This is a genomic window from Pararobbsia alpina (assembly GCF_902859895.1).
Lineage (GTDB): Bacteria > Pseudomonadota > Gammaproteobacteria > Burkholderiales > Burkholderiaceae > Pararobbsia > Pararobbsia alpina.
The window spans coordinates 1-115,343 of record NZ_CADIKM010000013.1; the positions used below are offsets into that span (position 1 = coordinate 1).

Annotated in this window: 100 protein-coding genes and 1 pseudogene (1 of these 101 running past the window's edge); 53 read left to right on the forward strand and 48 right to left on the reverse strand. The window is 62.5% G+C overall.

Translation table 11 applies throughout. The annotated features are described in order from the left end of the window. Positions 1 to 325, forward strand: a 325-nt coding sequence (locus HV670_RS14870; RefSeq protein ID WP_175105558.1) for a YoaK family protein, incomplete at its 5' end; no start/stop codon positions are given. 24 nt (positions 326 to 349) lie between these two features. Here the strand turns inward: HV670_RS14870 and HV670_RS31040 are convergent. Continuing rightward, positions 350 to 545: pseudogene (locus tag HV670_RS31040) on the reverse strand (MFS transporter); the annotation flags it as partial. Between the two features lie 797 nt (positions 546 to 1,342). Here HV670_RS31040 and HV670_RS32230 point away from each other — a divergent pair. Further along, positions 1,343 to 1,567 carry a hypothetical protein gene (locus tag HV670_RS32230; RefSeq protein ID WP_175105559.1) on the forward strand — a complete coding sequence of 75 codons (225 nt, stop codon included), beginning with the start codon at positions 1,343 to 1,345 and terminating at the stop codon, positions 1,565 to 1,567. Positions 1,568 to 2,123: 556 nt separating this feature from the next. After that, positions 2,124 to 3,614: a DHA2 family efflux MFS transporter permease subunit gene (locus HV670_RS14880; protein WP_175105663.1), complete on the forward strand. Its 1,491-nt coding sequence runs from the start codon at positions 2,124 to 2,126 to the stop codon at positions 3,612 to 3,614. Between the two features lie 43 nt (positions 3,615 to 3,657). Here the strand turns inward: HV670_RS14880 and HV670_RS14885 are convergent, their stop codons facing one another. Next, positions 3,658 to 4,701 (reverse strand): aldo/keto reductase, encoded by a 1,044-nt coding sequence (locus HV670_RS14885; RefSeq protein ID WP_175105560.1) that lies wholly within the window; start codon positions 4,699 to 4,701, stop codon positions 3,658 to 3,660. 213 nt (positions 4,702 to 4,914) lie between these two features. Here HV670_RS14885 and HV670_RS14890 point away from each other — a divergent pair, with 213 nt between their 5' ends. Continuing rightward, on the forward strand, positions 4,915 to 5,844 hold the full coding sequence (locus HV670_RS14890) for an AraC family transcriptional regulator (RefSeq protein ID WP_175105561.1): 930 nt from the start codon (positions 4,915 to 4,917) through the stop codon (positions 5,842 to 5,844). A gap of 112 nt (positions 5,845 to 5,956) precedes the next feature. Here the strand turns inward: HV670_RS14890 and HV670_RS14895 are convergent, their stop codons facing one another. The 4 genes from HV670_RS14895 to HV670_RS14910 form a co-directional block, all read right to left on the reverse strand. Next, complete coding sequence (locus HV670_RS14895) at positions 5,957 to 6,157, reverse strand: hypothetical protein (RefSeq protein ID WP_175105562.1); 201 nt, start codon at positions 6,155 to 6,157, stop codon at positions 5,957 to 5,959. Positions 6,158 to 6,422: 265 nt separating this feature from the next. After that, complete coding sequence (locus HV670_RS14900; RefSeq protein ID WP_175105563.1) at positions 6,423 to 7,649, reverse strand: CaiB/BaiF CoA transferase family protein; 1,227 nt, start codon at positions 7,647 to 7,649, stop codon at positions 6,423 to 6,425. Positions 7,650 to 7,679: 30 nt separating this feature from the next. Further along, the gene (locus tag HV670_RS14905; protein WP_175105564.1) at positions 7,680 to 9,710 is read right to left on the reverse strand and encodes a DUF3857 domain-containing transglutaminase family protein; all 2,031 of its coding nucleotides are present in this window, start codon (positions 9,708 to 9,710) and stop codon (positions 7,680 to 7,682) included. 17 nt (positions 9,711 to 9,727) lie between these two features. After that, positions 9,728 to 10,486, reverse strand: coding sequence for an SDR family oxidoreductase (locus HV670_RS14910; protein WP_175105565.1), 759 nt, complete (start codon positions 10,484 to 10,486; stop codon positions 9,728 to 9,730). 234 nt (positions 10,487 to 10,720) lie between these two features. Between HV670_RS14910 and HV670_RS14915 the strand changes: the two genes are divergently transcribed. Continuing rightward, complete coding sequence (locus HV670_RS14915) at positions 10,721 to 10,873, forward strand: hypothetical protein (protein WP_175105566.1); 153 nt, start codon at positions 10,721 to 10,723, stop codon at positions 10,871 to 10,873. 138 nt (positions 10,874 to 11,011) lie between these two features. Here the strand turns inward: HV670_RS14915 and HV670_RS14920 are convergent, their stop codons facing one another. The 4 genes from HV670_RS14920 to HV670_RS14935 form a co-directional block, all read right to left on the reverse strand. Further along, entirely contained in the window at positions 11,012 to 13,117 is a 2,106-nt protein-coding gene (locus HV670_RS14920) for a phosphocholine-specific phospholipase C (RefSeq protein WP_175105567.1), read from the reverse strand. A gap of 617 nt (positions 13,118 to 13,734) precedes the next feature. Next, positions 13,735 to 15,003 (reverse strand): sensor domain-containing diguanylate cyclase, encoded by a 1,269-nt coding sequence (locus HV670_RS14925; protein WP_175105568.1) that lies wholly within the window; start codon positions 15,001 to 15,003, stop codon positions 13,735 to 13,737. A 365-nt stretch (positions 15,004 to 15,368) separates the two neighbouring features. Next, positions 15,369 to 16,238: an NAD-dependent protein deacetylase gene (locus tag HV670_RS14930; protein ID WP_343054445.1), complete on the reverse strand. Its 870-nt coding sequence runs from the start codon at positions 16,236 to 16,238 to the stop codon at positions 15,369 to 15,371. Between the two features lie 97 nt (positions 16,239 to 16,335). Further along, on the reverse strand, positions 16,336 to 17,364 hold the full coding sequence (locus HV670_RS14935; protein WP_175105570.1) for a LysR family transcriptional regulator: 1,029 nt from the start codon (positions 17,362 to 17,364) through the stop codon (positions 16,336 to 16,338). A gap of 228 nt (positions 17,365 to 17,592) precedes the next feature. Here HV670_RS14935 and HV670_RS14940 point away from each other — a divergent pair, with 228 nt between their 5' ends. The 4 genes from HV670_RS14940 to HV670_RS14955 all read left to right on the forward strand — a co-directional run bounded on the left by HV670_RS14940 (position 17,593) and on the right by HV670_RS14955 (position 20,251). Beyond that, the gene (locus tag HV670_RS14940) at positions 17,593 to 17,919 is read left to right on the forward strand and encodes an NIPSNAP family protein (protein WP_175105571.1); all 327 of its coding nucleotides are present in this window, start codon (positions 17,593 to 17,595) and stop codon (positions 17,917 to 17,919) included. A gap of 113 nt (positions 17,920 to 18,032) precedes the next feature. Next, on the forward strand, positions 18,033 to 19,313 hold the full coding sequence (locus tag HV670_RS14945) for a DUF445 domain-containing protein (RefSeq protein ID WP_175105572.1): 1,281 nt from the start codon (positions 18,033 to 18,035) through the stop codon (positions 19,311 to 19,313). A gap of 38 nt (positions 19,314 to 19,351) precedes the next feature. Next, positions 19,352 to 19,969 (forward strand): D-sedoheptulose 7-phosphate isomerase, encoded by a 618-nt coding sequence (gene lpcA / locus HV670_RS14950; protein WP_246257466.1) that lies wholly within the window; start codon positions 19,352 to 19,354, stop codon positions 19,967 to 19,969. A 54-nt stretch (positions 19,970 to 20,023) separates the two neighbouring features. Further along, entirely contained in the window at positions 20,024 to 20,251 is a 228-nt protein-coding gene (locus HV670_RS14955) for a DUF3820 family protein (protein WP_175105573.1), read from the forward strand. A gap of 70 nt (positions 20,252 to 20,321) precedes the next feature. Here HV670_RS14955 and HV670_RS14960 read toward each other — a convergent pair whose 3' ends face one another. Then, a complete protein-coding gene (locus HV670_RS14960; protein WP_175105574.1) occupies positions 20,322 to 21,221 on the reverse strand; it encodes a recombination-associated protein RdgC in 900 nt (299 codons plus the stop codon). A gap of 120 nt (positions 21,222 to 21,341) precedes the next feature. Here HV670_RS14960 and HV670_RS14965 point away from each other — a divergent pair, with 120 nt between their 5' ends. The 3 genes from HV670_RS14965 to HV670_RS14975 all read left to right on the forward strand — a co-directional run bounded on the left by HV670_RS14965 (position 21,342) and on the right by HV670_RS14975 (position 23,281). Continuing rightward, the gene (locus HV670_RS14965; RefSeq protein WP_175105575.1) at positions 21,342 to 21,866 is read left to right on the forward strand and encodes a P-loop nucleotide/nucleoside kinase family protein; all 525 of its coding nucleotides are present in this window, start codon (positions 21,342 to 21,344) and stop codon (positions 21,864 to 21,866) included. 307 nt (positions 21,867 to 22,173) lie between these two features. After that, a complete protein-coding gene (locus HV670_RS14970) occupies positions 22,174 to 22,656 on the forward strand; it encodes a GyrI-like domain-containing protein (RefSeq protein WP_175105576.1) in 483 nt (160 codons plus the stop codon). A 184-nt stretch (positions 22,657 to 22,840) separates the two neighbouring features. Continuing rightward, a complete protein-coding gene (locus HV670_RS14975; protein WP_246257469.1) occupies positions 22,841 to 23,281 on the forward strand; it encodes a cupin domain-containing protein in 441 nt (146 codons plus the stop codon). A gap of 460 nt (positions 23,282 to 23,741) precedes the next feature. Here the strand turns inward: HV670_RS14975 and HV670_RS14980 are convergent, their stop codons facing one another. Next, positions 23,742 to 24,059, reverse strand: coding sequence for a YnfA family protein (locus HV670_RS14980; protein ID WP_175105577.1), 318 nt, complete (start codon positions 24,057 to 24,059; stop codon positions 23,742 to 23,744). Between the two features lie 449 nt (positions 24,060 to 24,508). On the opposite strand from HV670_RS14980, the gene HV670_RS14985 reads away from it, so the two are divergent. The 6 genes from HV670_RS14985 (at position 24,509) to HV670_RS15010 (ending at position 30,089) form a co-directional block, all read left to right on the forward strand. After that, a complete protein-coding gene (locus HV670_RS14985) occupies positions 24,509 to 25,063 on the forward strand; it encodes a hypothetical protein (protein ID WP_175105578.1) in 555 nt (184 codons plus the stop codon). A gap of 119 nt (positions 25,064 to 25,182) precedes the next feature. Beyond that, positions 25,183 to 25,635 carry a hypothetical protein gene (locus HV670_RS14990; RefSeq protein WP_246257491.1) on the forward strand — a complete coding sequence of 151 codons (453 nt, stop codon included), beginning with the start codon at positions 25,183 to 25,185 and terminating at the stop codon, positions 25,633 to 25,635. Positions 25,636 to 25,883: 248 nt separating this feature from the next. Beyond that, the gene (locus HV670_RS14995; RefSeq protein ID WP_175105579.1) at positions 25,884 to 27,374 is read left to right on the forward strand and encodes a SulP family inorganic anion transporter; all 1,491 of its coding nucleotides are present in this window, start codon (positions 25,884 to 25,886) and stop codon (positions 27,372 to 27,374) included. Positions 27,375 to 27,493: 119 nt separating this feature from the next. Beyond that, positions 27,494 to 28,945 carry a DNA-3-methyladenine glycosylase 2 family protein gene (locus HV670_RS15000; protein ID WP_175105580.1) on the forward strand — a complete coding sequence of 484 codons (1,452 nt, stop codon included), beginning with the start codon at positions 27,494 to 27,496 and terminating at the stop codon, positions 28,943 to 28,945. A gap of 42 nt (positions 28,946 to 28,987) precedes the next feature. Further along, entirely contained in the window at positions 28,988 to 29,566 is a 579-nt protein-coding gene (locus tag HV670_RS15005) for an NnrU family protein (protein WP_175105581.1), read from the forward strand. Positions 29,567 to 29,663: 97 nt separating this feature from the next. Further along, the gene (locus HV670_RS15010) at positions 29,664 to 30,089 is read left to right on the forward strand and encodes a hypothetical protein (protein WP_175105582.1); all 426 of its coding nucleotides are present in this window, start codon (positions 29,664 to 29,666) and stop codon (positions 30,087 to 30,089) included. A 140-nt stretch (positions 30,090 to 30,229) separates the two neighbouring features. Here the strand turns inward: HV670_RS15010 and HV670_RS15015 are convergent, their stop codons facing one another. Next, the gene (locus HV670_RS15015; protein ID WP_175105667.1) at positions 30,230 to 30,685 is read right to left on the reverse strand and encodes an HU family DNA-binding protein; all 456 of its coding nucleotides are present in this window, start codon (positions 30,683 to 30,685) and stop codon (positions 30,230 to 30,232) included. Positions 30,686 to 31,102: 417 nt separating this feature from the next. On the opposite strand from HV670_RS15015, the gene HV670_RS15020 reads away from it, so the two are divergent. From HV670_RS15020 to HV670_RS15045, 6 genes are all read left to right on the forward strand, one after another. After that, positions 31,103 to 32,146, forward strand: coding sequence for a LacI family DNA-binding transcriptional regulator (locus HV670_RS15020; RefSeq protein ID WP_175105583.1), 1,044 nt, complete (start codon positions 31,103 to 31,105; stop codon positions 32,144 to 32,146). 70 nt (positions 32,147 to 32,216) lie between these two features. Beyond that, positions 32,217 to 33,491, forward strand: a complete 1,275-nt coding sequence (locus HV670_RS15025; RefSeq protein ID WP_175105584.1) for an ABC transporter substrate-binding protein — start codon at positions 32,217 to 32,219, stop codon at positions 33,489 to 33,491. Positions 33,492 to 33,592: 101 nt separating this feature from the next. Continuing rightward, a complete protein-coding gene (locus tag HV670_RS15030; RefSeq protein WP_175105585.1) occupies positions 33,593 to 34,528 on the forward strand; it encodes a carbohydrate ABC transporter permease in 936 nt (311 codons plus the stop codon). Positions 34,529 to 34,531: 3 nt separating this feature from the next. Beyond that, positions 34,532 to 35,410, forward strand: a complete 879-nt coding sequence (locus tag HV670_RS15035; RefSeq protein WP_175105586.1) for a carbohydrate ABC transporter permease — start codon at positions 34,532 to 34,534, stop codon at positions 35,408 to 35,410. A gap of 147 nt (positions 35,411 to 35,557) precedes the next feature. Next, entirely contained in the window at positions 35,558 to 37,567 is a 2,010-nt protein-coding gene (locus HV670_RS15040; protein ID WP_175105587.1) for a beta-galactosidase, read from the forward strand. A 286-nt stretch (positions 37,568 to 37,853) separates the two neighbouring features. Continuing rightward, the gene (locus tag HV670_RS15045) at positions 37,854 to 38,291 is read left to right on the forward strand and encodes a CHRD domain-containing protein (RefSeq protein ID WP_175105588.1); all 438 of its coding nucleotides are present in this window, start codon (positions 37,854 to 37,856) and stop codon (positions 38,289 to 38,291) included. Between the two features lie 169 nt (positions 38,292 to 38,460). Here the strand turns inward: HV670_RS15045 and HV670_RS15050 are convergent, their stop codons facing one another. Then, positions 38,461 to 39,684 (reverse strand): type II toxin-antitoxin system HipA family toxin, encoded by a 1,224-nt coding sequence (locus HV670_RS15050; protein WP_175105589.1) that lies wholly within the window; start codon positions 39,682 to 39,684, stop codon positions 38,461 to 38,463. Further along, positions 39,681 to 39,977, reverse strand: a complete 297-nt coding sequence (locus HV670_RS15055; RefSeq protein ID WP_175105590.1) for a helix-turn-helix domain-containing protein — start codon at positions 39,975 to 39,977, stop codon at positions 39,681 to 39,683. Before HV670_RS15055 ends, HV670_RS15050 begins: the two co-directional genes overlap by 4 nt. Between HV670_RS15055 and HV670_RS15060 the strand changes: the two genes are divergently transcribed. Next, positions 39,976 to 40,458, forward strand: coding sequence for a helix-turn-helix domain-containing protein (locus HV670_RS15060; protein WP_217478428.1), 483 nt, complete (start codon positions 39,976 to 39,978; stop codon positions 40,456 to 40,458). The genes HV670_RS15055 and HV670_RS15060 overlap by 2 nt on opposite strands. 12 nt (positions 40,459 to 40,470) lie before the next feature. Then, positions 40,471 to 40,818, forward strand: a complete 348-nt coding sequence (locus HV670_RS15065) for a DUF1428 domain-containing protein (protein ID WP_175105592.1) — start codon at positions 40,471 to 40,473, stop codon at positions 40,816 to 40,818. Between the two features lie 150 nt (positions 40,819 to 40,968). Here HV670_RS15065 and HV670_RS15070 read toward each other — a convergent pair whose 3' ends face one another. Beyond that, positions 40,969 to 41,124, reverse strand: coding sequence for a hypothetical protein (locus HV670_RS15070; protein ID WP_175105593.1), 156 nt, complete (start codon positions 41,122 to 41,124; stop codon positions 40,969 to 40,971). 36 nt (positions 41,125 to 41,160) lie between these two features. Between HV670_RS15070 and HV670_RS15075 the strand changes: the two genes are divergently transcribed. Continuing rightward, the gene (locus HV670_RS15075; RefSeq protein WP_175105594.1) at positions 41,161 to 42,336 is read left to right on the forward strand and encodes a serine hydrolase domain-containing protein; all 1,176 of its coding nucleotides are present in this window, start codon (positions 41,161 to 41,163) and stop codon (positions 42,334 to 42,336) included. A 20-nt stretch (positions 42,337 to 42,356) separates the two neighbouring features. Here the strand turns inward: HV670_RS15075 and HV670_RS15080 are convergent, their stop codons facing one another. The 3 genes from HV670_RS15080 to HV670_RS15090 form a co-directional block, all read right to left on the reverse strand. Continuing rightward, entirely contained in the window at positions 42,357 to 42,995 is a 639-nt protein-coding gene (locus HV670_RS15080) for a 2OG-Fe(II) oxygenase (protein ID WP_175105595.1), read from the reverse strand. A gap of 150 nt (positions 42,996 to 43,145) precedes the next feature. Then, positions 43,146 to 43,922, reverse strand: coding sequence for a 5'/3'-nucleotidase SurE (surE, locus tag HV670_RS15085; protein WP_175105596.1), 777 nt, complete (start codon positions 43,920 to 43,922; stop codon positions 43,146 to 43,148). A 61-nt stretch (positions 43,923 to 43,983) separates the two neighbouring features. After that, the gene (locus HV670_RS15090) at positions 43,984 to 44,259 is read right to left on the reverse strand and encodes a hypothetical protein (RefSeq protein ID WP_175105597.1); all 276 of its coding nucleotides are present in this window, start codon (positions 44,257 to 44,259) and stop codon (positions 43,984 to 43,986) included. 344 nt (positions 44,260 to 44,603) lie between these two features. On the opposite strand from HV670_RS15090, the gene HV670_RS15095 reads away from it, so the two are divergent. The 9 genes from HV670_RS15095 (at position 44,604) to HV670_RS15135 (ending at position 51,132) form a co-directional block, all read left to right on the forward strand. Further along, positions 44,604 to 44,927, forward strand: coding sequence for a type II toxin-antitoxin system RelE/ParE family toxin (locus tag HV670_RS15095; RefSeq protein WP_175105598.1), 324 nt, complete (start codon positions 44,604 to 44,606; stop codon positions 44,925 to 44,927). Continuing rightward, entirely contained in the window at positions 44,924 to 45,253 is a 330-nt protein-coding gene (locus tag HV670_RS15100; protein WP_175105599.1) for an addiction module antidote protein, read from the forward strand. Before HV670_RS15095 ends, HV670_RS15100 begins: the two co-directional genes overlap by 4 nt. Before the next feature lie 326 nt (positions 45,254 to 45,579). Beyond that, on the forward strand, positions 45,580 to 46,542 hold the full coding sequence (locus tag HV670_RS15105) for a CobW family GTP-binding protein (RefSeq protein ID WP_246257470.1): 963 nt from the start codon (positions 45,580 to 45,582) through the stop codon (positions 46,540 to 46,542). 25 nt (positions 46,543 to 46,567) lie between these two features. Then, the gene (locus tag HV670_RS15110; protein WP_175105601.1) at positions 46,568 to 47,104 is read left to right on the forward strand and encodes a DUF1097 domain-containing protein; all 537 of its coding nucleotides are present in this window, start codon (positions 46,568 to 46,570) and stop codon (positions 47,102 to 47,104) included. Beyond that, on the forward strand, positions 47,101 to 47,844 hold the full coding sequence (gene nthB / locus HV670_RS15115; protein ID WP_175105602.1) for a nitrile hydratase subunit beta: 744 nt from the start codon (positions 47,101 to 47,103) through the stop codon (positions 47,842 to 47,844). Before HV670_RS15110 ends, nthB begins: the two co-directional genes overlap by 4 nt. 14 nt (positions 47,845 to 47,858) lie before the next feature. Beyond that, a complete protein-coding gene (gene nthA, locus HV670_RS15120) occupies positions 47,859 to 48,512 on the forward strand; it encodes a nitrile hydratase subunit alpha (RefSeq protein WP_246257471.1) in 654 nt (217 codons plus the stop codon). A 2-nt stretch (positions 48,513 to 48,514) separates the two neighbouring features. Beyond that, on the forward strand, positions 48,515 to 48,886 hold the full coding sequence (locus tag HV670_RS15125) for a nitrile hydratase accessory protein (protein ID WP_175105604.1): 372 nt from the start codon (positions 48,515 to 48,517) through the stop codon (positions 48,884 to 48,886). A 5-nt stretch (positions 48,887 to 48,891) separates the two neighbouring features. Further along, the gene (locus HV670_RS15130; RefSeq protein WP_175105605.1) at positions 48,892 to 49,947 is read left to right on the forward strand and encodes a HoxN/HupN/NixA family nickel/cobalt transporter; all 1,056 of its coding nucleotides are present in this window, start codon (positions 48,892 to 48,894) and stop codon (positions 49,945 to 49,947) included. A gap of 180 nt (positions 49,948 to 50,127) precedes the next feature. Next, positions 50,128 to 51,132: a GlxA family transcriptional regulator gene (locus HV670_RS15135; RefSeq protein ID WP_281362402.1), complete on the forward strand. Its 1,005-nt coding sequence runs from the start codon at positions 50,128 to 50,130 to the stop codon at positions 51,130 to 51,132. Between the two features lie 80 nt (positions 51,133 to 51,212). Here the strand turns inward: HV670_RS15135 and HV670_RS15140 are convergent, their stop codons facing one another. The 4 genes from HV670_RS15140 to HV670_RS15155 form a co-directional block, all read right to left on the reverse strand. Continuing rightward, positions 51,213 to 52,511: a cytochrome c gene (locus HV670_RS15140; protein ID WP_175105607.1), complete on the reverse strand. Its 1,299-nt coding sequence runs from the start codon at positions 52,509 to 52,511 to the stop codon at positions 51,213 to 51,215. 13 nt (positions 52,512 to 52,524) lie between these two features. Then, the gene (locus HV670_RS15145) at positions 52,525 to 54,303 is read right to left on the reverse strand and encodes a GMC family oxidoreductase (protein WP_175105608.1); all 1,779 of its coding nucleotides are present in this window, start codon (positions 54,301 to 54,303) and stop codon (positions 52,525 to 52,527) included. Between the two features lie 4 nt (positions 54,304 to 54,307). After that, positions 54,308 to 55,042, reverse strand: a complete 735-nt coding sequence (locus tag HV670_RS15150; protein WP_175105609.1) for a gluconate 2-dehydrogenase subunit 3 family protein — start codon at positions 55,040 to 55,042, stop codon at positions 54,308 to 54,310. A 170-nt stretch (positions 55,043 to 55,212) separates the two neighbouring features. Beyond that, positions 55,213 to 56,763, reverse strand: coding sequence for a methyl-accepting chemotaxis protein (locus tag HV670_RS15155; protein ID WP_175105610.1), 1,551 nt, complete (start codon positions 56,761 to 56,763; stop codon positions 55,213 to 55,215). Positions 56,764 to 57,270: 507 nt separating this feature from the next. Here HV670_RS15155 and HV670_RS15160 point away from each other — a divergent pair. After that, positions 57,271 to 59,739: an alkaline phosphatase family protein gene (locus tag HV670_RS15160; RefSeq protein WP_175105611.1), complete on the forward strand. Its 2,469-nt coding sequence runs from the start codon at positions 57,271 to 57,273 to the stop codon at positions 59,737 to 59,739. 114 nt (positions 59,740 to 59,853) lie between these two features. Further along, positions 59,854 to 61,179: a cytochrome-c peroxidase gene (locus tag HV670_RS15165; protein ID WP_246257473.1), complete on the forward strand. Its 1,326-nt coding sequence runs from the start codon at positions 59,854 to 59,856 to the stop codon at positions 61,177 to 61,179. Positions 61,180 to 61,266: 87 nt separating this feature from the next. Here the strand turns inward: HV670_RS15165 and HV670_RS15170 are convergent, their stop codons facing one another. Then, the gene (locus HV670_RS15170; RefSeq protein WP_175105612.1) at positions 61,267 to 61,890 is read right to left on the reverse strand and encodes a Fur family transcriptional regulator; all 624 of its coding nucleotides are present in this window, start codon (positions 61,888 to 61,890) and stop codon (positions 61,267 to 61,269) included. A 301-nt stretch (positions 61,891 to 62,191) separates the two neighbouring features. Between HV670_RS15170 and HV670_RS15175 the strand changes: the two genes are divergently transcribed. From HV670_RS15175 to HV670_RS15185, 3 genes are all read left to right on the forward strand, one after another. Beyond that, positions 62,192 to 64,573: a glycoside hydrolase family 3 N-terminal domain-containing protein gene (locus tag HV670_RS15175; protein ID WP_175105613.1), complete on the forward strand. Its 2,382-nt coding sequence runs from the start codon at positions 62,192 to 62,194 to the stop codon at positions 64,571 to 64,573. A 101-nt stretch (positions 64,574 to 64,674) separates the two neighbouring features. After that, positions 64,675 to 65,907: a metallophosphoesterase gene (locus HV670_RS15180; RefSeq protein ID WP_175105614.1), complete on the forward strand. Its 1,233-nt coding sequence runs from the start codon at positions 64,675 to 64,677 to the stop codon at positions 65,905 to 65,907. A 25-nt stretch (positions 65,908 to 65,932) separates the two neighbouring features. Further along, positions 65,933 to 68,128, forward strand: a complete 2,196-nt coding sequence (locus HV670_RS15185; protein ID WP_175105615.1) for an amylo-alpha-1,6-glucosidase — start codon at positions 65,933 to 65,935, stop codon at positions 68,126 to 68,128. A gap of 15 nt (positions 68,129 to 68,143) precedes the next feature. On the opposite strand, the gene HV670_RS15190 is transcribed toward HV670_RS15185, so the two are convergent. Then, entirely contained in the window at positions 68,144 to 69,535 is a 1,392-nt protein-coding gene (locus HV670_RS15190; RefSeq protein WP_175105616.1) for an MFS transporter, read from the reverse strand. A gap of 617 nt (positions 69,536 to 70,152) precedes the next feature. On the opposite strand from HV670_RS15190, the gene HV670_RS15195 reads away from it, so the two are divergent. From HV670_RS15195 to HV670_RS15205, 3 genes are all read left to right on the forward strand, one after another. Then, on the forward strand, positions 70,153 to 72,840 hold the full coding sequence (locus HV670_RS15195) for a fimbria/pilus outer membrane usher protein (RefSeq protein WP_175105617.1): 2,688 nt from the start codon (positions 70,153 to 70,155) through the stop codon (positions 72,838 to 72,840). A 293-nt stretch (positions 72,841 to 73,133) separates the two neighbouring features. Next, positions 73,134 to 73,733: a fimbrial protein gene (locus HV670_RS15200; protein WP_175105618.1), complete on the forward strand. Its 600-nt coding sequence runs from the start codon at positions 73,134 to 73,136 to the stop codon at positions 73,731 to 73,733. Positions 73,734 to 73,925: 192 nt separating this feature from the next. Continuing rightward, a complete protein-coding gene (locus tag HV670_RS15205) occupies positions 73,926 to 74,759 on the forward strand; it encodes a fimbrial biogenesis chaperone (protein WP_175105619.1) in 834 nt (277 codons plus the stop codon). A gap of 10 nt (positions 74,760 to 74,769) precedes the next feature. Here the strand turns inward: HV670_RS15205 and wrbA are convergent, their stop codons facing one another. Both wrbA and HV670_RS15215 read right to left on the reverse strand, forming a co-directional pair. After that, entirely contained in the window at positions 74,770 to 75,372 is a 603-nt protein-coding gene (gene wrbA, locus HV670_RS15210) for an NAD(P)H:quinone oxidoreductase (protein ID WP_175105620.1), read from the reverse strand. A gap of 185 nt (positions 75,373 to 75,557) precedes the next feature. Then, positions 75,558 to 75,845 carry a hypothetical protein gene (locus HV670_RS15215; RefSeq protein ID WP_175105621.1) on the reverse strand — a complete coding sequence of 96 codons (288 nt, stop codon included), beginning with the start codon at positions 75,843 to 75,845 and terminating at the stop codon, positions 75,558 to 75,560. 155 nt (positions 75,846 to 76,000) lie between these two features. On the opposite strand from HV670_RS15215, the gene HV670_RS15220 reads away from it, so the two are divergent. Both HV670_RS15220 and waaC read left to right on the forward strand, forming a co-directional pair. Then, positions 76,001 to 77,422, forward strand: a complete 1,422-nt coding sequence (locus tag HV670_RS15220) for an MFS transporter (RefSeq protein ID WP_175105622.1) — start codon at positions 76,001 to 76,003, stop codon at positions 77,420 to 77,422. 151 nt (positions 77,423 to 77,573) lie between these two features. Next, positions 77,574 to 78,587 carry a lipopolysaccharide heptosyltransferase I gene (waaC, locus tag HV670_RS15225; protein WP_175105623.1) on the forward strand — a complete coding sequence of 338 codons (1,014 nt, stop codon included), beginning with the start codon at positions 77,574 to 77,576 and terminating at the stop codon, positions 78,585 to 78,587. A 54-nt stretch (positions 78,588 to 78,641) separates the two neighbouring features. Here waaC and HV670_RS15230 read toward each other — a convergent pair whose 3' ends face one another. From HV670_RS15230 to pobA, 15 genes are all read right to left on the reverse strand, one after another. Then, positions 78,642 to 79,367 carry a 3-ketoacyl-ACP reductase FabG2 gene (locus tag HV670_RS15230; protein WP_175105624.1) on the reverse strand — a complete coding sequence of 242 codons (726 nt, stop codon included), beginning with the start codon at positions 79,365 to 79,367 and terminating at the stop codon, positions 78,642 to 78,644. A gap of 271 nt (positions 79,368 to 79,638) precedes the next feature. Further along, positions 79,639 to 81,015 carry an exopolysaccharide Pel transporter PelG gene (gene pelG, locus HV670_RS15235; RefSeq protein ID WP_175105625.1) on the reverse strand — a complete coding sequence of 459 codons (1,377 nt, stop codon included), beginning with the start codon at positions 81,013 to 81,015 and terminating at the stop codon, positions 79,639 to 79,641. A gap of 3 nt (positions 81,016 to 81,018) precedes the next feature. Next, positions 81,019 to 82,773 carry a GT4 family glycosyltransferase PelF gene (gene pelF, locus HV670_RS15240; protein ID WP_175105626.1) on the reverse strand — a complete coding sequence of 585 codons (1,755 nt, stop codon included), beginning with the start codon at positions 82,771 to 82,773 and terminating at the stop codon, positions 81,019 to 81,021. Further along, positions 82,770 to 83,828 carry a hypothetical protein gene (locus HV670_RS15245; RefSeq protein WP_175105627.1) on the reverse strand — a complete coding sequence of 353 codons (1,059 nt, stop codon included), beginning with the start codon at positions 83,826 to 83,828 and terminating at the stop codon, positions 82,770 to 82,772. Before HV670_RS15245 ends, pelF begins: the two co-directional genes overlap by 4 nt. A gap of 4 nt (positions 83,829 to 83,832) precedes the next feature. Beyond that, on the reverse strand, positions 83,833 to 85,233 hold the full coding sequence (locus tag HV670_RS15250) for a PelD GGDEF domain-containing protein (protein WP_175105628.1): 1,401 nt from the start codon (positions 85,231 to 85,233) through the stop codon (positions 83,833 to 83,835). Positions 85,234 to 85,243: 10 nt separating this feature from the next. Continuing rightward, entirely contained in the window at positions 85,244 to 85,816 is a 573-nt protein-coding gene (locus tag HV670_RS15255; RefSeq protein WP_246257476.1) for a penicillin-binding protein activator LpoB, read from the reverse strand. Between the two features lie 65 nt (positions 85,817 to 85,881). Next, the gene (locus HV670_RS15260) at positions 85,882 to 90,117 is read right to left on the reverse strand and encodes a tetratricopeptide repeat protein (protein WP_175105629.1); all 4,236 of its coding nucleotides are present in this window, start codon (positions 90,115 to 90,117) and stop codon (positions 85,882 to 85,884) included. A gap of 16 nt (positions 90,118 to 90,133) precedes the next feature. Further along, a complete protein-coding gene (locus HV670_RS15265) occupies positions 90,134 to 92,950 on the reverse strand; it encodes a bifunctional glycoside hydrolase/polysaccharide deacetylase family protein (RefSeq protein ID WP_175105630.1) in 2,817 nt (938 codons plus the stop codon). A 672-nt stretch (positions 92,951 to 93,622) separates the two neighbouring features. Next, on the reverse strand, positions 93,623 to 94,483 hold the full coding sequence (locus HV670_RS15270; protein ID WP_175105631.1) for an endo alpha-1,4 polygalactosaminidase: 861 nt from the start codon (positions 94,481 to 94,483) through the stop codon (positions 93,623 to 93,625). Between the two features lie 199 nt (positions 94,484 to 94,682). After that, positions 94,683 to 95,066 (reverse strand): 4-carboxymuconolactone decarboxylase, encoded by a 384-nt coding sequence (gene pcaC, locus HV670_RS15275; RefSeq protein WP_175105632.1) that lies wholly within the window; start codon positions 95,064 to 95,066, stop codon positions 94,683 to 94,685. Next, complete coding sequence (pcaD, locus tag HV670_RS15280; protein ID WP_175105633.1) at positions 95,063 to 95,854, reverse strand: 3-oxoadipate enol-lactonase; 792 nt, start codon at positions 95,852 to 95,854, stop codon at positions 95,063 to 95,065. Before pcaD ends, pcaC begins: the two co-directional genes overlap by 4 nt. 13 nt (positions 95,855 to 95,867) lie before the next feature. Next, entirely contained in the window at positions 95,868 to 97,229 is a 1,362-nt protein-coding gene (locus HV670_RS15285; RefSeq protein ID WP_175105670.1) for a 3-carboxy-cis,cis-muconate cycloisomerase, read from the reverse strand. A gap of 27 nt (positions 97,230 to 97,256) precedes the next feature. Beyond that, entirely contained in the window at positions 97,257 to 97,829 is a 573-nt protein-coding gene (pcaG, locus tag HV670_RS15290; protein ID WP_175105634.1) for a protocatechuate 3,4-dioxygenase subunit alpha, read from the reverse strand. Between the two features lies 1 nt (position 97,830). Further along, on the reverse strand, positions 97,831 to 98,538 hold the full coding sequence (pcaH, locus tag HV670_RS15295) for a protocatechuate 3,4-dioxygenase subunit beta (protein ID WP_175105635.1): 708 nt from the start codon (positions 98,536 to 98,538) through the stop codon (positions 97,831 to 97,833). Positions 98,539 to 98,589: 51 nt separating this feature from the next. Beyond that, the gene (pobA, locus tag HV670_RS15300; protein ID WP_175105636.1) at positions 98,590 to 99,768 is read right to left on the reverse strand and encodes a 4-hydroxybenzoate 3-monooxygenase; all 1,179 of its coding nucleotides are present in this window, start codon (positions 99,766 to 99,768) and stop codon (positions 98,590 to 98,592) included. Positions 99,769 to 99,891: 123 nt separating this feature from the next. Between pobA and HV670_RS15305 the strand changes: the two genes are divergently transcribed. Beyond that, complete coding sequence (locus HV670_RS15305; protein WP_175105671.1) at positions 99,892 to 100,830, forward strand: LysR family transcriptional regulator; 939 nt, start codon at positions 99,892 to 99,894, stop codon at positions 100,828 to 100,830. An 88-nt stretch (positions 100,831 to 100,918) separates the two neighbouring features. Here HV670_RS15305 and HV670_RS15310 read toward each other — a convergent pair whose 3' ends face one another. The 3 genes from HV670_RS15310 to HV670_RS15320 form a co-directional block, all read right to left on the reverse strand. Further along, entirely contained in the window at positions 100,919 to 102,481 is a 1,563-nt protein-coding gene (locus HV670_RS15310) for a hypothetical protein (protein ID WP_175105637.1), read from the reverse strand. 190 nt (positions 102,482 to 102,671) lie between these two features. Further along, positions 102,672 to 103,277, reverse strand: a complete 606-nt coding sequence (locus HV670_RS15315; protein ID WP_175105638.1) for a copper-binding protein — start codon at positions 103,275 to 103,277, stop codon at positions 102,672 to 102,674. Between the two features lie 54 nt (positions 103,278 to 103,331). Then, entirely contained in the window at positions 103,332 to 104,291 is a 960-nt protein-coding gene (locus HV670_RS15320; RefSeq protein ID WP_246257478.1) for a hypothetical protein, read from the reverse strand. On the opposite strand from HV670_RS15320, the gene HV670_RS15325 reads away from it, so the two are divergent. Both HV670_RS15325 and HV670_RS15330 read left to right on the forward strand, forming a co-directional pair. After that, the gene (locus HV670_RS15325) at positions 104,281 to 104,439 is read left to right on the forward strand and encodes a hypothetical protein (RefSeq protein ID WP_175105639.1); all 159 of its coding nucleotides are present in this window, start codon (positions 104,281 to 104,283) and stop codon (positions 104,437 to 104,439) included. The two genes, HV670_RS15320 and HV670_RS15325, sit on opposite strands and share 11 nt — an antisense overlap. Before the next feature lie 648 nt (positions 104,440 to 105,087). Continuing rightward, positions 105,088 to 106,722, forward strand: coding sequence for a complex I subunit 4 family protein (locus HV670_RS15330; RefSeq protein WP_175105640.1), 1,635 nt, complete (start codon positions 105,088 to 105,090; stop codon positions 106,720 to 106,722). A gap of 253 nt (positions 106,723 to 106,975) precedes the next feature. On the opposite strand, the gene HV670_RS15335 is transcribed toward HV670_RS15330, so the two are convergent. Together HV670_RS15335 and HV670_RS15340 are read right to left on the reverse strand one after the other, a co-directional pair. Continuing rightward, entirely contained in the window at positions 106,976 to 107,212 is a 237-nt protein-coding gene (locus tag HV670_RS15335; protein WP_175105673.1) for a hypothetical protein, read from the reverse strand. 302 nt (positions 107,213 to 107,514) lie between these two features. Continuing rightward, positions 107,515 to 108,264 carry a CerR family C-terminal domain-containing protein gene (locus HV670_RS15340; protein WP_175105641.1) on the reverse strand — a complete coding sequence of 250 codons (750 nt, stop codon included), beginning with the start codon at positions 108,262 to 108,264 and terminating at the stop codon, positions 107,515 to 107,517. A 100-nt stretch (positions 108,265 to 108,364) separates the two neighbouring features. On the opposite strand from HV670_RS15340, the gene HV670_RS15345 reads away from it, so the two are divergent. The 4 genes from HV670_RS15345 (at position 108,365) to lhgO (ending at position 114,026) form a co-directional block, all read left to right on the forward strand. Further along, positions 108,365 to 109,504, forward strand: a complete 1,140-nt coding sequence (locus tag HV670_RS15345; RefSeq protein ID WP_175105642.1) for an HlyD family secretion protein — start codon at positions 108,365 to 108,367, stop codon at positions 109,502 to 109,504. A gap of 46 nt (positions 109,505 to 109,550) precedes the next feature. After that, a complete protein-coding gene (locus tag HV670_RS15350; RefSeq protein WP_425511430.1) occupies positions 109,551 to 111,140 on the forward strand; it encodes an MDR family MFS transporter in 1,590 nt (529 codons plus the stop codon). Positions 111,141 to 111,160: 20 nt separating this feature from the next. Further along, complete coding sequence (locus HV670_RS15355; RefSeq protein WP_175105643.1) at positions 111,161 to 112,693, forward strand: efflux transporter outer membrane subunit; 1,533 nt, start codon at positions 111,161 to 111,163, stop codon at positions 112,691 to 112,693. 133 nt (positions 112,694 to 112,826) lie between these two features. After that, entirely contained in the window at positions 112,827 to 114,026 is a 1,200-nt protein-coding gene (lhgO, locus tag HV670_RS15360; RefSeq protein ID WP_175105644.1) for an L-2-hydroxyglutarate oxidase, read from the forward strand. 103 nt (positions 114,027 to 114,129) lie between these two features. Here lhgO and HV670_RS15365 read toward each other — a convergent pair whose 3' ends face one another. Continuing rightward, positions 114,130 to 115,343: the 3' portion of an aminotransferase-like domain-containing protein gene (locus HV670_RS15365; protein WP_175105645.1), read on the reverse strand. The gene runs 223 nt beyond the window's last position; only the last 1,214 of its 1,437 coding nucleotides appear in the window; the start codon falls outside the window, past its right edge — the gene reads right to left on this strand; the stop codon is at positions 114,130 to 114,132.

Sequence of the window (115,343 nt, forward strand, 5' to 3'; positions counted from 1 at the left end):
GATAACGAAGATTTCGAAGTCGGAAATCCGGACTACTCATATGACAGGCCTGGTGACCGATATCGGCATTGAACTGGGCAAGAGCTTGTACTGGAATCGTGGAATGCCGCTGACATCCTCTCAATACGTTCGGGCGGACCGACGTAAGCTTGCGCTACTGACCTCCTTGCTCTGCTCTTTTTTTGCTGGTGGCGTCGCAGGCGCGTTTGGTTTCAAGCAATTCGGCTTCATCGCTACACTGCCACTGGCCGCAATGCTCCTGATGTTCGCCGGGGTGCCTGTCGGTGACGACCTGACGACGTTGCGACGCCGCAGACGCCTCTGATGTAGCTATCCGTCCGCAGCCGACAACGGCGACGAGGCCCGGAATAACGGCGACCCAGAACACTCGACGGAGGTTGTCTGCCCACAACAACATCAATCCGACCGCCGGTAACGGGCCGAGAAATGCGTCGACCGTATCGAGTGATTGCAGCAGTCCGTAAGCGGCACCATTCAGAAGGTGTGATGTCAGCCACGAGCGCATCGCGCGGCGCGCCTTGCACGGAGACTCGTCACCAGAAACATCGACGGAAGGCTGTGAACGATTTCGGGCGATATGTCCCTATCCTTGTCGCGCCTCCCGAAACCGAATGTTTTTGGTACGTATTCGACATAACGCAGTGCTGCGGGCGCGTCCCTGCCCATGACCTATGTAACAGTCGCCCATCAAATAAGAACCCGATTTATCAACGTGCGCGGCCTCGGCAGCGTCGCCGACAAACCATTCGATAACGTCGCGGTTTCCTGTTCTCAAGGGATGCATGCTGCCTCCGCGGGCCCAGCTAGCCGCTCGCAATTGTCCGCGCTCAGGCGTTTCACAAGACACGTTTCGTTACATACAAAAATACCGTTAATCTGCCAGCTCAATATAGTCCGCTTACAACTTGCAAAATGGGCAACTTATGAAAAGAACTATTGCGTTGGTGCTATTGGCCGTTTGTCTTGGAAGCGCGCTGGGCGGCTGCATCTTTGTACCCGAAGGCGGCTACCACGAGCAGGGGCATGACCACGACCGCTATTAACTGTCCCTGACACGCTTGCACATTCCCCTGCTTAACAGTACATATTGACAAGGAAATTATGAGCATCTCATGCAGCCGCAGGTTCGCAATGACACTGGTTGCCGGTCTCGGCATAGGCGTATCGTCCGTCGCTCTCGCCCATGTCGATGTTGGAGTAAACATTGGAATCCCCGGTGCTGTCTATGCACCCGAGCCGGTCTACGCTCCGCCCCCCCAGGTGTATGTTGAACCTCCTGCCGCTGTTGTCATTGGTCCGGGCTGGTATGGTGACAGGTACTATGATGGGCGTCGTTATTGGGAGCGTCGGGAGTGGGAAGAACGCCACGGGCGTGAACGCGAATGGCATGACGCGCGGGACTATCGCGGCGGGCATCGAGATGATTGGGGTCACGACCATCAACGCGGGGAGCAGCAAGGTGACCGGCATCACGGCCGTGAAAACGACGGTGGGCGAGGTGACCATTAACGCGAACCGCACCGACTGGTGCGTTCGGCGCGCCTGAATGCCCACGTGCCTATCTCGTACCACGTACGTTTCGGGACGTGGCAATGCGAGGACGAAGTTCGCCATTTGGTTGCACAGCAGCTCGTCAACATGTCGCACTGCTCTAAACCGCTGCCCGCAAGAGGCGATAACGGAGAGGTTCGAGAAATCTCGACCGGGACATACGTGGTGGCTTCGTTGCGCCCATGTATGTCCCGGAAGGTTACTCGGCTGGGTCGAAGAGACCTGTGATTCCTACGTAAGTCGTCAAGTCGAGTTCCGCGTTTCCGAGTTTTTTGAGTGCGTTTTCGTTTGTGGTCGATTGCGGACAGAGATTGGCGGCAAAACAGATTTATTTGTCGCGAAAAGGCGAAACAGATTTGTTTGTCTGAAAACAGGAATGGTTTGTCGGACATCAACGGGCCGCAAAGCGCAGTCACCGTGCAACCACTACTGGCGCGATAAGCCTAACTATAATATGCTGGCTTATCAAATCAATTCAGCCCTGGCCAATCGTGAGTTCCCAGACTGCCGCCGTACCGACCCCGGAACCCGGTGCCGGACTCAATCGCGGGATGATTACCGTATCGTTGATGCTGGCGACGCTCATGCAGACCCTGGACAGCACGATCGCCAACGTCGCGCTGCCGCATATGCAGGGCACCCTCTCGGCCTCGCAGGACGAGATCACCTGGGTGCTGACGTCCTATATCGTCGCGGCGGCGATCGCGACGCCGCTGACCGGGTGGCTCAGCGACCGGCTCGGCGTCAAGCGCCTGCTCGCCCTCGCGATCGGTGGATTCACAGTGGCCTCGGCGCTCTGCGGGATGTCCGAGACACTGGTCCAGATCATCGGCTCGCGTCTGCTGCAGGGGATCTTCGGCGCCTCACTGGTGCCGTTGTCGCAGTCGATCCTGCTCGATATCAATCCACGCGAAAAGCAGGGGCAGGCGATGGCCGTCTGGGGCATGGGGGTGATGGTCGGGCCCATTCTCGGCCCGACACTCGGCGGCTGGCTGACCGACAGCTACAACTGGCGCTGGGTGTTTTTCATCAACCTGCCGGTCGGCGCATTTGCGCTGTTTGGCGTGCTGACCTATCTGCCGGGCGCGAAGCGCGTCGCGCGCAATATGCTCGATTTCTTTGGCTTTGCCACGCTCTCGATCGCGATCGGCGCATTCCAGGCCCTGCTCGACCGAGGTGAGCAACTCGACTGGTTCAGTTCGCTCGAAATCCAGATCGAGGCACTGGTCGCGGCCACCAGCTTCGCGTTTTTTGTCGTGCATACGATGACGGCGGGCAAGCGCTCGTTCTTTCGAGCCGAGTTGCTGCGCGACCGCAATTTCGTGACGGGCACTTGTTTCATCTTCGTGGTCGGCGCAGTGCTCTATGCGACGCGTGCCCTGCTCCCGCCGATGTTGCAGTCACTGATGGGGTATCCGGTCGCGACGACCGGCCTCGTCACGGCGCCGAGCGGCCTGGGCACCATGATCGCGATGCTGCTGGCCGGGCGGCTGCTCGGCAAGATCGAAACCCGGCTGATGCTGCTGATGGGCTTCCTGATCTCGGCCTACGCGTTGTTCGAGATGATGGGTTACACGATCGTGTTGTCGCAGGCCGATATCGTATGGCCCGGCGTGATCCAGGGCTTCGGTCTGGGCCTGATCTTCGTGCCGCTGAGTACCGTGACGTTCTCGAGCCTGAGCACCGAGCTGCGCGCCGACGGCACCGCGATCTACAGCCTCATGCGCAATCTCGGCAGCAGTCTCGGTATTTCGGTGATCCAGACGATGGTCACGCGAAATACGCAGATCTCACATGCCTCGCTCGCGAGCTATGTGACGCCATACAACGAGGCCATCACCTCGCAGGTCGATACGTCCTCGAGGATGGCAATGGCCTCGCTCGACCAATTGATCGGGCAGCAGGCCTCGATGATCGCCTACGACGATGCATTCAAGCTCATGTTCATCGCGACGCTCGTCGTGGTGCCGCTGCTCGCAGTGATCAAGCGTCCGAAGCAGCATGCCCCGGACGCGGAAGCGGTCCACGTCGCGATGGACTGAAGGCGCCCTGCCTACCCTACCGCGCGCTCCATGCCGGGACCGTTCAGCCCGCCTCGGCCAACTGCTTGCGCCGGTAGGCGCCCTGGCGCTCGAACATCCAGCCCGGATATTCCGGCGGCAGCGTGCTCACTTCGTTGAGCGCGGCGAGCTCGTCGTCGCTGAGCTTGACCCCGGTCGCCGCGATATTGTCGTCGAGCTGGTCGACGCGCTTCGCACCGATGATCACGGTCGTCACGTGCTTCTGATGCAGCAGCCACGCCAGCGCGATCTGTGCGACCGAGACCTTCTTCGCGTCGGCGATACGCCGCATCACATCGACGCAATCGAAGGCGCGCGGTTTGTCGACCGGCGGAAAATCGAAGGTGGTCCGGCGATCGCCCGTTCCACCCTTCTGGTCGCGCGAGTATTTACCGCTGAGCAGACCACCCGCAAGCGGACTCCAGACCATCAGGCCCACATCTTCACTGCGCAGCAAGGGCACGATTTCGCGTTCGAGATCGCGGCCCGCGACCGTGTAATACGCTTGCAGCGATTCGAAGCGCGCGAGGCCGTGCTTGTCCGCGATCCCCAGCGCTTTCATGATCTGCCAGGCGGCCCAGTTCGACACCCCGACGTAACGGACATGGCCGTGTTGCACGAGGTTGTCGAGCGCACGCACGGTTTCCTCGATCGGCGTGGCCGGATCGAAGCCGTGGATCTGGTAGAGATCGATATGGTCGAGCTGCAGGCGCTTGAGGCTGGCCTTTACGCCGTCCATGATATGCGCGCGCGATGCACCGCGCGCATTGACACCCTTGTTGCCGACTTCGCCGAACACCTTGGTCGCGACGATGACGTCTTCACGCGCGATCTTGAGGTTCTTCAGCGCCTGACCGGTGATCTGTTCGGATACGCCGTCCGAATAGACGTCGGCCGTATCGATGAAATTGATGCCGGCGTCCAGCGAACGACCGATCAGCTTCTCGGCGTCGCTTTGCTGGAGCGTGCCGATCTGGCTCCACATTTCGCCCGAACCGCCGAACGTCATCGTGCCCAGGCACAGCTCTGAAACGAACAAGCCGGTATGGCCGAGTTTGTTGTAACGCATCTGCTATCTCCGAAGGGTTCTACAGAAGTCGTCGCCGCGCGGGAACGGTGCGACGGGTGATGGGAGTCTGCGCCGGCGCAGGCGCGGGCCGGTAGCACGATCCTCTACAAAAATTGCTCGATCCTGCAAACCCGCACGACCTGATGCGACATCCGACTCGACCGGGAGTAAGCTGGCGGTCTTCTCAGAGTTATCTCTTGAGCACCGCAGACCATGGACATCCAAGCCTATCCCGACGCCGCACAACAAGTCGTGATCGAACGACAGCTCGCCGAGCTGCGAGAATTGATTGAACGATTCACCGGCCGCGACGGTGCGCCTGCCACGGCCGTACCGGGTCTTTTTCTGAACAGGATTTCCCACCCGGTCGCCCCTCACCATGGTTTCCAGCAGCCCGCGCTCGGCGTGATCGCGCAATGTAGCAAGCGAATCCTGGTCGGGGACGAGACCTATCTGTACGATCCCTCGTCCTATCTGGTCACGTCGGTCGACTTGCCGGTGGTTTCTCAGATGGTCGGGATGTCACCCGAACATCCCTACCTGAGCATGCGATTCGATCTCGATGCCGAGAAGATTGGTGCGCTCATGCACGACGCGGCATTGCCGCGGACGCCCCCGCAAGAAGCAAGCCGCGGATTGTTCGTTTCGCGACTGGGGCTGCCCCTGCTCGATGCCGTGCTGCGTCTCGTGCGGCTGCTCGACGCGCCCGAGGAAATCCCGATCCTGGCGCCGCTGATCGAGCGCGAAATCCTCTATCGACTGATCGTCGACGGCCAGGGCGCGCGGCTGAGCCAGATCGCGCTCGCCGGCAGCCACACACACCGGATCACCAAGGCCATCAGTTGGCTGCGCGAAAACTACGATCGTCCGCTGCGGATCGAATCGATTGCGCGCACCGTCAATATGAGCGCTTCGTCGTTACATCATCATTTCAAGGCGGTGACCGCGATGAGCCCGCTTCAATACCAGAAGCAGCTTCGCTTGCAGGAAGCGCGACGGCTCATGCTCACCGAGGTGCTCGACGCGGCAACCGCGAGCCATCGGGTCGGCTACGAGAGCGCGTCGCAATTCAGCCGCGAATACCGGCGGCTGTTCGGTGCACCGCCGGTGCGAGATATCGCCCGGCTGCGGGAGGCGGCATAAAGAGGCGCGGCATAAAAAATGCCGCAGCGTCCTCATTGCACGTTGCGGCGACTGTATGTAAGAGCTTCCCTGATCTTGTAAATTCTTGTATCGCGTATCGGACCGGTCGGCTTTACTTGGTCGAACCACGCGGATCGGTATCTTGCGGCACTTGTCCCAGCAGCCGCGCGAGCCCGGGCTCGACGTAACGTGCCCGTTCTGCTTCTGCTTCCGCCGCCGCGCTGCGCGCGCGAGCGGCTTCAATAATGCGATTGGCTGCCGACTTCGACGCGGCGGCGGCTTGGGCCGCCGTGCCTTGTGAATGTTGCTGCATGTTTCCTCCGAAGTTTCCGTGCTTGCGCCCACGCGTTCGCTTTAACGGTCAATGCAAAATCCAGACCAGCAAAACACACACTCGCACACCTCCTTACCCCACCATCGCTGAGTGACTCCGCGCCTGTATTGACGATCGTCCGGCGCTTCTCAATGTTCAGCAAGCGTTCGACAGCGTGGGGGTTTGTTCGTTTCCAAGTAATCAGGGTGAGCCCGCAGAAAGCGAAGAAAAATGCGGCTGAATAAGCCGCGAAGCCGCGGCGGCCTCATATGATCCTGCGCGCAGCCAGTGCCGCGATCTGCTTTTCATCGTAACCGAGCACGTCCGTCAGCAGCTCCTCCGTATGCTGGCCCAGCGTCGGCGGTGCACGCCTGTACTGGACGGGCGTGTGCGACAGCCGGATCGGACTCGCGACGCCCGGCGCCGTGCCCGCCGGATGCGGAAGATCGACACGCAAGCCGCGCGCCACCGCCTGGGGATCGGCGAATACCTCCGCGAGATCGTTGATCGGACCACAGGGCACACCCGCCGCCTCGAGTGCACTGACCCAGTCGTGCGTGGTCCGCTCGCGTGTGCGTTCGCGCAGCAGTGCGACCAAGGTATCGCGATGGTGCACGCGTTCCCGGTTGCTCGCGAAGCGCGGATCGTCGGCAAGCGCCGCGCAGTCGGCCACGGTGCACAGGCGCCGAAACTGTGTGTCGTTGCCCACCGCGATGACCATATAGCCGTCAGCGGTCGGAAAATCCTGGTACGGAACGATGTTCGGATGGCTGTTGCCGAGCCGCACAGGCGGCTTTCCGCTCACGAGGTAGTTGCTTGCCTGGTTCACGAGCGTCGCGACCTGCACGTCGAACAGCGCGAGGTCGATATGCTGGCCGATGCCGGTCCGTTCGCGATAGGCGAGCGCCGCGAGAATCGCATTGCTTGCGTAGAGTCCGGTCAGCACATCGGTCAGCGCGACACCGACCTTCATCGGACCCGCGCCGGCCTCATGATCGGCGCGCCCCGTCACGCTCATCAGGCCGCCCATCGCCTGAATCAGGAAGTCGTAGCCGGCACGTTCCGCATACGGTCCGGTCTGCCCGAAACCGGTGATCGAGCAGTAGATGATGCGCGGTGCAATCTGCCGGATCGACTCGTAGTCGAGCCCGTAGGCCGCGAGGCCTCCTCGCTTGAAATTCTCGATGACGATATCGGAACGCGTGGCTAGATCGCGCACGATCTTCTGGCCTTCCTCAGTCGTGATATCGACCGTCAGCGAGCGCTTGTTGCGGTTCGTGCTGAGAAAATAAGCCGACTCGCCCGTTTCCTTGCCCTCAATGTCATGCAGGAATGGCGGCCCCCATGCGCGGGTGTCGTCACCGGTGCCAGGCCGCTCGACCTTGATCACATCCGCGCCGAGGTCGGCGAGCATCTGGCTCGCCCACGGCCCGGCCAGCACGCGCGAAAGATCCAGCACTCGCAGATGCGATAGCGCGTTCTGCTCACTCATAGGTGTCTCCCGGTTTCATGCTTTCGTTATCTATGGCACCGCCTGTGGCGCCTTGACGATTACCTGCGACATCGCATCGCGTTCGGCCTTGAGCAGGATATCGCGCGACGCCGCGAAGCCGGCGGCCGGACACACGGTCGACCGAGAGTGCGCGCTCAGGTGGCGACTGACCTGGATGACCTGCGACTGCGCATCGAACACGTAGTGCGACTGATAGTCGACCGTCTCGCTGTGGAGCTCGATGTCGTCGGGGATGTCGGTGATCCGGAATCGGGAGGCAAACGCGATGACACCCGTCTCGTCGAATTCACCGTTCGGGCAGAGATAAGGCTGCGTGCGTGTGGGCTCGGCCAGCCAGCCGCGCAACTGCGAGGCGATACCGCCGGAGAAACTGCTGAGCGCGCCGATCGCGGTGGTGCCCGTCGGCCAGATAAAGTGCTCGACCTTGCCGCGAATCGATGTGTGCAACGATCCGGAAGTCGCTTCGAGTGGACTGGTCGACAGGGTCCCTTCCCCTTGCAGGCCGCTTGCCTGCAGACGCTCCGCCACGACCGCAGCGCGCCGCTGCCGGCTCGCGCGGCGCAGGCGGTTGCGTTCGAGTTCCGCGCTCCAGCCGCTGTCCTCGACATCGTACGCATAGCCCGCCGCGCCATCGCCCCCGACCTCCATCTGCAGGTGCACGGTGCGCCCGAGCGCCTGCGTCGCGGGTGTGCGCACGAGGACACCCTGATCGACGTGCAAGGCAGGCCGGTCCATCACGCCCGACGGCAGGTAACCGAATTCGATGCCGCCGGCCGTGGTATCGGCGAACGTTCCGAGTTCGGGCATCCAGACGATCACGTGATTGATCGCGGCGCCTCCGTAACCGGGCACCGACGGCAGCGTATAGACCTCGCCCAGATTGAGCAGGGCGGGTTCATTACGAATGCCGACCGCGCTCAGCAGCGCACCGAACAAGGCAACGTGGTCCTTGCAATCGCCGTAGCGGTTGGCAAGGATATCGGCGACCTTGTGCGGGGCAACCGCGGTTTCGCCGAGCAGCAGCGCGACGTAGCGGATGTTCATCCGCATCCAGTCATAGAGCGTGCGAGCCTTGTCACGCGGATCGGTCTCGCCTGCAGTGAGCGACTCGGCGAGCGCACGCACGCCCGGATCGCCGGCACTCGCATCGACTGCCGCGTCGCGATAGCTTGCCGCGAAGGCGGCGTAGTCGGGAAAGGTCGTGACCAGCAGGCGATCGCCATAACTTGCGAACGCGATCGAGCCGCGTTCGGGGCGGTCGAAATGGATGCGCCGGTAGTGGAACTCGTAGCGTGTGCGCCCGGCGGCGCTCACGGGTGCAATCGCGGTGTAGCCCTGCGCATCGGCATGAAGCGGCCGGTCCGCGGGCAGGTCGAAAATCAGCTTCTGGCTTTCGATCGGCACGCGTGCGGGTTCGGCGAGATGGCTGAATTGCCGCGGAATCGTCGGCTGCGTACGAAGCTTGTGAAATTTCAGATGAACCCGCGAGCCCACTCCGACAGCCGGGAAAATCACCACCCTGAGCTCGGCATCGCTGAAGGTCGGCGCATCGGCTGAACGCGGCTCCAGGACGTCGCGGATCTGCGCGGGACTGACCGGTATATGGGTACCGGCAGCCGTGATCGTCTCCGCCTCGAGCACCTCGACATGATCGATGTTCTTGTCGAACCAGATATAGCGCTGTGCGATCTCGTCGACGCCCGCGGTCGTGTTCGCACGCAGCACGATCTCGTCGACCTCGTCGATCGAACCGTCGTCATTGAGCGTGAACAAATGGACGTCGCTTTCGATCGTCGCGGGCGCAAGGTCGTCGACGGGGACAGTCGCGGCCGTATCGGCCGCGGCAGCTTCGATCGGGAAGGCCGAAGTCAGGCCCCATGCAAGCACGAGGAGTAAGGACGAAAGCGAAGTGGGATGCAGGGCCGCACGTAGAACCAGAATCGCAGCCGTAAGTGGAACGCCAAGTAGCGCACGAATGGGAGGCCGGCGCCGGCCAGCGGTTCGTGTCGATACACTCCCTCTGCCTTGCGCCTTGGGCATCGATCGGACCTCGATGCTCAACCGCGTCCGACAAACGGCATCTTGGTCGCCATCACCGTCATGGATTGCACGTTCGCCTCGAGCGGCAGGCCGGCCATATAGAGCGCCGCATTCGCGACATGGTCGAGATCGATGCGCGGCTCGGCCGCGGTCTCGCCATTGGCCTGCAACACACCGTGCACCATCCGCTCGGTCATGTCGGTCGCGGCGTTGCCGATGTCGATCTGTCCGCAGGCGATATCGAACGCGCGGCCATCGAGCGACAGCGCCTTGGTAAGGCCCGCGACCGCGTGCTTGGTCGACGTATAGGGTGCACTGAACGGTCGCGGCGTATAGGACGAAATCGAGCCGTTGTTGATGATGCGGCCACCTCGTGGCTGCTGTGTCTTCATCAACCGGAACGCGGCGCGGCTACAGAGGAATACGCCCGTCAGATTCGTATCGACGACCGCGCGCCACTGCTCGACCGACAACTCGTCGATCGACACCGCCGATGCACCGATGCCTGCATTGTTGAACAACACGTCGAGCCGGCCGAAGTGCTCGCGCGTGCGTTCGAACAGCTGTTCGACGCTCGCCGCATCGCTCACGTCGGCCTGCACGGCCAGGGCTTCATGGCCGGCGTCCTGCGCGGCCTTCGCAAAGGCTTCAAGCGGTTCGAGCGCACGTGCGGCGACCACCACGCGATAACCGTGATCCAGCAACTTCTGCGCAACCGCCCTGCCGATGCCGCGCGATGCGCCGGTCACGAGAGCCACCTTTGCCTGACTGCTCATCCTCAATTCCTCCTATATAGATTTGGCAAGCTTACCAGCATGGGAAAAGTGGCCGCGGTCGAATCGTCTCCGCGCCCGGAAGCTCTTCTTAGAAAGCCTATTGAAACCATCCTGGTGCTTGCGCAGATTTGTTAGCAACGCTTACAGTTTTGGGGTTCCCATTCGATAGCGCGCTCGTTAAAGTATTGCACCATTGCACCCGCAATCCTTTCAATGCTTTCGAGGAACCCTTTCATGACGATTCGTCGCGCGCTGACTTCGCTGGTTCTGATGACCGGCCTGACCGCCCTTGCGCCGCTGAGCGCCTTCGCCGATGTCCATCATCCGGTCCATCACGTTCATCATGTGGTCTGCCACACCGCACACCATCACAGGGTGTGCCACTAAGCGCACGGCGAGCTGAACAGGCAGTAAAGCAAAGAGGCACCCAACAAACGGGTGCCTCTTTGTTTTTGGAGAACGCGCTCCTCAGCCAGGTTCATACGTGCCGGTCAATCCGCACCGGCACCCTGGCCTTCACACAGCTTATGCGCCCAATGCCGGATCGCTCGCGCTGCTGCGCCCCGTTTCGACGTGGCCCGCAAAGCGGCGCTTGAACTTCGCATCCGAGTCGACCGTCACGCTCAGGTCGTACCAGCCATAGCTTGAACGCAGATCCCAATCGACATCCACGTCGTCGCCCGGACGGACCTTGTACGTGCGCGGCACACTGCTGCCGTAGGCATTGGCGATCGTGAACACGCAGGCCGAATCGCCGTTGTTCTTCAGCTTGATCTGCACATTGCCGTTTGCGACGTCATAGCCGTTGGCGATTTCCGGGTTCGCGCTCCCATGCTTGCCGAGCTTCGCCGCGCTGCCGCGGAACTCGCGCAGGAAGCCGTTCGGCCCGAAGACCGCGAACGCGTAGTCGCCATCCGAGCCCGCTTCGACCAGCAACGGGTCGGTGAGCTTCTTGCCGGCCTCGACCGTGTAGGACATCGGCGTGGCCGCGCCGTCGTTCGCATACACGAGGAACGTCGCGCCGGCGTCGCCCGTATTGCTGAACGCGAGTTCGAACTTGCCGTTCGAGGGGTCCATCTTGCCGTGCACGAAAAACTCATAAGGCAGCGCACGTGCGGGCCGTACGCCGGATTCCTGCTGCGGCAAGGCTTGCGTGGTCGGCGGCACCGGCACGAAATCCGGATGGCGCAGCTTGTCGGGCGGCGCGAACGCAGTGGTATCCGGCATCGGGGGCACCACGTCGTTCGGGTTGTCGAAGTTGAACGCGGACATGAGGTCACCACAAATGGCACGGCGCCATGGCGTGATGTTGCGCTCGGCCTGAATGCCGTACTGCTTGCCGAAACGCTTGTCGATAAAGCGAATGATCGAGGTATGGTCGAACACTTCCGAGCAGACGTAGCCGCCCTTGGTCCACGGTGAGACGATGAGCATCGGCACGCGCGGTCCGAGGCCGTAAGGGCCGGCCGGATACGTCGAATTGCCTTCGAAGAATTCATGCGTGGTCGCCACGGTCGACTGGCCCGTTGCCGACGTCGACGAAGCGAACGGCGGCGAGACGTGATCGAAGAAGCCATCGTTCTCGTCGAACGTGATGATCAGCGCGGTCTTGCTCCAGAGCTTGGCGTTCGAAGTCAGCACTTCGAGCACCTGGTTCACATACCAGGCGCCATAGTTGGCCGGCCAGTTCGGGTGCTCGGAGAAGGCTTCCGGCGCGACGATCCACGACACCGCGGGCAGGTTGTCGTTCTCGACGTCCGCTTTCAGAATATCGAAGTAGTCGCCCGACACCGACACGTTCGTACCGGTCAGGGCCTTCTCGTACAGGCTGCTGCCCGGCTGCGACGTCTGGTACTGCTTGAAATACAGCAGCGAGTTATCGCCGAAGTTTCCGATATACGCATCCGACGTCCAGCCCCACGCGCCCGCGGCCGTCAAGCCGATGCCGACGTCCTGGTAGATCTTCCAGGGCACGCCTGCGCGTTCGAGCAGTTCAGGGTAGGTCGACCATGCATAACCTGCTTCCGCGTTGTCGATCACGGGGCCGCCACCGCTGCCGTCGTTGCCGACCCAGCCGGTCCACATGTAGTAGCGGTTCGGATCGGTCGATGTCAACGTCGAGCAATGGTATGCATCGCAGATCGTGAATGCATCGGCCAGCGCGTAGTGAAACGGAATGTCTTCGCGTGTGAAATACGCCATCGTGGTCGTGCCCTTCGTTGGCACCCACTGATCATAGTGGCCGTTGTTCCATGCACCGTGCGTGCTCGTCCAGTCGTGCGCGAGATCCTGGATGAACTGCATGCCCAGGTTCGGCGCGCTCGGACGGAAGGGCAGCAGGTAGCCGGTGCCGTTCGGCTGGTAGAAGACTGGTTTGCCGTTGGGCAACGGCGTGGTGCGTGTATCGCCGAAACCGCGTACGCCGCGCAGCGTGCCGAAGTAGTGGTCGAACGAACGGTTCTCCTGCATGAGGATCACGATGTGCTCGATGTCCTCGATGCTCTTCTTTTCGTTGTTCGCCGGCAGGGCAAGCGCGTTGCGGATGCCGGCGGGCAGCACGCTCAGCGCGGAGGCTGCACCGGCAGTGCCCGCGACAGTGCGCAAGAACTCACGTCGATTCTTAGATGTCATGTTTTTAAACGTTTTTTCAGTGGGGGAGAGATACAGTCGGACGCCCTTGTGCTGGCGAGCGTGGACCCGACAGTACGGGGGGGGTTACTGTGCGAAGTGCATAACTGGGGGAGCCAGGGCGCCGGATGCGGGGGGAGTCACATTCGCTACCGTGGATGAATCAAGCTGCGAGGCGGAGGACGATTCGGATGCTGAGTCCGACCGCGACGCGTCCGAATTCGCGGAACTGCTCACTGCGTGATTGTCGTCGTCATGACCGCCGCAAGCGGCGAGACAGGTGCAGACCAGGACACCGGATACAAGCAGCCACACGCTGCGCTTGATTGATCCGGATACCGACATGAGCATGGACGGTACCGCGGCAACAGAGCGCGCGTTGACATGGAAAAGACCTGGGGCAAAACAACCAACGTGCAGGCGAGCGAAGTATCCGAACATCATGTGTCCTCCGTAAGTCCGTGACATGTCCGTTCAAAGCGACAGCCGCATTCACAGACCGACGACAGGATACGGATGGAACCGTGTCGAATTCATGAACACATGAAACATAGCCGGTGCTTTTTTTGCACATCGGTCAGTTCAGGAGGGCATGCGCAGGCGAATCGAGGCGATTGAACTCAGGCCGTGCGTTCCCAGAACACGCGATCACGACCGCCATGCTTGGCTTGATAGAGTGCGCGGTCGGCACGGTCGAGCAGGTGTTCGACACGATGGTCGATCGATGTGCGCCTCGCCGCGCCGATACTCACCGTCACCGCGCGTGATGGGCGGCCGTCCGCTTCGAGCCGGATCGTGCGGACCGCATCGAGCACACGGTCGACGAGGTCCCTGACCTGCTCGGGGTTGGTGTGCTTGACCAGGATCGCGAATTCCTCCCCGCCCAGACGCCCGAACAGATCGGTCGACCAGATCTGCTCGCCGACTGCGCGCGCGAAGCGTGTGAGCACCTGGTCGCCGGTTGCATGACCGTATTGATCGTTGATCGACTTGAAGTAGTCGATATCGAGCAGCAGCAAGGTCTGCTCAATGCCGGGCTCGTAATGCGTGCCAAGTTCCTCGCGGGCACGCTCGATGAAGGCGCGGCGATTGAGGATATTGGTCAGTGAATCGATGCTCGCGAGCCGGCGCAATTCGCGTTCGAGCTCCTTGCGCTCGGTGACGTCGCGGTAGATACCCTCCACGCCGGCGAACGCACCGTCTTCGTCGAACAAGGCACTGCTGCTGATGGAGATGTCGATGATGCGGCCGTCCTTGCGTACCATCTGCCCCGGAAAATCGGCGACCTCGCCAAACTTGCGTATCGCGTCCTTGAATGCATCGCGGTCCGCGTGATTCGGGTAGTACTCTTCGGCCGTACGTCCGACGATCTCATGGGGTTCGAAACCGAGTACACGCCGCACACCGGGACCGACAAGCTGGACCACGCCGAGCGCGTCGGTCCGATAGTAGACGTCCTGCATATTCTCGAAGAGCCGGCGAAAATGTTCCTCGCTGCGCCGCATCCGCTCGCCCGTCGTACTGTCGCGCCTGACCTCCATCGCGGTGACCAGTACACCCGGCTCACCTTCTAAGTCCACGGAAACACTGGTGACCAACACGACGCGTACGCGATTACGGCGGGTCTGGAGGCGGACTTCGACGGGAACGTTCGCGGTCTTGCTGGATGCGGAACGGCGAATACGGTTGACCGAATGAGATTGATCGAGCGGATGAATGAATTCGACAATGGGCTGGCCGACCAAACCTTGCGGGTATTCGCCGCTCATCTCGACCTCGAGCAGCAAGTGTGCGGCCGGATTCGCGTAAACCATCAGACCGCCCCTCAGGACAAGGACGGCAGCCGGCAATGCCTCGAGCAGCTTTGCGCTAACGGAGTCTGGGTTCATTTTCTTATGGTTCAGGATCGACGTTAGCGGGTCCAGCAGCGGCTGGTGCTCCCCTCGATTGACGCGCTTGCCCCCCGCGCGTCCGCGCACAATCTTATCTATCGTAAAGCTCCACGCCCCGCCCTGTCGCTGGGAACAGGCCCTGCCCCGCAGGCTCCGAAGGCAATATCCCCTTGACGGCGCCAAGCATTGTGTTTCCCCTCGCCGCCAGCATCGGCCGACAATGCAAGAAAGGCATTCGCGCACACATCATATTCCATCCGAGGCGTCCCCTGCCCGGACGAGGCGAGCCGGGCAAGAACCGGCGAACCGCACACGTACTCCAAACAGTTCGAGAACCGGCTAGTCCGCGCCTCGATGTGCGCTCAGGCGGTGCTATGAGAATGCGCGGCCAGTTGCTCGACGAGCGCGCTCAATGCGACCTCACAGGGCTGTGCGATCTTGAGCGACAACAGATGATCGGCGCGCGTACGGCCGACATTGACGGCGGCGATCGGTATACCCGCGCGCGCAGCCTGTTCGCAGAAACGAAATCCGGAATACACCATCAGCGAAGATCCGACCACGAGCATGCCGTCGGCTCGCGCGAGGGCCTCGCTCGCGGCCTGGACGCGCGCACGCGGCACGCCTTCGCCGAAGAAAACCACGTCGGGTTTGAGCACGCCACCACAATCGTCGCATACGGGTGCGCGGAAGACATCGAAGCGCGACGATTCGAGCAATGCATCGCCGTCGGGCAACGGCATTGCCTTTGCTTCGAGCCAGTCGGGATTATCCGCTTCGAGGCGCTGCTGAATCGCCGCGCGGGCATGCCGGCGTCCACAGCCGAGGCAGACGACCTGGTCGATATTGCCGTGCAGTTCGATCACATTTGCACTGCCTGCCTGCGTGTGGAGCCCGTCGACATTCTGCGTGACCAGCCGCTCCAGATGTCCGAGTGCATCGAGCCCGACAAGCGCGCGATGCGCGGCATTGGGACGCGCCTGCGAAACGGTCGGCCAGCCGATCATATTGCGCGCCCAGTAGCGACGGCGCATCGCCTCGGACTTGAGAAAATCCTGCAGGATCACGGGGTCGCGGCCCTTGCGCTGCCCATCGGCATCACGATAGTCAGGGATGCCCGAGGCCGTGCTGACGCCCGCGCCCCCCAGCACGAACAGACGCGGGTAGCGGCGCACGAAGTCGACGAGCGAGGCCGGCGCAGGTTCGGCATTCAGGGAGGTTTGCGTATCCATGACCGCCATCTTCGCACGATGGCGGCCACCGCGTGCTCAGGCGTCCCGCTTGGCGCCCTCAAGCTCTTCTCCAGCTCCCCTCCCCCCAAGGCTCCCCTCATGCCTCCATCTCGAGATCGGCATCGTTTTCCGCCGCGTGCGCCAGCGAGGCAGACGCGGTGGCGGTCGCGGCCGCAACCGCCACCGATGCCCGGGCGCCGCCGAAACTCGACTGCGTGTCCCCGTCGAGCGCGGTGCGATCGAACAGTTCGATCAGCCAGTCGACGAAGGCGCGCACGCGCGGGGAAGCCTGGCGGCTTTTCACATAGGTGACCGAAACCGGTGTGGCGACCGGCGACCACGCGCCGAGCACTTCACGCAACTGGCCCGAGCGCAGATAAGGCAGCGCGGCGATCCGCGACGGCTGGATCAATCCAAGTCCCTGCAGACCGCAGCTCAGGTAGGCATGGTCTTCGGCTACCTGAACAAATCCGTCGAGCTTGACTTCGACCGTCTCGCCACCGACCGCGAAATCGAGGCTCACCTTGCGCGCGGCCGGCGACGACATGCAATTCACCGCAACGTGCCCCGTGAGATCGTCGAGCGTCTTCGGCACGCCGCGCCGCGCAAGATAGGCCGGACTCGCACAGGTCACATGCCTGAGCATGCCGAGCCGGCGCGCGGCGAGACCCGAGTCGGGCAACTCGCCGAGCTGGACACTGCAATCGATACCCTCGCCGACGAGGTCGACCGGCCGGTTGCTGAAACCGATCGCGACCTCGACATGCGGATGTCGCGCATGGAATTCCCCGAGTGCGGGAAGCACGAGCGCGGTGGCGACCGCACTCGGCATCTCGACGCGCAGGCGGCCTTGCAGATTGTCCGCGCTGCCGCGCAAGTTCGCCTCCATCTCGTCGAGATCCGCGAGAATGGCCTCGCAGCGTTCATAATAGGCCGCGCCTTCGGGAGTGAGACTCAGACGGCGTGTCGTGCGCAGGAGCAATTGCACGCCGAGCAGCGCTTCGAGTTCCTGCATGAGCGTGGTCACGCGTGCTCGCGGCATGTCAAGAGATTCGGCCGCGCGCGCAAAGCTGTTGCTGTCGACAATGCGGATGAATGTGCGCATTGCATGAATACGATCGATCATGTCGATTGCCCTCGTGTCGAGACTGACGATATCGTAAGATTGCAGGCGCCCTGAGTGAATACCCGAAGCTGCACGATGCTTGCCTGATTCTGCAGCGCTGTGGAGGATCGTCCAATGCATGGCGCCGTGAACGCCGTGCCGCGCGACGTTCGCCGTGTACTTATCTTATGATTGCACCCGCCTGTTTCCAATTACCTCCCACTTCCTGTCCTGTATGCGAGGCATTGAATGATCATTGAACTGCGCGTCTATCACTGCATTCCCGGCCGGCTGCCCCAGCTCCATCAACGCTTTGCAAACGTGACGCTCAAGCTGTTCGAGAAGCACGGAATCGAGCCGATCGGCTTCTGGACCAACTATGTGGGTCCGACCAACCAGACCCTGACCTATATGCTGCGCTGGGCGAGCCTGGCCGAGCAGGAGACTCGCTGGGCCAACTTCCTGAAGGATCCCGAGTGGATCGAGCAGCGCAGCAAGAGCGAGGAGAACGGCCCGCTCGTCGATCACATCGAAAATTCCTTCCTCGCACCGACCGCCTATTCGCCGATGCAGTGAAACCGCGGGGGACACAGTTTGCGCGTCCGGGAAAGGCGGAAATCGAGGACAATACGCAACCTCGCGCACCCCTGCGCGATCTTGCCCACCCTCAAAAGTACAAGCCGAACACTATGGAAGCGCCGCAAAAGCGTGCAGCACTGAATCGAATGAAGGTCTTCGCGACGGGCCTGCTGGTTGTCGCAGCAGGCTTGTTCGCGCTCGCCAAGAGCCACCACGACGCCGGCGCATGGGCCTGGCTCACGGCATTCTCCGAAGCCGCGATGATTGGCGCGCTGGCCGACTGGTTTGCGGTCGTCGCCCTGTTCCGGCATCCGCTCGGCCTGCCGATCCCGCATACGGCGATCCTGCCAGCCAACAAGGCACGCGTGGCCGACAATCTGGCCGAGTTCGTGCGTGACAAGTTTCTCGGCACGGAAGCGCTGGTCGACAAGATCGCACGCTTCGACCCGGCAGGCCGCCTCTCGGTCTGGCTTACCGAGCCGGGCAACGCCGCGCTGCTCGGCGAGAAGTCGCTCGCCGCGATATCGCAGGTCCTGGGGCTGATCAACGACGAACATGTCAAGAACATGCTCTATACCTCGCTGCGTCGCCGCGCGCAGGATTTCGACCTCGCGGGCGGCGTGGGTGCCCTGCTCTCGACCCTGACCGCCGACAACCGCCACCAGCGCCTGCTCGACGACGGCCTCACGGAACTGTCCGAGTGGCTCGAGCGCGAAGAAGTCCAGCAGATGCTCGCCGACAAGATCGTCCAGGTCGCCGGCGAGGAATACCCGACGCTGATCGGCGCGCTCGGCTTCATGGGCCTGAAGGCCGAAGACCTCGGCCGCAAGTTCGCGGGCGGTCTCGTGCGCGGCGCCAACAAATGGCTGCATGAAATCAGCGAAAACCCCGAGCACGAGCGCCGCCAGGCTTTCGATCGTGCCGTCGGGCGGTTTATCGAACGCCTCAAGTCCGATCCCTCGTTCAAGCAACGCATCGACGAACACAAGCAGCAATGGCTCGAGCGGCCAGAGTTGCGCGCCTATGTAAATGGGCTCTGGGAAGAATTCACGGGCTGGCTGCGCGAGGACATCGCGCGCACCGATTCGGTCCTGCGCGGCAAGATCGTCGCCGCGGCGAGTTCGCTCGCGCTGACGCTCGCGAACGACGCCTCCCTGCGCGACTCGATCAATACCCATATGCACGACGCCATGCGCGCGGTCGCACCCGACCTGCGCGACGGCATCGCCCGCCATATCGCGACCACGGTCAGGCAATGGGACGACCGCACGCTCGTGCGCGACGTCGAGCTCAGCGTCGGGCGCGATCTGCAGTTCATCCGCGTCAACGGCACGATCGTCGGCGGCGCGGTCGGCCTGTTGATCCATGCGATCAGTATCGCCGTGGCCTAGTGCGCTAAGATTCGGCACATTCCACAGGAGCAAGCCGCATGTCCATGCCCACCGTCGACGAGAACACGCCAGCCAGCTTGGCACGCGAAATCAAGGCCGAATTCGAGGCCGCCGCGAGTGTTCTGGATGCCTTCCTGAACGACGATGCCCAACTCGCGAAGGTTGCGAGCGCCGCGCGCCTGCTCGCTGATGCGTTCGACCAGGGCTGCAAGGTCCTGTCCTGCGGCAATGGCGGCTCGCACTGCGATGCGATGCATTTCGCCGAGGAATTGACCGGCCGTTTTCGGGACGACCGCAAGGGGTTTCCGGCGATCGCCATTTCCGACGTCAGCCATATCTCGTGCGTCGGCAACGACTTCGGCTTCGATTTCATTTTTTCGCGCTATGTCGAAGCGGTCGGGCGGCCGGGCGACGTGCTGCTGGCGATCTCCACGTCCGGCAATTCGAAGAACGTGATCCGGGCGATGGCCGCCGCGAAGCAGCTCGGCATGAAGACGATTGCACTGACCGGCAAGGACGGCGGCGCCATTGGACGCGAAGGTCTCGCGGATATCGAAATCCGGGTGCCGCATACGGGCTACGCCGACCGCATCCAGGAAATCCATATCAAGGTCATTCATACCCTGATCCTGCTCGTCGAAAAGCTCGCCAAGTGAGCGCTGCCGCGCAAGCGGTAGAGCACGTCGACCAGACATACCGCACAAACCGCGATGACCCCGCAAGACCTCGAACTGCTCGTCACCCGCGAGATGCCCTTCGGCAAATACAAGGGCCGGCTGATCGCCGATCTGCCGGGGCACTATCTGAACTGGTTCGCGCGGGAGGGGTTTCCGAAAGGCGAGATCGGGCGACTGTTGCAACTGATGCAGGAGATCGACCACAACGGCCTCAAGCCGCTGCTCGACCCGATTCGGCGTAGTCGGCAGGCACGGCCCTAGCGGATCGTCGTACCTGCCCACCCGGCTCGCCGGTTTCGGTTCACCGCTTTCGATTCACCGCCCCAATGCATCAGATCTTCGCTTCACCGCCGAGCGCCTCGACGAGATCGGCAAGCATCTTGCCGAGCTCGCCGGTCATCAACACCATGTCGGCGTCGAAGGTCTCGTCCTCGCCATTGACGGTCGGATCCGCCGCATCCTTGATCACGTCGAGCGGCGCCACGCGCTTGACGGTCAGCGAGGGCGTCAGCACGAACGACACGCGGTCCTGCCATGTCAGCGCAAGCCGCATGCACTGCTTGCCTTCCTCGAGGTGGCGCCGGACTTCCTCGCCTTCGAGCGAGTGGCCCACATAACGCACGGTCGCATTGCCTTCGCCAATCGAGCGCAGCTCCGTGTCCTGGTCGACCGTGAAGCCGCCCGGTACCTCGTCGGGCAGCAGCCAGCGCGTCATCGCGGCGACCGGCGAGAGGGCCGTGCGCACACTCGCGAGGGGCAACTGATCGATCGATTTCACGAGCAGCGAGCGCACATCGTCGGCCAGCGCCTGCGCCGCCGCGTCGATCACGAGCCAGCCGTGGTCGGTGTCGATCCAGACCCGCGTGTCGCGCCGGATGCTGAACGCGCGCGGCGTCAGTTCGTCGATCACGCGCTCCTTGAGTTCGCGCATTTGCTTGCGGCCCGGCTTGTAGCCCTGTTGTTCCTCGATCTCCTGCGCCCGGGCCTTGGTGACCTGGTTGACGACCGAAGCGGGCAACAGCTTTTTCTCGGCCCGAAACACGAGCAGCATCTGGCCACCGAGCGCATGCACGAGTGCGCCGTTCTCGCGCGGCGATGCCCAGCCCTGGGTCAGCATCTCCATGCTACCGGCCGGCTCGAATGCGTGCGGCGCGAGCCATTTCTCAATCTGTTCAGCGGTGACGGCCCAAGGGGCGGGAAGGCGGTGAAGCTGAAGGTTCTTGAACCACATGGAATGCGCGTGCAAAGCGCTGCATTCTATCGGGTGTGGGTCCGCGCGGCCAGCGGCGATGTCGACAGACCGGCATGACAACCCGTATCCTTCTGCCAACACAAACAGGACGACTCGATCATGCTGATTGTTTTCGCAGGACTTCCCGGCACCGGCAAGACCACATTGTCACGCGGTCTCGCACGTGGACTCGGCGCCGTACACCTGCGTATCGACTCGGTCGAGCAGGCGATCGCCAACGCAAGGGCGGCGAATGCGGAGCACGGGCCGGTCGGCGCCGAAGGTTATGCGGCTGCCTATGCGGTCGCCGAAGACAATCTACGGCTCGGCCTGACCATCGTCGCGGATTGCGTGAACCCGCTCGGCATCACGCGCGACAGCTGGCGCGATATCGGCACGCGCGTCGGTGTGCCGGTCATCGAGGTCGAGACCGTCTGCTCGGATCTCGTCAAGCATCAGCGCCGCATCGAGTCGCGGCAACCCGATATCGCGGGCCAAACGCTGCCGACCTGGCAGGAGGTGCTCGCTCGCGAATACGAACCGTGGAGCCGCGAGCGCCTCGTCATCGATACCGCGCGGCTGACCGTTGCTCAGGCCTTGAGCACGCTGACCGAACTCGCGGCTTCAAAAAAACGGGCGGGCTGAGCCTCAGCCTTGCCCGCGGCGAGACCGTACACCGGCGAGGTACGCATCGACTCGGCGAGCTACGCATCGATTCGACGGCGACGCATCGACTCGGCGACGGCGCGTCGGCTCGGCGGCGGCGTGTCGACTCGGCGGCGGCGCAAGGCCTTCGGAACCGGTCTTCTGCAGGCAACGCCACGCCACGGCGTGCGGCTCGCGCACAGGTGAATCGTGTCCACATGGATATCGAAGCGGGCGAAGTCGCGCGACAGCTTGTTGGCGACGCGTAAAATAGACGCGTCGACAGACCGACTGGGGAGCCTTCGCCATGGACGCACAGCACGCCTTCGAACTCGCACCGCCGCGCTTCGAACATGGACCCGAGCGGAAGATCGCCGGCTTTGGCGAACGCTACCGCCACGGGGCCGTCGAAGGCATTCCGGGCCTCTGGTATCGCTTCGCCCCGCTGATCGGCAAAGTGCCTCACCAGGCGGGCTCGGTCACCTATGGCGTGTGCTATGGGGGCGATGAGACAAGCTTCGACTACCTCGCCGGCGTCGAGGTGTCGAGCCACGTCGGACTCGACGAAACCTTCCGCACCGTTACCCTCCCCGCGACGGAATATGCCGTGTTCACCCATCGCGGCCACGTGTCGGGTATCCATCAGACCTTCGAGATGATCTGGGGCCGGTGGCTGCCGGAATCGGGGCGGCAGTTCGCGCAAAGTCCGATGTTCGAGCGGTATGGTGAGGCATTCGATCCGGCGACCTCGAGCGGCGACGTCGAAATCTGGTGCCCGCTGCAGACCTGAGTCGAAAGCACGTCCCGTTGAACCCGAAGCAAGCACTTGCAAAGAGGTTCCCCACAACCTCGACCTTATTTTGCAAGTGTCAATTGCGCGTGCCGCAATACTGCCACCGGTCGCCTCGTGGCACGATGCATTCCTTTCCTGTAAAGACGACGAGTCCATAGCAGCGTTGCCAAGCGGCGCAAGCTTGGAATTCGTTGCCGCCCCCTGGATGGAGTGCAAATTGTTTAATTTTTTTGATGTTAAAGAAATAGTCAGTCGATTCCCGGACGAGGCGAGTAGCACAATCGTTGACACCTACCTCACCGACGAAGCCTCTGCAAGCTCAAGAATCTTTCGTGTTTACTACCCGATACCGCGCCACTACCACGAAACGTGCGAAGAGCATCTTTACCTCCTGACCGGAAAGGTGAGCTTTGCAATTGAGGACGAAGCGCCTCGCCTCCTCACGGCGGGCCAGCTCGTCACGTTCGAGCGGAACACCGTACACGCGATCACTGAAATACTGGAGTCACCCGCAGTATTCCTGACGGTCGACGCGCCTCGTCGGGTGCCGACCGATGTCGTCTATGTGAATCCGGAGGACGCAAAAATCCGGCCTTTTGTGACTCACCTCGACGATCAGTAAGCGCTGGACCGTCAGCCAATCAGCCTCAGCGGTCATGCGGGAGACGCCGGATTTCGCGGCATCCGGCAAGGCCCGCTGCGGGTGGTTCGAGCGCATCCGGCTCGCCAGATTGCTTTCGAAAAAAAACCTCGCCGAAGCGAGGTTTCATTCATCACCGGCAGCGGCGTTCCCAGTGGTGGTGAACATGCACTCTGTGACAAACAAGATGGTGGTGATGGTGGTAAGCGTAGGCAGGCGCGATGCTACCGAAGCTCACGACAGCGGCGACGGCGGCAAGGAAGACTTTTTTCATGAAACGTCATACAAGAACGGTTGTGGGATAAAAATCGTAGCAGTCTTTCAAGGTGCTGTCCGGACAGCACCGAACGCATCTGCCTTTTGTTCGACACGCCGAGCACGCGCCGATGCACGACGTGTTCCACCGCCACACTTCTTCTCATCATGTGTAAGCCGGGCACGTTCACTTCGGCTGAAATGCGATCAATCCCATTCCGGCAAGCGTCAGGGCGACGCCAGCCCAATCCCAACTGGTCGGACGAACACCGTCGACGCACCATAGCCAGATGACCGCCACCGAGATATAGACACCGCCGTAGGCCGCGTAGGTCCGACCGGCGGCCGAGGGATGCAGTGTAAGAAGCCAGGCGAACACCGCAAGCGAACATCCGGCGGGAAGGAGCAGCCAGGCACTCGCGCCTTCCTTCAACCATCGATAAGGCAGATAGCACCCCACAATTTCGGCAAGTGCAGTGAGGACGAACAGAGTAAAGGTTTTCATTGGCTGGCGTGAGGTCGCGTCGCGTGGTTGTGGATCGTACTGTTGCAGATCACCCTGTGCGGTACATCGAAGGGGAGATCGCGGCACCCACGCTTTCGGCACCATGATGCCCGAAAATCCCGGCGCCTAACGCTGCAATCCTGTCGCGAAAGGGAAAGTGCAACGTGCGCGCAGAAAAAGTTTTGAGTACATCCATCGTCGCAAGATCAGCGCTGCCACGCTGAATCGCGTTCGGATCTTGCCGCCGCCGCTTTCGGTGGTCGCATGTACCACGTTGGCACTCGAGCCAATCTAATTTGCAATTGATTGCAATTTTCTTTTTCTGTCTTTTAGAAGCTTCCTTCAAAATTCCCCTGCCTGTTGCCTGCTCAGGAAAGAGCGACCTATGCCCTGCCAGGCAACCGGGCACAAAACGAAAGTTATTGGAAAGGCAAAGAAGGGAAGTTGAAATGCAGAGAATGGTTCAACGGCGTCGCTCGAACGCCGTGACGCTTGCCGCGGTTCTGACAGGGGCATTCGTGTGCGGCAGCCTTACCGGTTGCAACTCACTCTATAGCGAAAGCGCGACGACCGGCGCTGGGATCGCAGGCGCGGGGATCGCAGGCGCCGTCACCAGCAACGCGGCGGTGGCGACGGGCATCGGCCTCGGCGTGCTGGCCGGTGCGCGGGCAGGCGTGCAGTACTCCCAGCGGGTGGTCCATACCGATACGCAGAACAAGATCGCCAACGCGGCAGGCCCACTGCCCGTCGGTGGCGTGGCGCCTTATGTCTCGACGCATACTTTTCCCATCGAGCAAGACGAGAAGGGTCGCGTGACGGTCAGCCGCACGATCAGCAGCGGGCCGCTCGACTGCAAGGAAATCGTATTCTCGGTCGATCACGATGCGACCAAGGATCGTCCGGCCGACAGCGCGTTCTATGTGGCCGCGATCTGTCGTGACGGCACCTCATGGAAATGGGCATCAGCCGAGCCCGCCACGCCGCGGTGGGGCGCACTGCAATGAGCGTGGGTGCGGGAAATATCAAGCGGGACTTCATGCAAGGCGTCAAGCTCGACATCAGGCCTGAGCTCAAACGCGGTTTGAGGCTCGCGGTCCTGCTGAGCGCCGCCGCGAGTGCGGCGATGACCAGTGGCTGCGGGTCGATCGGTGCGGCGGCCGGCGCCGTTGCGGGCGTCACGACGGGTATCGTCTCGTCCAATCCCGCAATCGGCATCGGCGTTGGCATCGTGGTGCAGGTCGCAACAGACGAGGCGGTGAATCGGGAAATGAAGTCGCTGCACGGCGATCAGCAGGACGCAATTGCGGTGGCGGCGGGTGCTTCGACGATCGGTCAATCCCAGCCCTGGAGCGTCAAACATGTGCTGCCGGTCGAGAACGGTCACGGCGAGGTGCGGGTGCTGCGTGAGTTCAGCAGCGCGCTGGCGACGTGCAAGGAATTCGCGTTCTCGGTCGCCGACGGCAACGGGCCGAATGCGCACGAAGACTGGTTTGTCGCGAGTACCTGCAAGCAGGTAAGCGGCTGGAAGTGGGCCTCGGCGGAGCCGGCAGTCGCGCGCTGGGGCAATCTGCAATAGCGCCTCACACCATTCGGGCAATGCCTTGTTCATCGACAAGGCGATAATTTTCTTGAGCACCAGAAAAATGCGGCCGCTTCCATGCGCAAGGCATTGCGGAAACCGCCTGAATCGCCTGCTGTAGAATCACGCCTTTTCCGGCAGCCCCGCGCTGCCGCTACGCCATCGCGTCCCGAAGTGGACGTGCATCGGCAAGATGAGCAGGGACGATGTCCTTGCATCAGCGACCGAACCGCCAAGCGCACTCGATGAAAACTGATCGTTCCCGGGCCGGATGGCTCGTCGATGTCCGCAGCAATGTGCTGGCGGGCCTCACGTCCTCGTTCGCCCTGGTCCCCGAATGCATTGCCTTTGCTCTGGTCGCCCAGGTCAACCCGCTCATGGGCCTGTATGGTGCGTTCATCATCTGCACCCTGACCGCGCTGTTCGGAGGCCGGCCCGGCATGATTTCCGGCGCGGCCGGCTCCATGGCAGTGGTCATCGTCGCGCTGGTCGTGCAGCACGGTGCGCAATTCCTACTGGCCACCGTGTTGCTGAGCGGCATCCTGATGGTGATGTTCGGATGGCTGCGCCTCGGCAAACTGATCCGCATGGTGCCGCACCCCGTGATGCTCGGCTTCGTCAACGGCCTCGCGATCATCATTGCGATGGCCCAGCTCGAGCATTTCAAACAGCTGACGACACACGGCATGCAATGGCTGCACGGCCCTGCACTGTGGATGATGTGCGGCCTCGTTGCGCTGAGCGTTTTCATCGTCTGCGTTCTGCCGCGGCTCACCAGGGCCGTGCCGCCGGCCCTGGTCGCGATCGTCGGGGTCGGGCTGCTTGTCCAACTGTTACATCTGCCGACACGCACGCTCGGCGATATGGCGCATATCGCGGGTGGCCTGCCCGATCTTCGGCTTCCGGGGGTGCCCCTGACTCTGGACACCTTGTACATCGTGCTGCCCTACGCGGTGTTGATGGCGATGGTCGGCTTGCTTGAGACCCTGCTGACCTTCAACCTGACCGACGAGATCACCGGCACGCAGGGCAGGCCCAATCGCGAATGCGTGGCGCTCGGCGCGGCCAATATCGTCTCGGGCCTGTTCGGCGGCATGGGCGGATGCGCCATGATCGGCCAGACCATGATCAACCTCGGTTCGGGCGGCCGCACGCGGCTTTCCGGCGTGACCAGCGGCATCATGATCCTGATGTTCATCCTGTTCCTGTCACCGTTGATCGAACGCATTCCGCTCGCCGCGCTGGTTGGCGTGATGTTCGTCGTGGCCCAGCAGACATTTGCCTGGGGCTCGCTGCGGGTATTGGGCAAGGTACCGCGCAACGATGCGCTGGTGATCGTCGCCGTGACCATCATTACCGTCTTCTCCGACCTGGCCATCGCCGTACTCTGCGGCATCGTCATTGCCGCACTGAATTTCGCGTGGCAGCATGCGCACGAAATCCATATGAATATCGAAGCGGGTCCCGCCGGCGATAAAACCTATCGCCCGCGCGGTACCCTGTTTTTTGCTTCAACGGCCTATTTCCAGTCGGTCTTCGACCCGGCGCAGGATCCGCCGCGCGTCACGCTCGACTGCCGCGATCTGCACCTCGCGGATCATTCGGCCATTGCCGCTCTCGAAGGCCTCTACGAGCGTTACGCGAAGGTGGGTAAGCAACTGCATGTCGAGAATCTGTCAGAACGGAGCTATCGCCTGCTGCAGCAGGTCGGAATCAAGTTCGAGACGGCGCCTTGAACCGATGTCATTCTGATGTGACGGGTGTTGTCACGGAGTCATTCCGGCGTCGTGAGATGCGTCCATACTCATGTCCGGATCTGGCTAGAACAGGTGCGCCATTTTGTTAGAGTAGCGCCATGCAACTCGATCCCGATACCTGCTACGAGACGCTGCTCGCTAGAGACCGCCGCTTCGACGGCTGGTTTTTCGTGGGCGTGTCGTCGACCGGGATCTATTGCCGGCCGGTGTGTGCGGTGCGCACCCCGAAGCGCCGCAACTGTCACTTCTTTCCGAGCACGGCCGCGGCCGAAAAGGCCGGTTTCCGCCCGTGCTTGCGATGCCGGCCCGAACTCGCGCCAGGTCATGGACTGCTCGATCTGTCGAGCGGACTCGCCCAGGCCGCCGCTGCACTCATAGAAGAAGGCTTTCTGAACGAGGGGAGCGTCGAGCAACTCGCGCAGCGTGTCGGCGTGACAGGGCGGCATCTGAGGCGAATCTTCCATCTCGAGTTCGGCGTGTCGATGATCGACTTCGCCCAGACGCAACGCCTCCTGATGGCCAAGCGCCTGCTCACGGATACATCGCTGCCCGCCGCTGCCGTGGCGCTCTCCGCGGGGTTCGGCAGCGTCAGGCGCTTCAACGACCTGTTCCAGAAACGATATGGCCTGAACCCGATGCGCTTCCGGCAGGACAGCAGCTGCGCCGAAGCCGGCACCCTGACCTTTCCGCTCGCCTATCGTCCTCCGTTCTCGTGGCAGGGCGTGCTCGAGTTCCTCGGCTTTCGGCAGATCGACAAGGTCGAATACGTCGACGAATCGATCTACGCACGCACCGTCGAAATCGTGCGGCGAGACGGCAAGCATGTGGCCGGCTGGATCAGCATCGCGCATGCGCCGCAACGCTATGCCATCGAGGTCACGCTCTCTTCTTCGCTCACCCCTGTGATTGCCGAGGTGCTCGCTCGCGTACGACGGGTTTTCGATCTCGGGTCCCGTCCCGATCTGATCGACTTGCACCTCGGTGAGCTTGCCGCCGGATTGCCCGGCATGCGCGTGCCGGGCGGCTTCACGGGCTTCGAGATCGCGGTGCGGGCCATCGTCGGTCAGCAGATATCCGTCCCGAACGCTCGCACGGTGTTGTCGCGCATCGCTACGCGTTTCGGCTTGAGTGTCGAGGGTGCGCCCTTTGGCCTGTTGCCGACATTTCCGTCGGCGCCCGCCCTGGCGTCTGTATCTCCCGATCTGTTGCGCGAGACAGGTATCACGCGGATTCGTGCCGAAGCCATCGTCGCCCTGGCGAACGAGGTGGCAAGCGGTCGCATCGCCCTCGAGCCCATGGCCCCTCTCGAAGACACACTCGCCGCCCTTCGCGGCATACGGGGCATCGGCGAATGGACCGTCCAGTACATCGCGATGCGCGCGCTTGCCTGGCCAAACGCTCTCCCGGAAGGCGACGCCGTCCTGATGAGGCATCTCGGCTTCTCGCAGACGGCAGCCTTGAAGCAGCACGCCTCTCGCTGGGAGCCGTGGCGGGCGTATGCCACACTACATGTCTGGCGCCTTGCGGAGCAGGCGAAACTACACCGTTGAGATAAGATAGATCACCCTCGCCAATGAACGAAGGAGATCCGCATGATCTATCTGCTTGCAGGCCTGATCGTCTTTCTGGGTGCGCACTCGATTCATCTCTTCGCGAATGACTGGCGTGTCGCGCAAATCGAACGGCTCGGCCGACGGCGATGGAAAATGCTCTACGCGCTGACCTCGGTCGTCGGCCTCGTGCTGATCATCTGGGGCTTCGGCGTCGCGCGACGCGAAGCGAGCATGCTCTGGTTCCCGCCCGTCGGATTGCACCACGCGACCGAGCTTTTCACCCTGATCTCCTTCATCCTGCTTACCGCCGCGGACGTGCCGCGCAACCCATTCAAGGCATGGGTCCATCATCCGATGGTACTCGGCACGGCCATCTGGGCGCTGGGCCACCTGCTATCCAACGGCAGTTCGGCCGACATCCTCCTGTTCGGCGCCTTCTTCATCTGGTCGACAGCTTCGTTCGTCGTCAATCTTCAGCGCGATCGGCGCGACGGCATCCTCTATCCCGCAGGGACGCCCCGCGGCGCGATCATCACGGTCGTGGCCGGCATCGTCGCGTGGATCGTCTTCGCTTTCTGGCTCCATGGTCCGCTGATCGGCGTGCGCCCGTTCGCTTAAGCTTCAGTCGAACTTGCTGTTTCGAACGACGGAGAAACCGGATGTCCCGCACATCCGGGTAAAATTCAGCGTCCTAATGTTGTGCGGAAGCGATTAAATGGATATTCAGAAGCAGCTCGACCAACTTGCCCAGCGCGTCAACAGTCTCTCCGTCGACGCCGCGGCCGAGGCAGTACGCACCGAAGCGCCGGCCGCGCAGCCACCGAGGCTGCAGATTGCACGGCCAGCCCAGAACGTCATCACGATGACGATTGCTGGCCAGACGGTCTCACTCGGCCCCCATGACATATCCGAAATGATCGATCAACTCGCACAGGCCCGCACAACGATGCTGCCTGAAGTGCCGATGTCGGTCGCCCCAGGTAAGCCCTTCGCGGCAACCAAAGATCCACTCATCGCCTCGCAGACCGTCGGCAACGGTGAGAAGTTGCTCGTGCTGCGCCACTCGGGCTATGGCTGGGTGCCGTTCTCATGTTCGCCGCGCATGCTCGTCGACCTGCTCGCCGTCCTCTCGCGCAAATAGCCGCCCGGCATTCGCCACCGAAACACCCCGCCCTCCTGCCGGTAGAAACAAAAATGGCCGCCGGATTCATCGAGAATCCGGCGGCCATTCCAGCCTTGTGCCGCGACTACCGGCTCAGGCCAGCATCACATCGGCAGCGTTCAAGCCGCGGCGTCCTTGAGCTTCTTCAGCGGACGCAGCTTGACCTTGACGGTCGCCGGCTTGGCCGGGAACCAACGCTCTTCGCCCGAGAACGGGTCCTTGCCGAAGCGCTTCTTCTTTGCCGGCACGTTCTGCACAACGACCTTCAACAGGCCCGGCAGCGTGAACTCGCCTGCGCCCTTCTTGTTGACGGCACCCAGTACCGTCGCTTCAAGATGCGCGAGCACCGACTTCACAGCCTTCGCCTCGAGTTGCGTCTGTTCGACGAGATGCGCAACCAGGCTCGACTTGTTGAACACATCCTTCAGCGGACGCGGTGTAGCAGCAACGGCTGCCTTCTTCGCCGGCACGGTCTTCACCGCAGCTTTCTTGGCCGGAGCCGCCTTCTTTGCCGGAGCCTTCTTGGCAGCAACTTTGGTTGCTGTCTTAGCGGTCGCAGTAGATTTGGTCGCCATATAGAAAAGAGTTTGGTTTAGTTGGATCAGCGCGCCGCATCGCCGGAAATCGGCTCCCCATTGCGCTGGCAAAATAATAGCGGAAACACCGCGCTGCGCATCATCTGTTCGCATCGAGGTGACGGTTTTTTTCATCAAAAGGGGGTACAGGAGCCCACTTTTCACGTCTTGGAGCGAAGTGCTCTGGATTTTGCAGCTTTTTTATCCCTCCTGTTTTGCGCAAGCATGACCTTCGATGGACCCCGCCTGGACCTCGATCGGACCTCCACGGGCCGGCCATCGACGCGCATGCCCCGGCCCCTCCGGTATCGGGAAAACACCGTGTTGACCCTCTTGCCCTTGCCCTTCTAGACTCGCACATGCGTTTGAGTTAACCGATTAACAAAGCTTGTAAACCCAACTCCGTCCTTCCATCCGATGCGAGTCACCCTCCGCGATATCGCCACCCGTGCGGGCGTCACCAAGGCCACCGTCTCGTATGCAATGTCGGGCAAGCCCAATGTCAGCGCGGACATGCGCGTGCGCATCCTCGACATCGCGCGCGAACTCGGCTATCAACCCAACGTCACGGCGCGCGCGCTATCGGTCGGCCGCGCGCCGACGCTTGCATTGATGGTCGAGAACATTGCGAACCCGTTCTATCCCGAATTCGCACTCGCAGTCGAACGAGCTGCGCGCGAGCGGGGGCATTTTCTTCTGATATGCAATACCGATGCGGACCCTGACATTGGCCGCACCTATCTGCGGCGCATCGCCGGCCAGCTATCCGAAGGGATCGTCGCGATGGCGGGCCATCTGCGCATCGATGACATCGCCGCCGTCAACCAGTCGGGCGTGCCGGTCGTCGTCTGCATGTGGGAAGAACCGGAAATCGCACCGCCCGCACCGTGTGTGACGGTCGATTTCGCGCACGCGGCGGCGATCGCGGCCGAGCACCTGTTGTCGCTCGGACACCGGCGTATCGGCGTGCTTGTCGACGGCGATGCGCATGAGCTTCATCATCAGCGCCGCCTTGGAGGATTCATGCACACCATGCACGCCGCGGGAATCGACATCGATGCCAGCCATATCGTGCGCGCACCCGACACGATTGCGAGCGGCAAGCAGGCCGCGCGTGCACTGCTTGCTACCGCGCCCTCGCTGACGGCCATCTTCGCCACCAACGATCTGCTGGCGCTGGGCGCGCTGCGCGCGGCCCATGAGATGCGCATCAAGATCCCGCAACAGTTGTCGGTCATCGGCATCACCGATATCCGCGCCGCATCCGAGTCCTACCCGGCGCTCACGAGCGTCGCCGTGCAGACGCGCGAGGTTGCCGCGCATGCCATCGATCTGCTGCTCGGTCTGATCGACGGGACCATCCCGGTGGCCCCCCCGCCGCTGATCATCACGCCGTCGGCCTCGCAACTGATGGTGCGTGAATCGACGGCCCCGCCCCGCAGATCCCGAAACAGTGAATAAGACGGCTCATCGCCCACTCGCTGCCATGCAGTGCCCACCCACTGCTCACCAACCCAGGAGACACGACTTCATGCAAGCTTCACACTGGCGCGCGCTCGCGCCCACACTGCTCGGTGCGCTCGTCGCACAAGCCGCCATGCCCGCGCATGCGGCGCCCATCGAGCTCACCTATTGGAGCTGGAACGACGACGCGAAGCTCGTCGACAAATACAATGCCGCGCATCCGAACGTGCATATCAAGTTCGAGAAGGTGCCCGCGAATGACTACGATGCGAAGCTGCTGACCGCCACCAAGGCCGGCACTGCGCCCGACGTGATGCTCGATCAGTACCAGTACATCCCCACCACCGTGACGGGTGGTGCGCTCGAGAACATCGGGCCGCTCGGCGTCGACGCGCTCAAGGCACGCTACCCCGCCTGGGTCTGGAATCAAGTCCATCTCGGTGACGGCACCTACGCGGTACCGATCGACATCGGCCCGGTCGCGCTGGCCTACCGGACCGACATCTTCGCTAAGTACCACCTCGATGTGCCGAAGACCTGGGCCGACTATGCGAAGGTCGCCGAGAAGCTGAAGGCTGCCGATCCTGACGTGAACATCAGCGCGTTCCCGACGAACAATCCGGAGGCTTTCGCCACCCTCGCTTCCCAGGGTGGCGGGCACTGGTTCAAGGCAGGCTCGGATTCGTGGCAGGTCGCCGTAAACGATTCCGGAACGAAGAAGGTCGCGGCTTACTGGCAGGACCTGATCAGCCGCAAGCTGGTACTCGCCGAGCCCGTCTGGAGCGACGCGTGGTATAGCCAGTTGCAGAACGGCAAGCTCGCGACGTGGCTCGCACCGGCATGGGGTCCGGCCTTCCTGTCGTCAATCGCATCGGGCACCGCTGGCAAGTGGAAGATCGCGCCGATGCCGGTCTGGAATGCAGCGCAGCCGGTCGCGGCGAATCTCGGCGGCTCGGCGATCGCGGTCAGCACCGGCTCGAAACACAAGAAGGAAGCTGGGGACTTCGCGATCTGGTTCGGTAGCGACCTGCAAGGCAGCATCTGGCCGCAAGCGGATGCAGGCACGAATTTTCCGGCACAGCCCGGCGGCTTGACAGCCTCGGTGCTGAACCGGCCCTTCGCGTTCTTCAGCGGCCAGCCCGTCAACCAGGTCTATGCGGAGGCGGCGAAGACAGTCGACGGTTCGTGGCAATGGCCGCCTGACCTCAACAAGCTGATGCAGAGCATGTCCGACGGCTTCGGCAAGGTGGCCGGCGGCAGCTCGACGCTGCCCGCAGTACTCGATGCAACACAAGGTGTGGTGGTCGGCGACCTGAAGGCCCAGGGCATCGCGGTCAAGTAGACCCGCCACACCTCCCGAAGCGGGGCGGTGCCGGTCGAGACACCTCAATACCCTGCCGCCCCGCGGTCATCGCTCATACCCAAGTAAGTGGAATCCGCACCATGAGCACCACCGTCACCGCCTCTCAGGTTGGAATCACGCCGCAGCGCACGCGCAGGCGGCCGAACCCGGCGCCGTATCTGTTTATGCTGCCTTTCGGGCTGCTGTTCGTCCTGTTCTATATCGGACCGATCGCCTACGCCGCCTATTCGAGCCTTTTTCAGATGAAGCGCAGCGGGCTCGGTTTCGGCACGGCCAGACTGACATTCGTCGGTGCGGATAACTATCTACGCGCGTTGGCCGACCCCGGCTTTGTCAACGGCATCACACGCGTGTTGACCTACGGCGTCGTGCAGGTGCCGGTCATGCTAGGCCTCGCGCTCGCGATTGCGCTCGTACTCGACGAGTTGACGACATGGATCGGGCGCTTTGCGCGCGCCGCGGCGTTCCTGCCTTATACCGTGCCCAGCGTAGTCGGCGCGATGATCTGGGGTTTCCTGTACGAGCCTTCGCTGAGCCCGGTGATCAAGCTGATCCACCAGTGGCATTTGGCCCAGCCGGACTTCCTTTCAGGTGACGCGATTCTCTGGTCGATCGCGAACATTGCGACCTGGCAGTGGACGGGCTACAACATGCTGATTCTGTTCGCCGCACTGCAAACCCTACCACGCGAACACTACGAGGCCGCACGCATCGACGGCTGCAACGGTCTGCGGCTTGCATGGCATATCAAGATTCCAGCGATCCTGCCAGCGCTCGTGATGAACGCCCTCATGTCGATCATCGGCACGCTCCAGCTGTTCAACGAACCGGCCATCCTCAAGCAGATCTCGACCAGCGTCAGCGCCGATTTCACGCCGAATCTCTATGCGTACAACGTCGCGTTCGCCAACAACGACTACCACTATGCAGCCTCTCTCGCGGTGATGCTCGCGCTGGTGACGTTTGCCTTCTCATATCTGTTCATGCGGCTCGTACGCCGCTATTCGGGAGTCTGACGGATGGCGACAGTCATTGCATCCTCGTCTACGGGCAGCCTGCGCAGACAGGTTCTGCCCGGCCTGTTTCTGTTCGCCGTATCGACGTACTTTCTGCTGCCGCTCTACTGGCTCGGCATCGCGTCAACCAAGTCGACGGGCGATCTGTTCTCGTCGCCAGGGTTCTGGTTTGGGGGGCGCCCGCATCTGCTCGTGAACCTGCATACGCTCTTTACCCATGGCGACGGCATCTTCATCCGCTGGATGGGCAACAGCCTGCTCTACTCGGTCGCCGGCGCGGGCATCGCGGCGCTACTTTCCGCGCTGGCGGGCTATGCGATCGCGCACTACGCATTTCGCGGCCGCGATGCAATGTTCGCCGTGGTCCTCGGAGCGATCCTCGTACCCTCGACCGCACTCGTCCTGCCGCTCTATCTGTTGATGAGTGCGACCGGGTTGACCAATACCATCTGGGCCATCCTGCTGCCGAGCTGTGTCAGCCCATTCGGCGTCTATCTCGCGCGAATCTTCGCGGCGTCCAATGTGCCGGTCGATTTGCTCGAAGCCGCGCGTATTGACGGGGCAGGCGATTTCCAGATCTTCTGGAAAATTGCATTTCCGCTGCTCGGGCCTTCGCTCGTAACCGTGTTCCTGTTCCAGTTCGTGGCGATCTGGAACAACTATTTCCTCGCGCTCGTGATGCTCAGCGATGCGCACCTGTACCCCGTCACGCTCGGCCTCGAGGTCTGGAGCACGGTCACCACGAACGGATCGGGCGAGACCTTCGATGCGGGCCTCGTGATCACCGGCGCGCTCGTCTCGATCCTGCCGATGCTGCTCGGTTTTGTGTTTCTCCAACGTTTCTGGCGCAGCGGACTGACGAGCGGTGCTGTCAAGGCTTGAGCCAATGCCTGGAGCAAGGCTGCGGTCAGGGCTGCGAACAGCGCGCTCCGATCTGATCCTCGATCCGGGCACGGGGACAGGCTTCGGTCGGCAAACACACCACGAACGCACTACGGCTTCGCCACTACACAATAAGGTTCAATTCCAATGATCTACGGTTGTGCGTGGTACCCCGAACACTGGCCCGAATCACACTGGGCACAAGACCTGAAGCTGATGCGCGAGGCGCGCATGAACATGGTGCGGATCGCCGAGTTCGCCTGGAGCTCGATCGAGCCGGAGGAGGGCCGCTATGAGCTCGACTGGATCGAGCGCGCGATCGAAGCCGCCGCCGCCGAGGGCTTTGCCGTCGTACTCGGCACGCCGAGCGCCGCACCGCCCGCCTGGCTGACCGAACGCTATCCGGACGTGTTCGCGGTCGGTCCGAGCGGGATCCGCCGCAAGCCTGGCTCGCGTTGCGCATATGCCCCGGCGAGCGCGACCTACCGGCGCTTCGGTGCGGCAGTCGCCAAGGCGATGGCCAAGCGCTTCGGCAACCATCGCTCGGTGATCGGCTGGCAGATCGACAACGAGTATAAGAGCGTTTCGCACGACGACGATACGCGCGCTCAGTTCCAGCAGTGGCTCGCTCGCAAGTACGGTAGCCTCGCCGAACTGAACCGGCGCTGGTGCACGGTCTACTGGAGTCAAGAATTCAGCGCGTGGACACAGATCCCACTGCCTGTGCGCACCGCGGATACCTTTCCCGACGAGCACTATCACCCTGCCCTGCAACTCGAGTGGAAGCGTTTCCAGAGTTATCTTTACCGCGGCTTCCAGGCTGCGCAGATCGATGCGATCCGCGCCCATGCCGACGCGCGGCAACGGGTCACGCACAACTTCATGGGTTTCTTCGACCTGTTCGATCACTATGAGGTCGCGGCCGATCTCGATTTTGTATCGTGGGACAGCTATGTGCCGCTCTCGCGTCCCGATCCGTTCGCAAACGGTGCGTCGCACGACCTGATGCGCGGTCTCAAGCGTCGCAATTTCTGGCTGATGGAGACGCAGCCCGGCTTCGTCAACTGGCGGCCGGCCAACAACACACTCGATCCGGGTGAAGTTCGCACACTCGCCTGGCATGCGATCGGCCACGGTGCCGATGCGGTCGCCTACTGGCAATGGCGCAGCGCACTCAACAGCCAGGAGCAGTATCACGGTACGATCCTCGCGGCCGACGGGACACCCAGACCGATCTACAGCGAACTCGCGGCGCTCGGTGCCGAGCTGGAAAAAATCGCGCCTGTGCTCGAGGGAAGCGACCCGCAACCGTCGATCGGTTTGCTCCATAGCTACGACAGCCGATGGGCGCTCGATATCCAGCGGCACAATCAGGCGTTCGATCCCTTGCTCCAGATGGTCGAGTGGTACCGGCCATTGCGGGAACTCGGCCATGACGTTGAGATCGTGCACCCCGACGCAGCGCTCGACGCGTTTCAGCTCATCGTCGCGCCGAGCTTGCATATTGTCGAACCCTCGATGGTCGTCGCCCTGCACGCTTTCGTCGCACGTGGCGGCCATCTCGTCCTCGGGCCGCGCACCGGCGTGAAAGACGTCGACAACGCGCTGTTTCCGATGCGCGGTCCGGGTCCGCTGGGCGAATTGTCGCCTGCACGCGTCGTGGAATTCTATGTGCTTGACGAGACCATTGCGATTCAAGGGTCGGCCGGTTGCGGACGCGCCCGGATCTGGGCCGACTGGCTCGAGCCGGTGAGCGCCGGGGCGGACGTCCTGCTGCGCTACGAGCAGGCAGGCACGTGGGTCGACGGCAAGGCCGCAGCCATCACCCATACGCTCGGCAAGGGACGCGTGACCCTGCTCGGGACCTGGCTCGATCATGCGACCATGCTGTCGCTGATGCGAAGGGTCGTCGGATGGTCAGGATTGGGGGCGGGTTCGCCCTGCGGCGAGCCGCCCACGGGCGTCGAGATCTGCCGTCGCGTGAAAGGAGCGGACGAGGTCTGGATCGCAATCAATCACGGACGCGAGCACCACACGCTGCGGTTCAATGAGCCAATGAAGGATTTACTTGGGGGCGCGCAGGGCGCGGCGCTCGGCCTTGGCGCACTATCCGTGCTGGTGCTTCAACGCGCGGCAACGTTTGCTCATCAACTGTAGCTGCACGAAGTCGCAAATCCTTTTTGGCCCGCGGTACGCACTGCGGACTCGGTTAGCGAGCTAACGCCTGCAGGGCGGCGAACTGAAATGTCCTAGGCCTCGCGCCGCCGCGCTGCAATGCGTGTTCAGTCATGAAACGAGCATGCGACTATGATAGTGTTCCTGAGCACATCGCGTCGGCGGAAAGCTTGTGTTGCCGTGTGTCGGCTTGTTCCGACAGGTGATGGATTCACGCACGCTTTTGCGCCGGCCCTGCACGTTCGATGTTCCACTTCTGGAGACGCATATGAGACTCGTTCGCTTACTGGGTGCCGCTGCCCTGACCTTCAGCCTCGTCGCACCTGCCCTCGTTTCAGCCAAGACCGTCGACCTCAAGGCCGACCTGCTGTCGTCGACCGAAGTCCCACCCAATACCAGCAAAGGCCATGGCCGACTCCAGGGCACCTACGACACGTCGTCGAAGACCCTGACATGGAAAGTGTCCTATGCGGACCTTTCCGGTCCCACAACGGCTGCACACTTCCACGGGCCCGCGCCTGCCGGCCAGAATGCAGGCGTCGTGATTCCGATCCCAAAGGATGGACTCGCGAGCCCGATCGAAGGCAAGGCGACCCTGACAGAGCAGCAGGAAAGCGATTTGATGAGCGGCAATTGGTACTTCAACGTTCACACCGCCCAGAACCCGGGTGGCGAAATCCGCGGTCAGGTCGAAGCGGCGAAGTAAACCGGCGAGAAGCTGGCTAAGCGTCAAGACCGTGCGCCTTGACGATGGTTGCGGGCCGCAACGATGCGTCATGGCAGGTTGACGCGTCGTTGCGGCCCGAATCGTATGTGCGGTCCGAACAGATGATCGACTTTTTGCTTGGCAGCGAGACGATTTCCGCCTGAAGTCGTTATCGTGACCCACGCTTACCGTAGAGGGCTTCCAACTCACGATCTACAAGGACGAAGCACCGGCAGAGGTCGATATCGCGTCCGGTCACGCCTGAATGACGGAACCGCTCAGGCCAATGTGCGAGTATCGCAAGCATTCTCTCTACCTCGGCAATCGCTTCGCCTTTGGTCAACATGAAGCGACCCGCGTCTGACAGTACGTTTTCGACCGATGGCTCATGGTCACGCAACCCCACGCGCAATTGCTGATATCCGATACCCTGGAGCTGCGGCTGAATGTCGTATGCCGGCGAAAGCTTCCATTTGCCGCGGGCGTTCAGAAATGCGTGATTCTTCTCGTGGTCATCGGTGTTCTCCATCAGCACGTTGAACGTCATTCGCTGAAAAAGTTGAAGACAGTCTCTCTTCGATTCTGGCGAGAATCGTCGTGCCACCTCGGCAAGCTCTGAGTACGCGATGTTTTCGATGCCTATGCCTTGCGCAAGCAACAGCGTCTTCGCACTGGCAAAGTGCCGTCGTGCACCTGACGCGTCTCGATCAAACCGTTCCACCAGAAGAATATTCTTCCCTCGAATGGCGACCAATCGGGACTCCGGCACATCGATACCGCATTCACGCGCCAGCCGTAGCGATGCATGCTCGATGGCCGCAACGTCGACTTCGTCACCTTCCGCGGGAAACTTGGCTATCCAGTAACGCCCCTCTTCCTGGATGATAGCTTTGGGGCGCGCGCCACCGACACTCCGGCCCGGTTGCAGCAGCCACCGAAGCCGCTCGTCAATCGTCTCATGTGTTTCAATCGCATGGGCAGCACCCGACAGCGCTTCGAGATCAGCACCGTAGAAAGCCTGGTCCGTGGGCGTGTCATAGCTCGTAGCCGACCATGAGAAAGCGAGTGCACCGATTCGATCTTCGCCGGCCAGCGCCAGGTAGTCGATCGGCGATCTTCGTGCGGGGCGAAAGGCCGTTTCGATCACGCGGCGTCCCCATCGATCCGGTCCCGCATCCTCGAAAACCGGATGAATGTCCTCGCCCTGCGGCGGTTCAAACTCACCAGCTCGCAACGGCAAGTCAGGTGTGAGGGCAAACGCTTCCCGATAAGCTAGCCAGTCTTCCGAGTACGAAAACAAACAACGTCGTCCGCCTATCAGGTCAAGCCTCCCGCATGGGCGGGGTGACAATGCCTCTGGCGGGTAGATCCATACGAACAGTTCGTTGTTCATCGCTTGCTCTGCTTTCCACCGGTCAGGTTACGCAACTCCAGCATCAAGGCAGTTTCGTCGGCGGCGGGGTCTGCAATCGTGCCGAGAAACTGAACGCGCCCGATCAACCACAACGCGGACGCATACACGCCCATGGACACGGTCGGATCCCCTTTTTCCATTTTCTGTAGCGTCGGCACGGAGACCTGCATGCGTTCGGCGAATGCGGCAAGCGTATCGTGCCGCCGCTTTCGTGCGACGCGCAGATGCTCCCCGAGCGTACGTAGGGCGCGCTCGACGGGTGCAGGGAGCATGTCGGCAGCGGTTGATCGCCTGGGCATAAAGAATAGAACCAAAAAACCGCGAAATGTGAAACTATTATTTATGATAGTTCAAGAGGTAGGTAGAGGCAAGGAAATGCCGCTGCGCATCGAAAGGGCTTTCGGAACCGGGATGGATCATCTGTTGCGGATGCAGATCGCCTACGACCTCGCACAGGCTCGCCGCCACAAAAGCGAGATCAAGGTGGCCCGCTATTTCCCGCATCGGCGTAATCCACCTATCGCACTTTTCCCTTCAAAGAATCCGGCGAGACTCGCCATTAGTCATCGTTTGCAACAGGGGCGACAGAGGGCGTCTTTCCATCGAATCTCGCCTATGCTTCAGGCAATCTCTTGGAAGGACCGCGAAGGTGTCGATTTCGCGGCATGTCGTTCGTCGTGCATGCAGGGCGGTGATGTGGCGCGGGTGTCATGCCCGGTGATGTCGCTTTGCTTCCCTATTTTTCTGACCTAACGGAGATGTTTCATGACTTACATCGATGGATTTTTGGTCGCCGTACCCACGGACAAACGCGAAACGTACAAGCAGCATGCCGAAGCGGCGGCGGTCGTCTTCAAGGACCACGGTGCCCTGAAGCTGGTCGAGTGCTGGGGAGACGACGTCCCCGAGGGAAAGTTGACGTCCTTCCCGATGGCAGTCAAACGCAAAGATGACGAAACCGTGGTGTTCTCGTGGATCCTCTGGCCTTCGCGTCAGACACGGGACGAAGGCATGAAGGCCTCGATGGCCGACCCCCGGCTCCAGCAGGACTCCATGCCGTTCGACGGCAAGCGGATGATTTACGGCGGATTCGAGGTGATCGTCGACGTGTGACGGCAAGCGGACCGGACAGGGTCTTTGGAAGTGACGTCGGCCCCCGGCGCCGCGCCATCGAAGATGCTTAGCGATGAAATGCGCGGTCTGCGTCATGCACAGCGCAGCACCGCGTCCGTCTCCGCCTCGCAAAGGCAATTCACCGACGACCTATACATGGACGAGGTCGCGAATCTCCACTTCGGGATTCACGTCGGCTTCCTGGTCGACACCTTCGATCTCGAACCCGAACTCGGTGTTGTATTTTTCGATAAACTTGAGCCGCATGAAGGCACCATGAATACGGTCCAGGATGAGTCGATCCATGTCTCATTCGCAGGACCGACACAACAAGGATAACGAATGGGCAGCAGAACAAGCGATGTACAACAACGGCTGTCGAGCGGCACGACGGCCCCCGGCTTCGAGCCAGTGAAACTCCAGCTCGATGCCTATCTCCTCGAAGACGCAGCGTACAGCGCGCAGCTCGCGGTGTACTGGAAGGACAAGCTTGTAGTCGACCTCGTCGGGGGCGCGGATCTCGAGTCGACTTCCGTGACCGGCGTTTTTTCCTCATCAAAAGGGGTTGCCGGCATCGTCATCGCGATGCTCGTGCAGCGGGGCGATCTCGATCTGGATGCACCCGTCGCCGCCTACTGGCCGGAGTTCGAGGCACAGGGAAAGGCATCGATCACCGTGCGTCAGCTCCTGTCGCATCGCGCGGGTCTGCTCGGCGTCCACCCTTCATTCAAGCGTGACGAGATCCTGAACTCCGAACAGGCCGCCGCGCGGCTCGCATCGAGCCACCCGCAGTGGCTACCGGGCAGCACATTCGGCTACCATGGCTTGACGATTGGCATCTTCATGGAAGAACTCGTCCGCCGCATCACGAACCGCTCGCTGCAAGCGTTCTACGAGACGGAGATAAGAAAGCCCAGGGACATCGATTTCTATCTGGGCTTTCCCGCTGCCGAAGAACACCGCTACCGTTCTCTGCTTCCCATGAAGCCGACAGCGATACAGCAAGCCGCCATGGATCAGGGACCGAGTTCGAACGACAGCCTGGCAAGTCTCACTTTCAACGTTCTGCACAGCTCGGCTACGCTGCTGGATGGCGAGTTGTCTCCGAACCATCGCGAAGTCCGGGCCGCTGGACCGTCGGCCGTCGGCGGCATCGGTTCGGCCCGCGGTCTCGCCGCCGTGTACGCCGCGGCAACGGGCAATGTCGGAGGACCCAGGCTTCTCGACGAAACGACCGTCTCGAAGTTCAGCCAGCAGCAGTCATGGGGGCACGACCGGGTCCTGAACATGGACATGTGCTTCGGCGTGGTGTTTACGAAGCCGCACCCTCGCGTGGAATTCGGCAGCTACCAGGCGTTCGGACACGACGGAGCGGGCGGAGCCATCGGGTTTGCCGATCCGCTCTACGGTACGGCCTTCGGCTACATTCCGAATCCCATGCAATATCCGGGAGGCGCGGACCCCAAGGCCGTGCGGCTTTCGCAGATCGTGCGGTCCTGTGTGCAGCTTCTCGCCTGAGCGGGGGAACGCCGGCGGCGTCAGGAGCGGACTCTGAACCATCCTGTGAGCGAGGAACGGCCGCGAGTCGCGGGTAAGACTTCGTGCAACATGTCGGCGGATAGGAACACCGCGAGGCGGCCGCCGACGGGCAAGATGTCGTGCGTGACCCGCCCTTGCGGATGCAGCCGCAACGCGCCGCCGTGATCGGGTAGCCAGTTCGCGTTCAGATAAACGACGATGGACACGCTGCGGCTGTCGTCGTGCCGGAACCGGTCACGGTGTGGCCGGTACGAAGCGCCTGGCGGGTAGAACGCGAAGTGAGTCTCGTAGTTGTCGAGCCCCAGGAAGAGCTCGCGGTTCAACACGACGCGCAGCGTTTCGAGGATCGCCAGATACCGGTCGCAGGCGAGGGATTGGCCCGCCTCCAGCCACTTGATGCGGTCGCCGCGCAGTTCGGGCCGCAATGATCGGTCCGTGCCCTGGCTGACACGCGCCTGCATGAGCGCGCCGGCTGCCTCAAGCGCCGCACACTCCGACGCGAGCGCGCGCGTCAGATCCGGTGGAAGGAAGTCGTCCTGCTCCGACCAGCCGTGATCGTGAAGGGCAGCCGCGATGCGCTGATACCCTTCATCTCCGGGTGCATCGACATGCGCCGCCGCTAAGTGTGATCGGCTCACTGTGTATTCCTTCGAACGAAGGTACTGGCCAAGGATTCGGACGGTCGCCCGAGGCGGGATATCGGCGAGGCGGGGTTAAGCTGTGCGTAAGATAGAAACACTGGCTTGTGATGGTTCCGGCGATAAGAAACAGAGTATCAAAACCGGCGGCTACAACGCGCCGGCGAGGACGGCGAGCGTACGCTCATCGGTCCGCTCGAAATGCAACGGCGTGACTGACACACGCCCCGAAGCGACGACGGAGGTTTCGCTGTCAGCGGTGTTTTCGAGGCGGCCGCGATTGAAGCTCAGCCAATGATAGGGAAGACCGCGGGGATCGGTCTCCTGCAGCACTTCAATCCCCGTGACGAGCCCGTGGCCCTGACGGCTCGGCGTAAGAGGTCCGGCTGCGGCGGCATCGATATCGGGAAAGTTCACGTTCAGACAAGTCGGCGCATCGTGGGAGATGGCGAGCAGTTGCCGGATGACACCCGGTGCGAGCGCGCGCGCGGTATCCCAGCGCACATTGTCGCGATCACGGAATGTCAGGCTCAGCGCAATCGACGGCAGGCCGAGCAGCAGGCCCGTCATTGCCGCGCCGACCGTCCCGGAAAACATCGTTTCGACGCCGAGATTACCGCCGCGATTGATACCGGAAAGCACGAGTGCGGGTGGCGCGTCACGCATCAGATGACGTGCGGCCATCACGACGCAGTCACCGGGGGTGCCTGCGACACCGAAGCGTCGCTCGCCCTGACGGCTCACTCGCAACGGTGAATGCAGGCTGATCGAATGCGAGGTGCCGCTCTGGTCATGTTCAGGCGCGACGACCCAGACCTCGTCCGCGATTTCAGCGGCAACCGCTTCGAGCACGGCGAGCCCCGGAGCATCAATACCATCGTCATTGGTCAACAGCACGCGGGACACGCGGGTTTCCTTGGCAGACATCGCAACGCTCTCCTTATCTGATCGGTCATGGGACAGCGTTCGATTATTGCAGATTGATCGCCTACTTCATGCAGCGCACACCCGCGCTGCCGGATATTTCGACTCCGTTGAGCAAGCAGTCCTTGTCGGTCGGCGGTTGCCAGCCGTGTTCCGTCATTCTCCCCGGCTGCGCAGCGCGGTGCGCGCCCCACCCTGTGGTGAAACTCGCTCCTGTGGGAGCGCCGACACCCGAGCCGGCACGCTGCGAATCTCGATCGTTGCCGGACGATTGCGCTTGCACTGCAACCGCCGTGCAAGCGAGCAGTCCTGTAAGAAGTGCGGTTTTGATGGCTTTCATGGCATTGTTCAATCGAACTCGAGTGGTCGCGCAAAGCGTCGTCAGCGTCGATCGCCGGGCTGACGCGGACGCTATGTCGGTCGAAAGTGTAGCCGGAATCAATCCCTCCTAAGCCTATCCGGAGCTTTGCCGCGACTCGCCTGATTTCGCACGCGCCTTCGACTGATCGCCAGACCGACAGGCCCTCCGTAGCATCTCAAAACGACAGAGCAAGCTCTAGCCGTTGTGTCCTCCAGTCTTTCCCGATCTCCAGCCAAACGCGAGCGCCGCGCTCGGCCGGCAATCCGTTGAGGTGGCCCCTTTCTTTTGCAGGAGCAGTAACTTTTAAGTTACAATGAATTCTCGTGATCGAACTTTTCCGATATCAATGTGAAGATGGCCGGGAGCCGCTGACTGACTGGCTCGGTGCGCTGCGCGACAAGGTTGCGCGGGCACGTATAAATTTGCGGTTACGCCAACTACAGGCGGGCAATCCCGGTGATTGCGAGGCAGTCGGGGAAGGTGTGATGGAGTTGCGCATTCATATTGGTGCGGGCTATCGCATCTATTGCGGGCGCTGCGGTGATGCAATCATGATTCTTCTGTGCGGCGGTGACAAAGGCTCACAGGCAGCCGACATCAAGCGGGCGCACAGATACTGGAAAGACTGGAAACGGAGGCGAGCATGAGCAAGATCAAGGCAGCGGTATCGCATCATGAGCGAGAAATCGCTGAACTGCGAGCAGACCGTGAACTCGCGATTGAATACCTGAAAGCTGCAATGGAAGCGCTGGACAACCCAGATGATCGGGCAGGTGGCCTGCTGGCGTTGCGTGCCGTCGCAGAGGCCAATGGTGGCCTGGCGGCCGTGGCCACGGAAGCGGGGATCAGCAGGGAGGCGCTTTACCGCGCTCTATCGCCAACAGGCAATCCTACGTTGAGGACGTTACTGGCTGTCCTCAAGACAGTCGGCATGCGTCTTTCGGTTCAACCCGAGGAGCCTGTGAAAGTGTGAGTCTTTGCCAGCAGCCTGCAAAATTACCGCGGCGCTGGCCCCCTGCAACAGGCTGCCCTGACCCCCTTCACCTCGCGCACCGTAGCTGAGCACGATCGGCACCGATGCACCAAAATGCGACGCTCACTCCGCTCGCCGCTCATCCCAGGCCTTGTCCTTTTTTGATAGTTCTTACAAGGATGGACAAGAAGCCCGTGCATTCGAGACAAACTCAGTGTTGTTGGAGACACACTTCCAAAGCGGGCCCAATCCTCGCTTTATGAAACACAGTCCTCCTCAATTCTGCGAAAGTCATGACCCGTTTGCGTGTACCGAGAAAGATTCCTGTGACAGTCATCTCCGGCTTTCTTGGCGCTGGAAAGACAACATTGGTCAATCACCTGATCCAACAGTATTCAGGACACATTGGAATTGTTGTCAACGAATTCGGAGAGGTCGGTATCGATGGACAGCTCATCGTCGCCGAAGAGCAGGCCCTGATCGAGATCAACAACGGCTGCGTATGTTGTACGGTACGCGCCGACCTTGTCAGCAGCGTGAAAGAGCTGCTGGCAAGGACGCAACAAGACGGCGCAACGCCGATTGAACGCCTCATCGTCGAAACCTCGGGTCTTGCCGACCCGGCACCGGTTCTTCAGACCTTCCTTGCCGACCCCGATCTGCGTGAGGGTGTCGAACTGGAATCCGTCGTGACCGTCGTCGACGCCGTCAACCTCAAGCAACAGTTGAATGACGAGATTGCCCGAGAACAAGTGGCCTTCGCTGACGTTGTCCTGGTGAACAAGATCGACCTGATTGACGATCGCGAACTCGCCGCCATCGAGCAGGAAGTTCGTTCCCTGAACCCGACTGCCGCAATCATCACCTCGACCCGTTCCCAGGTTCACCCGGACGTCCTGCTCGGCGTTCGCAGGTTCTCACTACCCGCATTGCTTGCGATTGAACCCGACCTGCTTGACGAGGCAGCACACGACCACGAGCACGATACCTCGATTCAATCATGCGCTCTCGTTGAAAACGGCGACCTTGATGCCACGAAGTTCAACTGGTGGATCAACCAGCTCGTACAGGAGCACGGTCAGCAATTGATGCGGATGAAGGGCGTGCTGAATCTCCATTCAGAACCCCGACAGTTTCACTTCCATAGTGTGCACATGCTCGTCGAGGCACGGCCTGGACGGGCCTGGCGCAAGGACGAACCGCGCAACAACAAGTTTGTGTTCATCGGTCGCAATCTGGACCTGCCCAGTCTGCGTACGTCGTTTCTAAGCTGTTTGCACCCCCAGTAATTACTTTTCCGTCAAGGAGTCTGCAATGAAGAAGTCTGATGCCCTCACCGTCAGTATCGGCGTCCTGGCCGTCGCCGACACGTATATCACCGCGACCGTTTTTCCGGTCCCGGTTTGGGTGACATTCATCGCTTGGGCGTCGTTCTTCGTCGTCGGCGGCGGTCCACGCGGCTTTGTCCAGAGTGTGGCATCGAACCTCACCGGCCTGATCATCGCATCGCTCTCGCTGCTTGCCATCGCCCTTTCAAACCAGACACCGATGGTTGCTGCAATCTGCGTGGGTGTCGGTAGCGCCGCAATGGTTCAAGCGTCGAAGCTGAAACTTCTGAAGGTACTTCCGGCCGTCGTCTGGGGATTCGCGTCCACGGTCGGTACCAGCGTCGCTACCGGGAAGGCGATCACCACTGCGGGTATCCAAAACCCGGCACTCATCGCCGCGGCAGCGCTGATTACGGGCGCGCTTTTTGGCATCGTCTCGGAATTTCTCGGTGACGTACTCAGCCACAAGCCACATACCGCCCCCAACTCAATTGATCTCGCCCTCCAGGAATCGCAAAAATGAAACTGCAGCATAGTCTTGGCGGACTCCAAAATCTCGGACCCGTCAATGTGGAAACGCGAGTCTTCGTCGAGCCCTGGGAAAAGCGCATTTTCGGCATCCATACCGTCATGATGGCCGAGAGCACGCACCTGTCGGACGCCCTGCCCGAGTACCCGATCGACACCCTTCCCACCACCTTCAAGAACACATGGACGTGGGCGTCCCTGCGTACAGGTGCGGAAGGCATGCAACCGTTCGAATACTTCAAGTACCGATACTACGAAAAGTGGTTGATGGGCATATCGCAGTTCTTCGTTGACCAAGGCTACCTATGCGCCGACGAACTCGCGAAGAAGACTGACTACTACCGCGGCAATCCCGCTGCACCGATGCCGGAACAGCCCTGCCCTGAAATCAAGACGCAGATCAACGCGTACCTAACCAAGGGCGACTCAGGTCTGCACAACCTGGAAGAGACACCCCGTTTCGCCAAGGGCGCTGTAGTACGCATTGCCGACCCCGAAGCGGTAGACCACACCCGCCTGCCGGGATACCTCCGCAACAAGCTAGGCACCATCGAGGTCGTCTATCCGGGTGCGTTCTCCTATTTCGTGTCCACCGGTCCTGACGGCATTGGTGCGCCCATGCCAGTCTATCGGGTGGCCTTCAAGGCAGAAGATATCTGGGGTAAGGGAAAGAGCGAGCCGAACACCACGATCTACGCGGATCTTTTCGAAGCTTATCTGGAATCGTCGAACTGACCACCAATTCTCATATGGAACTCGAAATGAGCGAACTCTTCAAATACGACGATGAACGTGAGGCGGCCAGCGCAGCGAAGGTGCGCGCTCTTGAAGCATTGCTGATCGAAAAGGGGGTCCTCGGCAGCGACTCCGTCGATGCCGTCCTTGCCCACTTCGAGACAATCGCGGGCCCGTTCAACGGCGCCCGCGTCGTCGCCCGCGCGTGGGTAGACGCCGCATTCAAGCAGCGGCTCCTCGAAAATACCCCGAAAGCGATTGCCGAAATGGAATTGCCCGTAGGAATGGAGGGCGCCGAAGGCGAACACATGGCGGCCGTTGCCAATGGCAATGGCGTTCACAATCTGATTATCTGTACGCTGTGCTCCTGCTACCCGTGGCCCATTCTCGGCTTGCCACCCTATTGGTACAAGGATCCGGTATTCCGTGCACGGGGTGTGCGCGAGCCCCGTGCAGTCCTCCGGGAGTTCGGGGTCCCGATTCCGGATGACATCGAAGTCAAGGTATGGGACAGTAGCGCGCAGATCCGGTGGTTCGTGGTGCCGGAGCGCCCCGACGGCACAGACGGCATGAGCGAAGAGGAACTCGCATCGCTCATCACACCCGAGGCCATGATGGGCGTCGCGCTGGTTCCCTCCCCCGCCCAGAAACAAGCGATGGCAGGTTGACCATGTTTACCCGATTCGAGGAATACGCGGCGTCGAGCATGCTCGGGCAACCCGACTCCCCTCCCCGCCTGCAGGGAAAACTGCTGTTTGACAAGCCATGGGAGCGACAGGTTTTCGGCTTGGCCCTCTCACTGTCAAAGGCCGGGTATTTCGAGTGGGAAGACTTCCGCCAGAACCTGATTCAGTCTGTTGCTGACTGGGAAGACGGGTACTGTCCCGGGCAACCTCAATGGGACTACTACGAGCGATTCCTGCTTGCGCTCGAGAAAACGACGCTCGAAGCTGGCGTCCTTTCTCCGGCAGACATGAAATCGCTACAATTGCTTGGCGTTGCCCCACCCGCGCCTGAGTCCCAAACGACACTTTGTGGATGAGCACCATGATCAGTCAACTTTCGAACGTTCTCGCGGGATCGAACCCCCACGTACGACGCAAACTGTTCGGCATATACGGCGTTCTGATTGCGATCAATGTCGTCGCATGGGCCTGGGCACTGGTATCGTTCTGGGATCATCCCGTGCTGCTCGGCACGGCGCTGATTGCATACGGCCTCGGACTGCGCCATGCGGTTGACGCCGACCACATCGCCGCGATCGACAACGTCACGCGCAAGCTGATGCAGGAGAAAAAACGCCCCGTTTCCGTCGGCTTTTTCTTCTCCATGGGACACTCGACCATTATTGTCGTCGCCTCACTGGCGGTCGCATTTGTCGCCAGTGTGCTGAACACGCGATTCACCCAATACAAGGAACTCGGCGGCGTCATCAGCACGCTGGTGTCGACAGGTTTCCTGTTTGCGATCGCACTCCTGAATCTGGTCATCCTGAAGTCAATCGTCCGGGCATGGCGTCATGTCCGCAATGGCGGTGCATACGTCGACGAAGACTTTGACATGCTTCTTGCCGACCGCGGCTTCCTGGCCCGCCTCTTCCGCCCACTTTTCCGCCTCGTGACCCGTAGCTGGCATATGTTCCCGCTCGGCTTTCTGTTCGGCTTGGGTTTTGACACCGCAACCGAGGTCAGCCTGCTGGGCATGTCCGCCAGCCAGACCTCGCACGGCGTCTCGCCCTGGGCCGTGATGGTCTTTCCCGCGCTGTTCAGCGCAGGCATGTCCCTGGTCGACACTCTGGACGGCCATCTCATGTTGGGTGCTTATGGGTGGGCTTATCTCAAGCCCATTCGCAAGATCTACTACAACATGACCATCACGCTTGTCTCGGTTGTCGTCGCGTTGCTCGTCGGCACGATCGAGGCACTGGGACTGATTTCTGACCACCTGAAGCTGGAAGGCAAAGTGTGGGACGCCATCGGAACGCTAAACGACAACTTTGGCACCTTGGGCTATATCATCATTGGTATCTTTGCCGCGAGCTGGTTCGTATCGATGGTGCTGTACCGATCGAAGCGCCTCGATAAACTCGAAGCCAGTCGTTAGTTTTCCTGTCGCCGTGAGTGTCATGCTTCTGAATGCGAGGGACCCGGGTCAACCCGTATCCTGCGGGGTCACGGTTGCGGAATTCTCCGGTAGAGCAGGGGGAGTCCGGAAACCCCGAAGTCGCTATCCGAAGCATTCGCTCACGTTCGCCTGACATCTATGCGCAAAATCACTGTCGGGATGGTCCTTTTCCCCGGGTTCCAGTTGCTGGATATCGCGGGGCCCAGGGACGCCTTCGCAGAGGTGCGTATTCTCAGCAAGGGTGAGTGCGAATACGAAATACTGACCGTCGGAACCACGCGTGGAACCATCCCGTCGTCCAGCGGGCTGACGATCGTGCCAGACCGTACGATTTTCGATCCTTGTCCGCCGTTCGACACCGTGATCCTCCCGGGCGGCCTGGGCATTTTCCAGGTCCTGGAGGACTCGACACTCAGTGAGTGGCTCGTGCGACAGCACACGAGCTGCCGAAGGATTGCGGCGATCTGCAACGGCGTATTCGCTTTTGGCGCAGCCGGCATGCTCAACAACCGGACCGTAACGACGCATTGGATGGACGCCGCACGCCTCTCGTCCATGTTTCCGAAAGCGAAGGTTGAACCCGACCTGATTTATCTCAAGGATGGTGGCATCTATTCCACTGCCGGAGTGACGGCCGGAATCGACCTGGCGCTGGTGATGATCGAGGAGGACTTCGGTAAAAAGATGGCCCTCGACGTCGCAAAGTATTTGATTGTCTACGTCCGTCGAGCCGGCGGTCAGTCGCAGTTCAGTCCCCTGCTCGAGATGCAGGCAGCAGGCGATTCGCAGATCCAGAACCTTCAGCAGTACCTGCTTGACAACCTGCATCTGAATCACACAATGGCCTCGCTTGCGGAGCGGCTGGCCATGAGTCCGCGTAATCTTTCGCGAATTTTCAGCAAGGAATGTGGCGTCAGTCTCATCGCTTTCCTCAACGACGCCCGCATCGACGCTGCCCGCCGCTACCTCGAGAGCACGGATCACTCAGTGGGCGAAATCGCCAAGCAATGCGGCTTCGAAAGTGTCGACGCGCTTCGGCGGATATTCACGCGACGGCTTCGTATCAGTCCGGCTGACTATCGACAACGATTTCGTTCCAACGACATCACACGCCCTGAGCTACAGAAGCCCTTACGCCCACCCCTCACGGGATCGGTCTCGTGAAACGCTCCGCCCGGGTGTATTGAAGAGGTCGCCGAACCCCATGTTCGGCGACCGGCCCCTCACATCGCACTGACTGGATCTTAGTGGTTCAGATGGTCGCGTATGCCTTTCACCTGATCAGCCGTCACCGCAGCCGCATGGTTGCCCCAACTCGATCGTACAAACGTTGCGAGTTCCGCGACTTGCTCATCGTCGTAGCGCCACGCAAACGGCGGCATCGCGAGCGGCGCGGGGGCGTTTGCCGTCGAAGGCAGACGCGAACCCTCCAGGATCACTGCAATCAGCGAGTCCGGATGGACGGCCAACACCATCGGATTGTTGGCGAGCGCGGGAAAAACCCGTGATGCGCCTTCTCCGTTCGGCCTGTGACATGCCGCACAACTGTCAAGGTAGATGCTCGCGCCATGACCCGTCGCGGTACCCGCCATGATTGACTTGAACGTCGCATCGGACCGCTGGTACGACACGGCGTCATGCTGCCGGGCCGAGAGGCTTTTCAGATAGACCGCGATTGCCTGCAAATCCGCATCCGCCAGATACTGCGTGCTGTGCTCGACCACTTCGCCCATCGGACCGGTCACAGCAGAGTGCGGACCGCGTCCCGTCTTGAGCAAGGTGGCGATGTCGGCCACGGACAAGTCGCCCAGTCCGGAACCGGAATCGCCTCGCAAATTGATCGGCGACGCGTGGTCAAGCGAGGTTCCAGACAGGAACAGCGACGTCTTGCCAGTCAGGTCGAGTTCCTGAAAGCCCATCCCGCGCGGTGTATGGCACGTGCTGCAATGAGCCAGACCCTGCACGAGATAGGCGCCTCGGTTCCACTCGACACTCTGGGAGCCGACAGGCTGGAACCGCGTGTCATCATGAAAGGCACGGTCCCAAAATGCCAGCGGCCAGCGGATGCTGAGCGGCCAGACGATATCCGAAGGCCGGTTCGCCGTGTCCGATGCGGCGACCCTGCTCGTAAAGTACGCGTACACATCCTTGAGGTCGGCGTCACTGACCTTCGCATAGGACGTATAGGGCATGGCCGGATAGAGACGTCTGCCGTCCTTTGCCACGCCTTCTCGCATGGCAAGCACAAAGTCGTCGAACGTGTATCCTCCGATGCCATGCACACGATCGGAAGTGATGTTGCTGGAATATATCGTGCCGAGCGGGGTCTTGAACGGATAGCCACCCGCGAAAGGCGTGCCGCCCTTTGCGGTATGACAAGCCATGCAATCGCCCACGCGCGCGAGGTACTCACCGTGCACCGGATCGCCTCGGCGAGCCGCGACTTCCGCAGCCACGTTCACGACGGGTTTGCTCCACGTGGAGGCCCAACAGCCGGCGGCAATAAGCGCGATGGCGATGACGGGGATCAGGATTTTTCGCATGATTGTGTCCCCCTTAAACCTGAACCATCGGCCCAGGATTCTTCAGATACTGCGAGCGGATATTGCTCGCCGCCCAGTACGCGAGACCACCGACCAGGCCTGTCGGGTTGTAGCCGATTCCATGCGCGAAGGTGTTCGCGCCCAGCACGAACACGTTCGACACGTCCCAGCTTTGCAGGTACTTGTTGACCGCGCTGGTCTTGGGGTCCGCGCCCATCGGGGTCCCGCCGCACACGTGGGTGCTCTGGTACGGGCGAGTATCCCAGTGCATGCCCGGCTTGAACACACGGCCTGAAATACTCTTGGGCTTCATGGCGCGGCCGATCTCCATCATCTTGCCGCCAACGTAGGCCGCCGATCGAAGGTCGTTGTCCTGCCAGTCAAACGTAAGACGCAGGAGTGGTGTGCCGTAGGCGTCCTTGTACGTGGGATCGAGGTCGGCGAAGTAGGCGCGATTCGCAAGGCTGGTGCACTGCGACTCAATGCGCCCGGTATGAACGAAATTGTCCACCACTGCCTGCTTCCACTCGGTTCCCCAGTTTGGCGTGCCCTTGGGTAGCGGGATACCGCGAACCGGCCCGTTGCCGGTCTGGCGCCCCCAGATCACTCCGCCGCCGATGAAGCCGAGCGGACCGTGATCGAAATTGTCGGCATTGAATTCCTCGATGACCTGACCGCCCCCGCCGGTACCGATGAACTGATTGATGTAGACATCCTTGTCCCAGAACATATTGACGCTGTTGATGTACTGATAGCAAAGGTTGCGGCCGACCACGCCTTCGTTCGTCTCGACGTTGAACGGTGTGCCAATCTTCGACGAGAGCATCAGGCGGATGTTGTGGAGGTGAAACGCGGCGAGGATGACCATGTCCGCCGGCTGCTCCACGTCGTTGCCCTCGGCGTCGACGTAAGTCACGCCGACCGCTCGCTTGCCGGTGCTGTCGAGGTTCACGCGAAGGACGTGCGCGTTCACGCGCAGCTCGAAGTTCGGCTTGCGCAGCAGCGCGGGAATGATCGTCGTTTGCGGCGACGCCTTGGAGTAATTCAGGCAGCCGTAGTCGCTGCAGAAGCCACAGAAATTGCACGGACCCAACTGGCATCCGTATTCGTTCTGATAAGCCCCTGATGCATTCCCCGCGGGCAGAGGAAAGGGCTTGTAGCCAAGGCCGCTCGCAGCCGCGGCAAAGAGGCGACCCGTCGGGTGATCAACGAGCGGCGGCAAGGGATACTCGCGGGAGCGATAACCCTCGAACGGGTTGCCACCCGGGACTGGCTTGCCCTTGATGTTGCCCGCTTTCCCCGACGTACCGCACACATACTCGAACCGGTCGAAATGCGGCTCGAGCTCATCGTACGTGATGCCCCAGTCCTGGAGGTTCATGTCCTGCGGGATGAACTTCTCGCCGTACCGCTCCTTGACCCGACTGTACAGACGCAGCTCATCGGGACTCACCCGAGACTGAACGCCGGACCAGTGTGTACCCGCGCCGCCGACTCCTTCACCCGGCTTGAACGAGCCCATCTGACGATACGGTAACGCTACATCGTCCTTCGCATGACGGGCCGTGACAGTCGTCTTGGCAAGGTTTTGCAACAGCGCCTGCCGCGCAGAATATTTGACTTCGTCGGTGATCTGCGGATAGGCGAAGTCCGGAATCGTGTCGCGGCCATCACCGCGCTCGAGTGCCACGACGTCGAGACCCGCGTTCGCGAGTTCAATGGCCATGATGGAGCCGGTCCAGCCGAAGCCGACGATTACCGCATCAACGTGTTTCTTCTTGATCGTTGCCATTCTCTTAGACTCGCTTTCCGTACATGCTCACCGCGCCATAAGGATAGGGCCCGGATTCGACCGCCCATTCCAGGTAGTCGGCGCGCACGCCGGGATACCCGATCATCTTCCACGCCGCCATGCCCTTGTTGCCCCCGTGCATGGGATCGCAGAAATACCCTTCCATCACGTTCTTGAGCAGAAAGTCGCTAAAGAACGTTTTCAGCTTGAAGTCGTCCTTGATCTCACCCGCTTCCATCCGCTTCAGGAAATCGGTCTGTTGCGCGGGCGGCAGTTCAGCGAATGTCTTGCCGCCGAAGTTCTTGCGGCAATGCGCATTGATCGCGCGGATTCCGAGTCGGTACTGTTGCTTGGGCGTGAGCTTTGACTGGTAGCCGAATTCGGGTGCCCCCTGCAGGAACGGGCCTTCCATGTACCAGCGGGATGCGTCGCCGTATGGCGTCTGCATCTGACGATCGATGTATTGCGGCACCCCCAGCTGGACAGCGCCAGGTCCCACGTGATCTTCAGGTATCAACCGGTCGCAGGCGGCATTCACGAAGGCCCATTCTTCAGCGGTGAAGTAGCCCGGATGGTAGTGGTCCTCTGTAGGCTGATTGGGCGGAGGAGCGCTCAACGCGCGGTGGTCATCGCCCGAAGCAAGTAACGCGGTCGCGGACGTCGAGAGCGTCGCGATGGGCGCAATAGCGATCGTCCTCTTGAGAAATGAGCGTCGACTGTTGTCCTTGGAAGTCGTCATCCTGATTTTCCGTTTTATTGAGTTATTGGCAATGCCGGAGGGTCGTGCTTGAAAGCAGCGGCCCATGGCAATGCATCGACGATGCGTGAGCAATCGCGGCAGGCAGCAGCGTAAGCGGCCTGACCATGATGTTCAGCGGCTTGATTTGGCAGATCTGCGGGGGAGAGGCTCTATGCGACCTTGAACACGTCGATGAAGGCGTGCAACTGGCTCGACTGCTCGTCGAGCGCCTGTGCTGCCGCGCTCGCCTGCTCGACGAGCGCGGCGTTTTGCTGGGTGATCGAATCCATTTGGGTGACGGCAGTATCAACCTGCTCGATAGCGGTCGTCTGTTCTGCGGCCGCTGCCGCAATTTCGTTCATGATGTCGCTGACCTGTCGCACGGCATGCAGCACATCGCCCATCGTCTTGCCCGCATTCGCGACGAGTTGGCTGCCTAGCGTGACGGTCTCGCTCGATGCGGCGATCAGGTCCTTGATCTCCTTCGCTGCAGTCGCCGAACGTTGCGCGAGGCTCCGTACTTCGGATGCCACCACCGCGAAACCCCGGCCCTGCTCACCCGCTCGCGCAGCCTCGACGGCCGCGTTCAGCGCAAGGATATTGGTCTGGAACGCGATGCCTTCGATGATCCCGGTGATGTCAGCGATTTTGCGGGAACTGACACCGATGTCGCCCATCGCACCGACCGCGCGATCGACCTCGTCGTTCCCCTTCGAGGACACAATCGATGCATCGTCGGCCAGCGACCTGGCAGTGCGCGCGCTTTCCGCGTTCTGTTTCACCGTCGCCGTCAACTGGTTCATAGTGGCTGCGGTTTCTTGCAGGGACGCCGCTTGTTCTTCCGTTCGAGACGACAGGTCCATCGTGCCTGACGCGATTTCGCGCGTGGCCGTGGCGATTGCGTCGCTGCTGCTGCGCACGGCGCGTACCGTCTTGGTCAGGCTCGCCTGCATGCTCTCGACGCCGTGCAGGAGGGTACCCATTTCGTCGTTAGTTCGAACGACGATCGGGCGGCTCAGATCGCCTGAGGCGATCGCCTGGAAATGCCCGAGCGCTTCGTTCAATGGCCGCATGATCGCGCGGCGCAATGCAATCCAACTCCAGCATGCCGCGGCAGTCCCAATGAGGATCATCGCGATTGACAGGGAAAAGAATGTGTGGAAGCTGGCTTGAGCCTCGCCGTAGTTGTTCCTGGCGTTCGTGTAGAGCGTCTGTTTGACTTTCTCGTTGGCCGCGCTCATGTCGTTGTAGAGTGCGCTGAGCTGCGTCATCGCGATCTTGTCGACTTGCTCCCGGTTGCTTGCTTTGACAGCGTCGACGAAAGCCGCCACGGCCTCGCGCATAGCGTGCCGGCGCTCTGTTGCGTCGCCGATCAGGCTCGCTTCGTTGGCCTCGTGGACCTGCCCGACAAATTTTTGCCACCACGCGTCGGAATCGCGCAAGAAGCCGGTCGCGCGCTCGACCTGGGCCGCGGCGCCAGGATCTTCCGGATGCAGCGCGACGCGATCAAGCACAAGACGCGTGCGGGCAAGATAGATTTCCGCATTACCGATATTGGTTGCGGCAGTCAGCTTGTTCTGGTACGTGTCGCGGTTTGAGCGGTCGGCGCGATAGGTGCCCGTCAAACCCAATACACCGATAATCACCATCAGCATCGCAAGAAAGCTCATTGTGAAGGCGATGCGGGTCTGCAGTGAAACAACTGTTTTACTCGAAGACATGTATACCCCAGAAGAACTGTTGCGAGACTGCAAATACAGCGGTACTAAATTAGCTAAACAACGTATCTCTTGTTGACAGCCTTCATCATCTCGGCCATGCCTTTCGCATTGCCATTAATCCGATTGCCGCATTGACCAATTAACCGTTCCTGAATTAACTACGGCAAGTTCAAACAGAACTTGAGCGGAGATTAAATAGTTTTTTACTGTCGGCATTTAGTAAGAATACTTCCGGCACCCACGCGGCACGCGGCGGCTGGTGCGTGAGATGTGATGTCCGTCCCTTACGCGGCCTTTCAAAAACCTCGTGCTGGCAGTCAGTAAACGATCACGGCATCTGTCATCGAACGTCTGCGGTCATCTACCCACTTCAGCATGTCTCGGACGAATCCCGGTCAAAATATTTTTTTATCACGAAGCTGTCATACGCCGCTGCGAGTATGCGCGGGGTCAAACCTTTGACAAAAAAATCTAAAACCATATCGCTTCAAAGACCACACCTCACTCATGAAAATTCGCGCCTTGACGCTTGCCTGTTCGGCAGCGCTGCTGTCGCTCGCCGGTTGCGGTCCCGATAGTGCTACTTCCACCAACAGTTCCGTCATGAACGTGACGGGCGTAGCGGCAACCGGCTTGCCGCTCATCGGGGTGACCGTGACTGTCACGGACAGCACAGGCAAAACGACGCAGTCAAACGCAACCGACGCGACCGGCAAGTTCACCGTCGCTGTAAGCGGCAAAGCGCCGTTCATCCTGACCGCGCCGTTCAATGACCTCGACGGCACGCCCGCGACTCTATCGGCGGTGCTCAATCCCGCATCGGGCACGCCGGGGACGGGCGTTGCGAATCTGAACCCGTTCACCTCGTTGATCACGCAACGCGTGCTGGGCATGGTGCTGGCCGGAGCGCCCACGGCCGCGCAGATCGCATCGGCGAAGATTTCGGCAAACAGCATCGGGCAGGCGGACAAGGACGTCGCCAGCGTGCTGCAACCGCTGTTCACCGCGTTCAATGTGCCCTCGACGGCAGTCGCCGACCCGATCGGTACGCCGTACCAGGCGAACTCGAGCAACCCGCTCGACACCCTGTTCGATATCGCGCACTTCACGGTCCATACCGGCACGGTCTCCGCAGGCACCGACGGCAACCGCACGCAGGTCACGATCCCGGCGACCGGCGCGGTATCCGGCCCGATGTCCGCGACCGCGGTTGCTTCGGCACAAGCGCTCGCCAGCGGCCCGACCACCACGCCGATCCAACACGTGATCGTCATCGTCGGCGAAAACCAGACCTTCGACGGCTTGTTCGGCGGCTACGTTGCGCCGGCCGGGCAGACGGTCAAGAACCTGCTGTCGGAAGGCATCATCAACGCCGACGGCACGGCCGGCCCGAATTTCTCCGCCGCCGCGCAAAACCAGGGCACGACGCAAACCACCTATACGATCAACCCGACGCGCTCGACGCCATTCCCGACACTGCCGCAACCGGAACAGATCGGCATCGAGAACCTGGCGACGCAATCGGTCGGCACCGGGGTCCCCGACTTGCGCTTCACCCCGCCTCTGCCCAACGGCCCGTTCCAGATCAGCAAGTACGTACCGTACGCCGCGGAGAACACCGCATTCTCACCGTATCTGACGCTGTATCAGATGACCGGCGATCCGGTCCACCGCTTCTTCCAGATGTGGCAACAAACGGGCGGCGACAACACGAAGCTAGACATGTTCACGTGGGTCGCCACCACCGTCGGACAGGGCGGCGACACGACGGGCATTACGCCCGCGAATCCGTCGCAAGGCGGCGAGCTGATGGGCTTCATGAATATGTCGACCGGCGACGCGCCGTTCTTCCAGTCGCTCGCGCAAACCTACGCTGTCAGCGACAACTACCACCAGTCGATCATGGGCGGTACGGGCGCGAACTTTTTCTCGATTGCGACCGGCGACCTTCCGTTCTACAACACGTCCGGCACGATCGCGACGCCACCCGCGAATCAGATCGAGAACCCGAACCCGTTGGCGCAGACGCCGAACTTCTACTCGGCCGACGGCTATGAAGGCGGCTCGTATGTGAATTGTTCCGACCCGAGCCAACCGGGCGTCAGTGCAATTTTGAGCTTCCTTTCGGCAAAACACGTTGCGAGCAATTGCGACGCCGGCAAGTACTATCTCGTCAACAACTACAACCCCGGCTTCGACCTGAACGGCAATCTGCAGCCGATCGGCCCGAACAACTACAACTACCCGCCGCAAACCGTGCCGACGATCGCCGAGGCGCTGGCGGCGAAGGGCGTGTCGTGGAAGTGGTATACGGGTGGACGCGACGCGGCCGACCTCACCACCGAAACGGCGCTGCTGGAGGCGGGGGGTTACACGCAGCCGCAAGCTCAGGCCGCGGCACAAGCCGCTCAGTACAACGTCATTGGCGATCCACTCGTGGGCTCCAGCAATGTGATGGGCACGCCGTCGCTGAAGGCGAACCTGAGCGACCTGGTGACATTGACGAACGACATCAAGAACAACACGCTTCCCGCCGTGTCGTACGTGGTGCCGAAGAACCTCGACAGCGGCCACCCGGGCTACTCGGCGCCGGCCACTTACGAAGCGTTCCTGAAGACCGTGGTGGGCAACGTGCAGGCCAACCCGACCTTGTGGGCCCATACCGCGATCCTGATCACCACCGACGAAGGGGGTGGCCACTTCGACACGGGCTCGATCCAGAACCTCGATTTCTTCGGCGACGGTCCGCGGATTCCGATGATCGTCGTGTCGCCGTACGCCCGTACGGGGATGGTCGATCACACGTACTACGATCACGCCTCGGTGCTGAAATTCATCGAGCGCAACTGGCGCATGCAACCGCTGTCGGCACGCAGCCGCGACCGCCTGCCCAACCCGGTGAGTTCGTCGCAGAGTCCGTATCTGCCGGTCAATACGTCGTCGATCGGCGATCTGATGGCGATGTTCAACTTCTGAACCCGTCCTGATCGAAGGGATGCGCCGCATGAGAATGCGGCCGCAGTGTAATTCGGGAAGACGGCGAAACCAGTCGGTTTCGCCGTTTTTCGTTGACGCGATGCAGAAAGACACATGATCCAAAATGGCTTCAATGCGGCGATCCGGTTGACCGCTTCGGCGATTGCGATCGTCGCGATGAGCGCGGCCTGGGCGGCGATGGCGCAGCCATCGGCCGTCAATCACGCCGCGCCCGTTTCCAAAACGTCGGTGCAACAATGGGTGCGGTATCCCGCGAACCCGGCCCATTTGAGTCCGCAGGCCGAACTCGGCAAGCAGATCTTCTTCGACGCATCGCTGTCCGCGTCGGGAAAAATGTCGTGCGCGAGCTGCCATAGTCCCGAGCACGCGTACGGTCCACCGAATGGCCTTGCGGTGCAGCTGGGGGGCGCCGACATGCGCCAGCCCGGCACGCGCACAGTGCCGTCGCTGCGTTATCTGACGTTCACCCCGCTCTTCAGCCGTCACTTCTATACGCCGGCTTCCGAAGACTCCGAAGACGAAGGCCCGACCGGCGGCTTCATGCGCGATGGCGCGGCCGCCTCGTTGCACGACCAGGCGGCAACACCCTTGCTCAACACCGACGAGATGGCCAATGCGAGCGTGGCCGCGGTGGTCGGGAAGATTCAGCACAGCGCTTACGCCGAGGCGTTCAAGCAGGTCTTTGGCCAGCAGATTTTCACGCAGACCAGCCAGGCATTCGCGCGCGCCGGCGATGCACTCGAAGCGTTCCAGACCGAAGACCCGAGCTTCCATCCGTACACGAGCAAGTTCGACGCCGCGATGTCGGGCCATGCCGACTTCACCGCTCAGGAGTTGCGCGGCTATGCGCTCTTCAACAATCCCGACAAGGGCAATTGCGCGAAATGCCATCTGGACTCGCCGGGCCCCGGCGGACGCCCGGCGCAGTTCGCCGACTTTTCATTCGCCGCACTCGGCGTACCGCGCAATCCGGAAATTCCCGCCAACCGCGACCCCCACTACTTCGACCTCGGCCTGTGCGGACCGTATCGCCACGATCTGGTGAAAGAAACCGACTTCTGCGGCATGTTCAAGTCACCCACGTTGCGCAACGCCGCGACCCGCTCGGTGTTCTTCCACAACGGCCGCTTTCACACGCTCGAAGACGTGATGCACTTCTACGTCGAACGCGATACCAATCCGCGCAAGTGGTATCCGAAGCTTGCGAACGGCAAGGTCGACAAATTCGACGACCTGCCGCCGAGTCACCGCGACAACGCGGACGTCGCCGACGCGCCCATGGACCGCAAGCTCGGCGGGAAGCCGGCCCTCGACGAAGCCGAGATTCGGGACGTCATTGCGTTCATGAAGACATTGGATGACGGCTACTCGGATACGCCGGGCGGACCCAAGGCGGCGCGCGACGCCAAATCCGACTGACGTAGCGCACGGCCTCCTCCAGCAAAGGTCCACGTGCCAGATGCCCCAGGCGCGGGCCTAGACAGGGCCGGCCGCAGTCGATCCAAATCAAGCCGTGGCCGGCTGCTTCGGATCCCGTGCGGCGTCCTTGCCGCCTGTGCCGCTGCTCGATGGTTTCGCATCCTGCCGTGCCTGGCATTCAGGGCAGAGACCCTTGAGCTCGATCTCCTCGCCGCTCAGCCGGTAACCCGACTGCTTGACCTGGGCCATCAACGTCTTGCGAAGACGCGGCTCGTGCAGTTCCTCGAGCTTCCCGCACTCCTGGCAGACGATCAAAATGCCGTGTTGGCAATGCGTCAAGTCATGGCAGACGGCAAATGCATTGATCGTTTCGATCCGATGAATCAGGTTCGCCGAAAGCAGGAAGTCGAGCGCGCGATAAACGGTCGGCGGCGCCGAACCGGAGTGCATGTCGCGCATCTGATCGAGTAGCGCGTAAGCCTTGGTCGCGCGGCCGGTCGCAAGCAGCAGGCCAAGCACCTTGCGTCGGATCGGCGTCAGCCGTTCGCCCCGCGCCTGGCAATACTCGTCGGCCACGTCGAGCGAACGCTCGATTTCCTCAGGGGTCGGCGGCCCCTGCTCGTGGTCGGCCAGAACGCCACTGGCGGGGCCATGAGAATGGTCATGGCCGTGTTCGTGCGCGTAATCAGGGGCGTGCGGAGGACTGGGCATGGCTGGGATTATAAGGGTTGCCGCCGAATAGAGCGGTCGTCGTTTGACGACGGGCGACCCCATGGGTCAATGCCGTAGGCGACCGGCGTGGATACATTTTCCACCCATGCTGCACCGCAATGCAAATGCGGGCTTCCCCCTAACGCTGCGCCTAACGCAAAAGAATGGGCGCGAAGATCGTCAATTTCGCAATCGCGGCGGCGCGTGTTTTCGCTATGCTTGCCCGTCATCCGGCCCGGCGAGCTTGCTTGCGGCCATTGCCAGAGCGGTGCGCCGCCCCTTCGAGGACTTCCTGCTTGCCATGAGCCACCCGTACCAAGACCCGTCCCGCCCGAACTCCGAACGCGTCTCCGATCTGCTGGCGCGGATGACGATCGAAGAAAAAATCGCACAGATGCATGCGTTCTGGCTCATTTTGTCGGAAAGCGGCGATCACCGGACCCGTTCCGACTCGTTCACCGGCGCGAGCGACCAGGCGCAACTGCAAAACCGCCTGAAACTTGGGCTGGGCCAGATCACCCGCCCCCTCGGCAGCCACAGCGTCGACCCGGTGAGCGGCGTACGCGCCCTGAACCACCTGCAGAAGTTCCTGCGCGAGGAAACCCGCCTCGGCATCCCGGCCCTGTCCCATGAGGAGTGCCTGGTCGGCGTGATGACGCGCGGCGGCACCATGTTCCCGTCCGCGCTCAACTACGGCACCACCTGGAACCCGGAGCTGATCGAAAAGGTCGCCACGGCGATCGGTACGGAAGCACGCAGCCTGGGCTGCCACCAGGGCCTCGCGCCGGTGCTCGACGTCTCGCGCGACGTACGCTGGGGCCGCACGGAAGAAACCTTCGGCGAAGACCCCTACCTGATCGGCGTGCTCGCCACACGCTATGTGCGCGGCCTGCAGGGCGACAAGCGTGATCTGCTCGCGACGCTCAAGCACTATGTCGGCCATTCCTTCAGCGAAGGCGCACGCAATCACGCGCCGGTCCACCTCGGTCCGCGCGAGCTCAACGACATCTTCCTGCTGCCGTTCGAAATGGCGGTCAAGCAGGCGAACGCAGGCTCGGTAATGCCGGCCTATCACGACGTCGACAATGAGCCTGCGCACAGCTCGCACTATCTGCTCACGGAAGTCCTGCGCAACCAATGGGGCTTCGACGGCCTGATCGTGGCGGACTATGTCGGCGTCAGCCTGCTCTATCAACATCACGGCGTCGCCGCCGATCCGGCCGAAGCCGCTGCACTGTCGTTCAATGCCGGCCTCGACGTCGAGCTGCCCGGCGACGACTGCGCCGCGCATCTGCGCGAAGCGCTCGCGCGCGGCCAGATCACCGAAGCCAAGATCGACGAGATCGTGAGCCGCGTGCTGACGGAGAAATTCCGCCTCGGCCTGTTCGAAAACCCCTTCGTCGACGAAAACAAGATCGACCTGCAGAACGACAACGCCAAGGCACTCGCGCTCCAGGTCGCCGAAGAGTCGTTCGTGCTGCTCGAAAACGACGGCATCCTGCCGCTCGCGCCGGACAGCGGCAAGAAGATCGCGGTCATCGGCCCGACCGCGGACGATCCGCTCGCGATGGTCGGCGGCTACAGCTTCCCGGTGCACCTGATCATCAGCGACATGACCTCCGAAACGTCGGAGATCGTCACACCGCTGCAAGGGCTCAGGAAGGTCTATGGCGACGCGGCCATCCGCCATGCGCCGGGCTGCGTGATCCTCGCGCAACGCAAGGCAGGCTCGCCGGTGTTCCCGGGCGATGTCACCGATGGCTCGACGTTGAACCTCGAGTCGCCCGTCTCGCGCGACACGAGCCTGATCGATGCCGCCGTCCAGGCCGCGCGCGAATCGGATGTGGCCATCGTATTTGTCGGCGATCTCGCGGGCTTGTTCCAGACCGGTACGGTCGGCGAAGGGTCAGATACCGATTCGCTGAACCTGCCGGGCGTCCAGCAGCAGCTGCTCGAGGCCGTGGTCGCCACCGGCAAGCCCGTCATCGCCGTGATCACGGGCGGCCGTCCCTACATCCTCAACGGGCTCGAACACAAGCTCGCCGCGCTCGCGATGGCTTTTGCGCCGGGCCAGAGAGCCGGTGACGCAATCGCCAATGTGCTCTCGGGCACGGCATCGCCCTCGGGCCGCCTGGTCGTATCGGTTCCGAAAAGTGTCGGCGCGATGCCCTACTTCTACAACCACAAGCTCAAAAGCGCCGGCACGCCGATCGCCTTCCATTTCGGCAGTCGCTACCCCTTCGGCCATGGCATCGGCTACACGTCGTTCAGCTACTCGGGATTGTCGGTCGAACAGAGCGAACTCGACATCGAAACGGGGGAGATTGTCGCGAGCTTCGATATTCGCAACGAGGGCGGCCGGGCAGGTGTCGAGGTCGCGCAGCTCTATGTCCGCGATGAACTTGCTTCGGCCGTGCGCCCTGTCAAGGAACTGAAAGCCTTTGCACGTGTGGCACTCGATGCGGGCGAGACGGCCCGCGTGACCTTCCGCGTACCGGTCGACATGCTGAACCTGACCAATGCGGCGCATCGCCGGATCGTCGAACCGGGGGTGTTCGAACTGCAGATCGGACCGTCGAGCGCCGACGTGCCGCTACAGGCGAAAGTCAACGTGACGGGCCAGGTTCGCGAACTCGGCCGTCTCTGGCGCATGGAAAGCACAAGCTCGATCAATCGCCGCTAGGACTGCCCACCGGGTCGCCGGCCAGCGGCCCGGGACGATATACGAGGTCAAAATCGTGACGGCAGTACAATCGGACCATCTCTTGTCCTGGCGTCCCGTTCATGGCTTTATCCTTTGTTGTGCGCGCGCTGGTGATCGGTGCATTGCTGCACCTCTATATCGGGGTGCGAATCGTGCCGGCACTGGCCGCCTATCCGGCCGCACAGATCGTGATGATCGTCTGGCTCCTGGCCTCGTATGTCCTGATTCCCCTCGGCATGAGGGCCCGCCGCGCAAAGAACGACGACTCGTCGCTCACCGCCTGGGTCGGCCTGCTGACGATGGGTCTGTTTTCCTCACTGCTGGTGCTCTGCGTGCTGCGCGACATCCTGCTGGTCCTGGGGCTGATCGTTGCCGCGCTCGGCCATCAGGTGCTCGCACCAATGGCTGTCGAGCTCTCCGCGCTCGCGGTGCCCGTGCTCGCCCTGCTGTTCACCGCCATCGGCTTCGGCAATGCGCGCCGCCGCGCGCCCGTCGTCAAGGTCGACGTGCCGATCGACCATTTGCCTGAAGAACTCAACGGCTTCACGATTGCCCAGATCAGCGATATCCACGTCGGGCCGACGATCCGGCAGAAGTATGTCGATGCGATCGTCGATGCGGTCAATGCGCTGCATGCGGACGTCATAGCGGTCACGGGTGACGTCGTCGACGGCGCGGTGGCTCACCTGGCGCAGCATACGCAGCCGCTTGGCCGCCTCAAGGCTGCGCAGGGCGTCTATCTCGTGACCGGCAACCACGAATACTATTCAGGTGCCGACGCATGGGTCGACGAATTCCGCCGGCTCGGCCTGAACGTGCTGCTCAACGAACACGTCGTGATTCACCACAGGGGCGTCCCGCTCGTGATCGCGGGCGTCACCGACTACACGGGCGGCCACTTCGATCCCGCTCATGAAAGCGACCCGGCCGCGGCGCTCGCGGGTGCCCCCGCCGGCGCCCCCGTCAAAGTGTTGCTCGCGCACCAGCCGCGCAGCGCCGACCAGGCCGCGCATGCGGGCTACACCCTGCAACTGTCGGGCCACACGCATGGCGGCCAGTTCTTTCCGTGGAATTTTTTCGTGCGGGTCCAGCAACCGTTCACAGCCGGTCTGAACAAGATGCGCTCGCTGTGGGTCTACACGAGCCGCGGCACCGGCTACTGGGGGCCGCCGAAACGGCTGTTCGCACCATCGGAAATTACGCTCGTCAGGCTTGTGCCCGGGGTTTCACCGGCACGCGGTCTCCATGCGGAGCGTACCGCCACCCCGCCATACGACGATCCGGCGGCGAATTCCGCTAAGCTTCAGCCATGACTTTGGATCAGGAGGCTTTTTCATCATGAAGCAGGTCGATGACATTGCGACGATCGCCGATCCGGCACTTGTCGTTACTGAACGAACGGAGCCTGCCATGTCGCAGACGTTCGCACTCAAGCACGAAGACACCTTCATGGTCGCCGACGCCTACGGCGACGTCTATGGCAATCGCGACGGGCTGTTTCACGACGACACGCGGATGCTCTCGTCGTTCCGGCTGGGCTTCGGCCCGCGCGCGCCGTCGCTGCTGTCGGCCGCGATGGGCCGCGACAACGTCGTGTTCACGGCGCATATGACCAACCGGCCGCTGCCCGAGCTCGGCGGCACCATGGCGCCCGAGGGCGTGATCCATGTCGAGCGCGCACGCTTTCTGTGGCGCTCGCGATTGTTCGAACGTATCACCTGCCGCAATTTCGGCAACCTGGCCGTGACGATGCCGCTGACCGTGAGCTTCGGCGCGGACTTCCGCGACATGTTCGAGGTCCGCGGTTCGGAGCGCAAGCGGCGCGGCGAATTGTCGGCGCCCGCGATCCGTCCGACCAGTGTGCGCCTCGCCTACTGGGGTCTCGACGGACTCGAACGCACCTCGACGGTCGCGTTCTCGCAAGCGCCCGAACGGCTCGGACCGAATCGTGCCGACTACACGGTAAAGCTGCCCTCCGGCGGTGTTTTCTCGCTGTTCATCGAAGTCGGCCCGGATACCGATGTCGCGCACGACGAGGGCCCGAATGCACGCCGCTATCGCCGCGCCCGCGCGCATGCGCGGCTTGCGATGCGTGCCCACCGGCTCAACGGCGCATGGCTGCACAGCAAGACACCGCTCTTCACGCAGTGGCTCGATCAGTCGCGTGCCGACCTGGCCTTGCTGACGAGTGACCTTGCGACGGGCCCCTATCCCTATGCGGGCATTCCGTGGTTCTCGACGCCGTTCGGCCGCGACGGCATCGTGACGGCGATGGAAACGCTCTGGCTCGACCCCGGTATCGCGCGCGGCGTGCTGCGTTTCCTCGCGAGTCGCCAGGCCACGGAAACCTCGTCGTTCCGGGACTCGGCGCCTGGCAAGATCATGCACGAGACGCGCAAGGGCGAAATGTGCGCGCTCAAGGAACTGCCCTTCGGTCTGTACTACGGCGGCGTCGACAGCACGCCGATGTTCGTGGTGCTCGCCGGCGCCTACGTCGCGCGAACCGGCGACAGCGAGCTGATCGACGAACTCTGGCCCGCGCTCGAACGCGCGATCGGCTGGGTCGAAGGCGTGATGGACGCCAGTCCGAACAAGTTGGTCGACTATGCGCGTGGCGAGAAATCCGGCCTTGCCAACCAGGGCTGGAAGGACAGCGAAGACTCGGTGTTTCATGCGGACGGCTCATTGCCGACCGGACCGATTGCCCTGGTCGAGGTACAGGGCTATGCCTATCGCGCGCTACTGACGATGAGCGAACTCGCCACGCAACGCGGTGACGATGGACGGGCTGCCCAGTGGGCCGAGAAAGCGCGCGCGCTCGCCGAGATCGTCGAAACGCGTTTCTGGATGGAGGACAAGGGCTTCTACGGCATCGCGCTGGACGGGGCCGGCAAGCTCTGTGCAGTCGAAGCGTCGAATGCGGGGCATCTGCTGTTTTCCGGACTGCCCCGGGAAGATCGCGCCGCGCGCGTGGTCGACCGGCTTGGCGACAACTGCTTCCGCTCGGGCTGGGGCATTCGCACGCTTGCTCAATCGCAGACGCGCTTCAATCCGATGTCCTATCACAATGGCTCGATCTGGCCGCACGACACCGCGCTGTGCGCACTGGGGATGCGCCGATATGGCGACCTCAACGGTCCGATCGAGATCCTTGAAGAGATGTTCGATGCGGCGTTCAGCTTCGGCATGCGGCTGCCCGAGCTGTTCTGCGGCTTCCCGCGCCGACCCGGCCTGCCGCCGATCGGCTATCCGGTGGCCTGCCTGCCGCAGGCATGGTCGGCCGGGTCCGCGCTGCTGCTCGTGCAGGCTTGCCTGGGCATCACGATCGACGGCTGGGCGCATCGGGTAACGATCGACCGGCCGCGGCTGCCGACGGGGGTCCAAAGCCTGACCGTGCGCCGGCTCGATTTCGGTCCGTATCGGATCGACATGATCTTCGAACGGAATGAGGAAGGAATCGCGACGCGCGTGGAAGGCTCGGCGGAGGCAGTGGCCCGCGTACACGGCGACTGGATACGACGCGTCACGCGTTGACGCGTCAGGTTCTATTTAGTGATCCGCCACGACCGGTAACGCAAGACTCCCGGCTGCCGGACGCTCGTTGCTGGAGAGGGCCCACTCGAGCCACCGGTTGCGCAATACGAGAATGCTCACGAACGCAAGCACCGCGATCGCGCCGAAGGTCGCAAAGCCCAGCTGATAGCTGCCGGTGCTTTCGCGCGCCATGCCCATCACGACCGGCAGATAGAAGCCGCCGATGCCGCCCGCGCAGCCGATCACACCCGACATGATTCCCGTCTTGCCCTTCCAGCGATGCGCAACGAGCTGGAACGTAGCGCCGTTGCCCAGGCCGAAGCACACATACATCACGAGCAGCAGCGCAATGCCGAGCGTACGGCCCGGGGTCAGCATGGCGAATGCAAAATCCGCCACCGAGATGCACGCGAGCAGCACGGTCAGCGCACGCACGCCCGATATGCGGTCGGCGACGAGGCCGCCGACGGGCCGCACGATGGCGCCGATAAACGCGAGTAGCGACATGAACAGCCCCGCATCGATCTTGTTCAGACCGTAGAGCGTGGTCAGCAGCGTCGTCACATACGAGGCCATGCCGACAAAGCCGCCGAACGTGATGCCGTAGATCAGCATCATGACCCAGGTGTCGCGCTCGCCGAGCACCTTGCGGTACTTGGCGGGAAGCACGGCGATCGCGATCAGCGCGCCGAGCACGGGCAACAGGAGCACGCCCGTTTTGCCCGCGCCGAGCATGCCGGCATGAACGAGCATCACGAGCGCGACGAGACCGACCAGCGTCACGGCAAATGCGGCGAAGGAACGCGGCACACTGCCCGACTTCTCGCCGCGGTCGCTCGCCCAGAGGAGAATCGCCGCCGCGGCAATCGCGAGAAACGGCAGGCCCGCGCCGGCCGCGACTTGCCAGCCGAAGTGCTGGGCCAGACCGGGAAACATGAAGCCGTCGAGCACCGCACCAATATTTCCGGCTGCGGCAAGCCCGAGCACGAGACCCTGGACTTTCACCGGATAGTTGCTCCCCGCCATCGGCAGCGCCACCGCGAAACTCCCGCCGCCGACGCCGAGAAACACGCCGAGAATCAGCAGCAGTTCGTACGAGGCGACACCCGGCATCGCCAGCAGCACGACGCCCGGGATCGCCGACAGCGCGATGCCCATCAGCGCGACGACCTTGCCGTTGAGCGATTGATAGAGATTGCCCATCGTCACGCGCAGGATCGCGGCGGACAAGACCGGCACCGCGACCAGCAGGCCAACCTCGGCCGGTGTCACGGGAATCGATTTGCCGATAAACGGGGCCAGCGGCCCGAACTGCACCCAGACCGTGAAGCCTGTGTCGAAATAGAGAAAACATGCCAGCAGCGCGCGCCAATTACCGCTTTTGAGTGAGTCGAGAATTCGTGTCATAAATGGGTCCGGGTCAACACAACGCTGAACGAGCGCTATCTCCGCGCGCGCCAGACTCTGCAAGATGCAGGCCAGTGGCGACGCGAGCGTGAACCAGCGGTGTGCCCGCGCTGGCGTATCAGCCGAGATCCCCACCCATTCGTCCTGAGCGCGATTGATGCAAATCCGCAATGCACGGGTAACCGCATGCGGGCGTCATATCGATTGCCGAGGTCAAACGCGTGAGCGTCGCACTACTAAAGAGCAGACCGCACTTTTCACGTGCAAGCGGCCTGATTCAAGTGCTGGCGAGCGCGAATTCGAGACATTCGTCCGACACAGTCGACGAAGCAATCTTTCAGATCTGGAGCACACACCGAATCAAATGTCGCGTGGCAGGCTTTTAAGCTTGCGCAGGCCCTTTTCCAAGACGTGGGCTGTTGCGGCTGTTGAACCCCTTGTGCCCTTGTTGTGGCGAGGCCACTTGAATTCCATGTCCGATGTCGATCATCCTGGTACGCAAAGGACGAGACCCGGCATCCCTGGGCTGCCTTGCATTACGTGTGGCCGCGACCTTGTGCATGATCACCAGCGCGCCGCGAGTGCCCCACGCCGCAAGCAGAACTGAAGGCGAGGCCATGCCGCTATCGGGCTCGCCATTGTCATCGAAGCCAGCAGCACAAGAACCGACATCGACTGCGGGGGCCGCGCCATTCACGCCATCCTTTCCCTCGTTCAATCTCGATGCGCTGCCGGTCGGGAGCAGCCTGCGCGCGATGTCTCCCGCCGATCTTGCGCAGCGCAGTCCCGCGTCCGAGGGCGTCATGCGGGTCGACGTATACGTCAACGAACGGTTCATCGCGCAGGAGCGGGTCGAATTCCGCGCCGTGCGCGGGAACAGATCACGCCGCACGCCGCCCGCCCCTTGTCTCGAGCACGAACTGCTCGTGCGCAGCGGAGTCGATCCGGCCGTGCTGGACAAGGCGTCGATACCGACCGAGCTCGCCGATGTACGCCCACCCACGAAAAACTGCATCGTCGTCACGACCCTCTCGCCCGATGCAAGCGTCCTGTTCGATGCCGCCGAGCTGCGTCTCGATATCTCGATCCCCCAAGTCCTCATGACCCGCATCGCACGCGGCAGCGTCGATCCCGCACAGTGGGATGCCGGCATCACCGCAGCGTTTGCGGACTACTCGTTCGGTATGCTGAGCGAACGTACACCCGACGAACGCTCGTTGCACTCGACCCTGCAGTATTCGGCTGGTTTCAATGCCGGTGTCTGGCACTGGCGGTATCGGGGCTGGGTCAGTGCGTCGGGACTGGGGCGTCTACGGCACCGGCCGGTACGTTGGTTCCTTGAACGGCCGGTGCCCGCCTGGCATATGGTGCTCGGCATCGGCGAAATCAGCGGTGCCAACCCCTTGCTCGCGAGCGTGCCGCTTTACGGCGCTACACTCGGCAACGACGAGCGAATGCTGCCGGATTCGCGCCGCGGCTACGCGCCGCCGGTCCGCGGCATGGCAACCGGTGCTTCGAAGCTCACGGTGAGTCAGCGCGGCGGCATCGTCTACCAAACGAATGTCCCCGCGGGCGCGTTCGTGATCGACGATCTCAATCCGGTCGTGAACCGCGGCGATCTCGAGGTAGAGATCGCCGCCCATTCAGGTGCCATACAACGCTTCTCGATTCCGTCGGCCAGCACATCGGCAATGGTGCGGGCCGGGGAAACACGCTTCGATCTCGGCATCGGTTGCCATCGCACGTCGCGTTGCGGCGACCTGCTGCTCGACGCCGCCACACGGTATGGCCTGATGGACCGGCTCACGGCCCAGGCCGCACTGCAATGGACGAAAGCGTTCGCATCGCTCGCAGCCGGCATCGCCGCGAACACCCATGCCGGAGCACTCTCGTTCGATGCGGGTCTCGGCCTGGGTCTCGCGCCACCCCGGGCATACACGGCCACCACTCAAACCGGAAGGCGCGAAGACGTGCCCGAGCGCCTCCTCGCGTCGCGCATCCGGTTCGCATACGCGACCCCGCTCGCCTCCCTCCATGCCACCTTCAATGCGGAAACGTCGCTGAGACTCGGCGAGGGATCAATCGACTTGCGCGAGTGGTTCGCAAGCCGGCGGGCAATTGAAAGGCAGGATACGCCACGCGTATCCGCTGCGCGCCGACACGCATCAGTCCCGCTTGAGTTGCATTTCCGTGGTTTTTTTGCGCAGACCCTGCATCGTCGTTTCTCATGGCACGCATCGGCCACTTTGCGCCTCGCGAGTCGGACTTGCAGTGGCAAGCCGATACCGGGTGGATTCGACTATCAACTCGGCGCGGGAACCACGCTTGGAACCGTATCGTTATCCTTGAATTTCTCGCATTCGCGCAGCTGGCACAGTTCAGACAGACCCTGGCATGCATCACTCGATCTCGCCTTGCGTCTCGGGCGCTCCCCGCAAGCGCCGATGTTTTCGACCCGGACGGACCTCGATTCAGCACGCCGGAAGTCGCGCTCCATGGCCCTGACAGGAACCCTTTCAAGCCGGTTGATGAAAGAGAACCGGCTCGATTACTCACTCAGTGCGTCGTGCGAAGGGGCAACCGCGTTCGGTGCGACGGACGGCACGCTCGCGCGAGACCCGCTCAGTTCACTGCAATGCGCGGACTCATTCACCTTCGACCTGGCCTATGCGGGTACGCACGGCGTGGCAAACGCCGCGTTTTCGCGCGGTGGCGGCATTTCGTTCGGCACGAGCGGAAGCGTCGTCCTGCACCACGGGGGCATCACGTTCGGACCCGCGCTCGGCGACACGATCGCGCTCATCGACACGAAGCACGGTGCCGGCTTGGGTTTTGCAGGCATGCCGCAGGTCCGTGCGGACCGTCGCGGCTATGCGATCGTGCCTTACCTCACGCCCTACCGGCTCAACGATATCGAAATCGACCAGGCGAATGCGCCGCGCGGCGTCAGGGTCACGAATTCGTCGCGCCTCGTCGCGCCGATCGCGGGCGCGGTTGTACGCGTCGCCATTGAAGCGAAGCGCGTCGACACACGCCGTTTCAGAATTTCGATGAGCGACGGGCGAGCGCCGCCCTTCGGTGCGGCTGTCCGAGCCGCGAATGGTGAACGCGTGAGTTCGATGGGTCAGGGCGGCCGGCTTGCGCTACCCGAGCATATCCACGGTGCCCTGCAAGTCGAACTCGTGGCCAGCCGCGCGACATGCCGGATCGAACTCGACGAGATCGGCGACACGCTCCCCCCTGCATCGGCGGCAACATCCAACTCCGCAGTGCAGGATGCGCCCGTGCACCTGAGGTGCCGTTGAAATGCCATTCGCCGGCCTGATGAACTAGCACAGTCATCTGGCGGCCTGTCTGTCATCCGTTCCTGATGAATTGGCACGGTCGTCTGCCAGCCTCTCTGTCAGCCTCTCTGTCATCCGTCGCGACCGCCAGATCGCGCAGAGGAACTCTCGCCTACTTACGACGCGCTCCGTGCACCCCTCTGCGCGGCGAGCAAACACGCTCTAATCATCTTCACCGCAGCGCGCAGCGACGGCCACTACCCGTGGACGCATGCGCTCGCGCCGCGGCGTTTCCCTACCCACAAGGAGATTCGATGTTGCTTCAGTCGATTACATACACGCGCGCACGCTTCACGTTCGTCATAGGCTGCGCGGCCCTGTTTTTCCTGCAAACCGCCCAGGCGGCCGACGGCATGGTGTCGTTCGAAGGGAAGATCAGTTCCCAGACCTGCAAGATCAACGGCCTCGCCAAAGACGCCAACCTCACGGTCAAACTGCCGACGGTCAGTGCGAGCGCCCTCGCAACGGCCGGCGACAAGGCGGGCGCGACACAGTTCGAATTCAAGCTGACCGAATGCACGACCACTCCAGGTACGGCCTACCCGTATTTCGAACCGGGTGCGAGCATCGACACCGAGACAGGGCGTCTGAAAGTATCGACGACCGGTCCGGGACTGGCGAAGAACGTGCAGGTCGAGCTGCTCAACGAAGACAGGAGCCCGATCGACCTTGCAAAAGGGGCCAATGATCAGAACGTCAAGATCGCCACGCTGCAGTCGAAAACCAGCGGCACGCCACCACAAACCACCGGCGAAGCGACGATCAAGCTCTTTGCCCAATATGTCGCCTCGGGTGGCGCGGCAGTCGCGGGTAGCGTCAACACTACCGTGCAATACGCGATGATCTACGAATGATGTTCTTGCGGTACTAGCGCGGATCATCCGGGCCGAAGGCGCCGCAACCGACTGCGAGCGCCTTGGACGTGACTCTATCGGGGCAAACCGGCCATGGGCGCTGTGTCTTCGACGAATGTCTCTTCTGCAATAGCCTCGCGGGAGGTGTGGCTCGCGCGCGAGCCGTGGGTATCCCATCGGTGGCGGACCGCCTTGCTGCGATCATGGCTCTGTGCATGCTGCGCGCTCGCAAACGGCGATGCCAAGGCCAATGTCGTCATGTCGGCCACGCGCGTTATCGTCGATCTGCCGCCCGGCAATACCGCGATCCGCCTGCGCAATACGAGCCCCACGGCGGCCCTCGTCCAGGTCTGGGCCGATTCGGGCGAGAAACAGTCAACGCCGGATACGAGCAATGCACCGTTCGAGCTGACACCGTCCTTGTTCGTGCTTGAGGCGGGACAGACACAGACCGTTCGCGTTCACTACGATGGAGGGCCCCTGCCCGACCATAGTGAACGCCTCTACTGGTTCAATATGCTCGACGTGCCTTCGCGTGAGGAAGCTCCCACTTCCGCCAGCGATGCCGAGCCTGGCAACGAACTTAACTTCGTGCTGCGCACGCGCATCAAACTCCTTCTGCGGCCGGCGGATGCGCCGGGACAGGCGTTGAACGCTCCGGAGAAGCTGGTCTGGACGATCCACGAAGGTACCGCGTCCGTACCCGCCACGCTGAGCGCAAGCAACCCCACCGCATTTCACGTGTCGTGCGTGCAACTCGTTCTGCTCGCTCCACGCGATCGGGTGAGGTCGCTCGGCACGCGGACCTTTGCGCCGGGCGAAACCGCACACTTTGCATGGGAACCGGATCCTGCCGGTGCGACGAGTCCCGCATCGAATGCGGATGCCGCGCTCAAAAGTGAAACGGCCTCGTCCGACTGGAACGAGGCCGTTTGTCATGCGGTCAACGACTACGGTTCGATCGACACCTTTCGCGCTCAGGTCAACCGCGAGACAGCATCGGGGACAGCGGCCAACTCCAACTGAAGCGTAACGATCACGCAAACAGTTTCGCTGCGATCTCCGCCACATGCTTGCCCTGGAAGCGCGCGATGTCGAGCTCGTTCGCCGACGGCTGGCGGCTGCCGTCACCACCGGCCAACGTCGTCGCCCCGTATGGCGAGCCGCCCGTGATTTCGTTCATATTCGTCAGGCCCGCACAGGTATACGGCACGCCGACGATCACAAAGCCATGATGCAGCAGCGTCGAATGAAAGGAGGTGATCGTCGTTTCCTGGCCGCCATGCTGGGTCGCCGTCGAGGAGAACACACTCCCGATCTTGCCGACGAGCGCGCCTTTGGCCCAATGGCCGCCGGTCTGGTCGAGGAAGGTGCGCATCTGGCCGCACATGTTGCCGAAACGGGTCGGGGTGCCAAAGATGATCGCGTCGTAACCAACCAGTTCGTCGATGGTTGCGACGGGGGCGGCCTGGTCGAGCTTGGCGCCGAACTGCTTGGCCACCTCGGGCGAGATGGTCTCGGGAACGCGCTTGACAATGACCTCGGTACCGGCCACCGATCTGGCACCCTCGGCGACGGCACCCGCCATCGTTTCGATATGACCGTACATCGAGTAGTAAAGCACCAGCACCTTAGCCATGAAAGCCTCCATTGTCAGTGTGGACGGTTGCCCCCGCGTAGGATCGTCGGACGGCACATTCAGTATAGACGGGAGACTATGACCGTCGCAGGCGCTTCTGTGCGCGGTGCGACGGCGGCAATCGGTACTTCAAGCGTCAGACGCGAGACCCGCGACCTCGATTCCGAGGCTTTGGACCTTGACCCTCAGGCCTCGGCCGGTGGCAGCGCGTCGAGACCCGCGGCAAGCAATTCGCCGACCAAGCCGTTGAGGCCTTCAGGATGCGTCGCCGCACGTTGCCTGAGGCGGTCGACGAGACCCTGCTCGAGCTTGCACGCGAAGGGCACGAGCCCTTTGAGCTGATCGAGCCGGCGTTGTTCGCGCCGGTCGAGGTGGGCCGCATCGGCATTCGCATTGCCCGGATAAGGGCCGGCCTGACGCAAGCTATTTGTCAGCTTGAGGGCCTTGTTCTTTTCGAGGTCGGTCTTTTTCACGGGGCTACCCAATAGAGATCAGTCGAACAGGCGCGCATTGTACGCGCGCCACGCTGCCGGTCCTTGCTTATCGCGGATACGTAGGCCAAACTGCGCCGGACTGATCCGTCGCGCGCCTTGCGGCGCTCTAGGCACAAACCCTCATTGAGATGCGTATGGCGGCCTTACCGACTCACATGCCGGCTCGCGCAGCCGCGCCCGGCGGAACGACGGCCGCGATCAGCGCGCGCCTCGACCGGCTTCCCGCGACCCGCTCGATCTGGACGCTCGTCGCGATACTCGCACTGGGCGGGTGGTTCGAATTCTATGACTTGTTCTTCACCGCCTATGTCGGACCAGGCCTCGTGAAGAGCGGAATCTACGCGACCACGACCGCTTCGTTCTTCGGCTTCTCGGGCCTCGGCGGCTTTGTCGCCGCCTCGTTCGCCGGGCTCTTCATCGGCACGCTCGTCTTCAGTTCGCTCGCCGACCGGCTCGGCCGAAAGTCGGTCTTCACGTTTTCTCTGCTCTGGTATTCCATCGCGACCGTGATCATGGCCTCCCAGTCGACGGCGGGCAGTATCAATCTGTGGCGGCTGATCGCAGGCATCGGCATCGGCGTCGAACTCGTGACGATCGATACCTACACCAGCGAACTCGTGCCCAAGCACCTGCGCGGCCGGGCATTCGCTGTGCTGCACGGCATCCAGTTCTCGGCCGTGCCCGTCTGCGCGTTCTTCGCATGGTGGCTCCTGCCGCTCAAGCCCTTCGGCCTCGAGGGCTGGCGCTGGGTGATCTGGATCGGTGCGCTCGGCGCGCTGCTCGTCTGGGTGATTCGCCGCCGCCTACCCGAAAGCCCGCGCTGGCTCGCGCAGCAGGGCCGTGTCGAGGAGGCCGACCTCGCGCTGTCACGTCTAGAACAACGCGTCAAAGCCGAATTCGGCCGCCCACTGCCGACGCCCATGGACACGGTCGAGCCACCCGTTGTGAAGGCTTCGTATCGCGAGATCTGGTTGCCGCCCTACCGGCGCCGCACGATCATGCTCATGGTGTTCAACACCTTCCAGTCGATCGGCTATTACGGCTTCGCCGCCTGGGTGCCGACCCTGCTGATCGCCAAGGGCGTGACGATCATGCACAGCCTGCTCTATTCGTTTGTGATCGCGATCTCGAATCCGGTCGGTCCCTTCCTCGCCATCAGGGTCGCCGACAAGATCGAACGCAAGACCCTGATCGTCTTGTCCGCGCTCGGCATTGCGGTGTTCGGCACGTTGTTCGCGTTCCAGACCTCGCCGGCCGCCCTGATGACGCTCGGCGTGCTGATCACGGTATCGAGCGCGTTGCTCTCAGTCGGCTATCACGCCTACCAGTCCGAACTGTTTCCCACTCGGGTTCGCGCGCGGGCCGTCGGCCTCGTCTATTCGATGTCGCGTATCAGCGCGATGTTCTCGGGCTTCCTGATCGCGTTCGCGCTCCGCCATCTCGGCATATTCGGCGTGTTCGGACTGATCGGCCTCGCCATGGCGATCGTGATGGGATCGATCGGCTTCTTCGGGCCGCGGACCAACGGTCTGAATCTCGATGAGATCTCTCACTAACCGCCCAGTAGCCTTTCGCAAACAGGGAACTGAAGAAACGGTGGTAGGAGCGCCGTTTCCCAGACGGCTTTTGCCTGACACTTGCGTGAGTTTTCCCTTAAACTGTGCGGTCCCTGGTCTTTCGAATTGTCATCGTTTCCGATAGCGCCCCATGAAAAGAATCCTGATCGTCAAGGTCACCGCGCTCGGCGACATCATTCAGGCGCAACCGCTCGTCGCCGATCTGCATCGTGCCTTTCCCGGTGTCGAGGTCGACTGGGCCGCCGATGAGCTGTTCGCCGACGTGGCCCGCTGGAATCCGGGCATCAGCCGCGTATTGAGCGCACCCCTCAAGCAGTTCAAGCGCGCACGCTCGATCGACGACCTGCGCGCGATCTTCGCCTCGATCGGCGAAGTGCGCCGCGAGCGCTACGACGTCGTATGTGATCTGCATGGCGTCTACAAAAGCGCGATCATTTCGTTTATCGCTCGATCGAAAGTCCGTTTCGGATACCAGAACCCGGACCTCGGAGAGCTCGGGGCCGCGTTTGCCTATACGAAGCGGTTCATGCGGCGCCCGAATCTCGGCACCACACAGGGCATGCGCGTCACGTTGGCCAACGCACTCGGTTACGAGATCGACGACACGCCGTTCTATGGTCTGCGCATCCCCGGTGGCGACACGTTCGAGCTGCCCGACGAGCGGCCGCTTGCGATGCTGTTCCATGCGACGTCGAAAGAGGCCAAGAAATGGGCGCACGACGACTGGGCCGCCACCGCGCGCCACCTCGTGAAGCGCGGCTTCAATGTCGCACTGCCGTGGGGATCGGCCGGCGAACAGACCGCGGCGCATGCGATCGCCGACGATGCACTGGGCGCGACCGTGCTACCAAGACTTAGCGTGCTCGAAGTCGCGCGCCATATCGAACGAGCGGCGCTCGTCGTCGGGACCGATACAGGCTTCACGCATCTCGCCCATGCGTTCGACCGACCGACCGTACTCATTCTGAGCGCGACCACGCGCGAGTCGATCGGCATCGACACGCCCGGCCGCGCGGTGACGGTCGGCGATGCGGGGCGGCCGCCCGCGCTGCGCGAAGTGCTCGATGCGATCGAAGTCGTGACGTCCCCGCCAGGCAGCTCGCTCAGCCCACGCACAGCGAGTGCAATGTTTGCAGGCGTCTGACCGGTTCGGCGGCATGGATGATACCTCCCATGCCGGTGAGCACAACGCGCTTCCTCAGATGATCCCGCCGTTGACACCGATCACCTGGCGCGTGACATAGGACGCGGCGTCACTCATCAGGAAGCCGACCACGGAGGCGACCTCGTCGGGACGGCCGACCCGGTTCATCGGCACCATCTTGAGCGCCTGATCGAGCGGCATCTCGTCGAGCATGCCCGTGTCGATCAGTCCCGGCGCCACGCAGTTCACCGTGATCGAGCGGCTCGCCAGCTCGGCGGCAAGGGCCTTGGTCGCACCGATCAGGCCGGCCTTTGCCGCGCTGTAGTTGACCTGGCCGCGGTTGCCCATGACCCCGGAGACCGAGGCGATCGTCACGATGCGACCGCCCTTCCTGGCGCGCACCATCGGCATCGTCAGCGGATGGACGACGTTATAGAAGCCGTCGAGACCGGTCTCGAGCACCACGTCCCAGTCCTCTTCGCTCAGTGCGGGAAACGCCGCATCGCGCGTGACGCCGGCGTTGCAGACGATGCCATAGTACGGTCCGTTCTGTTCGAGGTCCGCCAGGAGCTGCATGCGGCAATCGGCACGGTCTCGCACATCGAACTGCACGACCCGTGCGACACCCCCTTGCATGGCGATGGCGGACGCGACCGAATCGGCTTCGCTGCGGCCTTGGCGGCAATGCACCGTCACGGCGAAACCATCGGCGGCCAGCCGGTAGGCAATCGCACGGCCGATGCCGCGGTTCGCACCGGTGACGAGAACACGTCGTGTCATGACTGCTGACTCCCCTGCATGAATGGCTGAAAATGATCGGATGGTAAACCTTGACGACGGCCGTGGTCAGCGCGGGAGATCGCGCCGCGGTGCGGCGGCAATTCGTCGATCGGCGCAAAGCCGTTGAGATAGGCGCAGGGCTGACAACAGGCGCGGACAATGAGCGACCCACGCCGGCCTGCATGCAGGAGCTTACAGGGTCAGGCGGATACCGGCCATCGAGGTGAGGGCCGGTCCATCCTTGAAGAATCTAAACGCCCATGCCGGGCACTCAGCCTTTTTGCAGCATATACGTTTCGTACTCGAGGCCTTCGAATTTGCGATCGAGCAGGTAGACCGATGCCAGGACGGTCAGGAGCAGCGCGCCCGCAAACCCGTATCCATAGGTGCTCGGTCCGTAATGCAGCGTCAATGCGGTCAACACCCCATTGAGTACGACGAACATGAAGCTCAGCTTCAGCACCGTGCGGCGCTGGTCGAGATAGAAAAAGACGTTGAGGGCGCCCAGAAACAACACCTGGAGACTGGCCGCGATCACGTCGATCCGCAGCAGCGGTGCATACAGCGTTGAAATCCCGAGCCTTTCCAGCAGCCAGTCGCCGAACGCGAAAATAAGCAGAATCACCACCGTCTGGATCTTCAGGATTTCGAAGAGCCCCGCCCGCACAGAGCGGACCATCATGTCACGCGACTCCTGGATATGCGCGAGGGTCGCGCCGCTGCGCACGGCATCATAGAACTCGTCGTAGAACTCGACAAAATCGGCTTCGATTCGCACAAGAAACACGGCCATCCCCGGCATCACGCACAGATAGGAGATAAACACCGGGATGTCGTAAATCGCCGAGGCGCGCAAAGGCCCGATCACATGCTGACCCGTGGCCGGGCCGAACCAGAACATGAATTTGTCGAGCCAGACGCCGAGGTTGTAGAGAAATCCGACAAAGATCAGGCTCGGATAGGCAAAGCGTCCGTTGAAGACTTCGAACGACAGGAACCGGTCGCTCGGGTAGTTCCGGTAGATCAGACCCGACAGGCCGAGCAGCAGCACAAAATGGCCGATCACAAAGCCGAGCAACAGGCCCTCGAGGCCGTGCCGGTTCAGCATCAGCGCGGCGCAGACCGTTACGGCATAACCGACGAAGAACGTGCCGAGAATATGCTTGTACTGTTTGACGCTCGACAGCACGATCGCGGCGACCCAGATATTGCTGAGAATCACGAATCCCGTGAGCATCAGTGCGCGATAGCTAAGCGACAGATGTGCGAACAAGGTGAAGGCCAGTGCGACGCCGACCAGACCCGAAACGAGCGTCGTCATGAGCACGATCGTGTTGAAGTTCGGCAGCACGAGATCGATGCGTTTCTCGAACAACCGGTCGGACATGAAGCGCGTAAATGCGAGCTGCACAAAGCCGGTCAGGATCAGGCTCGACGCGATCAGGTAGGTCACTGACACCTGGAACTGGGTGATCTGGAAGTCCGGGATGACCTTGCCGAGGCTCAGCAAGCCGATCAGCAGCATGCCGATGATCGAGAGGATCAACGGCCCCGAGCTGATGACCCCTGCAAAGACATAGGCCTTCGCCACCCCGGTGAGGGTGTCGCGCCGCATCATCTTGCGTAGTTCGAATCCGATGCCGGCCATGTTTTAAATCCCCTGCTTGCTGATCGAGGTGGCGGGTGCGTTCGCGGCGCCGCCTGCCGCGGGAGCGGAGGCGACGGTGGAAATTGCGGGGGACGCCGCGGGGGACGCCGATGCAATGGGCGCGGTCACCCGCTGGCCGGCGTGCCCTCCCTGCCCCGCCGCAGCCATGCTCCGGTGATCGACCGGGCAGGTCTTCGTCGGATTGGCGCCGCCGCCAACAGGCTGCGCGTCCGGCAGCTGCGCGAGCCGGTCGTAGATGCCACGGTAGGCATCGATCATCTTGTCCTGCGTGTAGTAGGCTTCGACGCGCGCGATCGCAGCGCGTTGGGCTTCGTACCAGCGTGCTTCATCGTGCAGCAGCTCGTTGAGCGCTGTCGCGAGTGCCTGCGAATTGGCAATCGGCACGATCGCGCCAGCCTTGCCGAGCGCCTGGTCCTCGGCGCCGAGCCCCTCGACCAACTGCCGGCACGAACCGACATCGGTCGAGACGACTGGCACGCCGGCCGCGAACGCTTCGAGCACGACGAGGGGCAGGCCCTCGCTGATCGACGACAGCGCGACGATACCCACCTTCGGCAGCAGGTCGTCGACACGCTGGAAGCCGAGGAATTTCACATTGCGCGCGAGATCGAGCGACTGCACGAGACTGCGGCATTCCTGCGCGTAGGCGGGATCCTCGGTCTCGGGACCGGCGATCCAACCCTCGACGTCGGGAAACTGCCGGCTGACCGTGAAGATCGAGCGAATGAAGGTCTTCACATCCTTGATCGAGACGACCCGTCCGATCAGCACGATGACCTGCGGCACGCCGGGCCCGCGACGCGCGCGCAGCGCGGCGAAACGGGCGATATCGATCCCGTTGGGCACATTGCGCGTCTTCGCGGCAGGCGCGCCGTCGGCGATCTGGCGCAGACGGTTGCCCTCGAACAGCGACACCATCTCGCTGCTGGCCGAATAGCAGACCCGGCCGAGCGCCTCGAAGAAGCTCACCCAGAGTTCGCGGAAGTAGCTGACTTCGGAGATATCCTTCTCGAAGATCCCGCGGTTGTCGCGAATCCAGCTGCTCTGCAACAGGTCGATCTTGCGTTCCTTCGTATAGATACCATGCTCCGACACGAGCAGCGCACGCCCCGTCTTGTAGTGGAGCAAGGCGCCGAGGAAGCCCGCATAGCCGGTCGACACCGTGTGGTAGACCTTGGCCGGCGGCAGCTTGTCGGCGATGCGCGCAAGCTGCCACAGCGGCTTGTGCATGATCCGCACTGTCCAGAAATAGTCCGTGAACGACGGGTCGGTACAGCGCTCGTGGTACTGCTCGGTGATGTATTCCCATGCGGTCTTGCTGTACAGGAACTGATCTTCGCCGAGCCTGCCGCCGGGCTGAATCATCGGGATCACGTCGGCCATCAGGCCTGCGATATCGTCCGGCCGGGTCACGGCCGAGCGCAGCGATTGATGCAGCGCGGCCGAGCGCTCGAACGCCTCGGGGTCGCCGAGCGCGGGTTCGGCGAGCGGTGGCGGATCGAAGCGATAGAGATAGTGCGTCTCGAAGTGCACGACGTTCTCGGGCAGCGTGTACAGCGCGCCCTGATAGTCCTCTTCGCGGCTGCCGATGAAGACGATTGCGAAGGTCTTCTCCGGGAACGAGCGGATCATCTGGTCGACCCAGCTCGAAACGCCTCCGCGTACATAGGGGAAGGTGCCTTCGAGCAGCAAGGCAATGTCCGCCGAAGCGGCATGACGTGTCGTCTGTGTATTCATGTCGACCAGTATTGAACGATCGAGCGCAGCGTCGGCAACGACGCTCCTTCGCCCAGTGAGGACAGTGCCTGCGCGACGGCGCGATAGTCGCCGCGCAGGTAGGCACTTTCGGCGATCCACGGCTGCAGCCGGTCGCCCGGGAAGCCACGCGAAAGGGCATTCTCAAAAAATGCGTCGGCACGCGCGACATCGTTCTCGAGCAGCGCGAGGCGCCCGCGCGTGACCCACAGGGCGGCGTTGCTGTCGTCGATCGCGAGCGCCCGATGTGCATACTTCTCGACCTGCTGTGCCGCGAACCGCTGCATCTCGCCCTGCACGAGGTTCTGGTAGATCAGCTCCCAGTACAGTTCGGCCAGCAGCCGCGAGGTCTCTTCGACTTCGTGGGGGGCGGTGTTTCCGTCGAGCTTGCTCAACAGCTCGTAGATGCGCTGGGTAATCTTCTTCTCGGCGCTGTCGAGCATCCCATAGGCGAGCAGCCGGACGTCCTCGATCGGATCGCCGAGCAGATCACGCAGCACGGTGCCCGTGGTTCGCGTGGGCATCGACTGGATCGCGACGAGCGCGGTCACCCGGTCGTCGACGGCGATCGCGGGGTTCACGAGCTTGGCCTGCAGCCGGGCGCCGCTGCCGTGCGCGATGCGCGAGACGAGATAGACGGCGAAGCGCGGCAGGGACACCTCGCCAACGCTGTTGACGTCGGCATCGCGCGGCCAGAAGATGCCCCAGATGATACCGCTCGCGCAGACGAGGCAGCCGATCACGGGCACGAACAGGCAGAACGCGAACAACAGCAGCCAGGTTGCGAAGGCCGGCTGCCGATAGCGATGCGGTAGCACGAAGCGCACCGCCGTCGCGATCAGCACGGCCGCGATCAGCTGCATCGCGATCACCGGCAGCAAGGGATCGATGCCGCCGAGCGCATGCAGGTCCGGGCGTAGGATCTCCTCCACCGCGAGCATCTGGAACGCGATGCCGAGCAAAGTGGCAACCACGATCAAAAGAACCAACAGGATCGATGTGCCGACAGCAGTGACAGGCTTGATCGTTGCGTTCATGGCATCAGGCGTCAAAACCGCATCGTTGCAGCAGGCGCTTGAGCGCCGCACCGTTGCCGCTGGGCGCGACGTGAAGCGTATGCACACCGATGCGCGCGGCTTCGAGGCTCAAGCCGAACTGGACATGCAGACTGTCTTCGATTCGGGCGAGATACCCGTCGACCCCGGCCCCATCGGTCGCCGGCATCAGGTTCAGGAAGATCGAGTGGTCGGGTGTCTGCAGCGACCAGGTCAAGTCGAGCGAACGACGGCGGCGATTGATGTGCTCGAGCAAGGAGTCGCCTTCGTCGTCACGCGGGAACACCAGCGCAATCAGCGACGATTCGACGCGCGCATCGCGCTGCAGGCGTTCGAGACGGCCGAGGTCGACCGCAAACTCATAGGGCACGCTCGGCACTTCGCTGACGATCGCATGCGCGACGGCGGCGTGTTCGACGCCATCGGCATAGTAGCCGAGCAGCACGAGCAGGAACTGCAGGTTGTCGTGGTTCAGCGACAGGAACGGCATGCGCTTGATCACGAGCACGCCAAGCAGGTCGCCCTCGCTCGTCGACAGCGGCGCGCACGCGACATACTGCGTGTTGCCCTCGCGCGCCTCGTCGACGTTGGTCAGATGTGCCAGCGCGCGCGTCTCGATGCAGTGCCGCACGAGCGCGTCGGCCGGATCGACCGCGAACGACTCGCCGACGTGCGCAATCGCGGCGCTGTCGGTCGTATGCGTGTGGTCGCCCTCGAGTAAGCCCTTGCGTGCCGGAACGATCGCCGCGACTTCGAGCTGGCACACCTGCGCCGCGAACTCGAGGAAGTCGGTTGCGTTCGGCAGGCCGCCACGCTTGAACTCAGCCGCGGCCGATGCCGTGATCTGTCGCAGCCGCGTGACCGAGTCACGCAGCGTCGCCGGGCGCGTGAGCAGGTCTTTCTCGAGACGCTCATGCGACAGGTGCAGCAGATAGTGACTGTTGGTCAGCGAAACGAGTCGATCATTCAGGTATTCGTTGAGCGCGCGTGCGCGCGCCGAGCGAATGCCCCAGGTATCGCCGAAGTGACCGCCGACCAGCGTCTGGATCGTGCCGCCGACAAAAAAGACAATCGGGAAGCCCTCGACCGAATGCTGTGGATACAGCACATACCAGCCGGCCAGCAGAGCAAGCACCGAGACCATGCCGAGCAACGTGCCATAACGCAGCGCGAGCACCAGCGGGAACAACCAAATCCACGGGAACGGGCTCGAGATCCACAAGGGGTCGTGCCCACCGAGCAGCGCGGCGGCGACCATCACCGCCGCCATGACCACCAGCACCTCGATCACGGCGATCGGGCGCGTGGTGACCGGCGTCAGCCAGCGCCGATAGCGGCCCGACTCGGCGAAGGTCCCGCGGCGCGTATCCTGCGCAACGTTCGACACGGTGTCTTCCTTACTGACGGGTAACGGGAGCAAGCAGGGCCGCAATCAAATTCTGGCCGACCGACGACAGCGACGAACGGCTCCAGCCCGTACGGTTGCCCGTCGCGCTCCAGACGACCGCGCCGCTTTGCACGTCGATCACATGCAGGGTCATGCCGGCAGCGGGTTCGCCGTCGACACCGACCTTGTAGCGCCATTCCTCGACCGCACCGCTGACCGCGTACTTCACATGTTCCTTGCGCGCCCAGTCGAGTGCCTTGTCGCCCGCCGAGCGTTCCGACGGGTCGACGAGCGTGTCGCGGTTCAGACTCGCCGGATACCGTGTGACGCGATTGAAGCCCGCGCTCGTCAACAGGCTCTGCGTGATCGATTCGGCCGCTAGACCGGCCTGCGGCGTCTCCGTGTAATTCACAATCGGCAGCACCGCCCATGTATCCTCGCGCGACAACTGTGGCGCGCTGCTCGTTTCGATCGACGCGCAGCCGCTGAGCGTGGCGGCCGCGGCCAACCCCGCCGCCCACATCGCGAGACCGCGCAACAATTTGGCGCGCCCGGCGCCGGCAAAACGCTTTGACTCTTGCATGATGTATTCCCCTGATTCCTGACAAAACATGTGGTGAAACGACCGTACCTCGGCTCATTGGCCGCTCAGAACAGCCACCGATAACGTACGCCGAACTCAGTCGTTGACGTGCCCAGGTTCGAGACAGCTTCATGCTGGTAATACACGGCTGCATGATCGTTGCCGAACACGCTGCCGGCCAAGCCGACCAGGATTTGCGGACCCCAGCCGAAATTGCTGTCGTGGATCAGACCCACGTCGAGGAACGGCCGCCACGCACGCGTATAGCGCTCGAGCAGGTCGGTTCCGAAGCCGGCCGCGATGCCGTATTGCGAATAGCTTTGCGGCATGAAGGTGGCGGCCGTCGGAATGTCGCCGACCGGCACCAGGCGCTGCAGGAACGGCACGGTAGAGTCCTCCGGGCTGTAGTTGCCGTGCGTGCCGACGATGCGCACCGCCACGTCCGGATATTCGATCCGGAACCGGTAGCCGATTTCGCCGTCCATCAGGGCGCCGCTGCCGATGCGCTGACGGTCCTGCGCGTAGAAGTAGTCGCCCTCGAGGGAGCCGCGCACGAACACGCGCGGCAACACGTCCCATTCGACTTCGCCGCGCAACATGTCCTTGACGCCGCCGACCTGAACTTCCTGCGATTCGTCGGCGAACTGATTGCGGCCGATCTGGAACGTGAAGTGCAGCGGCGTGCCGCGGCCGAATTCGGCCGAGAGGGCCTGCGTATAGAACGAGGTCAAGGCGTCACGTCGGCCCAGGACCAGCGCGACGTCCTCGCTCGTCGTCTGGTAGTGCCCGATGAAGTTAAAGGTCCGGTCGGTCGACGGCACGCCCGTGAGGAGCTGGGCATTGGTCGTGCGCTGGTTCAACTGGATACCCTGCAGCGCGATCGAGAAGTGATCGCTCAGCGCAAGCTCGCCGCCGACTTTCGTCTCCCAGTAAGCGAGCGGGTTCGCGGTCACGCTGCGCACACCGAAGTAGACGGACTGGTTGCGGTCGGTCGCGAGATCGCTCAGACGCGCATGGAGGTCGTCGTTGGCGGGCGCCCCGTCGAGACTCAAGAACGCGAGCGTCTGAGCTTCGCCCTGCCGGTCCGCCAATTCGTACGCGTCGATGCGGTTCTCGACGCGCACACGGCTCGCCCCCTTCGAGTCGAGGACGCGGTCGATCGTCCTGATGTCGTGATCGGCGAGCGCAACGGACAACTCCGCGTCGACCGGCCGGGTAAGCCGGTTCGCGTATTCGCGTGTGAGCCATGCCTTCGCGAGCGGGTCCGACTCTTTCGAGAGTGCCCACGCGACCGACACCTCGATTGCCGCGGACGAAATCTGACGCTGCTGCTTCAACTGTACCGGCGACATGCCGGCGGTCACCAGCGGATCATCCGGTGAAAGCGGCGCACGGGTGATCTTGCCGCCGGAGCTCTGCCCCGGGCGCGTGAGCGGCGCGTCGGCGGCGGCCACGCCACCGGCAACAGCCGGCGTGTCGACCTTCGGCAGCTTGCCGACATTGCCGAGCACGCTTTCCTGCATGGTACTCGTGTCGGACTGCGCGCCGTCGGCTCGCAACATTTCGATCAGCACGCGCTTGGACGAGTCGCCGTTCTCGAACATTTCGCTCAGCGTGACGCGGCGCTGGCGCAATTCTTCGCGGCGTTCGGCGTCGTCGTTCGACAACCCGGCCGGCAGGCGGCCGCGACTCGGCGCACCGGCAGGCAACGGGCCCGCATCGGGATCGAGCGCCAACAATTGAGTCCAGACATAGCGGCGCAGCGACCATGCACTCTGGTCGTTCCCGGCTGCCTCTTCCGCATCGGCGAGGGCGAGCACCCACAGCGGGTCGCCTTTCGATGCGGAGGCTTCGCGGCGGAAATAGGCGAGCGCTTCGGCCGGCCGGTTCAGGCGCACCAGACCTGCCGCATACGGCCCCCAGAGCGCGGCGACGTCAAGCGAACGGTCGCGCCACCGCCCGATCGTCTCGCGCAGCTCGTCGTCCGAGCCGAAATCGACCAGCGTCCACAGATAGGCGGACTGCACATCGGGCGACGCCCCCGGCAGGCTCGCGGCGCGCCGCAGATCGCGCAGCGCGGCTTGCGGCTGGCGGGTCTGGCGCTCGTATTCGGCGATCATCGCCAGCGCGTCGGGCGAGTTGTCGATGACCGCGCGCTCCTTCGGTGTCAGCGACGCGAGCAGCTTGGTAAGGCGTGGCCAGGCACGCGCCTGGACGTAGTAGTAGATCGCGTCCTGCAAGGCGCGCGGCGTACCCGTATTGCGATACTGGAGCTCGGCAATGCGGCCCGCATCGAGCGGATGGCCGTCGTAGAAGTACGCCATGTCGCCGAGGTCTTCATCGGTCGCATGATTGCCCGCGAGCAGTTTGCTGTTCGCGAGGTGAACAGCGTCGTCGTTTTCGAGCATACGGGCCAGCTGGCCGTAGGTGCGCCAGAAGTTCTCGTTGGCCGTCGTCGCGACAGGCAACGCGACCTTCAGCGCACCGAACGCACCCTTGTAATCGCGATGCGCGTAGTAGAGATTGGCAAGGCGCAGCGCATCATCCGCATTCGGACCCGCGATCTTCTGCAGCTCGACATAGGTCGCCTCGGCGAGATCGTCCTGGCCCGCGCGCTGGGCCAGCGCTGCATAGCGGCGCATCACGTCGATCCGCTGAGTACCGACCTCCCGACGCTTGAGGAAGGCGAGCGCATCGTCGGGGCGGCCAAGCCGCTCGTAAGCGTCGACGACCGCGTCGACGCGCTTGAGATTCTTCGGGTCCAGGTCCGACTGATGGAGCAGCGCATCGACATACGCCTCGTCATCGTTGAGCGCCGGCGCGATGCGCAATACCTGCTGCCAGGCATCGACGGCATTGGTCTGTTCGGCAACGGCATGCCAGGCCTGCAGCGCGATCATGGGCTGGTTGCTCCATTCCGCGGACTGCGCGAGCCGGCGCTGCCAGACCGACGAAGTCGGGTCGGCGTTGACGCGGCGCTGTGCGAGGCGCATGGCGCTCGTGACGTCGGCACTCTCGAGGAAGGCCTCGTAGGCGAGATCGTCGTAGTGCTCACGGTCGGCCGCACTCATCGAGGCGCGCATCGGTGCCGCGGCCGGGGCTTTCACCTTGACAGGCGCTTCGCTTGCGGAAGCCGCCAGGGCGACCTGGGCCATCAGCAGGGTTCCGGCAGATGCGTTGGAATCCTGCAACGTCGCCGTCACGCGCTGGAGACGTACGCCGTCAGCGCCGCCTGCCCGCCGCATGGCGCGCGGGCCGTCGGCGTAGTACCAGCCTTCGAAATCATCGGGATGAGCGACGACGGTATGCCACATCTTCCAACGCGAGGCGGACGCGTGGCCGTGATCGGCGATCCGGCGCGTGCCGCGCCGCGAATTCGCCGCCACAGGCGCATCCGCGAGGCGGTCCTTGCCGTCCGTCTTGCGCGGATCAAGCGCACTCGTCAGGTTGGACAGCGCCTTCGCGTATCGCTGGATCATGTCCCGGCGGTTCGCGGAGCGCGCAAGATTCAACATCGTCTCGATCGTCAGTGGATCGTACTGAAGACGGCCAAGGTGCTTCTCGCCCTCGGCGAGTGCCTGGTCGAGCAGCCCGCCCGACTGATAAGCCGCGAGTGCCGACATGAAATACTGACGCTGTTCGGCAACGCTGCCCACACGCGATTGCGCGTTGAAATACGCGTCGGCCGCGCGTTCATAGGCCCGCGAACCGAGCGCGAGCTGCGTGATGCGCATCTGGGAATCGACGGCGTCACTATGGTCGATCACCGACAACTGCTGATAGAAACTGATCGCCGCCTTGCTCGCACCGGCAGCGATCGCGCGCTGCGCGAGCGTGCGCAACACAGGCGCCTGCCACTTGAATTCGGCCGCGATGTCGAACAGGCTGCGCAGATCGTCCATCGCGGCGGCCCGCGCGGGATTGTCCTCGGTCATGCCATAGGCACGCGCTTCGCCGATCCCCGTGCTGATCAGCACGGCCGAGTGGCGCAGTTCGTCATCATTCGATTTCGCCATCCGGTCGGCGAGCTGTCCCGCATCGTCGAAACGGCCCACTCGCAGGTATTGCGCGGCGAGCACGCCGATAAAGTCGCGATCGTCGGGCGCGACGCGCAACCACGCCTCGAGATAGGCGACGGACAGGGCGTTCGGTTTGTCGCCATCGAGCAAGCGGCGCTGCAAGGTACTGCGCGGGTAGGCGGTGGCGAGCACGCCGGTTACGGCGAGCGCCAGCAACCCGAGCAGCCAGGGCTGCAGAATGCGCGCGCGTTCTCGCTTGAGCTTGCGACTGTCATTCGGCATGGCGACCACGCTTGCTTCACGAACCACAGTTGACCTCGACTTGGTGGTATTGGATGTCCTGGCCGGTCACGGCCGTCAGATCGAGATGCAAATCGTCACCCCGTCGCGCGACGGCCTTGCCGTCGAGATTGACCCGGCATGCGCCGACGTTCGCGAGATCGAGCGAAGGCTGGTAATAGCTGCCGACCTCGAAGTTCAGCGTGCCCGGACCGCGCACCATCTTGCGAATGAAGCCACTTGCCGCTTTGACATAGGGCTGCGTGACATCCCCGGTCGCCAGCGAGAAACGCGCGCTCGAACCGGCCATATGGATATACGTGCCGTCCGGAGCGGGCGTGAAGCCCGCGACGTTGCTCGAACTGGCCAGGTTTGGCTTGACCGCGCTCGGGTAGCGCAGCTCGCGCAGCTCGCCGTCGCCGCGCACGAGCCAGCTGTCGCCGTCACGCGCGACCGCGAAGTTCTGCCAGTCGATCGCCTTGAGCGCATATTCGGACGCGAAGATCGGAAACACCGACTGCTTGAGCACGCTCTGGTAGATCTCCTCGAGCGCCCGCAGCGACGCGATCTTGGTACCGCTGTACATATGGAAGTAAAGATTGATCGGCTTGAAGCGACGCGGCTCGTTGGTCATCGCATACGTTTCGAGCACGCGTGTGAAGCCGTAGAACGGTCCCTGCCAGTCGTCGGTATAAACATTCTCATCCTGGTTCGGCGCATAGACCTGGAACGCATCGGGGCCCTTGTCGACGCCGATCGGCGCGATATTGGTCCAGCTGTTCGCGGTTTTTGTGATCACCGTGTCGCCGCCATTGATGTTGAGCACACCCGCCTCATAGGTCTTGCGGACCGCGATCCCCGGGGGCTCACAATTGCCCGACCATTGCAGGATCTTGACTTTCTTGCCGGGAGGCGCAAGGCGCGAGTTGATGTAGTCGATCGAACCCGTGATCTCGCGATCGAGGTTGAAGGTATAGTTTGGAATATTCAGTGAGAATGCCGAGTCGCCGCCGCCCTGGTCGATCGTGCTGCGGTGCTTGACGCGCTCGCCGGTGCCTTCCTGCACGTCTTCCCACTCGAACGGATGCGAGTAGGTATGTGTACCGATCTCGACGTTCGGCAGCAGGAACATCTGGCGTGCGATCTGTTCGAGCCGCGGGGACAGTTGCGGATACAGGCCCTTGGATCCGACTTCGCCTTCGATGACCGACAACGTGGTCGGCACCCGGTACTTGCTGAACAAGCGATCGTAGAGCGCCTGGCCCGAGAAGTCCGGCCCCGGGAACTCGCAGCGCGACGCAAAACCGTCGCCGTCGACGTGAACCATGAAGAAACGATGACCATTCTCGGTCGTCGTGTCGGGCATCGGCATCGGCTTGAGCGCGAGCGCGCGGCTCAGGAAATCCAAGGGCTGGATCGCCCAGCGTTCCTGCCCGATCGAGTTCAGCGAGGCGATCGTAAAGGGCGACAGTGCGTACCCGCCCCAGGGCGTCAGCGCGACGGGATCGTAGACAAAGTCGCCGGCGGCGAGGCGCAGCAGCGACGTGCCGTTATCGCCGACCTTGATGCCGTCGGCATCGCGTCCGTCAGCTGCCGGCATGACCTCAAAACCGATCATCGGGTCCTTGCTGACGATCGAGACCTGACCGCGCGGGCGACCGTCGAACGTCGTGAGACCGAGCGCCGCGCCGGCCTGCGGATTCATCACGAAGCCGAAATCACTGAAGAACACCGTCCGTACATGGTCCGCGATGCGAGCGAGGATCCACTTCTCCCAATCCCCGCTCGAGTCGACCGGTGCGCGTTCGAGCCAGACCACGATGCCCGCGTAGCGGTCTGGGGTCACGTGGCCGGGCAGCGGCTTGTTGACGTCGGCATACTCGATCGTATAGCCGAGATAGTTGAGCGGCATCGCGAGATCACGCACGCCCGCGCTTTCATCGATCGGCTGCGTCGGGTCGGTGTCCTGCACGAGCAGGATGCGGCGCGGGATCACTTCAATGCGGCCAATGCCGACGCTGTCGAAGCCCGGGTCGGTGACATACGGCGCGAGGCCGATGCTGTCGCCCACGGCGCGCACAGCCTTGGCATCGTCGCGCGCACACGCGCGGTCCAACGCGGGGCAGAAGTCGATGGCGATCACCGGCACCTGGAAGTCTTGATGAATGCGCTGCGCATCGGCAAGCGTCGCAGCGCGCTGGGCCTCAGGCACGGGGACCGGGGTCTGGCCGTTCGCATCGAGGCCGCGCATGACCGACCCCGTCACGTAGGCGTAGACACGCGGATGAGTCTGAGGCAGCAGGCTTGCACCGCCGTGCTGGACGATCCGGGCATTCTGGAAACGTTGAGCAGCGGTATCGATCAGCGTCGCGACGTTGTGCTCCCGCGTCGCGCGCGCATCGGCGTTGGGCGCCGACGCAAACAGCGCGTCGAGGCCGTCGAAGGCGAAACCGCGATAGCCCTGCTGCCACAGCGGCGCGAGCGTCTGTTCGACAAAGCTGCCGGACAGATTGGTCGTGTCGGCGGCGACATTTGCGAGGTCGACGCGCGCGATCCACGTCGTGTGCTCGAGCGCATGTTCGGTCGGCTTGAACGTGCTCGAAGGCGAAACGACGACGGCGTCATACGCCTGCAACAGCGTGACGACAGGAGAAGGATCACTGTAGAAAAACGCGATGTTCGGCAAGGCGCCGGCCGGCGCATCGGTGCCGGCGGGCACGGCGTTCGCGGCTGCCATGGAATTCGGTGAAACGACGGCGGGCGACGTGGCACTGGCGCCCGTCGCGGCCTGCACCGGGACCGACAGCGCGAGCCCCAATGCGGCGGCCAATGTCACGGAACGCCCGTCGCAAGCAATGCGATGGAATCCCGAAACAAATACCGTCCTGCAACGCCCCCGGATAAACCCCAGCATTTTCCGATGCATAAATTCGCAGATCACTTAATTTTTGTTGCGGACACAAAGAATCGTCCGGCCCCGTTGCCAAGTTCACGACGCGCTAAACGGCCTTTAAACAGCGAACTGTAAAAGCAGTCACGTCCAATCAAGGCAGCCTGTATCGGCTGCTTTTGGCAGGTTTGTCGAGACAAATCGGAAAGCGGACATCATTGCGCTCTATGGCGCGCGCCGGTTCTTACCGGACTACCGCTGAAGACCGCGAGTGACAAGGGTTAGCAACAAGGCCAACCCCGTCTTACGGCTGCGCTTGTAAGAAGCGCGAAAGGGTGCGGTCATACCGAGTCTTTTTTTGTAAGGCTCAAACCCGGAAGCGATTGTGTTTTAACTTTCAAAACTACGCAATCATTTTTTCTACCAATAGAATCCCGACGCGAGACTAAGCGTGATTTTGGTTCGGTACCGCACAAATATTATCTAGCGCGCAAACTAATTGATTAACCGGTAGGAAAATTTTCCCGATCGGGAAGTCGTCCTATCTGGCCTGGTTTATCTTCAGATACTTCTGGCACGCTTTTTTTCCAAGTCTCGTTGGAAGAAAGCAGCTCGAAATTAATCGGCCGTATTACCCGTGCCCATGGTTTGCAAGCCGCCGTCGGCGACCCACGGGATCATTCCAAGGGCCCGAATTTGCGTAGCCGTGTCGCGCGCGCACGCCGTGTCGGCAGGGTCGCAATAGTCGATCGAGACGAGTGGCAATCGATAACGTTGGCGCACCGTGCGGGCTTGATCGAGCAGCCAGTCGTGGTCCTGCGGTGACACCACGACATAGCTCCGCCTGCCCTGGTCCCAGCCGCGAAAGAGCGACTCGAACGCAACAGCGTCGACGATAGTGTGGATCCGCGGCAGCAGCTCGAAGCCTCGGTTCAAGATCAGGTAGGCACCCGGAAAGCGCTTGTGGATCGCGCGGATCACGGCCACCAGCCCCGCCTGTTGCGCGGCACGCTCGGCGTCGGTTGTCGCGACCAGTTGGTACGAATCCAGTGTATCGAGAAAGAAGCCGCGATAGCCCTCACGCCAGAGCGGCGCAACGACCTGGTCGACGAGAAACGCGGGCCAGCCTGCCGACGTCTGGTCGACTATGGAGGACTGCCATGCGTCGTTCGTGCCATGCAGCCAGCCCGGCGGGATCGCGCCGAAGTAGGGGCGCGAGGGATGGACCTCGCCGACGCTCACATACGCGTACCAGATCGGTTTGGACGGTGCAACGATCGCGGGCGGGGGCACAAAACCGTGATCGGGCTCGATGACGGCCGCGTCATAGCGAGCGAGTTCATCGACCGGCGGATGCTCGCCGTAGAAAAAGGCAATCGAGTGCAGGGCATCGGCCGGATCGGTGTCGGCCAGGGCCGTGCGACCCATGGCGAGCCATGCCGAGACCACGCAGACCAGCGCACGTGCAAGTCGCCCCATTTGGAATGTCTTCCCCGTAGTCGGCGCCGACGGCGCCTTCATCATCGACCGGCGCCGGCGGCGCGTTCGTCAATCCTGTGCGCCAGAGGCGTCTCGGACCTGTTCGACGGTAGCCATGGGCACCATCGAGCCAGTCCGAGCGCGCATTATGCAGGACAGCGGTGACGGATGCGATACGGGGAACAGCTGAGCGCAAGGACTACTGTGCGTCTTCCTCGGCGAAGATCGTCTGCGCGAGATGGAATGCCGAGTTGGCCGCGGGCACGCCGCAATAGATCGCGGTCTGCATCAGGATCTCCTTGATCTCGTCACGCGTCACGCCATTGTTCTTCGCGGCGCGCAGATGCAGTCCAAGTTCCTCGCTGCGGTTGAGCGCGACCATCATCGCGATCGTCGCAATGCTGCGGGTATGGCGCGGCAAGCCCGGGCGCGTCCAGATATCGCCCCACGCATGGCGCGTGATCATGTTCTGGAACTCGCTGGTCAACTCGTTGCGGTTCGCGAGCGAGCGATCCACGTGCGCATTGCCTAGCACCTCGCGACGCACCTTCAGGCCGGCTTCGTAACGCTCGTCTTCTGTCATGCCTGTTCCCCTAGAAAATCGAGCACGGTATGGTTGAATTCCTCGACCCTCTCGAGGTTCGAGATATGCGATGCGTCGAGCTCGACATAGCGCGCATCGCGGATCGAGGCGGCGAGTTCCTGCCCTTGCGCGGGCGTCGCGGCGAGATCGTGCGTGCCGCCGATCACCAGCGCCCGGGCGCGGATATTGTGAGTCTCGCCTCGCAGATCGGCCGTGCGAATTGCATCGCAGTTCGATGCATATCCTTCGCCGTCGGTGTGCACGAACACGTCGCGGATCTGCGCGAACATCAGCGCCTCACGCTCGAAGAAGCCGGGCGTGAACCATCGCGGCAGCACGGCGCCGGCAAGCGCGCTCATGCCTTCGTTGCGTGCGCGCTCGGCCCGCGGCAGCCAGACTTCATCGGAACCGATTTTCGCGGCCGTATTCGCGAGCACCACGCGATCGATGCGCTCCGGATAGCGGGCTGCCAGTGCAACGCCCGTGAGCCCGCCCATCGAGATGCCGCAAAAATGCGCACGATCGATGCCGAGTTCGTCAAACAGGCCGAGCACGTCGCCGGTCAACTGTTCGATCGTATAGCTGCCGGCCGGCGCGGCCGAATGGCCGTGACCGCGCGTGTCGTAGCGCAGCAAGCGGTAGCGCGCTGAAAACGGGGCAATCTGTGGCGCCCACATGGACAGATCGCTGCCGAGCGAGTTCGACAGCACGAGCCACGGCGCATCGACATCTTCCGGACCATCGACCCGGTAGTGGATGTCGACGCCCTTTACGCTTGCGTAAGGCATAAACGATTTCCTTTTACGACTTGAATGCTTGATGGGAGGCCAGCGCAGCATCGACCATCGCGTGCGCCTGGCCCACATAGTTGGCCGGATCGAGCAGGTGTTCAAGCTGGCCGGCGCTCAGATGGGCAGTGACGGCGGCATGGGTGGACAGCACCTCGAGCAGGCTACGGCCCTCCATCACGGCGGTCTTCGACGCCTGCTCGATCAGATGATGCGCGTCGAGCCGGCCGATCGCATCGCCGAGCGCGAGCATCACGGCTTCACCGAGAATCAGGCCGTGCGTGGTGTCGAGGTTGGCCGCGAGACGTTCGGTGTTGACTTCGATGCCGGCCACGAGCTCCTTGATCTGAGCCAGTGCGCCACCGGTCAGTCGTGCGAGATCGGGTAGCGCTTCCCACTCGGCCTGCCAGCCGCCGAGGGCGCGCTCGTGCTCCTGGACCATTCCGGCAAACACCGTGGCGACCAGGCCCGGCGCGCGTATCGCGGCCGTCAGCACGGCGGCGCAGCCGACCGGATTGCGCTTGTGCGGCATGGTCGATGAGCCGCCCTTGCCTGCCGAAGCGGGCTCGGCGAGTTCGCCGATTTCCGTCTGCATTTGCAGGGAGACGTCGCGTGCGATCTTGCCGAGCGTACCCGTCAGCATGCCGAAGCTCGCGGCCGCCTCGGCGATGCGGTCGCGCTGGGTATGCCATGGCAGTGCCGGCAATGCGAGGCCGAGTTCATCCGCGAGGGAACGTGCGACTGCGGGCGCCGCGTCGCGCAGGCTCGCGAGCGTGCCCGCCGCACCGCCGAACTGCAACGCGAGCACACGCCCGCGCACGCTGCGCAGACGCTCGCGATGGCGGCTCAGCGCATCGAGCCATTGCGCGAACTTGAGACCCAGTGTGATGGGCAAGGCCTGTTGAAGCCAGGTCCGGCCGACCATCGGTGTCGCGCGATGCGCGCGCGCCTGCATCGCGAGCGCATCGCAGCACGCCTTGAGATCCTGCTCCAGCAGTGCGAAGGTCTCGCGCAGTTGCAGCACGAGTCCCGTGTCGATGATGTCCTGACTTGTCGCGCCCCAATGCACATACTTCGCCGCTTCGGCATCGGCACGCCTGACGTTGGCGGTCAGCAGCTTGACCAGCGGTATCGCGAGATTGCCCCCGGCCGCCGAGCCCGACATCAGCGCGGCGCCGTCGATCTGTTCCGCATGACACGCCGCTTCGATCGCGGCGAGCGCGGCATGCGGAATCACGCCGTGTGCGGCCGAAGCACGCGCAAGGGCGGCCTCGACATCGAGCATGCGCTGCACCGTTGCGCGCGGCGACCAGACCGCGTTCATCGGCCCGGTCCCGCAGATCAGGTCGGTCAGCCGGCCGGCCGCTTCGAACATCGGTTCTGAAATCAAGGAAGGCTCGCCTCAGAAATCAAAGAACGCAGTCTCGACATACGCTCCGACACTTTGCACGACGACGTTCCATGTGAACGTATCGTCAGCCGTCGGATTGGCGATCAACGTCCCGCGGCGCGCGGCGGGCACCGCATTGAGCAGGGGATCGCCCGCATTGGCCGGCGTGTCCGGAAAATAGACGCGCGTGTAGAGCGGCCTGAGCAGGCCACGCATCGAAACCTGCACGCCGATATGCGGTGCCTGGCGTTGTCCGTTCGGGCCGTCGGTCGCGCCCGGCATGATCGTCTTGAGCGTGAAACCGCCATTGGAATCGGTACAGATCCGCGCGAAACCTCTGAAGGCCTGCGTGGGTTTGCGCTCGGCATCGAGCGTGGGAAACGCGCCGTTTGCGTCGGCCTGCCAGAATTCGAGCACCGCATCGGGCACGAGAATGCCGTTGCCGTCGATCACTTTGCCGGAAATCGTGATGCGTCTGCCCGGAATCTCCGCGGCGCTCGCCTGCTTGATCAGATCGCCGTCGTCGAGCCACTCGAGGCCGATGCGCAGATAGGGACCCACTGTCTGGGAAGGTGTGCCGAACATCTTATTTCTCCATCGGCGTCGCGTCGCGACCCCGCAAAACGATATCGAACTTGAAGCCAAGCGCCCAGTCGGGAAGCGTGGTTTCCCAGTCGAAGCTCGAGATCATGCGCTCACGCGCGATCTCGTCGGCCGTGCTGTTGTAGATCGGATCGAACTTGAGCAGCGGGTCGCCAGGAAAATACATCTGTGTCACAAGCCGTTGCAGAAAGGCGTCGCCGAACACTGAGAAGTGGATATGCGCAGGGCGCCATGCATTGAAATGATTGCCCCACGGATACGCACCCGGCTTGATCGTGATGAAGCGATAGCGGCCTTCGCTATCGGTCATCGTGCGGCCGGCGCCGGAAAAATTCGGGTCGAGCGGCGCGTCGTGCTGATCCGCCTTGTGCGGATAGCGGCCCGAGGCATTGGCCTGCCAGACTTCGACGAGCTGATGGCGCACCGGCCGCCCGTTTTCGTCGAGCACGCGGCCCGACACGACGATGCGCTCGCCGAGCGGTTCACCCGCATGCTGGCGCGTGAGATCCGCGTCGGACTCGCGCACGGCATCGTGGCCGAATGCGGGGCCCGTGAGTTCGGACAAGGTCTGCGGCACGATGACGAGCGGTTCGCGCGGCGAGCGCTTGCCGCTCGAACGGTATTGCTCGAATTGATGCTCCGGCTGGCTGTTCCAATAAGGCCGGCGGTATTGCGCAAGCTCAGACGACATGACGACTCCTCTCAAACGATAGTTCCTGAAGCGTGTTGATCGCTGGCCGCACTACTCGGCAAACGGCAAGCCGACATAGTTCTCGGCCAGCGCGCTCGCCGCGGCATGCGATGACGACACGTACTTCAACTCGGACAACTTCAAGCGATTGACGAACGGCGTCTCGTCGAACGACGGATGCAGCATGTTCGTCATGAAATAGGAAAAATGCTCTGCACGCCAGACACGCTCGAGGCAATGCGACGAGTAAGCGTCGAGCAGATCGGTGCTTCCGTCGAGGTAGCGTGAAGCGAACGCCTTCGAAAGCACGCGCACGTCGGCCACCGCGAGATTCATGCCCTTCGCGCCGGTCGGCGGCACGATATGAGCGGCATCACCCGCGAGGAACAGGCGCCCGTATTGCATCGGCTCGGTCACGAAACTGCGCATCGGCGTCACGCCTTTCTGCGTGATCGCGCCACGATTCGGCAACCAGCCTTGGTCGTTCTCGAAGCGCGCAAGAAGCTCGTCCCAGATCCGATCGTCGGACCATTCGTCGAGCCTTTCATCGGGTCGGCACTGCAGGTAAAGGCGCGTGACGTCCGGCGAGCGCATGCTGAACAAGGCGAAGCCGCGCTCGTGATGCGCATAGACCAGTTCATCCGCCGAGGGCGGCGCGTTGGCAAGAATGCCGAGCCACGCGTAGGGATAGACGCGTTCAAAGGTACGCAGCACATCGGCGGGAATCGTGCCGCGCGAGATCCCGTGGAATCCATCGCAGCCGGCGATATAGTCGCAGTCGAGCGTGTGCTGGGTGCCATCGTGCGTAAAGCGCACCTGGGGTTGGGTGGACTCGATATCGTGCAGCGACACCTCCGACGCCTCGAAGAACAGCGCATGGTTGTGTCGCTGCGCAGCGGCAATCATGTCCCGTACGACTTCATGCTGGCCATAGACCGTGATCGAACGACCGCCCGTGAGGCTGCTCATGTCGATGCGGTGCAGCCGGCGCTCGAACAGCAGTTCGATGCCGTGATGCAGCAATCCGTCTTTGGCCATGCGCTCGCCCAGACCCGCTTCGTTGAGCGTATCGACCGTGCCCTGCTCGAGCACGCCGGCGCGAATCCGGTTTTCGCAGTATTCGCGCGAACGCATTTCGACGACCACCGAGTCGATGCCCTGCCGGCGCAGAAGATGAGACAACAGCAGGCCGGCCGGCCCCGCTCCTATGATCGCAACTTGGGTACGCATGATATCTCCGCTGACTGCTTGGAATTGTTGAATAGGATTTTCCGCGCAAATTCCACTATTCGACAGAGCGATTTTGGAGATATGCTTTATATGTTAAAGCGATAAGCCGCCATGGACACCCCGATGCAGGACCTCGATTTGAACCTCATTCCATTTCTGGTCGCGCTCGACGAGAAACGCAATGTCAGCAGCGCAGCGCGCGCGCTCGGTGTCAGCCAGCCTCGCGTGAGCACGGCGCTGGGCCGCCTGCGCGAGTATTTCAACGACCCCCTGTTCGTGCGGACCTCGCGGGGCATGGAGCCCACCCCGCGCGCGCTGGCACTCGTGCCGGCGGCGCGTGAGGCGCTCGACCGGATCCAGAAGGGCATGGTCGAGACGCATAATTTTGACCCCGCGACGACCACCGATACCTTTTCGATCGCGCTATCGGACGTCGGTGAAATCGTCTTTCTGCCGCCGCTTTTGCGCGCGTTCGCGCAAGTCGCCCCGCGCGCGAAGCTGCGTTCGGTCTCCTTGCCGCCGACGGGCATCGAGCGGGGCCTTGAAGGCGGCGAGGTCGATCTGGCGATCGGCTATTTTCCGGACCTCGCGGGCAGCAACTTCTTCCAGCAGCGGCTGTTTACCCACCGTTTTCTCTGCATCATGCGCAGCGGACACCCGTTGGCAAGCGGCAAGCTGACGCTCGAACGATTCGCCAGTTGCGGACATGCCGTGGTCCGCGCCGAAGGACGCAGCCAGGAAGTGCTCGAGAACTACCTCGAACGCCACCGGATTCGCCGGCGCACCGTGCTCGAGACATCCCACTTCATGAGCCTGCCATTCATCCTCGGCAAGACGGATCTGATCGCGACCGTCCCACATGCGATCGGCTATGCCTATGCGGCCGAACACGCATCGATTGCCTATGCCGAGCCGCCGTTCACCCTGCCGCGCTACGATCTCAAGCAGCACTGGCATCGGAAGTTCAACAACGATCCGCGCACGACGTGGCTGCGCGCGCTGGTATCGAGCCTGTTCAACGACGAACGCGATGAGTGGCGGTGGGTACCCGACGCAACCTGAACCTCGATGGAAAGAAGCTCGCCATCCACGCAGGAGGATGGCGAGCTTCGGAACAGCAAGCTAGCCGGGGAACCACCGGCCCCCAGGATCAGCGATGGTGGCCCGTCACGCGATGCCAGGCGTCCCTGACCACGCGTTTGAGATGGTCCCATTCCGAATCATCGGTGTGTTGCAGTGGACGCGATTCTCGCTTGCCGACCCTATCAATTTGCGCACCGTAATCGTCCTCGGTTCCTTCTGCATAACGACGGTCATCGTCATCATACGGGTCTGCCCCGAACGAGGCACCATCGTCGAGCACTCGCTGGCGGGTCGCCCGCTTGTCGTCGAGCGGCGAGCGCAGGCCCAGTTCCGAGCGCACGTCGGTTGCAGGATCGACTGGCGCCGCACTCCAATCGGTGCGCACAGCGGCGGCGGACGCTTCTGCAGCCGCCCGTGAATCCCTTGACGGCGCTGGGGGTTGCGAGCCGCCTGCCGGTGCCCCCGGCGTGGCCGCCCTCGCCGAGCGTTCGTCAGGCATCAGTTCCGGGCTCAGCGTCTCCTCGCGCAAAGGATGATTCCGGGCTGTCGGGGGCGCCCTGCGGTCGTCTTCCGAAGCCGCGGCGCGAAGGACAGCGGGATCGTCCGCGCGGCGCGAGTAAATCCGCACGTTGCGACTGATCGTCGAACGGCCCTGCCGCTGCGACGAGGCTTCTCTCATCGCCTCGTCACGGTTGCTCGCAAAACCCGCATCATCAAGAAACATCTCCTGGCCCGATCCGAGTCGATGATCCTCGCGGCTCGACACGAGCGCGTCGTCGGAGCCAGGCGTGCTGTCCGAGGACATCCGTCCCGCTTCAAGGCGCTCAACCTGCCGGCGTTGCGCTTCGCGCTGCGCTGCCGCCTCCGCGCGGCGTGTTTCCTCGCGAGCCGCTTCAACGCGCGCCGCTTGCTGCCGGAGCGTCTCAATGTGATCCGCCTCGCGCCGGGCGGCTTCGAGTTGCTCCGACTCCATGCGGTCGGCCTCGGAGAGGTAGGGATCGGGCCGAACCACGGCACCGCTCGGCATGCCGGCGCCTACCGTATCCGACCGGGAAGCGACATAGCCCGTCGGGTCCGCGGGATCCATGCTGGTCACATTGCCAGGCATGGCAGCGGAACGCGGCGCAGGAGACTGCGCGGCAACGCTTGGAGCAGTGCCTTCCTCGGACGCATAGTCGGGCCTCCGCCAGCTCATGACCCGCTCATCGAGATCGTAAGCGCCGGCGCGAATCAGAATGTCCGAAGCCAGCGTCTCCTCGAGGTCATCTTCGACATCGACGGCCACCAGGGTGCTGCCCCGCCGGACCGCTTCCTCGTACCGCGCCATTTCCCTGTGTTGATCTTCCGGGCTGAAGAGATCCCTGAAAAATTCCGAAAGACGTTCTCCGAGACTCTCATCCGCCCTTGCCTGCGGTTGCGCAGCGGGCGTCGGGCTCGCGGGGGACCCGCTCAGGAAATCGCTGCCGACGCCTGCAGCCGACGGATAAGCCATGCCTTCGTCGACACCTCGTGGTGTGCCGCCCGCGCTGACACGGATCGATGCCGGCTGAAATCGCGCGTCCAGCAGGGCAGCTTGCGCGCGGCGAGCTTCGTCAGAAGTCTCGAATACACCTACGACGGTCTGTCTCATGGTTCCCTCCGGCGAGTATTCGTACCGGAGGACACGCAAGGGATGTTCCCGCTTCGTTGCCGGCCCCGCGAGGCCGCCCGCAAGGCACATGCCTGCGCGAGTGGCGCATGCCCATCGCACTTTTACAAGGTGTTTGCAATCGTGCATTGCGCCGACAACGCCGCACGCTTCGTCTCATGCATCCATCTTTTTACTTCACGGGCACGCCATCCCGGGTGATTTCCACAGCGGCCGCGGACACAAACTGCGCGCGCACGCTGTCGCCGACCTTGAGCCGGTCGATCGAGATCTCGGGCGGCGCACGAAATACCTCGGTGCGCGACGGGCCGCGCAGGGTGACAAGCCGCTTCTTGCGGTCGATCTTCTCGACGGTGGCGACGATCTCGACACTGCGTGCCGACGCCGTCTCTCCACCCGACAATGGCGTGGTCAGATCCGTGTCGATCCGTTCGCGTATCCCGTTCGACGCGACCTTGTCGGCATGAACGAGCAGGGCATTCCGATAGGCGATCTCGACCCTGTCGCCGACCTTCAGCTTTTGCACATCGCCGACATCCGGGCTGACGGCCACCACGACGTCGTTGCCGCGCGGACCTTCGAGCACGATGCTGTTCGAATCGGTATCGATGTCGACGATGCGTGCTTGAACATGGGCCAGCGTGCTTGACCCGATACCGCCCTGAGCGTCCCCGCTTTGGGGAGCGGATGCCGCCGCCTGTGCGGCACACGAAAACGCGAACACAGCGCTCAGTGCAACTGAACGCGCGAAGCACGGGGGATCAGAGCGTCTTGTCATAGGTTTCTCCACGAGTTTCTCCCGGAAAAAAGCCGACCCGCATTGCCATGCATTCTAGAAACGATAGCCGATACCTGCAAAGATCACATCGGTGTCCCGATCGTAGCGCGTGACGACCCGGTTCCAGGTCAGTCTCGCGGCCCAGTGCGGCGTGAACCGATAGGCACCGGAAATCGAGACCAGGCCTGAGAACTTGCCTGTGCCGGGTCCGGGCGAAGGACTGTTTTGATGCTCGTTGATCGCGTAGTAGCCTCCGAAGCCGACACCCAGCGTGATGCTGTCGTCGATGAAGGCGCGTGTCAGCCAGAGTTGCGAAGTGATGCCGTCGCGACGCGCGATCTCGCTGCTGCCTTCGTGCAGGTAGCCCACGGTGAGATCGAGATATTTCGCGAGGCCGATCCGGTAGTCGACGGCAGCCGCAAGCGCCACTGGCGAGCTTGTCGAGTTCACGATCGAATTGCCGAAATAGAGCGTGACTTCCTGATGGGTGACCTTGGTCGAACTGCCGGATGCCCATTCGCGGGGCCCCGGTCTGTCGGGCGCGTCGAGCTGGTAGCCGAGCCCGAACAACATGCCGACCGAGTCAGGACCGCCGAATGCCTGGACGCGATTGAACTGCAATTGGAGGACCACCCGATTCGACAGGTAGTACGCCGCACGCGCGCTGTACACGACGCCCCAGCCGTGGACATTCGAGTAGCTGCCGCCTTGTTCGGCGGTGGTGGTATCGAAATAGCGATACGGGCCGAGCCCCGCCTGAAATACGAGACGCCGGTCCGCAAGCGGCAATCTGGCCCAGAACTGCACGGACTGTCCGTCGCGATGATGGTTCGGAATATGGCCTTCGTTGAGCCACATGAAACTCGCGGCGAAATACTCACCGAGCCCCTCCTGATAATTGAAGGCCCAGGTATAGGTATGCGTATCGCCCGAATGCGAGCGACCGCCGAACATCGAGAACTCTTGCGCAAAGGCGTCACGAACGGGCCACCCGAACGCGAGCATGAATACCATTGATACTGCTGATACCGTGGGTATCGACTTTAATGCGACGATACTCGATCTTGCACGGGTCAACCGCGGCCCTCGTATTTTGTCGCCCCGCAAGACGCATGCTCGCCTCAAGCAGAAGGTTCGCACTGCTCCACGGCCGGATTGCTGAAACACGCCACGCTCCTCGATACTTGCTGATGATCGCTGCATTCTGGCCCGATCGTAGATAAGGCATTGCCTCGCCTTTGCCATCCGAACGGCGCACTGAGGCGGGAAAATCCCCGACACCCTTGGCGCGTGCGGCGACAAAATAATGCGCTAGTTAATTTCGCCATCTGGATATTCGCCGCAAGCCAACGACCTCAAATCACAACACGCCAAGAATTTTTCTTGGATAGCCGAGCGGCATTTCGAGAAGGAGTTACCAGCGCAGATGGCAGCGCAGGGGAGCACGAAATCCAAAGCCATTTCATCGCGGTCGTTTTTTGATATCAGACGATAAAATATCGAGGCATTTAAATCGCAATAATAATTTTTTCTGAACTAAACGATCCGATCGAAGCGCCGTTGGTGTCGATTCCAACGCAAAGCCTCTCACTCTCGCGACTGGGCGCGCTACGAAATACCGCACCGCGACATAATTTTTATATCGTTGGTCCACGTTAACCCGTATCATGGCGGTCCAGAGCTTGGAGAGCGAAACGCATCCCTGGCAGGCGGCCTGGTCTCAAGGCCAAATCCTTCGATTTGCTTTCCAATATCTTTCATTTTCAAAGCATCCATTGTCGCGTCGCAGCAATCAAGGTCTCGTCACGTAATGCATTCGCTTCCGTATCTCAGTCTGTCCATCTGGGTGCCGATCCTCTTCGGTGTCGCAATCCTCCAAGTCGGTTCTGATGACAAACCGCAAGCCGCCCGGTGGCTCGCACTCGCCGGATCCGCCCTCGGTCTTCTACTGACCTTCCCCCTCATCGCGGGCTTCCACAATCACACCTCCTCGATGCAGTTCGTCGAGCGGCTCGACTGGCTGCCCGCCTTCGATATCTCGTACCACCTCGGCATCGACGGCATCTCGCTGTGGCTGACGGTATTGACCGCCTTCACGACACTGCTCGTCGTGATCGCCTCGTGGACAGCCATCACCGCGCGCGTGCCCCAATATCTCGCGGCGTTCATGTTCCTGTCCGGGCTGATGAACGGCGTGTTCACCTCGCTCGACGGCATGCTGTTCTTCGTGTTCTTCGAGGCGACGCTGATTCCGATGTATCTGCTGATCGGCTCGTGGGGCGGATCGCACCGCGTGCATGCGGCGGTCAGGTTCTTTTTCTTCTCGTTGGTCGGCTCGCTTGCCATGCTGGTCGCGATGCTGTACCTGTACCAGCAGTCGCACACTTTCGACATGGCGACCTGGCAGACGATACGGCTCGGGCTGGTGCCGCAGGTGCTGGTCTTCATTGCGTTCTTCGCCGCGTTCGCGGTCAAGGTGCCGATGTGGCCGATCCATACCTGGCTGCCGCAGGTCCATCTCGAAGCACCGACGGGTGCATCCGTCGTGCTCGGCATGCTGAAGCTCGGCGCCTACGGCTTCCTGCGTTTCTCATTGCCCGTCACGCCGGATGCCAGCCATCTCTTCGCACCGGTGATGATCGCGCTGTCGCTCGTCGCGATCATCTATGCGAGTCTCGTCGCGCTCGCGCAGACCGACATGAGCAAGATGCTCGCCTATTCGTCGATCGCGCATATGGGGCTCGTCACGCTTGGGCTGTTCGTCTTCAACAGCATCGGCATGGAAGGCGCGATCGTGCAGATGATTTCGTACGGCTTCGTGTCCGGCGCCCTGTTCCTGAGCATCGGCGTGCTCTACGAGCGCACGCAGACGCGCACGATCGATGCATATGGCGGTGTCGCCAACGTCATGCCCCGCTTCGCGGTCTTTTTCATGCTGTTTGCGATGGCGAATATCGGGTTGCCAGGCACATCCGGGTTCGTCGGCGAATTCCTGGTGATCATGGGCGCGGTCAAGTTCAACTTCTGGATCGGGGCGCTCGCCGCGCTGACACTGATCCTGAGCGCGGCCTACACCTTGTGGATGTACAAGCGCACGATCTACGGCGTCGTCCACGACAAGCGCATCGCAAAGCTGGCCGACCTGAACAGGCGCGAGTGCGGCATGCTCGGCGCGCTCGCGGTGCTCGTGCTGGTGGTTGGCATCTATCCGAAGCCGATGACCGATGCAATCGGTGCCGCCTCGACGACGCTGCTCGTCTACGCCAACGAGTCCAAGCAGCCGGTGGACGGTGACGGGGTTCCGGCCAGGAATGCTGTCGTGCAGAACAGCGACCCGGCTCCGGCCAGGAACGCCGTCGCGCAGGACAGTGATCCGGTTCAGGGAAGGAATGCCGTCGTCCAGGATGGGAATCCGGCCCTTCAGCGCGCGCACGCTCCGACATAACCATCGAGGATACGAGTCGTCGGCTTTGGGTGCGGGAGGGGCGGCCAGTCAGAGCGGGCCTTGCACGCTCCGACATGACCATCGAGGATACGGGTCGTCGGCTTTGGGCGCGGGATGGACGGCCAGTCAGGGCGGATGCAATCCGTCTACAACTAGGCACATGCCTGGCGTAGTCGAGGGTTGTGCGCCTGCGGGAAGAAGAGGACGGGGCACACGCTTTCAGGACTTGAAAGGTAGAGCCCCGCCCGGTATGTCAGTTGTGCTGTTCCCCCGGCAATTCGGCCCCGTGCGCGCGAATCGCGGCGATCAATTCGGCAGCGGTGATCTCGTATCGCATGTCGCGATGAATTCCCGGCTTCTTTTCATTGATATCAATCAGTAATACGGCCTTTCCATCAGCCGTCGCGTCGAGACGCACGACACGCACGTTCTCGCCATTTGCTTCATCCTGCTCGATCAACAGCGTCATGCTGCCTTGGGCGCCGCTCATACCACTTCTCCAGTTGCCAACATTTGGGTCAATTCTAACGGCTGGCATGAATAGATGCATCGGGCCATCAGCAATTGTTCGCCATTTACTTTTAAGAGAAGCCTGAAAAAAACAATAGAGGCGCTCGAACGGCACGAGATGCCGTACACGAGGCGGCAAGCCGCGTGTCGTCCCCTCGTCATAGGTGCTTCATGGATTGACGGTAGGCGGAGCAGGTCGAAATTGAGACCGGCCGAATCGCCACCGAGTGATGCTCCGAAAGTGCGCCCTAAGCGCCGCCCAAGCGCCCCAAGCGCGCGCTCTCAGGCGGAACGCTTGCTCGCGGCGCGGCGGTGCGGCGTTGGACGCGCTTCGCTCCATTGCCGAAGCAGGATGCGAGTCTGTTCGCGGACCGTGGCCTTGAGCAGTTCGCCCTTCTCCGCATCGATCTCCTTCCATCCGAGCAGCCCGAGCGTCGTCCGGGGAGCGGCGTGGAACATAAGCAACTGCCCCTGCAGGCTGAACATCCGGATCAAGGTGACCGGATTGTCGGCCGCCATGCCCGTGATCCGGGCAATCAGTTGCGCGCCGACGTCATTCACCGGCTTTCGAAGACGCTGCGTCAAGACTTCGGAAGCCACGCTCGGTTCGTGACCCGCTTGCTCGCGCGCAAAGAAGAGCCGCGGGTTGAGCGCACCGGAGGTATTGGCTTTGACGATCATCCGGTCCGCGATGACTTCCTGAATGCGGACGAACGCATCGATGAGTGCCTCGGCATCCGCCTCACCGCGCAGGACTTCGGTCGCATGCGCGACGACCGGTTCGAATTTCCGCCACACATCGTCGGCAATGTATTCGGCACATGCCCGGAAAACGCCTTCCTTGTTTTCGAAGTAGTACTGGAGAGCCGGCGCGTTGACACCCGCGCGCGCGGCGATGTCGCGCGTCGACGCCCCCTCGAAACCATGCTCGCCAAACAATTCGATCGCTGCTTCGATGATCCTCAATCGTGTCTCATCGCCCCGCACGTACCCGCCCGCGGACGGACGACGAAGCCGCTTTGCGTCGCTCATGCGCGCTCCCTCCTGTAGCAAGATCAAAATATATCACTTGACACAATTTTACCGGCTGGAATAATTGTTCCATCTGGAAATAATTTACCCCGGGGAAAAGATGTCAACGACAGCAGGATCGCCTCCACAAGGTTTGCCGCAGGATCCTGCCGCTGCGCCATCGCGGCGATCGGGCAGGCGCTTCGCCCTGATGGTGATCGGGATAGTTGCAATTGTCCTCGCGACGGTCTGGCTGGCGCGCTGGTGGACCGTGGGCCGTTTCATCGAGACCACCGACGATGCCTATCTGAAGGCGGACAGCGTCACCGTAGCGCCGAAAGTCAGCGGATACGTCACGGACGTCTACGTCGGAGACAATGCGACGGTCAAGGCCGGGGAGCCGCTGGTGCGGCTCGACGCCCGCCAGTATCAGGTCTCGCTCGATCAGGCCCAGGCGACGATCGACGCACACGAGGCGGACATCCAGCGCGCCCAGGCCGATATCCTGCAGCAGCGCGCCAATATCGAACAGGCACAGGCCCAGCAACAGGTCGCACGCATCAGCGCCCAGCATGCGCGCGACGAAGTTGAGCGGTATGCGCCGCTGGCGGCGACCGGAGCGGAGACCAGCGAGCGGCTGGCGGAACTGACCAGCACGCGCGACCAGGCCCTTGCGACGCTGGCGGCCAATTCAGCGGCGGTCGATGCCGCACGCACGCAGATCGCCGCGACGACCGCGCAGATCGCCCAGGCCCGCGCCCAGCTCGAGGCCGCGAAGGCGAGCGCGCAGCAGGCCCGACTCGACCTGCAGGACACCGTCGTGCGCAGTGCGCTGGCCGGCAAGGTCGGCGACCGTTCGGTGCGTGTCGGCCAATACGTGCAGCCCGGTACGCGGATGCTGACGGTCGTACCGGTGCAAAACACCTATCTCGAAGCCAACTTCAAGGAAACACAGGTCGGGCATATGCGCGTCGGCCAGCCCGTGATCCTGCACGTCGACGCCCTGCCCGGTCAGGAACTGCGCGGCGTGGTCGACAGTTTTTCGCCGGGCACCGGAGCGCAGTTCGCGTTGCTGCCGCCCGAGAACGCGACCGGCAATTTCACGAAGATCGTGCAGCGCGTACCCGTACGAATCCGCCTCGATGTCAGCCCTGCCCTGCTCGCGGTGCTACTGCCGGGCTTGTCTGTCACCGCCGACGTGGATACGCGCTCCGCTCATGAGGACAACAAGTCCGACAATGCGGAAGACAAGCATGGTTGATCCCGCAGGCATGACCTCATCGTCGGCCGGGCCGGCGGCGCCCTCCATGCCTTCTCCCCCGCCGTCGTCCGCCCCTCGGCCCGAGCCCACGCATGCCAGCGCCGCCGACTGGATCGCCGTCGCGGCGGGCTCGCTGGGCGCGCTGATGGCGACGCTCGACATCTCGATCACCAACTCCGCCTTGCCGCAGATCCAGGGCGAGATCGGCGCGACGGGCACGGAGGGCACCTGGATCTCGACGGGCTACTTGATGTCCGAGATCGTGATGATCCCGCTCGCGGCGTGGCTCACACGTGTGTTCGGTCTGCGCAATTTCCTGCTCGGCAATGCGACCCTGTTCATCCTGTTCTCGATGATGTGCGGCTGGTCGCATACGCTGCCCGTGATGATCATCGGCCGCATCGGCCAGGGCTTTGCCGGCGGCGCGATGATCCCGACTGCCCAGACCATCATCCGTACCCGGCTGCCGCGCGCGCAGTTGCCAGTCGGCATGACCGTGTTCGGCCTCATCGTGCTGCTCGGTCCACTGCTCGGTCCGGTACTCGGCGGATGGCTGGCGGAGAACATCAGCTGGTCGTGGTGCTTCTTCATCAATCTGCCGGTCTGCCTCGCGCTGATCACCTTGCTGATCGTCGGCCTACCGGCCGAGCGGCCGCAGTGGGCAGCTTTCTTCAAGGCGGACTGGCTCGGCATCGTCGGCCTCGCGATCGGTCTGAGCTCGCTGACGGTGGTGCTCGAGGAAGGCCAACGTGAACGCTGGTTCGAGTCGAGCATGATCATCACGTTGAGCGTCGTGTCGCTCGCCGGCATGGTGCTGATCGCGCTCTCGCAATTCACCGCGAGCAAGCCGATCATGCGCCTAAACCTGCTGCGCAATCCGCGCTATGCGAGCGTCATCATCATCGTGTTCGCGGTCGGTGCGGGGCTCTATGGTGTGTCGTACCTGTTGCCGCAATTTCTCAGTCTGGTCGCGGGGTACAACGCGCAGCAGGCGGGCGCGATCATGCTCATATCGGGTGTGCCGGCCTTCCTGATGATGCCGGTCCTGCCACGCCTGCTCGGCAAGCTCGACTTCCGGATACTCGTGATCACAGGCCTCGTCCTGTTCGCCTGGAGTTGCATGCTCGATATCGACCTGAGCGCGCAGAGTGTCGGGCACGACTTTTTCTGGTCGCAGCTGATCCGCGGCATCGCGCAGATCCTCGCGATGATGCCGTTGAACCAGGCATCGATGGCGGCCGTCTCGCGTGAGGACTCCGGCGATGCGGCGGGGCTCTACAACATGGCCCGCAATCTCGGCGGTTCGGTCGGGCTTGCCATCATCGGCACCGTGATCGACCGTCGCACGACGTTTCACACCGCCATGATCCGCGAATCGCTGTCGGCGAACTCCGTGCTCGGCCAGGAACGCATCGCGTCGAGCGCCGCAAGCTGGTTTGCGCAAACCGGCGACCTGGCCTATTCGAAGATGCGCGCGCTCGGCCAGATCGCCGCGCAGATTCAACAGCAGGCAACCGTGATTACGTACTCGGAAACGTTCTACCTTCTCGGCATTGCATTGCTCGCCTGCGTGCCCCTCGCGCTCCTGTTGAGAACGCCGCGCGGGCAAGCACCGTCCGCCTCCGCCGGCCATTGACGCTTCATAAGATACTCACGATGTCCGTTCGCCCTTCCCTTTCCCTGATCCCGGCGCTGCTCGCCTCCCTATGCGCCTTGTCGGCCTGCACCGTCGGGCCCGACTACGCCGGTGCACCGGAGGTTGCGTCTGAGGCAGCGCATGCATCGAAGTTCGTCCGTGCGCCGGCAGCCGGAATAGACGACGCTCACGGCAGTAGCAGAGTCGGCGGCGGCGGAATCGTATCGGCACGGGCGCCAAGCCAGTGGTGGTGCTCGCTCGACGACCCGCATCTGAATGCACTGATCGAGGCCGCATTCGCCCACAATCCCGATCTTCATGCGGCGCAGGCACGCCTGCGTGAAGCGCGCGCCCAGTTGCAGCAGCAGAGAGCCGCCGGCATGCCGACCGTCTCGTTCAATGCTGCCGCGTTGCGTACGCGCTCGCCCGACCCGAGTTTGTTCGGGTCTTCCCAGGGCGGTGGTGATAGTGGTTCGTCGACCGGGCAAAGCCAGGGGTCGACCGGCCGCGGGCCGCTCCAGCTTTACACCGCGGGTTTCGACGCCTCATGGGAGATCGACCTGTTCGGCGGCACGCGGCGCGCGGTCGAAGCCGCGACGGCCGAGGCCGATGCCGTCGACGCCGATCTCGCGGATGCGCAGGTATCGCTCGCGGCCGAAGTCGCGCAGGCCTATATCGACCTGCGCGACGAGCAACAGAGACTGCTGCTCGCCCAGCGTTCGGCCGAGCTGGAGCAGCAGATGCTCGATCTGACGCTGCAGCGGCGCGCCCGCGGCACGGCAGCCGACGTCGATGTCGAACGGCTGACCACGCAAGTCGAAAACACCCGGGCCACGCTGACCCCGCTCGATGCACAGGTCAGCGAATCGCTCGACCAGCTCGCGGTGCTGACGGGCCAGGCGCCGGGCGCGCTCGATCGGCAACTCTCGACACCCGGTGCGATACCGGCCTTGCCTGCATCGGTAGCGGTCGGCGATCCGGCTGCGATGTTGCAGCAGCGACCCGATATCCGGGCGGCCGAGCGCCGGCTCGCCTCGAGCAACGCGCAGATCGGCGAGCATACGGCCGATTTCTTTCCGAAGGTGACGCTGTTCGGCGACCTCGGCTTCAGCGCCGCCGATCCCGGTCATTTGGTCCGCAAGAGCAACTTCACGTGGATCGCGGTGCCGTACCTGCAGTGGAATGTGCTCGACTTCGGCCGCACGATCAGCAGTATCCATAGCGCGGAGGCCTCGCGGGACGAGGCCGCGGCGCACTACGCGCATACGGTGCTGGCCGCGCTTCAGGATGCGAATACCGCATTGTCGCGCTATGGCCACCAGCGCGAACACCTGGCCACGCTGCAACAGGTACAGGCATCAGCCGACCGTTCCGCGACACTGATGCGGCAGCGTCATGTGGCGGGTGTGTCGAGCCTGATCGACTTGCTCGACACGCAGCGTGTGCAATTTAGCGCACAACAAAACGTCGTCGCGGGGCAGGCCGAATTGGTGAAGGATTTCGTGTCCTTGCAGAAAAGCCTGGGGCTCGGCTGGAGCGTGCAGCCGGGGTAGGACCTCCTGCTGGTTGCGCGTGGCCTTCGAGCGAATTTCCAGGGGCCGAGGCGAAAGACGAGTCCAGGCGTTCGGCGCCTTGCGCTCGCTGAATGCATACAATGTCGCACCACGATCGAAGCGAAGGCTCACGATGATTTACGACTACTGTGTGATCGGCGGCGGCATTGTCGGTCTCGCTACGGCCATGAAGCTCCAGGAGCTGGAGCCACAGGCGAGCCTCGTGTTGCTCGAAAAGGAATCGAGCCTCGCAATGCATCAGACAGGCCATAACAGCGGCGTCATCCATGCGGGCATCTACTACGCACCGGGCAGTTTGAAGGCCAGGCTGTGCCGCAGCGGCGCGAGGGCCACCAAGGCATTTTGCGAGCAGCACGGGATCCCTTATGAGACATGCGGAAAGCTGCTTGTCGCGACCAACGATCTCGAGCTTCAACGCATGAGTGGTCTCGTCGAGCGTGCGCGTCTCAACGAGATCGAAGTCGAACAGCTCGATGCCGCGGCGCTGCATCGGCGAGAGCCGAACATCGACGGGCTGGCCGCCCTCCTCGTGCGCGAGACCGGCATCGTCGACTACCGGCGCGTCTGCGCGAGCATGGCTACCGTGATCAGGCAAGGTGGCGCGACCATCGAGATGAACGTCGAGGTCGCCGCGATCCGCGAGATGGCGGACAAGGTGAGCGTGGCGGACAATGGCCGCGAATGGCAGGCAAGGAAACTCGTCGTGTGCGCGGGCCTGCAATCGGACCGGCTGGCGAGAATGGCCGGCATCGAGACAGCGCACCAGATCGTGCCGTTCCGCGGCGAATACTATCGGCTACGGCCGTCGCGAAACGATATCGTGCAGCACCTGATCTATCCGGTACCCGATCCGGACCTGCCCTTCCTCGGGGTGCACCTGACTCGGATGATCGACGGTAGCGTGACGGTGGGACCGAGCGCCGTGCTCGGATTCGCTCGCGAAGGCTATCCGAAGTTCTCGTTCAATCTGCGCGACGTCGCTGAGTACGCGGGCTTCCCGGGCTTCTGGAAGACGATGGGCAAAAACCTCAAGCACGGCATCAGGGAAATGCGCAACGCCATGTCGAAAGCGGGCTATTTGCAGGAGTGCCGCAAGTACTGCCCGTCTCTCGAGCTCGACGATCTGATGCCGTACGAAGCCGGCATCCGCGCACAGGCCGTCATGCGTGACGGGACGCTCGTGCACGACTTCCTGTTTCTCGAGACGGCGCGCATGCTCCATGTCTGCAATGCGCCTTCGCCTGCCGCGACATCCGCGATACCGATCGGCGAAATGATCGCCGGCAAGGTGGTGGGAGTGAAGGTGCGCTAGCGAAGCACCGGAACGCCATCGGACGGTGACTCGCGCAGCGCAACCGAGGCAATACCGCCGCGCTTCGCGTATGGCCTCGCGCCGGGTGGCTCGGCTGGCAAACTTAGCCGGTCGCGCCGCCCTGAGTGTTGCCGTTCTTTGCCAGATCGCCCAGCGTGGCAATCGCCTCTTCGATCTTTTGCGACCACCGGTGGCCGTAGTTCAATCGGATGTGCCCCTGGAACTCGCCCTTTGTCGAGAAGATCGGGCCCGGCGCGAGACTGATGCTTTGCGCGAGCGCATCTTCGAAGAGCTGTATCGAATTCACCTGCGGCGGTAGTTCGAGCCAGAGAAAATAGCCGCCCATCGGTCGGACGCTCTTGGTCTGCGACGGAAAGTAGCGAGCAATGGCGCGCAGCATATGACTTTGCAGAGTCTGCAGCTCCTTGCGCAGGCCACGCAGAAAGCGTTCATAACTGCCGCCCTCGAGATAGTTGGCAATCGCGCGCTGCGTGGCGACGTTTGCCGAGATGGGCGCCATCCACGTTACCCGCTCGATCTGTTGCGCGAACCGCCCCGCAGCGATCCAGCCGACCCGGTGGCCCGGCGCAAGGCTTTCGGAAAACGAGCCGCAGTGGAGAACGAGCCCCTGCCGATCGAAGAACTTGGCAGGGCGCGACGGAACCGCGCCGAAATGCAGGTCGCCGTACATGTCGTCCTCGATGAGCGGCACATCATGCATCGCCAGAAGTTCGACAAGCGCCTCCTTTTTCGCGTCGGACATCGTCACACCGGTCGGATTCTGGAATGACGTCATGAACCAGCACGCACGCACCGGATGGCGCTCGAGCGCCTCGGCCAATGCATCCAGATCGAGCCCGTCGTTCGGATCGATGGGGATTTCCACGACCTTCAACTGGAGACGTTCTACGGCTCGCGACACCCCGTAGAAGACCGGTGAACCGATGGCCACCACGTCGCCCGCGCGCGTCAGTATCTGCAGGCTATGGGTCAGTGCATCGATTGCACCACTCGTGATGATGATTTCGTTCACCGGAACGACCATGCCGCGTATCAGATAGCGCAAGGCAATCTGCTGCCGCAGACTTTCGTCGCCCGGCGGCTGGCCCGTCATCGCGTCTGCGAAGGTCATCGACCGGCAGGCCGCGGCAACTGCCCTGCCGATTCTCCCGACGGGAAACAATTCCGGGCTGGGCGACGGAGAGCCCAGTTCCGCCACATACGTATGCTTCAGTGAGCCGAGCATGTGGAATACGAGATTGTCCACGTTCACCAGCGGCTGCGTTCGCTGCGTGGCCAGCGGCTCGTACGATATCT

What these genes read in the sequence shown, in the direction of transcription:
- HV670_RS14985 (WP_175105578.1), top strand. Translation starts at nt 24,509, where the DNA reads ATGCAGAGAATGGTTCAACGGCGTCGCTCGAACGCCGTGACGCTTGCC.
- HV670_RS14895 (WP_175105562.1), bottom strand. Translation starts at nt 6,157, where the DNA reads ATGCAGCAACATTCACAAGGCACGGCGGCCCAAGCCGCCGCCGCGTCG.
- HV670_RS14945 (WP_175105572.1), top strand. Translation starts at nt 18,033, where the DNA reads ATGGAAGCGCCGCAAAAGCGTGCAGCACTGAATCGAATGAAGGTCTTC.
- HV670_RS15070 (WP_175105593.1), bottom strand. Translation starts at nt 41,124, where the DNA reads ATGGATCGACTCATCCTGGACCGTATTCATGGTGCCTTCATGCGGCTC.
- HV670_RS15170 (WP_175105612.1), bottom strand. Translation starts at nt 61,890, where the DNA reads ATGCCCAGTCCTCCGCACGCCCCTGATTACGCGCACGAACACGGCCAT.
- HV670_RS14925 (WP_175105568.1), bottom strand. Translation starts at nt 15,003, where the DNA reads ATGAACCCAGACTCCGTTAGCGCAAAGCTGCTCGAGGCATTGCCGGCT.
- HV670_RS15350 (WP_425511430.1), top strand. Translation starts at nt 109,551, where the DNA reads ATGCCTTCTCCCCCGCCGTCGTCCGCCCCTCGGCCCGAGCCCACGCAT.
- HV670_RS15180 (WP_175105614.1), top strand. Translation starts at nt 64,675, where the DNA reads ATGGCTTTATCCTTTGTTGTGCGCGCGCTGGTGATCGGTGCATTGCTG.
- HV670_RS14885 (WP_175105560.1), bottom strand. Translation starts at nt 4,701, where the DNA reads ATGCGTTACAACAAACTCGGCCATACCGGCTTGTTCGTTTCAGAGCTG.
- HV670_RS15035 (WP_175105586.1), top strand. Translation starts at nt 34,532, where the DNA reads ATGGCGACAGTCATTGCATCCTCGTCTACGGGCAGCCTGCGCAGACAG.
- HV670_RS15030 (WP_175105585.1), top strand. Translation starts at nt 33,593, where the DNA reads ATGAGCACCACCGTCACCGCCTCTCAGGTTGGAATCACGCCGCAGCGC.
- HV670_RS15185 (WP_175105615.1), top strand. Translation starts at nt 65,933, where the DNA reads ATGAAGCAGGTCGATGACATTGCGACGATCGCCGATCCGGCACTTGTC.
- HV670_RS15060 (WP_217478428.1), top strand. Translation starts at nt 39,976, where the DNA reads ATGTCGGCAGCGGTTGATCGCCTGGGCATAAAGAATAGAACCAAAAAA.
- HV670_RS15270 (WP_175105631.1), bottom strand. Translation starts at nt 94,483, where the DNA reads ATGGGGCGACTTGCACGTGCGCTGGTCTGCGTGGTCTCGGCATGGCTC.
- HV670_RS14910 (WP_175105565.1), bottom strand. Translation starts at nt 10,486, where the DNA reads ATGAGCAGTCAGGCAAAGGTGGCTCTCGTGACCGGCGCATCGCGCGGC.
- HV670_RS15320 (WP_246257478.1), bottom strand. Translation starts at nt 104,291, where the DNA reads ATGGTATTCATGCTCGCGTTCGGGTGGCCCGTTCGTGACGCCTTTGCG.
- pcaG (WP_175105634.1), bottom strand. Translation starts at nt 97,829, where the DNA reads ATGTTCGGCACACCTTCCCAGACAGTGGGTCCCTATCTGCGCATCGGC.
- HV670_RS15175 (WP_175105613.1), top strand. Translation starts at nt 62,192, where the DNA reads ATGAGCCACCCGTACCAAGACCCGTCCCGCCCGAACTCCGAACGCGTC.
- lpcA (WP_246257466.1), top strand. Translation starts at nt 19,352, where the DNA reads ATGTCCATGCCCACCGTCGACGAGAACACGCCAGCCAGCTTGGCACGC.
- HV670_RS14940 (WP_175105571.1), top strand. Translation starts at nt 17,593, where the DNA reads ATGATCATTGAACTGCGCGTCTATCACTGCATTCCCGGCCGGCTGCCC.
- HV670_RS15010 (WP_175105582.1), top strand. Translation starts at nt 29,664, where the DNA reads ATGGATATTCAGAAGCAGCTCGACCAACTTGCCCAGCGCGTCAACAGT.
- HV670_RS15245 (WP_175105627.1), bottom strand. Translation starts at nt 83,828, where the DNA reads ATGAACGCAACGATCAAGCCTGTCACTGCTGTCGGCACATCGATCCTG.
- pelF (WP_175105626.1), bottom strand. Translation starts at nt 82,773, where the DNA reads ATGAATACACAGACGACACGTCATGCCGCTTCGGCGGACATTGCCTTG.
- nthB (WP_175105602.1), top strand. Translation starts at nt 47,101, where the DNA reads ATGAAACTGCAGCATAGTCTTGGCGGACTCCAAAATCTCGGACCCGTC.
- pcaC (WP_175105632.1), bottom strand. Translation starts at nt 95,066, where the DNA reads ATGACAGAAGACGAGCGTTACGAAGCCGGCCTGAAGGTGCGTCGCGAG.
- HV670_RS15330 (WP_175105640.1), top strand. Translation starts at nt 105,088, where the DNA reads ATGCATTCGCTTCCGTATCTCAGTCTGTCCATCTGGGTGCCGATCCTC.
- HV670_RS14905 (WP_175105564.1), bottom strand. Translation starts at nt 9,710, where the DNA reads ATGCCCAAGGCGCAAGGCAGAGGGAGTGTATCGACACGAACCGCTGGC.
- HV670_RS15110 (WP_175105601.1), top strand. Translation starts at nt 46,568, where the DNA reads ATGAAGAAGTCTGATGCCCTCACCGTCAGTATCGGCGTCCTGGCCGTC.
- nthA (WP_246257471.1), top strand. Translation starts at nt 47,859, where the DNA reads ATGGAACTCGAAATGAGCGAACTCTTCAAATACGACGATGAACGTGAG.
- pcaH (WP_175105635.1), bottom strand. Translation starts at nt 98,538, where the DNA reads ATGTCGTCTGAGCTTGCGCAATACCGCCGGCCTTATTGGAACAGCCAG.
- HV670_RS15145 (WP_175105608.1), bottom strand. Translation starts at nt 54,303, where the DNA reads ATGGCAACGATCAAGAAGAAACACGTTGATGCGGTAATCGTCGGCTTC.
- wrbA (WP_175105620.1), bottom strand. Translation starts at nt 75,372, where the DNA reads ATGGCTAAGGTGCTGGTGCTTTACTACTCGATGTACGGTCATATCGAA.
- HV670_RS15310 (WP_175105637.1), bottom strand. Translation starts at nt 102,481, where the DNA reads ATGAGACAGACCGTCGTAGGTGTATTCGAGACTTCTGACGAAGCTCGC.
- HV670_RS14880 (WP_175105663.1), top strand. Translation starts at nt 2,124, where the DNA reads ATGATTACCGTATCGTTGATGCTGGCGACGCTCATGCAGACCCTGGAC.
- HV670_RS15055 (WP_175105590.1), bottom strand. Translation starts at nt 39,977, where the DNA reads ATGCTCCCTGCACCCGTCGAGCGCGCCCTACGTACGCTCGGGGAGCAT.
- pobA (WP_175105636.1), bottom strand. Translation starts at nt 99,768, where the DNA reads ATGCGTACCCAAGTTGCGATCATAGGAGCGGGGCCGGCCGGCCTGCTG.
- HV670_RS15230 (WP_175105624.1), bottom strand. Translation starts at nt 79,367, where the DNA reads ATGACACGACGTGTTCTCGTCACCGGTGCGAACCGCGGCATCGGCCGT.
- HV670_RS15135 (WP_281362402.1), top strand. Translation starts at nt 50,128, where the DNA reads ATGGTCCTTTTCCCCGGGTTCCAGTTGCTGGATATCGCGGGGCCCAGG.
- HV670_RS14970 (WP_175105576.1), top strand. Translation starts at nt 22,174, where the DNA reads ATGGACGCACAGCACGCCTTCGAACTCGCACCGCCGCGCTTCGAACAT.
- HV670_RS14890 (WP_175105561.1), top strand. Translation starts at nt 4,915, where the DNA reads ATGGACATCCAAGCCTATCCCGACGCCGCACAACAAGTCGTGATCGAA.
- HV670_RS15065 (WP_175105592.1), top strand. Translation starts at nt 40,471, where the DNA reads ATGACTTACATCGATGGATTTTTGGTCGCCGTACCCACGGACAAACGC.
- HV670_RS15305 (WP_175105671.1), top strand. Translation starts at nt 99,892, where the DNA reads ATGCAGGACCTCGATTTGAACCTCATTCCATTTCTGGTCGCGCTCGAC.
- HV670_RS15260 (WP_175105629.1), bottom strand. Translation starts at nt 90,117, where the DNA reads ATGCCGAATGACAGTCGCAAGCTCAAGCGAGAACGCGCGCGCATTCTG.
- pelG (WP_175105625.1), bottom strand. Translation starts at nt 81,015, where the DNA reads ATGGCCGGCATCGGATTCGAACTACGCAAGATGATGCGGCGCGACACC.
- HV670_RS15140 (WP_175105607.1), bottom strand. Translation starts at nt 52,511, where the DNA reads ATGCGAAAAATCCTGATCCCCGTCATCGCCATCGCGCTTATTGCCGCC.
- HV670_RS15025 (WP_175105584.1), top strand. Translation starts at nt 32,217, where the DNA reads ATGCAAGCTTCACACTGGCGCGCGCTCGCGCCCACACTGCTCGGTGCG.
- HV670_RS15050 (WP_175105589.1), bottom strand. Translation starts at nt 39,684, where the DNA reads ATGAACAACGAACTGTTCGTATGGATCTACCCGCCAGAGGCATTGTCA.
- HV670_RS15015 (WP_175105667.1), bottom strand. Translation starts at nt 30,685, where the DNA reads ATGGCGACCAAATCTACTGCGACCGCTAAGACAGCAACCAAAGTTGCT.
- HV670_RS15190 (WP_175105616.1), bottom strand. Translation starts at nt 69,535, where the DNA reads ATGACACGAATTCTCGACTCACTCAAAAGCGGTAATTGGCGCGCGCTG.
- HV670_RS32230 (WP_175105559.1), top strand. Translation starts at nt 1,343, where the DNA reads ATGATGGGCGTCGTTATTGGGAGCGTCGGGAGTGGGAAGAACGCCACG.
- waaC (WP_175105623.1), top strand. Translation starts at nt 77,574, where the DNA reads ATGAAAAGAATCCTGATCGTCAAGGTCACCGCGCTCGGCGACATCATT.
- surE (WP_175105596.1), bottom strand. Translation starts at nt 43,922, where the DNA reads ATGTCTGCCAAGGAAACCCGCGTGTCCCGCGTGCTGTTGACCAATGAC.
- HV670_RS15325 (WP_175105639.1), top strand. Translation starts at nt 104,281, where the DNA reads ATGAATACCATTGATACTGCTGATACCGTGGGTATCGACTTTAATGCG.
- HV670_RS14980 (WP_175105577.1), bottom strand. Translation starts at nt 24,059, where the DNA reads ATGAAAACCTTTACTCTGTTCGTCCTCACTGCACTTGCCGAAATTGTG.
- HV670_RS15355 (WP_175105643.1), top strand. Translation starts at nt 111,161, where the DNA reads ATGTCCGTTCGCCCTTCCCTTTCCCTGATCCCGGCGCTGCTCGCCTCC.
- HV670_RS14965 (WP_175105575.1), top strand. Translation starts at nt 21,342, where the DNA reads ATGCTGATTGTTTTCGCAGGACTTCCCGGCACCGGCAAGACCACATTG.
- HV670_RS15020 (WP_175105583.1), top strand. Translation starts at nt 31,103, where the DNA reads ATGCGAGTCACCCTCCGCGATATCGCCACCCGTGCGGGCGTCACCAAG.
- HV670_RS15335 (WP_175105673.1), bottom strand. Translation starts at nt 107,212, where the DNA reads ATGAGCGGCGCCCAAGGCAGCATGACGCTGTTGATCGAGCAGGATGAA.
- HV670_RS15100 (WP_175105599.1), top strand. Translation starts at nt 44,924, where the DNA reads ATGAGCAAGATCAAGGCAGCGGTATCGCATCATGAGCGAGAAATCGCT.
- HV670_RS15075 (WP_175105594.1), top strand. Translation starts at nt 41,161, where the DNA reads ATGGGCAGCAGAACAAGCGATGTACAACAACGGCTGTCGAGCGGCACG.
- HV670_RS15195 (WP_175105617.1), top strand. Translation starts at nt 70,153, where the DNA reads ATGCCGCTATCGGGCTCGCCATTGTCATCGAAGCCAGCAGCACAAGAA.
- HV670_RS14900 (WP_175105563.1), bottom strand. Translation starts at nt 7,649, where the DNA reads ATGAGTGAGCAGAACGCGCTATCGCATCTGCGAGTGCTGGATCTTTCG.
- pcaD (WP_175105633.1), bottom strand. Translation starts at nt 95,854, where the DNA reads ATGCCTTACGCAAGCGTAAAGGGCGTCGACATCCACTACCGGGTCGAT.
- HV670_RS15255 (WP_246257476.1), bottom strand. Translation starts at nt 85,816, where the DNA reads ATGCAAGAGTCAAAGCGTTTTGCCGGCGCCGGGCGCGCCAAATTGTTG.
- HV670_RS15285 (WP_175105670.1), bottom strand. Translation starts at nt 97,229, where the DNA reads ATGTTCGAAGCGGCCGGCCGGCTGACCGACCTGATCTGCGGGACCGGG.
- HV670_RS15160 (WP_175105611.1), top strand. Translation starts at nt 57,271, where the DNA reads ATGAAAATTCGCGCCTTGACGCTTGCCTGTTCGGCAGCGCTGCTGTCG.
- HV670_RS15040 (WP_175105587.1), top strand. Translation starts at nt 35,558, where the DNA reads ATGATCTACGGTTGTGCGTGGTACCCCGAACACTGGCCCGAATCACAC.
- HV670_RS15150 (WP_175105609.1), bottom strand. Translation starts at nt 55,042, where the DNA reads ATGACGACTTCCAAGGACAACAGTCGACGCTCATTTCTCAAGAGGACG.
- HV670_RS15130 (WP_175105605.1), top strand. Translation starts at nt 48,892, where the DNA reads ATGATCAGTCAACTTTCGAACGTTCTCGCGGGATCGAACCCCCACGTA.
- HV670_RS15200 (WP_175105618.1), top strand. Translation starts at nt 73,134, where the DNA reads ATGTTGCTTCAGTCGATTACATACACGCGCGCACGCTTCACGTTCGTC.
- HV670_RS14990 (WP_246257491.1), top strand. Translation starts at nt 25,183, where the DNA reads ATGACCAGTGGCTGCGGGTCGATCGGTGCGGCGGCCGGCGCCGTTGCG.
- HV670_RS15345 (WP_175105642.1), top strand. Translation starts at nt 108,365, where the DNA reads ATGTCAACGACAGCAGGATCGCCTCCACAAGGTTTGCCGCAGGATCCT.
- HV670_RS15220 (WP_175105622.1), top strand. Translation starts at nt 76,001, where the DNA reads ATGGCGGCCTTACCGACTCACATGCCGGCTCGCGCAGCCGCGCCCGGC.
- HV670_RS15090 (WP_175105597.1), bottom strand. Translation starts at nt 44,259, where the DNA reads ATGAAAGCCATCAAAACCGCACTTCTTACAGGACTGCTCGCTTGCACG.
- HV670_RS15045 (WP_175105588.1), top strand. Translation starts at nt 37,854, where the DNA reads ATGAGACTCGTTCGCTTACTGGGTGCCGCTGCCCTGACCTTCAGCCTC.
- HV670_RS14995 (WP_175105579.1), top strand. Translation starts at nt 25,884, where the DNA reads ATGAAAACTGATCGTTCCCGGGCCGGATGGCTCGTCGATGTCCGCAGC.
- HV670_RS15165 (WP_246257473.1), top strand. Translation starts at nt 59,854, where the DNA reads ATGATCCAAAATGGCTTCAATGCGGCGATCCGGTTGACCGCTTCGGCG.
- lhgO (WP_175105644.1), top strand. Translation starts at nt 112,827, where the DNA reads ATGATTTACGACTACTGTGTGATCGGCGGCGGCATTGTCGGTCTCGCT.
- HV670_RS15000 (WP_175105580.1), top strand. Translation starts at nt 27,494, where the DNA reads ATGCAACTCGATCCCGATACCTGCTACGAGACGCTGCTCGCTAGAGAC.
- HV670_RS14930 (WP_343054445.1), bottom strand. Translation starts at nt 16,238, where the DNA reads ATGGATACGCAAACCTCCCTGAATGCCGAACCTGCGCCGGCCTCGCTC.
- HV670_RS14920 (WP_175105567.1), bottom strand. Translation starts at nt 13,117, where the DNA reads ATGACATCTAAGAATCGACGTGAGTTCTTGCGCACTGTCGCGGGCACT.
- HV670_RS14915 (WP_175105566.1), top strand. Translation starts at nt 10,721, where the DNA reads ATGACGATTCGTCGCGCGCTGACTTCGCTGGTTCTGATGACCGGCCTG.
- HV670_RS15005 (WP_175105581.1), top strand. Translation starts at nt 28,988, where the DNA reads ATGATCTATCTGCTTGCAGGCCTGATCGTCTTTCTGGGTGCGCACTCG.
- HV670_RS15340 (WP_175105641.1), bottom strand. Translation starts at nt 108,264, where the DNA reads ATGAGCGACGCAAAGCGGCTTCGTCGTCCGTCCGCGGGCGGGTACGTG.
- HV670_RS14955 (WP_175105573.1), top strand. Translation starts at nt 20,024, where the DNA reads ATGACCCCGCAAGACCTCGAACTGCTCGTCACCCGCGAGATGCCCTTC.
- HV670_RS15155 (WP_175105610.1), bottom strand. Translation starts at nt 56,763, where the DNA reads ATGTCTTCGAGTAAAACAGTTGTTTCACTGCAGACCCGCATCGCCTTC.
- HV670_RS15315 (WP_175105638.1), bottom strand. Translation starts at nt 103,277, where the DNA reads ATGACAAGACGCTCTGATCCCCCGTGCTTCGCGCGTTCAGTTGCACTG.
- HV670_RS15125 (WP_175105604.1), top strand. Translation starts at nt 48,515, where the DNA reads ATGTTTACCCGATTCGAGGAATACGCGGCGTCGAGCATGCTCGGGCAA.
- HV670_RS14960 (WP_175105574.1), bottom strand. Translation starts at nt 21,221, where the DNA reads ATGTGGTTCAAGAACCTTCAGCTTCACCGCCTTCCCGCCCCTTGGGCC.
- HV670_RS14935 (WP_175105570.1), bottom strand. Translation starts at nt 17,364, where the DNA reads ATGATCGATCGTATTCATGCAATGCGCACATTCATCCGCATTGTCGAC.